Annotated in this window: 103 protein-coding genes and 1 tRNA gene (2 of these 104 only partly in view); 26 read left to right on the top strand and 78 right to left on the bottom strand. The window is 42.6% G+C overall.

The genetic code is table 11. The features are described from left to right. The 3 genes from J4N22_RS16300 to ruvA form a co-directional block, all read right to left on the bottom strand. On the bottom strand, positions 1–598 hold the start of the coding sequence (locus tag J4N22_RS16300) for a zinc-dependent metalloprotease (protein ID WP_207496380.1). Its footprint begins 1895 nt before the window's first position; 598 of the gene's 2493 nt are visible here — the first part of the coding sequence; the start codon lies at positions 596–598; the stop codon falls past the left edge of the window. A 146-nt stretch (positions 599–744) separates the two neighbouring features. Further along, the gene (sov, locus tag J4N22_RS16295) at positions 745–8025 is read right to left on the bottom strand and encodes a T9SS outer membrane translocon Sov/SprA (RefSeq protein ID WP_207496378.1); all 7281 of its coding nucleotides are present in this window, start codon (positions 8023–8025) and stop codon (positions 745–747) included. A gap of 84 nt (positions 8026–8109) precedes the next feature. Beyond that, on the bottom strand, positions 8110–8691 hold the full coding sequence (gene ruvA / locus J4N22_RS16290) for a Holliday junction branch migration protein RuvA (protein ID WP_207496376.1): 582 nt from the start codon (positions 8689–8691) through the stop codon (positions 8110–8112). Positions 8692–8869: 178 nt separating this feature from the next. Here ruvA and J4N22_RS16285 point away from each other — a divergent pair, with 178 nt between their 5' ends. Further along, the gene (locus J4N22_RS16285; protein ID WP_207496374.1) at positions 8870–9862 is read left to right on the top strand and encodes a beta-ketoacyl-ACP synthase III; all 993 of its coding nucleotides are present in this window, start codon (positions 8870–8872) and stop codon (positions 9860–9862) included. 474 nt (positions 9863–10336) lie between these two features. Here J4N22_RS16285 and rpsA read toward each other — a convergent pair whose 3' ends face one another. Further along, the gene (gene rpsA, locus J4N22_RS16280) at positions 10337–12301 is read right to left on the bottom strand and encodes a 30S ribosomal protein S1 (RefSeq protein ID WP_207496372.1); all 1965 of its coding nucleotides are present in this window, start codon (positions 12299–12301) and stop codon (positions 10337–10339) included. 201 nt (positions 12302–12502) lie between these two features. Between rpsA and J4N22_RS16275 the strand changes: the two genes are divergently transcribed. Next, the gene (locus tag J4N22_RS16275) at positions 12503–12718 is read left to right on the top strand and encodes a hypothetical protein (protein ID WP_207496370.1); all 216 of its coding nucleotides are present in this window, start codon (positions 12503–12505) and stop codon (positions 12716–12718) included. A gap of 76 nt (positions 12719–12794) precedes the next feature. Here the strand turns inward: J4N22_RS16275 and J4N22_RS16270 are convergent, their stop codons facing one another. Continuing rightward, positions 12795–15371, bottom strand: a complete 2577-nt coding sequence (locus J4N22_RS16270) for a zinc-dependent metalloprotease (RefSeq protein ID WP_207496368.1) — start codon at positions 15369–15371, stop codon at positions 12795–12797. A 259-nt stretch (positions 15372–15630) separates the two neighbouring features. Here J4N22_RS16270 and J4N22_RS16265 point away from each other — a divergent pair, with 259 nt between their 5' ends. Beyond that, on the top strand, positions 15631–16386 hold the full coding sequence (locus tag J4N22_RS16265; RefSeq protein WP_207496366.1) for a DUF547 domain-containing protein: 756 nt from the start codon (positions 15631–15633) through the stop codon (positions 16384–16386). Between the two features lie 3 nt (positions 16387–16389). Here J4N22_RS16265 and J4N22_RS16260 read toward each other — a convergent pair whose 3' ends face one another. Beyond that, entirely contained in the window at positions 16390–17619 is a 1230-nt protein-coding gene (locus tag J4N22_RS16260; RefSeq protein ID WP_207496365.1) for a BaiN/RdsA family NAD(P)/FAD-dependent oxidoreductase, read from the bottom strand. Positions 17620–17746: 127 nt separating this feature from the next. On the opposite strand from J4N22_RS16260, the gene J4N22_RS16255 reads away from it, so the two are divergent. Then, on the top strand, positions 17747–18508 hold the full coding sequence (locus tag J4N22_RS16255; RefSeq protein ID WP_207496363.1) for a hypothetical protein: 762 nt from the start codon (positions 17747–17749) through the stop codon (positions 18506–18508). 76 nt (positions 18509–18584) lie between these two features. Here the strand turns inward: J4N22_RS16255 and map are convergent, their stop codons facing one another. From map to fusA, 28 genes are all read right to left on the bottom strand, one after another. Continuing rightward, positions 18585–19418 (bottom strand): type I methionyl aminopeptidase, encoded by an 834-nt coding sequence (gene map / locus J4N22_RS16250; protein WP_207496361.1) that lies wholly within the window; start codon positions 19416–19418, stop codon positions 18585–18587. Positions 19419–19519: 101 nt separating this feature from the next. Then, positions 19520–20869: a preprotein translocase subunit SecY gene (gene secY, locus J4N22_RS16245; protein WP_207496359.1), complete on the bottom strand. Its 1350-nt coding sequence runs from the start codon at positions 20867–20869 to the stop codon at positions 19520–19522. 78 nt (positions 20870–20947) lie between these two features. Then, positions 20948–21397, bottom strand: a complete 450-nt coding sequence (gene rplO / locus J4N22_RS16240) for a 50S ribosomal protein L15 (RefSeq protein ID WP_207496357.1) — start codon at positions 21395–21397, stop codon at positions 20948–20950. Between the two features lie 234 nt (positions 21398–21631). Continuing rightward, positions 21632–21814: a 50S ribosomal protein L30 gene (rpmD, locus tag J4N22_RS16235; RefSeq protein WP_242692263.1), complete on the bottom strand. Its 183-nt coding sequence runs from the start codon at positions 21812–21814 to the stop codon at positions 21632–21634. An 86-nt stretch (positions 21815–21900) separates the two neighbouring features. After that, positions 21901–22419 (bottom strand): 30S ribosomal protein S5, encoded by a 519-nt coding sequence (gene rpsE / locus J4N22_RS16230; protein ID WP_207496355.1) that lies wholly within the window; start codon positions 22417–22419, stop codon positions 21901–21903. A 90-nt stretch (positions 22420–22509) separates the two neighbouring features. Continuing rightward, positions 22510–22860: a 50S ribosomal protein L18 gene (rplR, locus tag J4N22_RS16225; protein ID WP_207496353.1), complete on the bottom strand. Its 351-nt coding sequence runs from the start codon at positions 22858–22860 to the stop codon at positions 22510–22512. Between the two features lie 111 nt (positions 22861–22971). After that, the gene (gene rplF, locus J4N22_RS16220) at positions 22972–23526 is read right to left on the bottom strand and encodes a 50S ribosomal protein L6 (RefSeq protein ID WP_207496351.1); all 555 of its coding nucleotides are present in this window, start codon (positions 23524–23526) and stop codon (positions 22972–22974) included. Between the two features lie 145 nt (positions 23527–23671). Beyond that, positions 23672–24070 carry a 30S ribosomal protein S8 gene (gene rpsH, locus J4N22_RS16215; RefSeq protein WP_242692262.1) on the bottom strand — a complete coding sequence of 133 codons (399 nt, stop codon included), beginning with the start codon at positions 24068–24070 and terminating at the stop codon, positions 23672–23674. A 104-nt stretch (positions 24071–24174) separates the two neighbouring features. Further along, entirely contained in the window at positions 24175–24444 is a 270-nt protein-coding gene (rpsN, locus tag J4N22_RS16210; RefSeq protein WP_207496349.1) for a 30S ribosomal protein S14, read from the bottom strand. A gap of 88 nt (positions 24445–24532) precedes the next feature. Beyond that, a complete protein-coding gene (gene rplE / locus J4N22_RS16205) occupies positions 24533–25111 on the bottom strand; it encodes a 50S ribosomal protein L5 (protein WP_207496340.1) in 579 nt (192 codons plus the stop codon). After that, positions 25111–25449 (bottom strand): 50S ribosomal protein L24, encoded by a 339-nt coding sequence (gene rplX, locus J4N22_RS16200; protein WP_207496338.1) that lies wholly within the window; start codon positions 25447–25449, stop codon positions 25111–25113. The genes rplE and rplX overlap by 1 nt, the downstream gene beginning before the upstream one ends. A gap of 199 nt (positions 25450–25648) precedes the next feature. Continuing rightward, complete coding sequence (gene rplN, locus J4N22_RS16195) at positions 25649–26017, bottom strand: 50S ribosomal protein L14 (RefSeq protein ID WP_147201818.1); 369 nt, start codon at positions 26015–26017, stop codon at positions 25649–25651. A 104-nt stretch (positions 26018–26121) separates the two neighbouring features. Then, positions 26122–26379, bottom strand: a complete 258-nt coding sequence (gene rpsQ, locus J4N22_RS16190; protein ID WP_207496336.1) for a 30S ribosomal protein S17 — start codon at positions 26377–26379, stop codon at positions 26122–26124. A gap of 17 nt (positions 26380–26396) precedes the next feature. Next, entirely contained in the window at positions 26397–26609 is a 213-nt protein-coding gene (gene rpmC, locus J4N22_RS16185) for a 50S ribosomal protein L29 (RefSeq protein ID WP_207496334.1), read from the bottom strand. Between the two features lie 96 nt (positions 26610–26705). Beyond that, the gene (rplP, locus tag J4N22_RS16180) at positions 26706–27125 is read right to left on the bottom strand and encodes a 50S ribosomal protein L16 (RefSeq protein WP_207496332.1); all 420 of its coding nucleotides are present in this window, start codon (positions 27123–27125) and stop codon (positions 26706–26708) included. 121 nt (positions 27126–27246) lie between these two features. Next, positions 27247–28056 (bottom strand): 30S ribosomal protein S3, encoded by an 810-nt coding sequence (gene rpsC / locus J4N22_RS16175; RefSeq protein ID WP_207496330.1) that lies wholly within the window; start codon positions 28054–28056, stop codon positions 27247–27249. A 24-nt stretch (positions 28057–28080) separates the two neighbouring features. After that, positions 28081–28425 carry a 50S ribosomal protein L22 gene (gene rplV / locus J4N22_RS16170; protein ID WP_207496328.1) on the bottom strand — a complete coding sequence of 115 codons (345 nt, stop codon included), beginning with the start codon at positions 28423–28425 and terminating at the stop codon, positions 28081–28083. Positions 28426–28510: 85 nt separating this feature from the next. Then, positions 28511–28780 (bottom strand): 30S ribosomal protein S19, encoded by a 270-nt coding sequence (gene rpsS, locus J4N22_RS16165; protein ID WP_207496320.1) that lies wholly within the window; start codon positions 28778–28780, stop codon positions 28511–28513. Between the two features lie 102 nt (positions 28781–28882). After that, complete coding sequence (rplB, locus tag J4N22_RS16160; protein WP_207496318.1) at positions 28883–29722, bottom strand: 50S ribosomal protein L2; 840 nt, start codon at positions 29720–29722, stop codon at positions 28883–28885. Positions 29723–29786: 64 nt separating this feature from the next. Further along, entirely contained in the window at positions 29787–30086 is a 300-nt protein-coding gene (gene rplW / locus J4N22_RS16155) for a 50S ribosomal protein L23 (RefSeq protein ID WP_207496316.1), read from the bottom strand. Between the two features lie 25 nt (positions 30087–30111). Next, positions 30112–30750, bottom strand: a complete 639-nt coding sequence (rplD, locus tag J4N22_RS16150) for a 50S ribosomal protein L4 (RefSeq protein WP_207496315.1) — start codon at positions 30748–30750, stop codon at positions 30112–30114. A 2-nt stretch (positions 30751–30752) separates the two neighbouring features. Further along, a complete protein-coding gene (rplC, locus tag J4N22_RS16145) occupies positions 30753–31370 on the bottom strand; it encodes a 50S ribosomal protein L3 (RefSeq protein WP_207496313.1) in 618 nt (205 codons plus the stop codon). A 360-nt stretch (positions 31371–31730) separates the two neighbouring features. Continuing rightward, the gene (rpsJ, locus tag J4N22_RS16140; protein ID WP_039142986.1) at positions 31731–32036 is read right to left on the bottom strand and encodes a 30S ribosomal protein S10; all 306 of its coding nucleotides are present in this window, start codon (positions 32034–32036) and stop codon (positions 31731–31733) included. Between the two features lie 236 nt (positions 32037–32272). Next, a complete protein-coding gene (locus J4N22_RS16135) occupies positions 32273–33652 on the bottom strand; it encodes a DUF5723 family protein (protein WP_207496311.1) in 1380 nt (459 codons plus the stop codon). A 161-nt stretch (positions 33653–33813) separates the two neighbouring features. Continuing rightward, entirely contained in the window at positions 33814–35952 is a 2139-nt protein-coding gene (locus tag J4N22_RS16130; protein ID WP_207496309.1) for an elongation factor G, read from the bottom strand. A gap of 178 nt (positions 35953–36130) precedes the next feature. Next, positions 36131–36322 (bottom strand): type II toxin-antitoxin system HicA family toxin, encoded by a 192-nt coding sequence (locus J4N22_RS16125; RefSeq protein ID WP_207496307.1) that lies wholly within the window; start codon positions 36320–36322, stop codon positions 36131–36133. After that, complete coding sequence (locus J4N22_RS16120) at positions 36315–36539, bottom strand: type II toxin-antitoxin system HicB family antitoxin (RefSeq protein WP_207496305.1); 225 nt, start codon at positions 36537–36539, stop codon at positions 36315–36317. Before J4N22_RS16120 ends, J4N22_RS16125 begins: the two co-directional genes overlap by 8 nt. A 214-nt stretch (positions 36540–36753) precedes the next feature. Beyond that, positions 36754–38901: an elongation factor G gene (fusA, locus tag J4N22_RS16115; RefSeq protein ID WP_207496303.1), complete on the bottom strand. Its 2148-nt coding sequence runs from the start codon at positions 38899–38901 to the stop codon at positions 36754–36756. A 310-nt stretch (positions 38902–39211) separates the two neighbouring features. Between fusA and J4N22_RS16110 the strand changes: the two genes are divergently transcribed. Next, positions 39212–39631, top strand: a complete 420-nt coding sequence (locus tag J4N22_RS16110; RefSeq protein ID WP_207496301.1) for an aspartyl protease family protein — start codon at positions 39212–39214, stop codon at positions 39629–39631. Positions 39632–39763: 132 nt separating this feature from the next. Here J4N22_RS16110 and J4N22_RS16105 read toward each other — a convergent pair whose 3' ends face one another. From J4N22_RS16105 to J4N22_RS16040, 14 genes are all read right to left on the bottom strand, one after another. Beyond that, positions 39764–40345 (bottom strand): hypothetical protein, encoded by a 582-nt coding sequence (locus tag J4N22_RS16105; RefSeq protein WP_207496299.1) that lies wholly within the window; start codon positions 40343–40345, stop codon positions 39764–39766. Positions 40346–40482: 137 nt separating this feature from the next. After that, complete coding sequence (locus J4N22_RS16100; protein WP_207496297.1) at positions 40483–41004, bottom strand: hypothetical protein; 522 nt, start codon at positions 41002–41004, stop codon at positions 40483–40485. Between the two features lie 83 nt (positions 41005–41087). Further along, positions 41088–42284, bottom strand: a complete 1197-nt coding sequence (locus J4N22_RS16095) for a thiolase family protein (protein ID WP_207496295.1) — start codon at positions 42282–42284, stop codon at positions 41088–41090. Between the two features lie 292 nt (positions 42285–42576). Further along, positions 42577–43011, bottom strand: a complete 435-nt coding sequence (locus J4N22_RS16090; RefSeq protein ID WP_207496293.1) for a response regulator — start codon at positions 43009–43011, stop codon at positions 42577–42579. Between the two features lie 160 nt (positions 43012–43171). Then, a complete protein-coding gene (locus tag J4N22_RS16085; protein WP_207496291.1) occupies positions 43172–43828 on the bottom strand; it encodes a 3-oxoacid CoA-transferase subunit B in 657 nt (218 codons plus the stop codon). Then, positions 43828–44574: a hypothetical protein gene (locus J4N22_RS16080; RefSeq protein ID WP_207496289.1), complete on the bottom strand. Its 747-nt coding sequence runs from the start codon at positions 44572–44574 to the stop codon at positions 43828–43830. Before J4N22_RS16080 ends, J4N22_RS16085 begins: the two co-directional genes overlap by 1 nt. Before the next feature lies 1 nt (position 44575). Next, on the bottom strand, positions 44576–45277 hold the full coding sequence (locus J4N22_RS16075) for a CoA transferase subunit A (RefSeq protein ID WP_207496287.1): 702 nt from the start codon (positions 45275–45277) through the stop codon (positions 44576–44578). Continuing rightward, positions 45274–45657: a DUF4296 domain-containing protein gene (locus J4N22_RS16070; protein ID WP_207496285.1), complete on the bottom strand. Its 384-nt coding sequence runs from the start codon at positions 45655–45657 to the stop codon at positions 45274–45276. Before J4N22_RS16070 ends, J4N22_RS16075 begins: the two co-directional genes overlap by 4 nt. Beyond that, positions 45654–46574 carry a type IX secretion system protein PorD gene (porD, locus tag J4N22_RS16065; protein WP_207496281.1) on the bottom strand — a complete coding sequence of 307 codons (921 nt, stop codon included), beginning with the start codon at positions 46572–46574 and terminating at the stop codon, positions 45654–45656. The genes J4N22_RS16070 and porD overlap by 4 nt, the downstream gene beginning before the upstream one ends. Then, complete coding sequence (coaBC, locus tag J4N22_RS16060; protein ID WP_207496279.1) at positions 46561–47763, bottom strand: bifunctional phosphopantothenoylcysteine decarboxylase/phosphopantothenate--cysteine ligase CoaBC; 1203 nt, start codon at positions 47761–47763, stop codon at positions 46561–46563. The genes porD and coaBC overlap by 14 nt, the downstream gene beginning before the upstream one ends. Before the next feature lie 64 nt (positions 47764–47827). After that, entirely contained in the window at positions 47828–48169 is a 342-nt protein-coding gene (locus J4N22_RS16055; protein ID WP_207496277.1) for a DNA-directed RNA polymerase subunit omega, read from the bottom strand. Beyond that, on the bottom strand, positions 48144–48959 hold the full coding sequence (locus J4N22_RS16050; protein ID WP_207496275.1) for an outer membrane protein assembly factor BamD: 816 nt from the start codon (positions 48957–48959) through the stop codon (positions 48144–48146). Before J4N22_RS16050 ends, J4N22_RS16055 begins: the two co-directional genes overlap by 26 nt. 138 nt (positions 48960–49097) lie before the next feature. After that, positions 49098–50753: an OmpA family protein gene (locus J4N22_RS16045; RefSeq protein WP_207496274.1), complete on the bottom strand. Its 1656-nt coding sequence runs from the start codon at positions 50751–50753 to the stop codon at positions 49098–49100. A 195-nt stretch (positions 50754–50948) separates the two neighbouring features. Next, positions 50949–52547 (bottom strand): OmpA family protein, encoded by a 1599-nt coding sequence (locus J4N22_RS16040; protein WP_207496272.1) that lies wholly within the window; start codon positions 52545–52547, stop codon positions 50949–50951. A 291-nt stretch (positions 52548–52838) separates the two neighbouring features. Here J4N22_RS16040 and J4N22_RS16035 point away from each other — a divergent pair, with 291 nt between their 5' ends. Continuing rightward, positions 52839–53801, top strand: coding sequence for a polyprenyl synthetase family protein (locus J4N22_RS16035; protein WP_207496270.1), 963 nt, complete (start codon positions 52839–52841; stop codon positions 53799–53801). Positions 53802–53803: 2 nt separating this feature from the next. Further along, complete coding sequence (gene recJ / locus J4N22_RS16030) at positions 53804–55570, top strand: single-stranded-DNA-specific exonuclease RecJ (RefSeq protein ID WP_207496269.1); 1767 nt, start codon at positions 53804–53806, stop codon at positions 55568–55570. A gap of 168 nt (positions 55571–55738) precedes the next feature. Here the strand turns inward: recJ and htpG are convergent, their stop codons facing one another. Further along, a complete protein-coding gene (htpG, locus tag J4N22_RS16025; protein ID WP_207496267.1) occupies positions 55739–57694 on the bottom strand; it encodes a molecular chaperone HtpG in 1956 nt (651 codons plus the stop codon). 211 nt (positions 57695–57905) lie between these two features. Between htpG and J4N22_RS16020 the strand changes: the two genes are divergently transcribed. Continuing rightward, positions 57906–59144, top strand: a complete 1239-nt coding sequence (locus J4N22_RS16020) for a T9SS type A sorting domain-containing protein (protein WP_207496265.1) — start codon at positions 57906–57908, stop codon at positions 59142–59144. A gap of 256 nt (positions 59145–59400) precedes the next feature. On the opposite strand, the gene J4N22_RS16015 is transcribed toward J4N22_RS16020, so the two are convergent. Both J4N22_RS16015 and J4N22_RS16010 read right to left on the bottom strand, forming a co-directional pair. Beyond that, on the bottom strand, positions 59401–61635 hold the full coding sequence (locus J4N22_RS16015; protein WP_207496263.1) for a DUF5689 domain-containing protein: 2235 nt from the start codon (positions 61633–61635) through the stop codon (positions 59401–59403). A 29-nt stretch (positions 61636–61664) separates the two neighbouring features. Further along, the gene (locus J4N22_RS16010) at positions 61665–64247 is read right to left on the bottom strand and encodes a TonB-dependent receptor (RefSeq protein ID WP_207496261.1); all 2583 of its coding nucleotides are present in this window, start codon (positions 64245–64247) and stop codon (positions 61665–61667) included. 147 nt (positions 64248–64394) lie between these two features. On the opposite strand from J4N22_RS16010, the gene J4N22_RS16005 reads away from it, so the two are divergent. The 4 genes from J4N22_RS16005 to rplI all read left to right on the top strand — a co-directional run bounded on the left by J4N22_RS16005 (position 64395) and on the right by rplI (position 67007). Further along, a complete protein-coding gene (locus tag J4N22_RS16005; RefSeq protein ID WP_207496260.1) occupies positions 64395–65456 on the top strand; it encodes an endonuclease/exonuclease/phosphatase family protein in 1062 nt (353 codons plus the stop codon). Positions 65457–65795: 339 nt separating this feature from the next. Then, on the top strand, positions 65796–66149 hold the full coding sequence (rpsF, locus tag J4N22_RS16000) for a 30S ribosomal protein S6 (RefSeq protein WP_207496258.1): 354 nt from the start codon (positions 65796–65798) through the stop codon (positions 66147–66149). A 5-nt stretch (positions 66150–66154) separates the two neighbouring features. Continuing rightward, positions 66155–66421: a 30S ribosomal protein S18 gene (rpsR, locus tag J4N22_RS15995; RefSeq protein WP_207496257.1), complete on the top strand. Its 267-nt coding sequence runs from the start codon at positions 66155–66157 to the stop codon at positions 66419–66421. Positions 66422–66560: 139 nt separating this feature from the next. Beyond that, the gene (gene rplI / locus J4N22_RS15990; RefSeq protein WP_207496255.1) at positions 66561–67007 is read left to right on the top strand and encodes a 50S ribosomal protein L9; all 447 of its coding nucleotides are present in this window, start codon (positions 66561–66563) and stop codon (positions 67005–67007) included. 127 nt (positions 67008–67134) lie between these two features. Here rplI and gltX read toward each other — a convergent pair whose 3' ends face one another. Further along, the gene (gene gltX, locus J4N22_RS15985; protein WP_207497021.1) at positions 67135–68667 is read right to left on the bottom strand and encodes a glutamate--tRNA ligase; all 1533 of its coding nucleotides are present in this window, start codon (positions 68665–68667) and stop codon (positions 67135–67137) included. Positions 68668–68725: 58 nt separating this feature from the next. Here gltX and J4N22_RS15980 point away from each other — a divergent pair, with 58 nt between their 5' ends. Together J4N22_RS15980 and J4N22_RS15975 are read left to right on the top strand one after the other, a co-directional pair. Next, positions 68726–69670, top strand: a complete 945-nt coding sequence (locus J4N22_RS15980; protein ID WP_207496253.1) for an ARPP-1 family domain-containing protein — start codon at positions 68726–68728, stop codon at positions 69668–69670. 30 nt (positions 69671–69700) lie between these two features. Further along, positions 69701–70315, top strand: a complete 615-nt coding sequence (locus tag J4N22_RS15975; RefSeq protein WP_207496252.1) for a polysaccharide deacetylase family protein — start codon at positions 69701–69703, stop codon at positions 70313–70315. 139 nt (positions 70316–70454) lie between these two features. Here J4N22_RS15975 and J4N22_RS15970 read toward each other — a convergent pair whose 3' ends face one another. Continuing rightward, the gene (locus J4N22_RS15970) at positions 70455–71354 is read right to left on the bottom strand and encodes a hypothetical protein (protein WP_207496250.1); all 900 of its coding nucleotides are present in this window, start codon (positions 71352–71354) and stop codon (positions 70455–70457) included. Positions 71355–71457: 103 nt separating this feature from the next. Here J4N22_RS15970 and J4N22_RS15965 point away from each other — a divergent pair, with 103 nt between their 5' ends. Continuing rightward, positions 71458–72237, top strand: a complete 780-nt coding sequence (locus J4N22_RS15965; RefSeq protein WP_207496248.1) for a TatD family hydrolase — start codon at positions 71458–71460, stop codon at positions 72235–72237. A 67-nt stretch (positions 72238–72304) separates the two neighbouring features. Here the strand turns inward: J4N22_RS15965 and J4N22_RS15960 are convergent. Next, positions 72305–72391 (bottom strand) — tRNA-Ser (locus tag J4N22_RS15960). Positions 72392–72722: 331 nt separating this feature from the next. Here J4N22_RS15960 and J4N22_RS15955 point away from each other — a divergent pair. Further along, positions 72723–73190 (top strand): hypothetical protein, encoded by a 468-nt coding sequence (locus J4N22_RS15955; protein ID WP_207496247.1) that lies wholly within the window; start codon positions 72723–72725, stop codon positions 73188–73190. A gap of 2 nt (positions 73191–73192) precedes the next feature. On the opposite strand, the gene J4N22_RS15950 is transcribed toward J4N22_RS15955, so the two are convergent. The 7 genes from J4N22_RS15950 to lnt form a co-directional block, all read right to left on the bottom strand. Beyond that, positions 73193–73648, bottom strand: a complete 456-nt coding sequence (locus J4N22_RS15950) for a DUF983 domain-containing protein (RefSeq protein WP_207496245.1) — start codon at positions 73646–73648, stop codon at positions 73193–73195. A 20-nt stretch (positions 73649–73668) separates the two neighbouring features. Further along, on the bottom strand, positions 73669–73983 hold the full coding sequence (trxA, locus tag J4N22_RS15945; protein ID WP_207496243.1) for a thioredoxin: 315 nt from the start codon (positions 73981–73983) through the stop codon (positions 73669–73671). 86 nt (positions 73984–74069) lie between these two features. Next, on the bottom strand, positions 74070–75347 hold the full coding sequence (locus tag J4N22_RS15940) for a UDP-N-acetylmuramoyl-tripeptide--D-alanyl-D-alanine ligase (RefSeq protein ID WP_207496241.1): 1278 nt from the start codon (positions 75345–75347) through the stop codon (positions 74070–74072). A 106-nt stretch (positions 75348–75453) separates the two neighbouring features. After that, positions 75454–78078 carry a PKD domain-containing protein gene (locus J4N22_RS15935; protein ID WP_207496239.1) on the bottom strand — a complete coding sequence of 875 codons (2625 nt, stop codon included), beginning with the start codon at positions 78076–78078 and terminating at the stop codon, positions 75454–75456. A 115-nt stretch (positions 78079–78193) separates the two neighbouring features. Beyond that, entirely contained in the window at positions 78194–80803 is a 2610-nt protein-coding gene (locus J4N22_RS15930) for a PKD domain-containing protein (protein WP_207496237.1), read from the bottom strand. An 11-nt stretch (positions 80804–80814) separates the two neighbouring features. Further along, positions 80815–81606, bottom strand: coding sequence for an alpha/beta fold hydrolase (locus tag J4N22_RS15925; protein WP_207496235.1), 792 nt, complete (start codon positions 81604–81606; stop codon positions 80815–80817). 43 nt (positions 81607–81649) lie between these two features. Continuing rightward, the gene (lnt, locus tag J4N22_RS15920) at positions 81650–83218 is read right to left on the bottom strand and encodes an apolipoprotein N-acyltransferase (RefSeq protein ID WP_207496233.1); all 1569 of its coding nucleotides are present in this window, start codon (positions 83216–83218) and stop codon (positions 81650–81652) included. Between the two features lie 239 nt (positions 83219–83457). On the opposite strand from lnt, the gene guaB reads away from it, so the two are divergent. Next, the gene (gene guaB, locus J4N22_RS15915) at positions 83458–84954 is read left to right on the top strand and encodes an IMP dehydrogenase (RefSeq protein ID WP_207496231.1); all 1497 of its coding nucleotides are present in this window, start codon (positions 83458–83460) and stop codon (positions 84952–84954) included. Between the two features lie 52 nt (positions 84955–85006). On the opposite strand, the gene J4N22_RS15910 is transcribed toward guaB, so the two are convergent. From J4N22_RS15910 to J4N22_RS15900, 3 genes are all read right to left on the bottom strand, one after another. Next, on the bottom strand, positions 85007–86446 hold the full coding sequence (locus J4N22_RS15910; RefSeq protein ID WP_207496229.1) for an ammonium transporter: 1440 nt from the start codon (positions 86444–86446) through the stop codon (positions 85007–85009). 147 nt (positions 86447–86593) lie between these two features. Continuing rightward, positions 86594–87523 (bottom strand): helix-turn-helix domain-containing protein, encoded by a 930-nt coding sequence (locus J4N22_RS15905; RefSeq protein ID WP_207496228.1) that lies wholly within the window; start codon positions 87521–87523, stop codon positions 86594–86596. A 220-nt stretch (positions 87524–87743) separates the two neighbouring features. After that, positions 87744–88079: a hypothetical protein gene (locus J4N22_RS15900; protein WP_207496227.1), complete on the bottom strand. Its 336-nt coding sequence runs from the start codon at positions 88077–88079 to the stop codon at positions 87744–87746. Between the two features lie 98 nt (positions 88080–88177). Here J4N22_RS15900 and J4N22_RS15895 point away from each other — a divergent pair, with 98 nt between their 5' ends. Further along, positions 88178–88597: a cobalamin B12-binding domain-containing protein gene (locus tag J4N22_RS15895; RefSeq protein WP_207496226.1), complete on the top strand. Its 420-nt coding sequence runs from the start codon at positions 88178–88180 to the stop codon at positions 88595–88597. A gap of 41 nt (positions 88598–88638) precedes the next feature. Here the strand turns inward: J4N22_RS15895 and J4N22_RS15890 are convergent, their stop codons facing one another. Further along, positions 88639–88815, bottom strand: coding sequence for a hypothetical protein (locus tag J4N22_RS15890; RefSeq protein WP_207496225.1), 177 nt, complete (start codon positions 88813–88815; stop codon positions 88639–88641). 129 nt (positions 88816–88944) lie between these two features. Continuing rightward, complete coding sequence (locus tag J4N22_RS15885) at positions 88945–89544, bottom strand: trimeric intracellular cation channel family protein (protein ID WP_207496224.1); 600 nt, start codon at positions 89542–89544, stop codon at positions 88945–88947. Positions 89545–89824: 280 nt separating this feature from the next. On the opposite strand from J4N22_RS15885, the gene J4N22_RS15880 reads away from it, so the two are divergent. Then, entirely contained in the window at positions 89825–90604 is a 780-nt protein-coding gene (locus J4N22_RS15880; RefSeq protein ID WP_207496223.1) for an enoyl-CoA hydratase/isomerase family protein, read from the top strand. A gap of 305 nt (positions 90605–90909) precedes the next feature. On the opposite strand, the gene J4N22_RS15875 is transcribed toward J4N22_RS15880, so the two are convergent. From J4N22_RS15875 to J4N22_RS15865, 3 genes are all read right to left on the bottom strand, one after another. Further along, positions 90910–93843 (bottom strand): M16 family metallopeptidase, encoded by a 2934-nt coding sequence (locus J4N22_RS15875; RefSeq protein WP_207496221.1) that lies wholly within the window; start codon positions 93841–93843, stop codon positions 90910–90912. 780 nt (positions 93844–94623) lie between these two features. After that, the gene (gene dnaJ / locus J4N22_RS15870; protein ID WP_207496219.1) at positions 94624–95796 is read right to left on the bottom strand and encodes a molecular chaperone DnaJ; all 1173 of its coding nucleotides are present in this window, start codon (positions 95794–95796) and stop codon (positions 94624–94626) included. Positions 95797–95971: 175 nt separating this feature from the next. Further along, positions 95972–96541, bottom strand: coding sequence for a nucleotide exchange factor GrpE (locus J4N22_RS15865; RefSeq protein WP_207496217.1), 570 nt, complete (start codon positions 96539–96541; stop codon positions 95972–95974). Positions 96542–96803: 262 nt separating this feature from the next. Between J4N22_RS15865 and J4N22_RS15860 the strand changes: the two genes are divergently transcribed. Next, positions 96804–97976 carry a class I SAM-dependent rRNA methyltransferase gene (locus J4N22_RS15860; protein WP_207496215.1) on the top strand — a complete coding sequence of 391 codons (1173 nt, stop codon included), beginning with the start codon at positions 96804–96806 and terminating at the stop codon, positions 97974–97976. 268 nt (positions 97977–98244) lie between these two features. Then, positions 98245–98646: a thiol-disulfide oxidoreductase DCC family protein gene (locus tag J4N22_RS15855; RefSeq protein ID WP_207496213.1), complete on the top strand. Its 402-nt coding sequence runs from the start codon at positions 98245–98247 to the stop codon at positions 98644–98646. A gap of 162 nt (positions 98647–98808) precedes the next feature. On the opposite strand, the gene J4N22_RS15850 is transcribed toward J4N22_RS15855, so the two are convergent. Both J4N22_RS15850 and J4N22_RS15845 read right to left on the bottom strand, forming a co-directional pair. Then, positions 98809–98991: a hypothetical protein gene (locus J4N22_RS15850; protein WP_207496211.1), complete on the bottom strand. Its 183-nt coding sequence runs from the start codon at positions 98989–98991 to the stop codon at positions 98809–98811. 112 nt (positions 98992–99103) lie between these two features. Then, positions 99104–101302 (bottom strand): DUF3857 domain-containing protein, encoded by a 2199-nt coding sequence (locus J4N22_RS15845; RefSeq protein ID WP_207496210.1) that lies wholly within the window; start codon positions 101300–101302, stop codon positions 99104–99106. Between the two features lie 67 nt (positions 101303–101369). Between J4N22_RS15845 and J4N22_RS15840 the strand changes: the two genes are divergently transcribed. Then, positions 101370–103817, top strand: coding sequence for a DUF5686 family protein (locus J4N22_RS15840; protein ID WP_207496207.1), 2448 nt, complete (start codon positions 101370–101372; stop codon positions 103815–103817). On the opposite strand, the gene J4N22_RS15835 is transcribed toward J4N22_RS15840, so the two are convergent. Then, positions 103818–104747, bottom strand: a complete 930-nt coding sequence (locus J4N22_RS15835) for a phosphatase PAP2 family protein (protein ID WP_207496205.1) — start codon at positions 104745–104747, stop codon at positions 103818–103820. A gap of 503 nt (positions 104748–105250) precedes the next feature. Between J4N22_RS15835 and J4N22_RS15830 the strand changes: the two genes are divergently transcribed. Then, complete coding sequence (locus tag J4N22_RS15830) at positions 105251–105916, top strand: porin family protein (protein WP_207496198.1); 666 nt, start codon at positions 105251–105253, stop codon at positions 105914–105916. Positions 105917–106462: 546 nt separating this feature from the next. On the opposite strand, the gene J4N22_RS15825 is transcribed toward J4N22_RS15830, so the two are convergent. Together J4N22_RS15825 and J4N22_RS15820 are read right to left on the bottom strand one after the other, a co-directional pair. After that, a complete protein-coding gene (locus tag J4N22_RS15825; protein ID WP_207496196.1) occupies positions 106463–107608 on the bottom strand; it encodes a PQQ-dependent sugar dehydrogenase in 1146 nt (381 codons plus the stop codon). A gap of 33 nt (positions 107609–107641) precedes the next feature. Next, positions 107642–107956, bottom strand: a complete 315-nt coding sequence (locus tag J4N22_RS15820) for an HPF/RaiA family ribosome-associated protein (RefSeq protein ID WP_207496194.1) — start codon at positions 107954–107956, stop codon at positions 107642–107644. Positions 107957–108102: 146 nt separating this feature from the next. Between J4N22_RS15820 and J4N22_RS15815 the strand changes: the two genes are divergently transcribed. After that, positions 108103–109740, top strand: coding sequence for an ArnT family glycosyltransferase (locus tag J4N22_RS15815; protein ID WP_207496192.1), 1638 nt, complete (start codon positions 108103–108105; stop codon positions 109738–109740). Here the strand turns inward: J4N22_RS15815 and J4N22_RS15810 are convergent, their stop codons facing one another. Next, positions 109741–110490, bottom strand: coding sequence for a glycosyltransferase family 2 protein (locus tag J4N22_RS15810; RefSeq protein ID WP_207496190.1), 750 nt, complete (start codon positions 110488–110490; stop codon positions 109741–109743). Between the two features lie 123 nt (positions 110491–110613). On the opposite strand from J4N22_RS15810, the gene J4N22_RS15805 reads away from it, so the two are divergent. Both J4N22_RS15805 and J4N22_RS20005 read left to right on the top strand, forming a co-directional pair. Continuing rightward, entirely contained in the window at positions 110614–112068 is a 1455-nt protein-coding gene (locus tag J4N22_RS15805; RefSeq protein WP_207496189.1) for a M20 family peptidase, read from the top strand. Between the two features lie 121 nt (positions 112069–112189). Beyond that, complete coding sequence (locus J4N22_RS20005; RefSeq protein WP_242692260.1) at positions 112190–112627, top strand: hypothetical protein; 438 nt, start codon at positions 112190–112192, stop codon at positions 112625–112627. Between the two features lie 36 nt (positions 112628–112663). Here the strand turns inward: J4N22_RS20005 and J4N22_RS15795 are convergent, their stop codons facing one another. The 3 genes in view from J4N22_RS15795 to J4N22_RS15785 are tightly spaced (at most 42 nt apart) and all read right to left on the bottom strand, a layout consistent with a single transcriptional unit that may run on beyond the window. Next, positions 112664–113143, bottom strand: a complete 480-nt coding sequence (locus tag J4N22_RS15795; RefSeq protein ID WP_207496186.1) for a hypothetical protein — start codon at positions 113141–113143, stop codon at positions 112664–112666. Between the two features lie 42 nt (positions 113144–113185). Continuing rightward, positions 113186–114427: a carboxypeptidase-like regulatory domain-containing protein gene (locus J4N22_RS15790; protein WP_207496184.1), complete on the bottom strand. Its 1242-nt coding sequence runs from the start codon at positions 114425–114427 to the stop codon at positions 113186–113188. Position 114428: 1 nt separating this feature from the next. Continuing rightward, positions 114429–115343, bottom strand: partial view of an aspartate kinase gene (locus J4N22_RS15785; protein WP_207496182.1) — the 3' portion only. It continues 408 nt past the right edge of the window; the window shows 915 of its 1323 coding nt (coding positions 409–1323); its start codon lies beyond the right edge, outside the window — the gene reads right to left on this strand; it ends in the stop codon at positions 114429–114431.

Here is a 115343-nt window from a genome sequence, read left to right as displayed (position 1 = left end):
AATCGCGGCGCATAGCAGCTGTTATACCACTGATGGCTTTTACATCGCTTAAGAAAAACCTGCTTACATCAATCACGTACGATTGCGAGTCTCTACCTACTGCTGCTATATCAAAAGCGTAAATAATGGGCATGTAGTTGTTTGCCTGCACTGATATATTTATCGGCAATGAATCAGCAGAAAAATTGGATGTTGATTTGCTCCTCAGCAAAATGCGGTTGTCAACTTTTTCCCACACCACCATTTGTTCGTTTACAGATGATCCCGCATTTACAAAACCACCACCTAAACCAGAAGGAATGGCAGCAAAACGGGTGATCCATAACAGGTCGCGGCGTAGCAAGCTATCCGGCACTTCAAAATACCATTTATCGGCTACCTTATGCACGTTGAACAAGCCACTGTCGGTGATAGCATCCTTTGTTATCACCTGTGAATAACCCCTAACACCGGTTCGAGCTGTGGCTGCTGCGCGTGCAGTGGTATCTGCAGAACGGGCAGGCGGTGTTGGTGTTGGCGGCGGTTGTTGCGTTACTGAACACGACGCTGCCAAAGCCATTGCAAAACCAGTGATTACAATCAATGATCTATTTCTCATTTACTACTTTTTAAAGATGGTAAATTATGAAAAAGCTGTACAGCAGAAGCAGCTTCATTTTAAAAACAATAAATAGAAGAAAACCTGGAGGAGAAAGCTTGCAAAATGTGGCAAAGAAAAAAGGCCCGCCGAAGCGAGCCTTTCGATTATTGTGCCAGTGACACCCTTAGCTGGATACCTGCCCTTGTATTGGTAATAGGTGCAGATGTAGATATATAAGGGATCACTCTTCGTTGATCAAAATAGAATTTAATGTTCACCCTGTTGTTCAATACATAGTCAACGGATGGTTGTATGGTAACAACTTTTTGACCACCTGTACTGAACGAGTTGTTCTGGTCTAACCGGCTATTGCTGGTAGCGTCGTCACGAATGCTAAAGTCCATCCTGAAGCTAACGTCGTTCTCCAGTTTCTTACCCTTAGTAAAAGGTATCTTGAACGGCAGGTTAAAGCCACGTTTTCTCCAGCTTGCGCCAAAGGTATATTCAGTACTGTTCACCTCGCTCAGTTGGTAATCTACCAGGCTTAGGCTTAGCTGCCTGCTTTTCTTGTATTCAAACCTGGCGTTCATCTGTCCGGTTGTTGTGATGTCAACACCTAGTAACGGGCTGAATGATTCCTGGATGGTAATGTTTGGAACCAGGAAGTAAGGAACAAAATTACCTGACACTGAGTCAACAAATCCAGGTGCAAAATACCTGAACGGATCAGTGTACAACAAGGCACTGCTAAAGCTGTTCATACCCAGGCTACCATTGTAACCATGCGTGATGCTGATAGCACTAAAGTTAGCAGCAAGTGCAGGTATACGAGTTAAACCAGTATAGGTCATCCGCCAGTTCGGCAAAGGCTTGATTCCTTTGAATGGATTAGACTTAATGTTCGGGTTTGATTGTTCAATCAGCGCCACCGACTGCGGGTCTTTACCTGTATAAGCAGCCAGGAAGGAAGGTATCAATACATCCTGCGCGTACCTGCCATAACCACGGAAGAAGCCATCTGCATCACGGCCTAAGCCAAGCTGCTGGTGGTAAGGATTTGCCTTGGCCAATCTTTCTGATAAAGTGAGCCTGTAACCTTCAAACTTCTTGAAAGTTTCAGACACCTCTGTCGGGCTGTTCTTATTGAACAACGTTTTAAAGGCGATATAAGAAACCTGGAAACCTCCTGTTGCCAATGGGCTCAGGTGTTGGAAACCACTATCAGGAGAAACCATTTTGAATTGCTCAGTATAATCCTTGGTAAAGGTTTTATCGAGGTTAAGGTCAATAGTGAATTCCCTGATCGGTTCTATCTGTGCAGTGATGCTCAGCTTCTGGTCAAGGCTCTGCCTGAACATAAAGTTGAACGTAGTATCACGGGTGATCAATCCTCTTGCTGCTTTATCATTCAGCCAGCTGGTGTCGGGTTGTTTTCCGAAAACATAATCCAAACCCGGAGCCATGGTATTCCAGTTTTGACCTAATGCCCTGGTGCTATCGGTATAGCCCGGAACGCGGCTTCTATAGTTCTCGCCATAGTTTATGCTGGCTCTTTTAACCATTGTCAACAAACGACCACCGGCTTTGGCTACACCACCAATATCCATTGGCTGGGCCTGCCTTAGCTGCCTGCGCTCACGGCGTTCATCGCGGCGTTGCCTTCTCCATTTGCGCAGCGCCATCCGCTTTTCTTTACCTGTTTTTCCTTCTATTACTTCCTGGCGTGTTGGTAATGTAGATGGCTTCTCCAATTGCTTATCTGGATTTCCTGCGTTAGCGGCACTTGCATCGCCACCTTGAACACCTGGTTTACCCTTTTCCCTATTACGTGGTTGCTGCGGTGCTGCAGCATTGTCTAATGACCTAAAGAAGCGGCTCTTCATATACAACCTGGTGAAATCAAATTCTCCATTGATGTTGTTCTCCTGGCTGTTCTCTATTGTATTCCCAAGATCGATAGCCAAGCGACTTGCACCAATCCAGTTGTACGTGGTTGTATAGCTATAACGGGCATTGATCCAATCAGCAAAAGGTATTTTACTTAATGGCAGGTTGTAGCTGGCAATAGCACGCTGCTGGTATAGCGTATTCCTTCCACCACTCAACAGGTTGTCACGGACTGTATCCTTTTTAGGACGTGTGTCAATTCTTCCTTGTGGCTCATCGATACGTGCATTGTTAACTGCAGAGAAATCCAGGTTCAATCCACGGGTAAGATCCCAACGCATATTGTAGTACCTGTCGAAGGTGAAGAACTTATCCCAGGTAGTATCTACTCTTTCCACTTTGTTGTCGAAACTGTTTACAATTCGCGGCACAAATTCGCCGAACTGCCTGTTTAGATCAGCACGGAAACCAATCAGAGATGGCGTTGGATTGAAGTTCAGATCACGGATCAATCCATACCATGGAGAACGCGATTTAATGACGTTCTTGAACGGCTCCCAATACTTTGGCTGGTTGTTATAGGTATAACCAAATCCTCCACGATGCTTTACCACATCGTTCTTTAGAATGAGCGGACTTGTTTGCTCAAATTTTATGAAGGAATAGCTGACGTCAAAATTGCTCAGGCTCCACAGACGCACCTTATTGCCAGAAGGCATGATACGCACATTGGTAAGGTTGATTGTTTTGATAGTCGTTCTATCAATGGCAGCCGTACGAATAGAGTCTCTTTTGTTACCAGAGTAATTCAGTTTATCCCTCAGCTTTATATCAAGATCGTATGGATCGTATTCAGGTGTACGAATGGTTTGGTTGATGCTCGCATAAAGCGGAACGGAAAGGTTGAGTGCTTTAGGCAATAGCTTACCCATTTCCAGGTTGGCGGCCACATCAAATTGTTTGAAGTTTTCCCGTGCTCTTTCATTTACCCTTTGCTCCAAGGTACCAAACCCGGCGGTATACATATTGGCAGCTACCGATACAGTTCCAAGGTCGGCGAGGCCTACATCTACTCTTCCGGTAGCGGCATAACCGCCACGTTCATCCAGCTTGCTCAGCCGCAATTCGTTTATCCAAACTTCTGCATTGGCTATAGGCGAAGCGCCAGGCACTTCCACGTTCTCTACTCCCACTAATATAGCTCGTACCTCTCCGAGGTTCGGATTTCCTTTTATGGCGAATAATTTATTACCTATCGTTTCCTGGTAAAAATCATTAGGGTTAATCTGTCCGCCATTTCTCCTCACCTTTAGTTGTACCAGTTCCTGTATGTCAAAATCAAGATTGTTCGGCTCTGGCCAAACGGCTTTCTGCCCCGTTTCTGTATTGGGATAATTCCCCGGCAGTGTAACCTTTAGCGGGATACGTATTTCGTAGTAGTTGTTTAAAAAGTCGTTACCAATACGAACAATTGCATGTAATTGGTCGTCTACCACGTTTGAACTTCCTACAACACTTTCAGCATGGATGAACATATTTAGTTTACCATACTGCCTCATATCAAGGTTCATGTTTTTGAATGCCCCACGAGGATCGCCATAACGCAGATCACGTAGTTTAAAACTCATTGCCTGCTCGTTCTGCAACAGGTTTACACCATTGTTGCTCAACTGCTGCACACGCTCAATTCCAGGAGGAATAAGATAGTTAACCGGACGACGGCTGCTGTTCTCCTCTACGTTCACCGCAAGTACATTGAAGTTGTTGTTTGCACTACGCGGCAGCGGAACATATTGTCCTGTTGTATTCACCTGGAACTGGAAGTTTCTCCACTGGTTACGAACAAGGTCAAGACGAGCAAAACGCAGCACTACCTCTTCCTCGAAATCAGTAAGGAACATACGCATGAAGCGTATTGATTTGAAATCTGGAATGTTGCCAACGCGCTGCTCATAATCAGCTATAGGTACACGGAACAGGTACCAGTTTTCAGTACCGGAAGTACCATCTGCATAACGCGCAGTGATGACGCGCTTGTCAGTAATATATTTGTCACCAATGTCCATACCTGGCTTCAGGTCTATCATGTACTGGTAATACTCCTCTGACTCATTCAGTGTATTGTCCCTGTTCAGGTCTTCGTTGTCAGGGTATAAAGTAGCAGCTGGACTGAATTGTGAATTACCTGTCGCTATTGGTGAGTTGCCTTGAGGATTATTGAAATGCTTGTAACGGCCAAGTATATCTGTGTTGCTGGCATCATAACGCTCGTCGCGGTACCAGCGATAGTTATCGTTGCTCGGGTCGTTCAGTGCCTGCTGGTAAATCGTAGAGGATGTACCAAAAACAGTAGCCAGTTCATTCAAATAACGTTGATGCCTTGCTACCTCCTCTGTATCATTCATTCCATCCAAACCTACATCCTGGAACTGTCGATCAGCAGGGTCATTACTGAATGCCTGTGTTACTTGTATCGGGTTAACTGGAACCTTACCCCATGTAGAATTTTCAACGGCTGTAGGCTGATTAGGCGTTGGCAGTCCATTTTCAAAGAACCTACGGCCATCTTTCAAAATATCTTCACTCAGCGTACCGAGGTTCAGGTATAATTTACCACCGCGGCTTGATGTATTTTTGATGAAAGGATCCTGCACCCAGAATTCAATAAACTCCACGTTACTGGTCTCAAAATCCGTTTGATCTATTGCACGCATGATACCCGCCCAACGGTTGCGCGGGTTCACCAGGTTACCGGCAGCATTTAATTGACTAGCCCTGCTTTCAAAATTATAAGGACCTCTTTCAGTAGGATAATAGGCAAGATCAAAAGTCACCAGCTGGTTTTGTCCAAGATCATTTGTACGCTGCGGAAACAGTTCCTGGTTGGAAACTGCCCGTACACGTGGATCGCTAAGTTTGGCAAGATCGCGGCGCAATGGGTTGTTAGGACTGTTCTTATCCTGCAGTATCGGTTCAATATTATACCACGCCAGCTTTGCCCTATTTTGGTTATAGGCTACACTATCCGTTAAAGTAGCTTCAGGGAATAGGCCATTGTTTTGTGGCGTACTGGCCATCACCCATGATACAAATGGAAAACGCAGATCTATGCTATTTCGCGTTCCTTCAAAGTCATCTATATAAATAAGTCCCTGCTCGCCTTTTCCAATCTGTGGCGGGTGACCCGGTTGCAGGTAAGCAGCTTCACCATATGCATTGATTGTGGACATGGTATTGCTGTTGTAAAACGGCAACTTATTTAGTAACCTCGTCAGGCCGGCAGAATTTGTACGGTAATTGAAGTCGAGACCATACATGGTATTACGAATAGGATCATCGCCATAATTCATCTTGGTAAAAAATGGTCGTTCTCCCAAACGAACAACACTGGCACCTAGTGAAAGTTTTTTACTGGCCAGGTAATCCATGCGCAAGCCCATAAAGTTTCGTTGCTGCATACCAAAGCCTGCATTGTTCTCAAACTGCACATTCACAGGCAAGCCGCTATTCAAAATAGCCGGGTTCAGTATCTTGACACTTCCCAAATTGTAATCAATGCTAAAGTCTACGCCTTCACGCAGTATTTGCCCACCAGATGTAACTGTAACAGAACCTGGTGGTACGTTGAAAGCACCCAGGTATATTTCAGACGAAGAGTTTCCTTTACCCGAACCCTGCATCACGTATCGGTTCACGTTGGCAAAGGTTTGTGCAATGGCTTTTATGGAATCGTACAACTGGTAATAAACATATTTCTCTTTTAGCGGAACTGGTTGGTTCCTGAAAGCAAGGCTATCAAGGTCTTCACCAAAAGGTTCAAGTAAAGGGAAAATGATCTTGCCTTGCTGCGAAAGAACAGTGAAGCCTTCTATATAATCGAATACACCATCAGGCATCGGGTCGTTCTGGTTGTTCAGCCTGTCAAGGTTGAGTATACGCAGCAATGGACGACCTTCCACTGCCGGGTCACTTTCTGGTAAGAACCTTTTCAAACCACCACTTGGTTCTTCGTAAAGAATGTTAAGTTTAAAATCCTGGCGCTGTACACCTGGCAGATCAAGTGAATAGACATTCTTCATCATCCAACGCCAGATAGGAAGCATTGGCCTTTGAGAAGTGGCTTTCAATAATTTTAGAAACAATACTTTTTGTACACCCTGGCGTGATGAGTCTAGTGCAACATCCTGGGAAAATTCACCTACCTGGTAAACCTTACCATTGTAAGTATATTGATATGCTACAGCCAATACTTCATCTGGTTGTAGTTGCTGGTTCAGCGATACGAAACCAATTTGCGGGTTGAAGAAATATTCATTTGGATTCAGCTTGCGGGCAAATGTCTTTTCAAAATCCTCTACCGGCGTTAAGCCCATAGAAAGCAAACGGCTATTGATCAGCGAAGGATTTCTTGTGTTTGGATCGTTGAGCAAACGAGTGTACAAATCGTTAGCAGAGTTATTTGGCAAAGCACCCGCACCTGCCTGGCTCCTAATATTGGTATTATAGGGTGCGCCTTCACCAATATCCATAAAACCTACTACGTCTCTTGTTTCGGTGGTGGCGCCGGTACGGTTGGTTACCCACACCTCCATTCTTTGTATTTGCACCTGGCTGTTTACTACAGGCAGGTTTCGCATCGCCTTATTATAGTTGTCCCTGAAGTAATTTCCTAAAAGGAAGTGCCTATTCTCCTCATAATCATCCAGTCTTTTTTCAAAACGTACTGTAGAGGCACCACCTTGCAGCGCCAGGTTTTGGCGTTGTGCACGTTGATTGGCCAATACACCAGTAACGAAGAGTCGCCCAAATTGTAGCTGAGTTTTGATACCAAATAGACTTTGAGCACTTGGAATCAAAGTTCCTTTACTGGTGTACGATACATTACCAGCTTCTATGGATTTGATGATCTCATCATCCATTCCTTTGTAATCCAGCTTTAGCTGGTTTTCAAAATCGAAGTTGGCTAAGGTGTTATAGTTGATAGGAAGTTTCAGCTTGTCTCCAATGTTTGCCATCACGTTCACGTTGGCATTCATATCAAAGTCAAAACCGCCATTGCGGCGGGCTCTTTCAGGTAAGGTTGGGTTCTTAATATTCTGTCCCTGGTAACCGGCTAGTATGTCCACATTTCCCTGCGGCCGTATATCTACTTTAAAGCCATTGGGACCAACACCAAAGATCCTATTGAAAAGCTTGTCGTAAACTTTTAATTGAGGTCGTTCCACCTTCCTGTTCAGTACACCCAGTGTGCTTGCTCTCTTCTGGAAATATTCACGCTCAGCCTCCCGTGCTTTGAAGCGCATCATTTCTTCGAAGGTGAGGTAAGTAGGTGTGCGGTAGTAGTTGTTGCCTATCTTTTCTACTATGAAATATTGCTTGGTAACCGGATCGTATTCAATATCTCTTTTAATATAAGAGGTATCAGAAAAGTTGAAGGGATTGTTTGAATTATAGGTAAATGGATCGCCCCTTCTGTCGTTGATAGGGAAACGTGTGGTGTCCTTGGAATTGGAAGAAGTTTGTGCAATAGCACCGCTACTCCAACAGGAAGCGACCATCAAAAGCAGTGAAATAATAAATGGAAGAAAGTAACTCCGGCTCAAAATCTAATGCTGTTTTTAAGTACAGATCTTATCTATAGGCTATAGGTTTTTAAGCGCTTTCTTAATAAGTTCTTCAACGTTTAAGTTTTCAGAAGATGCCAGCACCTTCTTAATTGCCTGTTCGGCATTAGGTCTTGCTATTCCCAGTGATATAAGGGCATTCAAAGCATCCGTTTCTATTGGAGACTGTATAACGGATAAAAGTTTATTTTCATTATGCTGCTTCGCTAATTTGTCTTTCAATTCTAAAACAAGGCGTTCAGCTGTTTTCTTGCCTATTCCTTTGATACTTTCTAACAGCCTGGCGTTGCTTTGCACAATTGCTTTCACTATCTCATCAGGTCTCATTCCAGACAACATCATGCGGGCTGTTGCTGCACCTACACCTGAAACACTTATCAATTCTTTAAAAAGATCCTTTTCTATCGTATCGGCAAAGGCGTACAGGGTTTGGTTGTTTTCTGTAATGTGCAAATAAGTATAAAGCTGCCCGTTATCTTTTTCACTGATAGCTGAATAAGTATTTAGACTTATATGGCACTCATACCCTACCCCATTTACATCTACAATTACCTGGGCCGGGTTCTTCACTGCAAAATTTCCTCTAACAAAAGCTATCACTAACTGGTTTTTATGGGGGCATCAAAAATATACGAAGGGTTTCAGAGTACAAATAATTATTTATTGTACTGGTGATACAACTACACAAATGGATAGTATCTGCTACCTTAGCCCCCGATTTCAAAACCAAGAATAAAGAAATCATTTTATTTGCCGAATTAAATCTTTATAACCCCAAATGCAGCATACACTAAGAGCAGCGATCACAGGTGTAGGAGGATATGTTCCCGAATACAGGCTCACGAATAAGATATTGGAAACGATGGTGGAAACCAACGACGAATGGATAAAATCAAGAACCGGGATTGAAGAACGAAGAATCCTGAAAGGAGAAGGCAAAGGCACATCCGACCTGGGAGCTCCGGCTGTATTGAACTTGTGTGAGAAGCGTGGGATTGATCCTATGGAGATCGATTGCCTTATATGCTGTACGGTTACGCCCGACATGACCTTCCCCGCAACGGCCAATATAATTTGCGATAAAATAGGTGCTAAAAATGCTTTCAGCTTCGACCTTGGTGCAGCATGCTCTGGGTTTTTATATGGCGTAACCATGGCAACTACCATGATAGAAAGCGGACGTTATAAGAAAGTAGTAGTAGTGGGTGCCGATAAGATGAGTTCGATTATAGACTATACCGACCGCACTACTTGTATTCTTTTTGGTGATGGCGCCGGAGCTGTTTTGCTGGAACCAAATGAAGAAGGACTTGGCATTGTTGACACGGTTTTGAAATCGGATGGCAGTGGCGCAAAGTACCTGCACATGAAAGCGGGTGGTTCAGTTAAGCCTGCCACCATAGAAACCGTACAGGCACGCGAACATTACGTTTACCAGGAAGGTCAGTCGGTTTTTAAATTTGCTGTAGTGGGAATGGCAGATGCCGCTTATGAACTGATAACAAGAAACAATGTAACAGGCGATGATATTGCATGGCTGGTTCCGCATCAGGCTAACAAGCGTATCATTGATGCAACCGCTAACCGCATGGGAATACCCAGCGAAAAGGTGATGCTGAATATTCACCGTTATGGCAACACTACATCAGGTACCATTCCTCTTTGTTTATGGGAATGGGAAAGCCAACTGAAAAAAGGTGACAACCTGGTATTGGCAGCTTTTGGTGGTGGATTCACCTGGGGAGCAACGCTGGTGAAGTGGGCTTATTAGGTGAGAGCTGGTCGATAGATGCTGATGACTTAGAGGATACTGGATGGCGGATACTAGATGGATGCTGATGATGCATGTTGAATATTGGTTGATGCTGGATACTTGAGACAACTAAAGTTTATTATACGTCCACCAGTCGTAATAACCACTCGTAAGAATTATTTTAAAAAATATGATTTGGAGGCAGCGCATGATGGTGATATTGTATCACTGGTATGTACAGTTTCCTCGAAAGAGATGCGCCGGACCCTTTTTAGGGACCGGCTTTTTTATTTAGTAAAGCTGTAAAGAACTTTCGGTAAATAATTATTCACTTACTCATTTATTATCAAGTAAGCATCTCTATAAATTCATAGTTCTTATGGAGGAAACTAAAATTGTTTCAACCACCAATCCCCAATCCGAAATAAAAAAATCTAAAATATAAATGCCCCTGCTTTCGCAGGGGCATTTATAATATCAGAAAAGAAGCGATTACTTCTGTTCGTCTTTATTTTCTTCACCCTGTTGCAACTTCTCGCGGATAGAAGCCAGTGCACCAAGATCTCCCAAAGTTGCTTTTTCAACTTTAGTCTGCAGGTTCTTAACAGCTTTCTGAGTCTTCTCAGCCTCAGCGCGCTGTTCTTTCTTAGCAGCCTGGTACTCTTCGTTCTTAGCTTGTTCCCAGATACGGGTGTGGCTAACAACGATGCGCTTTTCATTACGATCGAATTCGATCACCATGAATTGTGCATGCTCATCTGCACCTACTGTCTTACCATCTTCTTTTGCAAGATGACGGGCAGGAGCGAATCCTTCAAGACCGTAAGGAAGTTGTACTGTAGCACCCTTGTCGTCTTTGCGTGTGATCGTTCCTTCGTGAAGTGAACCGATAGCAAAAGTATCTTCAAGAGTATTCCAAGGATCTTCTTCGAGTTGTTTGTGTCCTAACTGAAGTTTGCGGTTGTCTTTATCAATACCCATGATAATGATATCGATCTTCTCACCAACTTTAGTGAATTCACCCGGATGATTGTAACGCTTCAACCAGCTTAGGTCGCTGATGTGGATCATACCACCAATACCTGGCTCTAATTCTACGAATACACCGTATGGAGTGATGTTTTTCACCAAACCTTCGTGCTTGCTTCCTTCAGGGAATTTATTTTCAATTGTGCTCCAAGGATCGTCGCTCATTTGCTTGATAGAAAGACTCATTTTACGAGTGTCTTTGTCAAGTGTAACAATCTTAGCTTCGTACTCATCTCCAAGTTTGAAGAATTCCTTAGCATTAATTGGCGTGTTAGCCCAAGTGATTTCACTTACGTGAACTAGACCTTCAACACCTGGCATGATCTCAAGGAAAGCACCATAATCTTCAATGTTTACAACTTTACCTTTTACTACCTGACCTTCAGTAACTGTTTCAGGCAGCACATCCCAAGGGTGTGGAGTAAGTTGCTTCAAACCAAGGCTGATACGCTTCTTGTCGTCGTCGAAATCTAGTACAACCACGTTCAGTCTTTGATCCAGTTTCAACACCTCGCTTGGATGCGAGATACGACCCCAGCTGATATCGGTGATGTACAACAAACCATCCAGTCCACCCAGGTCCATAAATGCACCAAAGTCTGTGATGTTCTTGATAGTACCTTCCAATACCTGTCCTTTCTCCAGCTTCGACATGATCTCTGCACGCTGTGCTTCGATGTCGCTTTCGATAAGGGCTTTGTGCGATACAACCGCGTTTTTGATTGCTTCGTTGATCTTCACAACTTTAAATTCCATTGTTTTACCAACGAACTGGTCGTAGTCAGTTACAGGCTTCACGTCGATCTGAGAACCTGGTAAGAATGTTTCCATTCCAAACACGTCTACAATCAATCCACCTTTGGTTTTGCTGGTAACAGTACCGGTGATAACCTCGCCAGTCTTGTGTACTTCCACAATACGCTCCCATGCACGGAAGATTCTTGCAGACTTACGAGAAAGGTGAAGGTGACCTTGCCTGTCTTCCTTTTCAACTACCATAACTTCTACTTCATCACCAGTTTTAAGACCTGGCGTGTCGCGGAATTCGTTCAGAGAAACAAGACCATCAGACTTGAAACCAATGTTTACAACAACATCAGTTTTAGTGATACCTACTACAGTACCTCTAATGATTTCGCCGTCGTTAATCTGTACAAAAGTGTTGTCATAAACACTGTCATACTTTTCTCTTTCTTCTTTGTTGTAAGTAGAGACATTGCGTTTGTCAATACTCCAGTCAAAGTCGTCGTGAGCAGTTTCAACAACTGGCTCAGGGCGCTGTGTTTGCGGAGCAACTGGCTCTTCGCCTTGCTGTGGCTCGCTAACAGGTGCATTTGTTGTCGCTGTAGTTACATCAGTTGCTTGTTCAGCAGCTGGCGTAGACTCCTGTCCATCAGCGTTTTGGTTAATGATTTCATTTTCAGCCATGATAAAATCCCGAGTTGTTTTTTTATTCGGGGTGGCAAAGGTAGGTATTTACAAGAGAAGGAGCTAACAGACTTGCTATGAAAATTAAAATTTGTTGTTATACTAGTTGCTGGTAGCAGCAGAGAAAATTAAGTTTTAATTCATTCGGATAAAAGAGCTAAAGAACAAGAGTGTAGTACTTTTATCGCTCAAAATTATACAATGAAAAAACTTCTTACCTCGCTACTGGCTCTCACCATTGTTGTTGGTACAGCTTTTAGCCAAACTTCTAAAGAAACAAAGCAAAAGCCCGCTACCCAACAAACAGAAGTAAGGGTAAAGAAGGATGGCACACCAGACAAACGCGTAAAGGCAAACAAAAAGCTGCGCAAAGATGGCAAACCTGACATGCGCTTCAAGCAGAATAAAAAAGATTAATCCCCCCATCCTATCAAAAGACTAAAGAGCCTGCTCCATTTGGACCAGGCTCTACTTTTTTAACTTTGTAAGAAATCTATCCTTTTGTGTCGAGCGCCTTGTTGATGATGAACAACAGGTTTGCCCTATGTGCTTTCGTTTCTTCATTACCAGCCGTAGCTGCAGTCAAACGAGTTTTCAACTTTTTTATGGTATACAGAGCACCAGCTTTGCTGATATCATCAACAGGTGACTTATCATCAAGTAAGGAAGTCGCTCCTTTTACAAAAGCCGTCTGAAGGTATTGACGGTTGATGTTTACATTACCAGCAATGTCTGCATCAAAAATTCCTTTAACCAAATCACCCATCACATCTACAACAGAATACTGGTTGCCATACAGGCGGCTATTGGTGATACGCTGTAGTGTTGCAGGATGTAATATATGAGCCAGGGCTGAGGTGCCGAAAGACGCATAGCCGGTGGTAAGCTTGGCATCTTCTGTAGAACTAAAGAAACCAAAACCGCGACGCTGCATTTGCAGGTATGGATACAATGGAACATCTGCTTCATAGGCATTTGGAGCAAAAGCATACTTTGCTAACACATCCATTGCTCTTTTTTGTGTAGCCAAAGGAACAGGGGTAAATGGTTTAGTGGTTGTGTTCTGACCAACAAAGCTCCTGTCAATCATCACTCCGCCTACGTACCTGCTAACGGCAGCAATCATAGCATTCCGCTGTCCCTGCAAATTGTTGAAACGGCTTCTTAGTTCTGCATAACTCTTATCAGTTTTGCTGTACTTATCCTTCAGCTTTGGCATCAAGTTGTTTACCAGCTTAAAACGCTCTTCTGCAAACGCGATAGCGTCATTACTCATATCACCAATATTCACCCGAGGATCAATGGCTTTACCTGGTGAACGCATATCATCTGCATCGTTACCAAATGCAAGATCTGGTTCAGTGCTGCGGCTTAAAATCTTCTTGCGAAAAGCTTCTTCTGCTTCTGGCTCAGTAGGTGTATAGCCATATTGAATAGCCCAAACATCATAAGGTCCGGGTTTGGTTGTGTAGTAATCGCCTTGCTTACTCCTGTCTAGACTTACGTTTACAGCAGGATAATCCATTACACTACCAGTCAACCCTTTCACTCTTGTAATTGCTTTGTTGTTCAGCTCCGCAGGGCTCAGCATCTGGCTCGACTTCATGTTGTGGTTGAGTCCTAATGTGTGCCCCATCTCGTGAAGGATCAGGTAATAAAGGAACTGCTTGTGCATTTCTTTTATCTCAACTTCTGGTGCACCAGCCGCTTCCAATGTTGTAAGACCTGTTGTGAATTGTGCTTTCAACTCCGATGCAAGCGTGCAAGTATGAAAGTGATGTGTCATGCCCGGGAAGTGAAGCTCCGGAGTATTTTGAGAAGGTCCTGCAGTAAATAGCTCATCCTGTAGTGGTGTTGAGCTGCCGCTGTACCACTCCACTGTAATGTCAGATCCAAGTATCTGTCCTGTCTTAGGATTGGTGAAGCTTGGCCCGATTGCTCCATAGGGAGGATTGGCAGAAGATACCCATCGAATAACGTTGTAGCGGATATCATTTGGATTCCAATCTGCATCGTCAGGCATGATCTTCATTACAACCGCGTTTTTAAAACCTGCTTTCTCAAAAGCTTCGTTCCATTTCTCACCAGCTTCTTTTACTATCTGGCGATATTCAACTGGTGTTGTGTTTTCAATATACCACACGATTGGTTCAACCGGCTCGCTCAACGCTGCAGATGGATCTTTCTTTACTAGGTGCCAGCGATTGATTGGATCACGATACGGCGTAGACTCTATGCTGGTTAAATTATTAACCTCTGAGGTAAAATAACCAATACGAGGATCATCCAATCGTGGCCTGAAACCGTTCTCAGGTATATCTATGAATGTGTGTTGCATTCTTACGCGTATATACCGGGCGTCAGTTATATCCTTACCACCTTTATTAAAAGGTGCAGGATTATCATAGGCAAGATCCACAATGATGTCTGTGTTCTTAGGAAACGAACGCACCTCGTAGTACTTAGATTTAGCAGGCGTAAAACTCCCAAGATTGAACATTGCTGTTGCTGGCACGCCTGGAGCAGCTAAAGGTTTCACGGGGTCAAGTTTTTCACTTAAGAAAAGTCCGTCAGCACTTATCAGGTAACCATTCTCATCTTCGGCTACATATTTTTCAGCAAGTAGAACAGCATCCGGAATATCTACACCTGCAGACTTGCTGACAGCATTTTTAGGATCGTAGTAAAAATTAGTATTTACTTGCTGGAACTCCAGTTTGTCAAAAGCTTTCACCACTTTAAAAACTGCATTAGAGCGATGCATACTCTGGTTGAGATAGAGACTTGTAGGGCCGCTTACGCTGAAACTTTGGTAGATGTAATCTTTACCAAGTTGATCTTTTCGAACGTAAAGATGAACGCTGCCTGTTGCCGTATCCTGGTAAACAGTGAAAAGTCCTGCAACCTTATTGCTCGATTTTACCTTTTCTGCTATGGTTGCTTTTTTTGGTTTAGCAGAATCGGAAGCTGGCTTTTGCTGGCTGGCAGCACCGGCAGGTGGCTGTTGAGCCAACACATCAGTACCAGCAGTAGCCAAGACAAGTGCGGTACCAAGTAATAGTTTCTTCATGTGGTGAAAATTATGTTTCTAAATATAGCTTTAACAAATGGGTGATTTTACTGCGCGTCCACTTTTGTTATGAGCGGTCATTAGCTGGTGCACTTGTACATAGTCACCCCATTCTATTAATCAACCCTGATGATCTATGTAAGGAAAACTGCTTTTAGATTAGGCTGGTTGATGAACAGTTCCCTTACTACCGATGCCTGGCAGGTTTATTTAAAACAATAGCTTGAAACTCTTCCACTAAACCACACGTATATGTTTCATGAAATTGGCAGCTATCATTTTATCGTTGTTCATTATGTCTTCAGCACTGGCATCTCCGGGTTCTATACAAGCAACTGCGCAGCAATTTTTGTATGCTGTAAAAACAGGAGAAGAAACAGATTCCCTGGCGGAACAACTTTCTAATCTAACAGAGGCTGCCATTACTCAGGAATTAGATACAGACTGTAAAAAGAAGGCCTTCTGGCTGAACGTTTACAATGGATATGTGCAGATGCTTCTGAAGAAGGACCCATTAAAATACAAAAGCAGGAACAGCTTCTTTTCCATTAAGCAAGTAAAGGTGGCGGGGCATCAGCTAAGCCTGGATTTTATAGAACATGGAATATTGCGCCGCTCAAAAAATAAATTGAGCATGGGCTATTTCAATAAACTATTTCCATCCTCACTTGAAAAGAAATGGCGCGTAGACAGTGTAGACTGGCGAATACATTTTGCGCTCAACTGCGGCGCCAGCAGCTGCCCGCCTATAGCGTTTTACGATGCTGCTAAAGTTGATAAACAACTAGACATGGCAACCCGCAGCTACCTCACCGGAGATGTAGAATATGACAGCTCTAATAATGTTGTAAAAGTACCTAAGCTTATGAGCTGGTTCAGGGCAGACTTTGGCGGCAAAGACGGCACCAGGAAAATACTGCAGGACCTGCAGATCATTCCTGGAGGAAGTAAGCCTGCCATAAAGTATAAAGATTATGATTGGACACTAACACTACAACAATACCAGGACCTGTAGCATTTATTTAGCTGCAATACTCTTTGCTGCTATCCACCCACTCGTCCACGCATGCTGAAAATTGAAGCCGCCTGTGATGCCGTCCACATCCATTATCTCGCCGGCAAAGTATAAGTTTGGAACGATCCGGCTTTCCATTGTATTGGCATCAACCTCTGAAAGTTTAATGCCGCCGCAGGTTACAAATTCTTCTTTGAAAGTTGTTTTCCCTTTCACCTCGAATTCGTGTGCTGTTAGATTCTTAATAAGCCTGTTCTGCTCCTTTGCCGGCACATCTGCCCAACGTAGCTCCTCTTTTATCCCACTTTCAGTTACTAAAAAATTCCAAAGCCTGTTAGGAAGGTTAAACGGGTTCCGGTTAACTATCTTTTGTGCAGCATGTTTATTCCGAAGTACTTGCCATGCTTCGCGCAACGACTGCTCGTTATAATCCTGCAGCCAGTTTACAAGGATAGTAAAATGGTAATCTTTTTCAGCCAGCTCTCTTGCGCCCCATGCTGATAGTTTCAATACTGCTGGGCCACTCATCCCCCAATGCGTGATCAGCAAAGGGCCATCTGATGTCAGTTTACTACCTGTTATTTTAATAGAAGCTTTTTCTACACTCACTCCCATAAGTTCGGTTATCGGGTGCTTCGGCATATTGAAAGTAAAAAGAGAAGGAACCGGGTTTTCTATAGAATGCCCCAGGTTTGTTAACCATTGAAACATACCAGCTTTTGGAAAACCACCACAGGCCACCACTACGTAATCAGCCTTCAGCAGTTCCCCATTGGCAAGCACTACATCAAACCCTTCTTTTCCATTTTTAATCTCCTTCACCTCCCTGCTCATCTGCACTTCTACGCCATATTTATCTGCCTCTCGCAGCAGGCAATCAATAATAGTTTGTGAACTGTCGGTATTTGAAAACATCCTTCCATCAGCTTCTGTTTTCAGCTTCACTCCCCTTTCTTCAAACCATTGAATACAGTGGGTAGTATTGAACTGGTGGAAGGTTTTCTTTAAGAAGTTGGTTCCGCGGGGGTACCGCTTTACCAGGTTTGAAATTTCAAAGCATGCATGGGTAACATTGCATCTTCCGCCGCCGCTTACCTTTACTTTAGAAAGCAGTTTCGACGTTTTCTCCAGTATGATTACTTTCAATTTATTATTCATGCGAGCAGCATTCACTGCGCAAAAAAATCCAGCTGCGCCCCCTCCTATTACTACCAATGTTGCTGATGCTTTCATTTTTCAAATGTAGTTACCATGCGTGTAGCACGGGGCACTAATACAAATTGATTATTTTTTCCGCTTGATACTTTTCGAATTATTGCATTCGTTATTTATCAAGCACCTTTTTTAAAAATAAAAACTTATGAAAAAAATGTACAGACTCCTGGTGGTAGTACTTTTTGCTTCCGCACTGGCGGCACCAACTTTTGCGCAAAGCCCAGAACAAACAAAGAGAGAAAGGATCATCAGCTCCTACATGCTCACCTTTGGCAGGCAGCCAAACCAGGGCGAACTGAATCATTGGATGGGAAGAGAAAACCTGACCGTGGAGCAATTGGTGGCAAACCACAGCCGCTACCTTCAATCTGATGCCAACGAAAAAAGAGCAACTATCAGAAGAGCATTTGCTCATGCTTATGGCTACACCCCAAGCGACCAACAGGTAAACCAAAGCATGTCTTCTTCTTTTAACTATACTGATTGGATGAACAACCACACCTCTTACTTAAGGTCAAATAAAAAAGCGTGGGATGACATGATTGCAAAAGTATACTGGAATGTTTGCAGCCGCTGGGCCACTGATAATGACAGAAGATCTTGGAAACAATCTGAAGCAAAACCTTATATGCTAGTAGCTGCAGTTGTAGATGTATGGCACAAAGAAAACTCCTGGTTTGGAAGGTGGTATGTTCCTTCTAACTCAAGGCATCTTACACAGGTGGCAATATCAAACCCTGTAGCTAATGAAGTAGCAAGAGTTGTGGCAGCAGGTGGAGCTAATGCAGTGGCAGCAGGTGGAGCAAATGTAATTGCCGCAGGCGGTGGCAACGTGATTGCAGCTGGTGGCGGTAATGTAATTGCAGCTGGCGGTGGAAATGTGATTGCTGCTGGTGGTTTAAATTAATACTGAACAAAACGAAATAAAAAAGAGGCTGTTTTTGAAACAGCCTCTTTTTTTATATCAAAGTATCTTATATTACTTATTGTTCCACCAATTCCTGCTGTACAGCTTGTAGGTATTTCGAATTTAAATTCTCGTTTGCAAGTTCAGCCTCTTCTATCAGTTTAAAAGAAGACAAGATCTCAGCTTTCCCTTTCTTCACACATACATTGTGCTCGTAATGGGCTGATGGCTTACCATCTTTGGTTCTCACGGTCCAGCCATCTGTATCGTAATACACTTCTTTTACGCCCATGTTTATCATTGGCTCAATAGCAATGGTCATTCCTTCTTTCAACTTTGGACCGGTTCCGCGTTTACCAAAATTAGGCACCTGCGGATCTTCGTGCAGGCTTCTTCCAAGACCATGACCAACCAGTTCGCGCACTACACCATAGCCATATTTCCTTTCAGTATAATCCTGGATAGCAAAAGCTATATCTCCTATCCTGTTTCCATGATGAGCTTTCTCAATTCCTTTATACAAGCTTTCTTTAGTTATACGCATCAGCTGCTGCACTTCTTCACTTATTTCACCTAGCGCAAAAGTGTAAGCATAATCACCATGAAATCCATTTTTGAAAACACCCAGGTCCACAGAAACGATATCTCCATCTTTCAACACATCATTAGAAGGGAAACCATGCACTACTGCATCGTTAACAGAAATACACGAAGCAAATGGATAACCACGATAATTGAGAAATGAAGGAACACCTTTATTATCCCTGATTACCTGTTCTGCAAGTTTGTCTGCTTGTTTGGTGGTAACTCCGGGCTTTAAAAATTTGGCCACTTCACTAAGTGCAAGCTCTACTACCCTGCAACTTTCACGCATTATCTCCAGGTCTGCATTTGATTTGTAATGGATCATATTTCTAATTCTACTCATTTTACAAATAAACCTGCCTCAAGGTTGGGCAGGTTTACGTTTTTATCTAGCAGGATGATATTTCTACCAGCCTCAGTTATCAATTAATAAGAAGCCTGAGTAACAGTTTGCTGCCTGCCCTGGATTCTTCCACTGTTCATAAGACCATCGTATTGTCTCATCAACAGCTGTGTTTCTATCTGCTGTAGTGTATCAAGGATTACACCCACCATGATCAGTAGCGATGTACCACCGAAGAAGGTAGAGAAACCAGAAGTAACACCCAGTCTTTGTGCAAAGCCAGGAAGGATACCTACCAATGCAAGGAAAATTGCACCTGGTAAAGTTATCTTATCCATTACTGAACCAATATAATCAGCGGTTGGCTGACCAGGCTTAACACCAGGTATAAAACCATTGTTACGCTTAAGGTCTTCCGACATCTGCTTAGGATTAAAGATCAAAGCAGTGTATAGGAAAGTAAATGCAATTACCATTACAGCATATACAACCATGTACCAGAAGTTGCTGTGATCACCAAAGATCTTAGCGATGGTAGTTCCAGACTCTGTACCTGTGAAAGAGAACAAAGTAGGAAGGAACATGATAGCCTGTGCAAAGATGATAGGCATTACACCCGCCATATTCACCTTCATTGGAAGGAACTGGCGAGCACCTCCAAACTGGCGATTACCAACTATCTGCTTAGCATAACTAACAGGTATCTTACGTACACCTTGTACCAGGATGATAATACCCATGATGATAACGATAAGGATCGCGATCTCGATAAGGAAGATCAACAATCCACCACCACCACGCGCTTGCTTAGCAGTAAATTCTTGAATGATAGATTGAGGGAAACGTGCAAGGATACCTACCATGATGATGATAGAAGTACCGTTACCCAATCCTTTATCCTGTATTTTTTCACCCAGCCACATTACAAACAAAGTACCTGCAGTAAGTGTAATGATAGTAGATACAAGGAAATATGGTTGATAAGCAGGAATGATAGCCTCAGCATAACCAGGACTATTAAGGTAAGCTACATAAGCACTTGCCTGGAAAGCGGTTACAATAACAGTAAGGTAACGCGTCCACTGGTTAATTTTTTTACGACCACTGTCGCCCTCTTTCTGGATCTTTTGAAGCTGCGGAACCAGGATGGTCATCAACTGCATAAAAATGGAAGCAGATATATAAGGCATGATACCCAGGGCAAGAATAGAAGCTTGTGAGAATGCACCACCAGCAAAGGTGTCAAATAGTCCAAGCAAACCATTTTGAGCTGCATTAGCCTGTGCCTGGTCAAGCAGGTTAGGGTTCATACCCGGCAATACGATATGCGTTCCAAGACGGTAAACAAATACCAGGGCTAGCGTTACAATGATCTTGCTACGCAGCTCATCTATTGTCCAGATATTTTTAAGAGTCTGAATGAATTTTTTCACTGAAAGTTGAGTTGTAGGTGTTAATCTCTCTAAAGCCAAAGGACGCACTTTAGGAGTGCGTCCGGCTAATTACATTAGTTACTGTGCTATTTCAATGCTGCCACCAGCTGCTTCAATTGCTTCTTTAGCTTTAGCGCTAAAAGCGTTTACTCTAAAAGTAACTTTGCTCTTCAATTCACCAGTACCTAAAATCTTGATAAGATCAGTTTGACCAATCAGGCCATTGATATAAAGATTTTCTGGAGTGATTTCAGTAAAACCATATTTTTCAACCAGGTGATCGATCTGGCCCAGGTTCAATACTTTGTACTCTACGCGATGTGGGTTTTTAAAGCCACGCTTAGGTACACGACGCTGAATTGGCATCTGGCCACCTTCAAAAGCCATTTTACTAGAGTAACCGGCACGGCTTTGTCCACCTTTGTTACCTTTTGTGGCAGTACCACCTTTACCTGAAGCCTCACCACGGCCTAATCTTTTTTCTTTGTGTGTAGCGCCTTGAGCGGGTCTAAGAGTGTGTAGTTTCATCTTACGTTTGATTTTTACTTACGGGGTTCAATCCCCTCGCATTAATGATAAATAAATGATCTATAAAAACAAGGATGTTTTTGTAGCGGGCGAAGGTAATACTATTCAGCATACGTTGCGTCGCACTCGTGTACTGTTGTAGTCACTTCAGCAAATTTTAAGTCAAAAGACAAAAGTCAAAAATCAAAAAGGCACAGTAGTACCATTTTTTGACTTTTGACTTTCGAATATGATTTAGTTCACTTCCTCTACTTTCACCAGGTGATTAACCTTAGTGATCATACCCAGGATCTGTGGAGTAGCTTCTACTTCTACAGAAGCGTTCATCTTTTTCAAACCAAGTGCTTCGATTGTACGTTTAGCTCTTTCAGGTCTGTCGATAACGCTTTTTACTTGTGTTATTCTAATCTTTTTCATGATAATTAGTTTAAGGTTTAATGTCTAACGTTTAAGGTTCTGTGTTTCCAACTTTAAACCTTAAACTTAAAACGTTAAACGTGCAGTTACCCGTTAAAAACTTTCTTTAGTCCAACTGTTCTTGTTTTAGCAACCTGGATAGGCTCTCTCAACAATGCTAAAGCTTTGAAAGTAGCTTTAACCACGTTGTGAGGATTAGCAGATCCAAGGCTCTTTGCCAAAACGTCGGTAACACCCGCGCTTTCCAATACTGCACGCATACTACCTCCGGCAATTACACCGGTACCATGAGCAGCAGGCTTGATGAATACTTTAGCAGCACCTTCTTTAGCCAGTTGGTCGTGAGGTATAGTTCCGTGCATAACAGGAACTTTGATCAGGTTCTTCTTAGCATCTTCGATGCCTTTGGTGATAGCTTCCTGAACTTCTTTAGCCTTACCCAAACCATGACCTACCACACCTTTTTCATTTCCTACTACTACAAGCGCAGAGAAACTAAAAGTACGTCCGCCTTTGGTGGTTTTAACCACACGGTTAATGGCTACTACTTTTTCTTTTAGTTCCAGGTCACCGCCTTTTACTTTATTTAAAATTGCTTTTGACATTGTCTCTATTTGAGATTTCTGATTTTATGATGTCTGATATTTTTTCGATTACCGAGGTGGAAACAAATCCTACATCAGCAATCATTAAATCTAAAATTGCAATCCACCTTGTCTTGCGCCATCAGCTACAGCTTTCACACGACCGTGGTACAGGTTACCACCTCTATCGAAAACACATGTAGTGATACCAAGAGCAGAAGCTTTACGAGCAATAGATTCTCCAACCATTTTGCTTTTATCAATCTTAGGAGCAGTTTGGGCAGCGATATCCTTTTCTCTTGATGAAGCAGCAGCCAGTGTTTGACCGGTAGTATCATCAATCAGTTGAGCATAGATTTCTGCATTGCTTCTGAAAACAGAAAGGCGAGGCTTAGTAGAAGTACCAGCTACCTTCTTACGAATGCGGTAACGGATCTTCTGCCTTTTTATTAATTTGTCCATTGTTATTTTATTTACTCCCCGATGCTGCCGGGGCGAAAGTTGATTAGTTGTCTAGTTGATGGGTTGATCGGTCACAATTCAACTTGCCAACCGATCAACTTATCAACTTAATTATTTACCAGCAGCTTTACCAGCTTTACGACGAATGAATTCATCAGAGTAGCGAACACCTTTTCCTTTGTACGGCTCAGGCTTACGCAGGCTACGTATTTTGGCAGCTACTGCTCCTAATAGTTGGTTGTCGATGCTCTCTAAAGTAATTTTTGGGTTTTGACCTTTTAAAGTTTCAGTAGCTACTGTTACTTCCTTAGGTACTTCCATAATGATGTTGTGAGAGTAACCCAGGGCTAGGTCTAAAGTGTTACCAGTGTTAGCGGCTTTATAACCCACACCCACTAGTTCCAGCTGCTTCTTAAAGCCTTCTGTTACACCTTTTACCATGTTAGAAACCAGTGAACGGTACAAACCGTGCATAGCGCGGTGACGGATCTGGTCAGTAGGACGAGTAACATTTACTTCGCCATCTTTTACTTCAACTTTGATATCGCGATCAATAAGTTGAGTCAAAGTTCCTTTAGGTCCTTTTACAGTGATCTCATTGTTGTTACCAACTGTGATGGTAACACCCGCCGGAACTGTAATTGGTTGTTTTCCTATACGAGACATAATTCTTGATTTGAAAAATTTGAAATTTTGAAAATGTGGTGTTGACAGTGTTCAGTTACCGTATAGCAAACTTAGATTGTCACATCAACCGTATTTCTTAAAGACATCCTGGAACCATTTTCTTATTCCAGGTTGTCTGTATTTATTAATAAACGTAGCAAAGAACTTCGCCACCTACGTTTTGTGCTCTTGCTTCTTTATCTGTCATTACACCTTTAGATGTAGAAATGATAGCTATACCCAAACCATTCTTCACACGGCTAAAATCAGCTGGCTTAGAGTACTGGCGTAAACCCGGGCGGCTTACTCTTTCAAGGCTGCGGATTGCAGGAACCTTGGTATTTGGATCGTACTTCAACGCTATTTTGATCAAACCTTGTTTGCTATCATCTTCAAATTTGTACTTAAGGATATAACCTTTTTCGTACAGTATCTCAGTCATACGCTTCTTCAGGTTACTTGCAGGAATTTCAACTATCCTGTGGTTAGCCATCTGCGCATTACGAATCCTCGTCAAAAAATCTGCTATAGGATCTGTTACCATAATTATTGTCCTCCTACGTCCCGAAGTGTCGGGATAATTGGAATAAAATTTTAAAAAATAAGTTCTTTCTATTAACAACTACCAACTGGCAACTGTCAACTGATTTACCAGCTAGCTTTTGTTACGCCAGGGATCTTACCAGCCAATGCCATATCACGAAACTGGTTTCTAGACAATCCGAAATAACGGATGTAACCACGTGGACGGCCTGTAAGCTGGCAACGATTTTTCAAACGAACAGGAGAAGCATTCTTTGGTAACAAGTCAAGTGCTGCAAAGTCACCTGCTTCTTTAAGAGCAGTACGCTTTTCAGCAAACTTAGCCACCATTCTTTCTCTCTTTCTTTGTCTGGCTTTTACAGATTCTTTTGCCATGTTATTATATTTCTGATTTTGTGATTTAGTGATTTGGTGATTTCAAACTTTGGTAATCCCAAAATCTCAAAATCCCGTAATCTCAAAATTATTCTTGTGTTTCTTTTTTTGCACCTTTAAATGGCATTCCCATTTCTTTCAGCAGTTCGTAAGCCTCTTCGTTTGTTTGCGCAGTGGTTACAAAAGTGATATCCATACCAGTGATTTTATTCACTTTGTCGATATCGATCTCTGGGAAGATGATTTGCTCTGTAACACCCAGGGTATAGTTACCACGGCCGTCAAAAGCTTTGTCATTGATACCTTTGAAGTCACGTACACGTGGAAGCGAAACAGAGATTAACCTGTCTAAGAATTCGTACATCTTCACGCCGCGAAGGGTAACCCTTGCACCGATCGGCATGTTCTTTCTCAACTTAAAGTTTGAGATGTCCTTCTTAGAAAAAGTAGCTACTGCTTTCTGACCAGAAATGGTTGTTAGTTCTTCAACTGCAATATCCACCAGTTTCTTATCAGATACAGCACCGTTTACACCACGGTTGATACAGATCTTCTCAAGCCTTGGAGCTTGCATGATAGAAGAGTATCCAAATTTTTTCATTAAAGCAGGTACAACTTCATTCTTGTACTTTCCTGCTAATCTCGGAGTATATGTTGCTGTAGCCATTATTTAATTACCTCCCCTGATTTTTTTGCAATACGAACTAGTTTACCTTCCTGGCGGCTGCGGGTTACTTTAGTACCCTTGCCAGCTTTAGCATCCCACAACATCACATTGCTGATGTTGATAGAAGCTTCTGTCTTTACCAAACCGCCTTTAGTGTTTGTAGCACTAGGCTTAGTGTGCTTGGTAACGATATTTACGCCTTCAACTACAACACGGCCTTTATCCAAAATCACTTCCAGTACGGTACGTGCTTTTTTCAGGTCCTTATCATCACCGGCAATAACCACTACCTGGTCGCCTTTTTTGATGTTGTACTTAGGTTTAAATCTGTTGCTCACGATATTTGTTTTTTATGCTTCATGCGAAATTTCCGACTTCGCAAATAATACTTTATGTGGTCGGCAGTTGTACTTCGTGGGGCATCGTTGTGTCACTCACTTGTACGTCCTGCTCGTTGGTCATCTTTTGTTCGTCAAACGTGAAAGGTGAACCGTGAAAAAAAAGCGCGCTGCCTTCTCACGTCTCACGATTTACGATTTACAGTACTTCCGGAGCAAGAGATATGATCTTCATATAACCTTTATCTCTCAACTCTCTTGCAACGGGGCCAAAAATACGTGTACCCCTTGGCTCGTCAGAGTTGTTTAACAATACAACAGCATTGTCATCAAAACGGATATAAGAACCATCCTTACGACGTAATTTGTTCTTGGTACGAACGATAACTGCTTTAGAAACAGTACCCTTCTTAACACCAGCAGCTGGCATTGCATCTTTTACAGTAACTACGATCTTGTCACCAATTCTTGCGTAGTCCTGGCCAGAGTTACCTAATACACGGATACACAAAACTTCTTTGGCACCGCTGTTATCAGCTACATTCAATCGGCTTTCTTGCTGAATCATTTTTTTAGCTTTTAGCTATTAGATGGGCTAATAGCAGATAATCAATTTGAATAAGAAATGCAGAGGCTTGAGGTTAAACAACCTGAAGCATGCGGCTTCATACCTTACTTTACTTTTTCTACGATCTCCACCAGTCTCCAGCGCTTTGTTTTGCTCAGCGGACGGGTTTCCATGATCTTTACAGTATCGCCAATGCTGCACTCGTTTTTCTCGTCGTGAGCATGAAACTTGGTAGTTTTCTTAACGAACTTACCGTAGATTGGGTGCTTTACTTTTCTTTCAACAGCTACAGTAACGGTTTTATCCATCTTGTTGCTGCTAACGATCCCAACTCTTGTTTTGCGCAAATTTCTTTCCACCATTGTGATATTTTTATGGGTTAGATGCCTAACGCTCTTTTCTTTAATTCAGTTTTTAAACGAGCTACGTCTCTTCTTAAAGAACGGATACTCTGTGGATTTTCCAGTGGAGAAATAGCATGAGCAAACTCAAGCTTTTTCAGGCGAAGCTCATCTTCCTGGATGCGGGCCTTCAGATCATTCTCGTTGATCTCCTTCAGGCTCTTATTAAAATCAAATTTCTTACTTGCCATTGTGTGTTTAATTTGAAAATTTGAGAATTTGAAAATTTGATATTGAAGACGCTATCGCATTTTCAAATTTTCAAATTAGCTAATTAGCATATTGTATTATCCCTGCAATTCTCTGCGAACTACAAACTTGGTCATGATTGGTAGCTTTTGAGCTGCAAGTGCAAATGCTGCCTTTGCAACTTCTTCTGATACGCCATCCGCTTCAAAAATGATACGGCCTGGTTGTACCACAGCAGCCCAATATTCCGGGTTACCTTTACCCTTACCCATCCTTACCTCTGCAGGCTTGTGAGTAATTACTTTATCAGGGAAAACGCGGATCCAAACATTACCTTCTCTTTTCATTGAACGGGTCATTGCCTGGCGGGCAGATTCTATCTGGCGGTTAGTTAACCAAACGGAGTCTAATGCTTTCAAACCAAACGAGCCAAAGGCTAAGGTTGCACCACGCTTGGTATCGCCCTTCATGCGCCCTTTCTGCATTTTTCTGTGCTTCGTTCTTTTCGGCTGTAACATCTTTATTAAGTTTCGAGTTTCTGAATTGAAGTTTCGGGGTCTTACACTTCAATCTTGTCAATATTTATTTTTAATGTACCCTTATCGGGTCTTCGTGTGCGGGGTGAGTAAGAGGTATCTCTTATCTTCTTCCACCACCACCACCACCTTGGCGTCCATTGTCTCTTCTGTCGCCACCACGGCCACCGCCATCTCTTCTATCGCCGCCGCGGAAACCTCTGTCGTCTCCACCACGTCCGCCTTCTCTCCTGTTGTTGTCGCCTTCTTTACCGCCAACAAAGTTTGGATTAAGTTCGCGCTTACCTAGTACTTCACCTTTACAGATCCATACTTTGATACCGATCTTTCCATAAACAGTAAGGGCAAATACGTTTGCATAATCAATATCCATACGGAAAGTATGCAATGGTGTACGACCTTGTTTGATCTCTTCTGAACGAGCGATTTCAGCACCACCCAAACGGCCACCAACTTTTATCTTTATACCTTCAGCACCCATACGAAGTGCAGAAGCGATTGCCATTTTGATAGCTCTTTTATAGTTGATACGGTTCTCGATCTGGCGTGCAATTGTATCAGCTACAATGTTTGCATCCAGCTCAGGACGACGTATTTCAAGAATGTTTATTTGAACATCTTCTTTACCAGTCAGCTTCTTAAGCTCCTCTTTAATTCTGTCTACCTCGCCACCACCTTTACCGATGATGATACCTGGCTTAGAAGTATGAATAGTGATGATAAGTTTACCAAGGGTACGCTCTATCACTATTTTAGCAATACCACCTTTGTTGATACGAGCATTCAGGTAAGTTCTGATCTTGTGATCTTCAATCAACTTGTTTGCGTAATCTTTGTGATTACCGTACCAGTTACTCTCCCATCCGCGGATGATACCTAACCTTGCACCAACAGGATTTGTTTTCTGACCCATATAATGGTTATAAAAGTTTTACGATTAGTTTTTTGAATCTACAATGATCGTTACGTGGTTGCTACGCTTACGAATTCTGTATCCACGACCCTGAGGTGCTGGACGCATACGACGCAAAGTGCGGGCTCCATCAACAAATATTGTTTTTACTACCAGGTTAGCATCTGCGGCACTAGTACCTTCATTCTTTTGCTCCCAGTTATTGATTGCGCTCTTCAGCAACTTACCTAGTGGTGTTGCCGGGTGCTTTGGATGATGTTCCAAAGTTGCAAGGGCATTTTCAACAGACATGCCGCGGATAAGATCTGCCAGCAAACGCATTTTGCGTGGCGATGTCGGCTGATTTCTCAATTTTGCTACTGCTTCCATTTGTATTCAGTTTCAAGTTTAAGGTTTAGAGTTTAAGGTTAAGTTCTTTCAACTTTAGACTTTAAACTTTAAACGTTCAACGATTTTAATTTTTCTTGTTAGAGTGTCCTTTGAAGTTGCGGGTTGGTGCAAATTCGCCCAGTTTGTGACCTACCATAAATTCGGTTACGTACACAGGAATGAATTTGTTACCATTGTGAACAGCGAATGTATGTCCCACAAAGTCAGGGGTTATGGTAGAGCGGCGAGACCAGGTTTTGATAACTGATTTCTTAGCTGAACCTTCGTTGATAGCAACCACTTTGCTTTCCAGCTTAGCAGCTACATAAGGACCTTTTTTAATCGAACGAGCCATGTTATAATTAGTTGATTAGAGAATTCGAAAATTTGAAAATGATCTTTGTTTTTGTGATTTGAAAACCATTTTCAAATTTTCAAATTGCCACATTTTCAAATTTTATTTTGCCAGTTTCTTACCGTTACTTCTTTGGATGATCAGCTTATCGCTTGATTTTCCTTTGGTACGTGTCTTAAGACCACGAGAGTACTGACCGGTTCTGCTACGAGGCTGACCTCCAGATGCTCTACCTTCACCACCACCCATTGGGTGATCTACAGGGTTCATAGCTACACCACGTACGCGAGGGCGAATACCTTTCCATACGTTACGGCCAGCTTTACCCATGCTTTGCAAGCTATGATCGCTGTTGCTTACTACACCTACTGTAGCAAAACAGTTGATCAATACTTTACGCAGCTCACCACTTGGCATTTTCAGTACAGCGTATCTTTCTTCTTTGTTGCTAAGCTGTGCAGATGTACCCGCACTTCTTACCAGTTTACCACCCTGACCTGGCTGCATTTCTACGTTGTGAATAACAGTACCCAGTGGCATGTTCTTCATTGGAAGCGCGTTACCAAGATCCGGAGGAGCAGTAGCACCACTAACAATAGTAGCACCTACCTGTAGTCCTTGCGGAGCAATGATGTATCTTTTTTCACCGTCAGCATAGTTTAGCAGGGCTATAAATGCAGTACGGTTTGGATCGTATTCTATAGTTGCAACAGTAGCAGGGATATCAAATTTGTTTCTCTTGAAATCGATGATACGGTACTGCTTCTTGTGTCCACCACCGATGTACCTCATTGCTCTTCTACCCTGGAAGTTTCTACCACCAGTTCTTTTCTTAGATTCAAGCAAACTCTTTTCAGGAGTATCGGAAGTGATCTCAGCATAGGCGTTACCAATTCTCCACCTGGTGCCTGCTGTTGTTGGTTTGTATTTTCTTAATGCCATTTTATTGCAATTTTTGCGGTCTTGCCGACCATACTTTGTGTTACTTAATACTTAGTACTTACTACTAAAGAGTTCCGTACAGGTCAATTGTTTCACCTTCAGCTACGGTAACCAACGCTTTTTTGTAAGCTGGCTTTTGGCCTTTTACAAAACCTGCTTTTGTGTAGCGGGTCTTGTTTTTACCTGGTACTACAGAAGTGTTCACATCTGTAACAGTTACACCGTAAAATTCTTCAATAGCTTTTTTTATCTCAAGCTTGTTTGCTTTACGTGCCACTTTGAAAGCATATCTCCTCAACTTGTCTTGCTGAGCATTTGCTTTTTCGGTAAGTATCGGCTTTACTAAAACTTCTGCGAGTCTCATTATTCTTAATTTGAATAGTTGTCAATTATGCTGCTACCTCTGCGTCAGCTTCTGTTAGTATTTTTGCTGCACCTTCGGTAAATACCAGTACATCTGCATTTACAATCTCGTAAGTGTTGATGTCGCTTAGTAAAGCTGTATCAGCATTAGGAATGTTTCTGCTGCTCAGGTATAATGCTTCGTTGTATTCAGGTATAACAAAAAGAGCTTTTTTACCATCTACATTCAAAGCACTCATCACAGTGGTAAATTCTTTTGTTTTAGGTGTAGCGAAGTTGATGTCTTCGATAACTACAATTGAATTCTCCTTAGCCTTAGCAGAAAGTGCACTGATCTTAGCAAGATCTTTCACTTTACGGTTCAACTTAATATCGTAACGGTGAGGTTTAGGTCCGAAGATAGTACCACCACCTTTGTATAGAGGGTTACGGATGTTACCTTTACGGCTACCACCAGTTCCCTTTTGCTTATGAAGTTTGCGGCTTGCACCTTGTACTTCAGCACGGGTTTTTACTTTGTGTGTACCCTGGCGAGCTGCAGCTAAATATTGCTTTACAGCAAGGTAAACGACATGCTCATTTGGCTCAGCACCAAAGATCTCTTCCGGAAGTTCAATAGTTCTACCGGTCTTTTCGCCTTTTATATTGAAAATATCTAGTTGCATAATTATTTCTGAATTAAAACGATGGAACCATTGTGGCCAGGAACTGAACCACTGATTAATATGTAATTCTTTTCAGGGAAGATCTTAACGATTTTCAGTCCTTTCACCTTCACGCGGTCTTGACCCATACGGCCAGCCATGCGCATACCTTTAAAAACTCGTGAAGGATATGATGATCCACCTACAGAACCTGGAGCTCTTTGACGATCGTGTTGTCCGTGAGAAGCCTCACCCACACCATGGAAGCCATGACGCTTAACAACACCCTGGAAACCTTTACCTTTTGTAGTACCTACTACTTCTACATTCTCGCCTTCAGCAAAAATGTCAACGGTAATTGATTCACCAAGTGCTTTTTCCAGAGAGGAGTTTCTTAATTCTTTTACTACGCGTTTAGCGGTAGTGTTGGCCTTTGCAAAGTGATTGATTTCGGCCTTTGTGGAGTTCTTTTCTTTCTTGTCGCCGTAAGCGATCTGAAGAGCGTTGTAACCGTCAGTTTCCTGCGTTTTCACCTGGGTTACCAGGCACGGACCAGCTTCGATGATGGTGCAAGCTGTTTGCTTACCATCGGTGCCGAAGATGCTGGTCATCCCGATCTTTTTACCAATAATACCTTTCATTGTTTGTGGTTTATGCCCCGATGGTGTAAGGACAATCCTTTTTATTTCTTTTGTTTGGTGGACAAAAGAAGGATTTCAATCCTCTGTTTGCCGCCGACCTTTTCCTGAGTATCCTGCCAAAGCAGAAGGGGAAGTACCGGAGGTAAACAAACCTCGAAGGGCTTGTTCATATGTTTGCCTTCAACACTTGTTGAAGAATGAAAATTTCAAATGTTTCAGCGCTGCTTATTCCTGCACCAACAGTTTTCGCAGATGAAATACCAGGTTATTCATTTTACCATTTAGTTGGTAAATAAGAACCCGATTTAAAAAAGAACTAAATGTTACCAGTAAACTGGCCCAGACAATTCTGGCAAAGCCTTATGCTTTGATCTCTACTTCTACTCCAGAAGGCAGATCTAACTTACTTAGAGCATCTACAGTACGGCTGCTTGAAGTATAAATATCTAACAACCTCTTGTGAGTACACAGTTGGAACTGCTCACGAGCCTTCTTATTAACGTGTGGTGAACGCAATACAGTGAAGATTTTCTTTTGAGTAGGAAGAGGAATAGGACCTGTAACTACTGCACCTGTACTACGAACTGTTTTTACGATCTTCTCAGCAGATTTATCTACCAAATTGTGATCGTAAGACTGTAATTTAATTCTGATTCTCTGGGACATAATCGGTACCCAATTTTGTGATTGGGAGCGCAAAGGTAAGAGGTTGCACTATAGCAGCCAACAATTTTTGTAGAAAAGTTGTAGAAAAAGACAAAAATTATGCAAAAAAGCTGCCACTCCTGCTGTTCTTTAAGCTGCGCTTAATGATACAGCTATTTCTGTACAGCATAAAGCTATATAAAAAACAAGAACCTGCTGAAAGATCAGCAGGTTCTTTTAGGTTTGATAACTATAAATTATTTTTTCACTAATCCGCCAAAACGCACACCTATATGTACGTCTGCTTGCTTAGACTCCCCTACCAGCAAGCTTACTATACTTCCAGAACCAATGAATACTGGCCCCATACGCAATGACAAACCAGCATTAAGATTGGTTAGTTGATTATAACTGATGGGCAGGTATACGCCAAAGATCCTTCCTTCTACACGGGGTGTAACAGCAAAGCTGGAATAGTACATCGGGTTTTCAACTTTGCTCTTATTCATCAATGAAATCAAGCCTGAAGCACTAACATAGAAGCCTTTGTTGATGTGGTAATCTACATCCACATTAAGAGTGCTTGGAAGAGAAACAGAATAAGAAGTTTCACTATTGGAAGCAGATGGTGTAAAGAACTGAGGACGTGACCTAAAGAACCTGTTGTAGTTCTCAAGATCTTCGTTCTCGATCTCACGTAAATAAAATCTTTCAGAACCGGTGATGTCAAGATTATAAGCACCAGAGCGATCCATATCTTTTTTGTAACGAACAGAACCCAGATCCATCAATGCTACGCCTACTTTGAATTTGTATTTGTTGGCATCGTTTCCTGCAGATGCTGGCCTGTATTCATATACAAAGCCAAGGTCGGCACCAAAGCCGCTACTTTCCATTGCCAGCAGGTTGGAAGCTTCCAGGCCAGAAAGATTTTTACCTCCAAAACCAACAGCAATTTGACCGGTAGTATTGTTCAGGTATACATCGCCCAATGCATCCTGGTTGATGGTGCTCTTAAGGTTTGCTACATTTATAAATCCATTGCCTGCACCGCCTAAATATTTCAATGTAACTCCACCCTTTAGAAAATGCGGTCCTTTTTCTGAAATAACACGAGCATAACTAGCTCCTATTTCAGACCATCCATTTAATGCAACACGCATATTATCATTCGAGTTGATGGAATATGGCAAAGTAGCATTGGCATTCAGATCATTCATGATGTTCTGCAATAACTTCCCATTGATATCAACCACATTTACCATTGCCCGTGCACGGGTAGTAACCGCAATAGTTGACTTCTTGTTGAGATTGAACATGAAGGACGGCCCTTGCACATTAGCACTTACCAGTGCATTCACATTTCCTTCGCCGCCAGAAAACAAGTTGTCACTCAGCTTATCGCTGTCGAAAGTATTGATGTCGCTCAATTTGAAGGCAGCCTGGTTTTGACCAACCATGGTTGATACAGAAAACAGGTTGATATCGAACCGGTAACGGCTATCCGCAATGTTAGCAGGATTGAAGAAGACGCCGTTTACGCCTGTATAGTTACCAACTCTGAATCCAGGAAAATCTTGTGCTCCAGCAACAAAAGTTGCCAGTGCCAGTGCCGATAAAAAAACTATCTTTTTCATGTGAACCATCTGTGTGTTTTTGATTATTAAAATGAACTTAATGAACGTATAAAAAAGTTATTTCTTATTCAACAAGGACTAAACTTCAAAAGAACACATTAGAGGCTCAAATAAAAATACCTCCGAAGAGGTATTGAATATTGTTGAACGGTAGCTCCTTGTTAAACTGCCACTGCTTCTACACCTTCCTTCCTGTATGCTTCAGTCAACCTGCGTTGCAGCTCACCTGAAACAGGAGCATAATGATCAAATTTCATTTTAAAACGAGCCCTGCCCTGGGTAAGACCACGTAAGGCAGAAGCATACTGGTAAAGCTCTGCATGCGGTACTTTAGCATGAATAACAGTAAAATGACCTTCTGTTTCCATACCCTCCACCATGCCACGGCGCATTTGAAGGTCGCCCATTACATTACCAGTAAGATCTTCAGGGCAACGAACTTCTACATAATAAACAGGTTCTAACAGTTGCGGATCAGCCTTCTGAAATGCTTCTTTAAAAGCCATCATACCTGCCGATTTAAAAGCCATATCGTTGCTGTCCACCGGGTGCATCTTTCCATCAAATACACATACTCTTATATCGCGTACAAAAGAACCGGTAAGAGGCCCTTGCTGCATCCGCTCCATAATCCCTTTGTAAATGGATGGCAAGAAACGAGTGTCAATTACACCTCCTACAATACAATTGTAATAAACCAGTTTTCCACCCCATGGCAGTTCATGCACCTCCTTGCCCCTAACAGTCAGCCCGTGAGGCTCAGGCATATCTTCCTTCCATGGTTCTATACGAAGTGTTACTTCACCAAATTGTCCGGCACCACCCGATTGTTTCTTGTGTCTATACGTGGCTTCTGCTTCACTACGTATGGTCTCACGATATGAAATGCGTGGTTTAGTGAACAGTACATCCAGGTGAAACAAGTGCTGCAGCTTCCACTTGATTATTGCCAGGTGCATATCTCCCTGGCAATGCAGTAGCGTTTGTCCAATTTCAGTTGAAACTTCTACTTGTATACTAGGATCCTCTTCTTGTAGCTGGTGTAGAACAGTGGCTAGCTTTTCTTCTTCACCTTTTTTGTTATTGGCAATGGCTATACTCAGCTTAGGTTCAGGAAAAACAATTGGTTCCAGTTCCAGGTTCTTGCCCTTTTCGTGTAGCGTGTTGTTGGTGTGGGTGTTTCGCAATTTTAAAGTGGCTCCAATATCACCTGCTACCAGTTCCTGTACAGGTATTCTTTTATTCCCTTCTATAACAAACAACTGGTTGAGCTTTTCTGTCACAGCGGTATTCTCATTTACCAGTTCCATTCCTGCCTTTACAACACCAGAATAAACCTTGAAGTAACTAAGATCACCTACATGTGGTTCTGTCACCGTTTTAAAAATGAACAAGCAAGCAGGACCACTACTATCACATGGCAATAGCTCGCCTTTGCGGGTGATCTGTGGTGGCATTTCATTGGAGGGAGGACAAACATTATCTATGTACCCCATCAGCCTTGCCACACCACGGTGCTGTTTTGCTGACAGACAAAAAACGGGGAACAAGTCGTGACGAACCATGGAAAGATGTAGACCGGCACGCATCTCATCTTCTGTTAGCTCACCTTTATCAAAATATGTTTCCATTAGCGTTTCATCGTTGCTGGCAATGGCTTCTATCAGCTCCTTGTGCAGCTCTTCTGCACGTGCTCTTTCTTCTTCTGGAATAGGTAGTTTATGCGGCTTCCGCTCTCCATCCTTGTACTGGTACATTACCATATTCAATACATCAATGATAGCATTGAAACCAAGACCTACATTGACCGGGTATTGCACCAGCACTACATTTTTACCAAAATGGTTCTTCGCTTCCTGTACCGTTTTATTGAAATCCGCCTGCGGATGATCTAATTGATTGACAACAAAAATGGTGGGTGTTTTGAATTGGAGTATATACTCCCAGATGATGTCTGTTCCCACCTCTACGCCTGTACTTGCATTCAGCAACATCACTCCTGTATCGGCCACACGCAAAGCACTGATTACTTCCCCGGCAAAATCATCGTAACCGGGTGTGTCAAGCACATTGATTTTGTATCCCTTCCAGTGCGTGTGCAATAGTTTTGAAAAGATGGAATTCCCTCGCTCCTTCTCCAGTTCTGTATAGTCTGCTACTGTATTTTTTTCTTCTATACTGCCGGGTTTATGTATCATGCCGGCTTCGTACAACATGCTTTCAGCAAGTGTCGTTTTTCCACTGCCGGAGTGGCCCAGCAGTACAACGTTCTTTACGTGTGCGGTATCAAATTCTGGCATAGCAATAGGTTTGAATGGTGAAGTAAAATGGAGAACAGGGCCTTCTAATCAAAGCTAAACGCTATACAAGTTACCAAAATATGAGTGTTGTCAGCAGAAGAGGAGCTTAAAATCAGGGGGAGGGATGAAACATAAAATCAGAAGGTAATAATGGCGCTGATAGATGCTGAGGTTTGTCTTATTCGCAGGCATCCAGTACCTGCTTTGCAATCTTCGGGTGAAGCGTTTTTCCAGAATGAAAAGGAACTACCACCCTTTGCTTTTCACGCATGTATATGCGGTGGCTCCCTTTACTGCGTATTAGCTGGAACCCTGCCTTCAATAGAAGACTTTCGGCTTCTCTGGCAGTAAGTATGACCTGTTTAGCCAACTTCTACCTCCATGGTTGTGGTTATTAGTTCTTTACCAAGCGCCTTATCTATCTCTTCTTTTGTCATCGTTTCCAGGTACAACTCTACCGCCTCTTTGATGTTGATGCGAGCCTCTTCAAAAGTATCTCCTTGTGAATGACATCCGGGCAGTTCAGGACAAAATACATAGTACCCATCATCATCCCTGCTAAATACCACGTTTACCTTTATCGACATAAAATCCTTTTTAGTAAATATACAAACCTCCTGCCGTATAGATTTTATACCCTTGCTCGTAACTACTGAAAGCTTTCCTACTTGCTCGCCGCCTCCTGCACTGCAGTACAAGTGTGCGACGCAACAACCGCCGCCAAAATAACAAATGACCGCAACAAAAAAGCCCTGCTCAAAAGAGCAGGGCTATCTTATTAATTAGACTTAGTACTTACTACTAGTCTTCCACTTTCAATTTACCTTTTTGCTTAGCCATCACTTCTTCAGCTACGTTGTTTGGAGCTGGGTTGTAGTGGCTGAACTCCATGGTAGAAGTTGCACGACCAGAAGACAATGAACGAAGTTGAGTTACATAACCAAACATTTCGCTCAGAGGAACTTTAGCCTTGATAACCTGTGCACCACCGCGGCTGTCCATACCTTCCAGCATACCACGACGACGGTTCAAGTCACCAGTTACATCACCCATGTATTGGTCTGGAGTGATAACCTCAACTTTCATGATCGGCTCAAGCAATACCGGCTTAGCTTTTTTACCAGCTGTACGGAAACCTGCACGAGCACACAATTCAAATGACATTGCATCGGAGTCAACAGCGTGGAAGCTACCGTCGAATACACGGATCTTCATGCTATCAACAGGATAAGCTGCCAGTACACCTGTGTTCATTGCTTGTTCAAAACCTTTCTGGATAGCTGGAATAAATTCACGAGGAATTGATCCACCAAAAATGTCGTTTACAAACTGGAAGTTGCCTTTGTCTTCTTTCAGGAACTCTTCGTCAGCAGGTCCGATTTCGAATACGATATCCGCGAACTTACCACGACCACCCGTTTGCTTTTTCAATGTCTCTCTGTGCTCAACCTTAGAAGTGAAAGCCTCTTTGTAAGCAACCTGAGGAGCACCCTGGTTGATCTCAACTTTGAATTCACGCTTCATGCGGTCAACGATGATCTCAAGGTGTAATTCACCCATTCCGCTAAGGATAGTCTGACCAGTGTCCTCGTCAGTCTTAACGCGCAATGTTGGATCCTCTTCTACCAGTTTAGCGATAGCCATACCCATTTTATCTACGTCGGCCTGTGTTTTAGGCTCAACAGCGATAGAGATTACCGGCTCAGGGAAAGTCATGCTTTCAAGAGCAACTGGATGTTTCTCATCACAAAGGGTATCACCAGTTTTGATATCTTTAAAACCAACAGCAGCACCAATATCACCAGCTTCGATGAAATCTACAGGGTTTTGCTTGTTAGCATGCATCTGCATGATACGGCTAATACGCTCATTCTTTCCAGTACGTACGTTCAGTACATAAGAACCAGAATCTAAGCGACCAGAATAAGCCCGGAAGAATGCAAGACGACCTACGAATGGGTCAGTCATGATCTTGAATGCAAGGGCAGCGAAAGGACCTTTTGGATCAGCATGACGAAGAACTTCTTCACCAGTATCAGGATTAGTTCCTTTTACAGCTTCAATATCCAGTGGACCAGGAAGGTAACGTACAACGGCATCTAGTGCAGTTTGTACACCTTTGTTTTTAAATGAAGAACCACACATCATTGGGATGATAGAAAGGTCGATGGTAGCCTTACGGATAGCCTCGTGCATTTCTTCTTCAGTGATGGTGTTAGGATCGTCGAAGAACTTCTCTAGAAGCGCCTCATCGTATTCAGCTACAGCTTCTACAAGCTCCTGGCGGTACTGATCCACTTCTTCTTGCATATCAGCAGGAATAGGCACTTCCTGGAAAGTCATTCCACGGCTAGCCTCATCCCAAATGATACCTTTCATAGTAATCAGGTCAACCACACCTTTGAAGTTGTCTTCAGCACCAATTGGTAATTGAAGTGGAACTGCTTTTGCACCCAGCATTTCACGTACTTGCTTAACAACGTTGAGGAAGTCAGCACCGCTACGGTCCATTTTGTTTACAAAACCAATCCTTGGAACTTTATACCTGTTAGCCTGGCGCCAAACAGTTTCAGACTGAGGTTCTACACCAGATACAGCGCAGAACAAAGCCAGCAAACCATCAAGTACACGCAGAGAACGCTCCACCTCTACGGTAAAGTCCACGTGACCCGGAGTATCAATAATGTTGAATTTGTATTGCTTAGTGTCAGGATTTTTTTGACCCTGTGTAGTAGGAAAATTCCAGAAACAGGTGGTAGCAGCCGAAGTAATTGTGATACCTCTCTCCTGCTCTTGCGCCATCCAGTCCATGGTAGCTGCACCATCGTGCACCTCACCAATCTTATGGTTCACACCCGTGTAATACAGAATACGTTCTGTAGTCGTCGTTTTGCCCGCATCGATGTGCGCCGCAATACCGAAGTTTCTTTGATACCTTAAGTCCGCCATGACTTGTTTATTTGTGTTGTTAATTGACGTGAGTTTTTTTGTGTGTAACCAGCATCCGATCTTTATTCGGCAGCCGTTGCGTCGCACACTTGTACCACGATCCGCTAATCTGCTGTAGTTTTCCTGGCACTAAAACCTGGTAAAAACCAGCAGGTGAGGGATTTGGAGGCGCAAAGGTATGAATTTCATCTGTAATAACAGGAGCAGATGGTTAATTAAAATCGAAAGTGGGATTAAGAATGGGTTAATGAAGGGTAGATATATCTTGCTTAACCTGGTGCAATTAGTATTTTTACGAAAAGCTTTTTCTATGGGTTTAGTATATGCAGAAATAGAACTGATCAATGGCGAAGACTTGGCATTAGCCCGAAGGCATATAATTGGAGAAGAGGAAGTAAAGCGGATGAGGGTATCAGCACTTGTTGATACAGGTTCATACATGTTGGCAATAAATGAAAACCTGCAGGAGCAACTTCAACTTCCTGTAGTTGAAAAGCGCAAAGCTCAACTCGCAAATGGTTCTATAGTTGAGTGCGATGTAGTTGCCCCTGTTGAACTAAGATTTGAAAACCGTGCGACCACCTGCAGAGCAATGGTTCTGCCAGGCGATTCTGAAGTTCTATTAGGTGCTATTCCTTTAGAAGATATGGATGTTTTGATCCACCCGCTACGCCAGGAACTCATTGTCAATCCTGACCATCCTTATTTTGCGCAGATGAAGATGAAGTAAGTCGTTTCACTTTCTTTCTTTCCATGTTGCTTGAAACTCGCATCATGGCATCAAATCCTTAAGATAATCTTGTTACAGTAAACTACCTCTTCCAATCCACTAAAGCTGGTGTTGATGCTTGAGTAACAGGTACTACCTTCTCACAAATTCATTTGCCCACTCCAGCGCCTTTCTTCTACGCTCCTGCCTAAACATCTCTTCTTTAAAGATCCGGTCGTATGCCAGGTCGTATGCCATCCGGTGCTTGTCAATTGTACTGAGGCGGAAATCTTCGTACCAGCTGGATTCTTTTAGCAGCTGTGCTGCCCACGTGGCTGCTTTCTTCCTCCTGTCCGCGGGAAAGAATTCATTCTTGTAAACCATGTCATAGGCAAAGCTGTTCAGCTCGTCAAACCACTGCTCCAGGCTTTTTGTACCAATAGGCAGGCTGATACCTGGACGCATATTGTCAAGCGCCCAGCTTTGCGCTTTAAGCCTTCTCTCAGAAGAAAAAAACTCATCAGCATACACTACATCGTAAGCGTAAGTGTAAGCTTTATTATACGTATCAACCAGATTAGTTGTTTGACCTCCTTGCTGGTTAATGAAGGTATACCGCCAGGTGCCATCAGGCAGCAAAACAACTTGTCGACCATCTGAAGTTGTGGCAATAGTTTGAGCAGAGCTAATAGTAGTGAAAAACAATAGCGAGACTAGTAAGTATAGTTTTGTCATTAGAGCGTTTTTTGGTTAGCTCTCGACTTCCCAAGCTTGTGCCAAAAAAAGCCAACAAATTGTTATACAAGAACTTATAGCCTAAAACGAGCAAGTTCCTTTTAAAGCAAACATACAATCCCACTATCGTTGCACGTTTAATTAACTAGTGGGGTTGGTTTACTTTCCCAGTGCAGAACAAAACGTCTTTCTTTATTTTCATCTTTTGGAAAAACCCTGTAGATAGAAACGGAGAGGTGAACATTCTGCTGGAACAACCATATGGCGACCATTCCATTGGTTCTTGTTCTGCCTACCGTAAATGCGGCTCCAAATTCATTTTTAAGTTCCTGTAGCAGTAGCTCCCAATCAAAATCGAGGCGGATATTATCTGCGTAATGGACGAATGGCGTTGAAACAGTTATTTCCTTTATGATGCCTAATTGATCTGTTTTTACCTGCACACTATCCAACTCTACATGGAATGCACGTAGCTTTTCATTTCGTCCTTTTACCAACAGCACTTCTTTCTGAACAGGATGGTTTTTTACATCATATAAGGTGTGCATATCAGCGGGCAGTGGTCTACCTATTACAAAATCAAAGATGCCAAGTTTCTGCCCCTGGCATAGCAGGGAACTAATACATAAAGCGACGAGGAACAGTGGTTTTAAAAACATATTTAAATATAAAACTATTCTTGTGCAGCATTTGGCTACCATCAGAATTTGACCTCACTTTACAATAAATTAATCCGGACCTTTTACTCAACCCGCTCATATATAACTGCCGCTCCCTGCCCTACTCCTACACACATAGTAGCCAGGCCATAAAGGGATTTTCGTCTTTTCATCTCGTACAATAAGCTGGTGGAAATGCGAACACCACTACAACCCAATGGATGCCCTATAGCTATTGATCCACCATTTACATTCACCTTCGCCGGGTCTAGTTCCAGTTCGCGGATACAGGCAATTGATTGTGCGGCGAAAGCTTCATTTAATTCAAACAGGTCTATATCATTTACAGAAAGACCAGCACGCTGTAGCACTTTGCGTACCGCCGGAACAGGACCAATCCCCATGATGGCAGGATCAACACCAGCCACTGCCATTGCCTTCACCCTTGCCATTGGTTTTAGTTTATATTTCTCTACTGCCTGATGGCTGGCTACCAGCATAGCTGCTGCACCATCATTTATACCAGAAGAATTGCCAGCTGTAACGGTTCCATCTTTTTTGAAGGCAGGCTTCAATGACGCCAGCTTATCTAATGAAGTTTCTCTTGGATGCTCATCTACACTAAACAGTACAGGCTGCTTGTTTTCTATTATCTCTACAGGCGTGATCTCCTCCTGCCATTTACCCTCCTTTAGCGCCTGCTGGTACCGTTGCTGGCTTTGCAGCGCAAAAGCATCCTGTTCTTCGCGAGATACAGAATATTTCTCTGCTACATTCTCCGCCGTTTCACCCATATTGAAAGGGAAATATTTTTCTGCCAGTTTCTTGTTTACAAAGCGCCATCCCAAAGCAGTATCATATACCTCAACGTTGCGGCTCCATGGGGTATCACTTTTAGCCATTACAAAAGGCGCCCGTGTCATGCTTTCAACACCAGCAGCTATGTACAGGTCACCATCGCCGCACATAATAGCCCTTGCACTATCCATGATTGCCTGTAACCCTGAAGCACATAGTCGATTAACAGTAGCACCTCCAATATGTGTAGGCAGATCCGCCAGTAACAGCGCCATCCTTGCCACATCGCGATTATCTTCACCAGCCTGGTTGGCTGCCCCTGCTATCACATCTTCTATAGCATTTACATCCACAGCAGGATTTCGTTTTACAATTTCTTTCAGTACGTGTGCAAGAAGGTCATCTGGCCGAACACTAGCTAGCTTACCGCCAAAGCGGCCTACAGGTGTACGTATAGCATCTATGATATAAGCATCTGTCATATAACAAGTAATTAATTGGAAGACAGCGAAGATATGAGGTAGATGATTGACTTCAATTCTCCAGGCTAATGAAGATAAGTCTAATGAAAATGCAGAAAAGCCTTCAGATCAAGATAGATAAGAGGAGAAAGATGAATTGTAGCTTGAGAAGGGAGTTTTATTCCTTGATCCTGGTCTCACGATTTACCAGCGAAAAAAAAATAAACAGCATTAAAACAACAGTTCCGTTTATAAAATATTCCATAAGCAGTATTTGTGGAACAGTAAAAAAAATTGAGCCACAAAAGCTTAATCAGCAAGCAACACTCATAGAAGGCATTTTGTAGCTCCTGCAAATGTTGAACAACAGATCTACAACATGCTTATACCCCGTACTTGTAGTAGGTTTAACAATCAACTGGATGGCACCAGCTTCCTTACTTTCTTCAAGGTATTTAGTATAAGTGCTGGTGGTAAAAGTAACAGCCGGAACTGCAGAAAGCGTAACATCTGTTTTGATTTCATGCAGCGCCTCTATGCCGTTTTTCCTTGGTAAGTTGATATCTATTACTAACAGATCAGGCAAAGAACCACCTGATACAGTATCAGAAAAATGATAGAAATCTTTATAATGTCGTAAAGTGATGGGAAGATTATTTTCTGCTATGGCCTGCTGCAAGAATTCAGCTTCATCCAAATCATCATCAATCAAATCTATAGTATACCTCTGTAAAGCCGCATCCACCATTAGAACGTTTTACTCTAGTGACACAAAATCGGCTCCAACTTTTTTCTTGTGCTCCCACTCGTTGGCTATCAACATCTACAGCATCTTGAGGGTAGCTCCTGCAGTTAAAAAAACTGTGGATTATTTTGCTCCACCTGTGGAAGCTGAAGAAACTAAAAGTTTAGAGATCCATTTCTTTTACGTCATCAGCAACAATCAGCTTACCGGCTGTCTTAGCTTTCACTTCTTCAATGGTTACACCCGGAGCATATTCCCTAAGCACAAAGCCAGCATCGGTGATATCAATCACTGCTAGATCAGTGATCACTTTTTTTACACACCTTACACCAGTGAGTGGCAAAGTGCATGCAGGCAATAATTTACTTTCACCTTTTGGATTAGTATGTTGCATGGCAACTATAATGTTCTTTGCACTGGCAACAAGGTCCATTGCGCCACCCATACCTTTCACCATTTTACCTGGTATTTTCCAATTGGCAATATCACCTGTTTCGCTTACTTCCATGGCACCTAAAACGGTAAGATCCACCTTGCCAGCTCTTATCATACCAAAACTTTCAGCACTGTCAAAGAAAGCCCCGCCAGGTATTACTGTTACTGTTTCTTTACCAGCATTTATCAGGTCCGCATCTACCTCTTCAGCTACAGGATAAGGCCCCATTCCAAGAATACCATTCTCGCTTTGGAAGATCACAGTCATACCTGTGGGAACATAATTGCTGACAAGCGTTGGTATGCCAATACCAAGATTTACATACATCCCGTCCTGAAGTTCTTTTGCTATTCTTTTTGCAATTCCAAATTTATCTAATGCCATTATTGTAGGTTGAGAAGGTGTTGAAAATGTGGTTTCTTCAGCATATCCACCAGCTGTTTATCCAGCCTTAGCGCCATTGCTTTATTGGTAGTAGAAATCAATTGCAGGTTATCTTTTACAAGCTGCTTTATACGTGCTATCCCGTCTTCATCCATACCACTTTCTATAAAAGCATTTGCATCACCTGATTTAAGATCTGCGGGAACATCCTCTGCATCATCTAGTAAAAGAAGCGAGCTGATAAGGGCAAACCAGTATTTTACTGCTGTATCATATGCAGCCTCATCGGCAGATAAGGCAGCAATGCTATAAAGGAAAAGATCACCCCGATGTAGGGCATTAAACCCGGTTTTGAAAGAAGTATACTTAGACTCTTCACCTTTCAACAGTCGAGTAACATCTTGTAGGAACTGTTCATTTTTACAAACAGGAACAGCTAGATCATAACAGGCTGCAATAGCCTCTGCTTCTGTTATTCTATTAGTTTCTTCTAATGCACTCACATGTCCTATCCCCTCCATCAGGTTTATAAACTCCGACGACAACAACTGGTCGCGATCAAAACCATTTTTGAAAAGAATATCTACAATAAGAGGAATGAAAATGTACCCTGGTTCAAAACGCAGGTATAGCAATTTATCTTTCCAATAAAGATTGCCGGCAGGTGGATCGCGGTCTACAAAATATTTTGCTATCCTGGCATCTACACCATAATGAACAGTAAGAAAATCTGTACTTAAGAACATGCTATTGTTTGTTAAGTTGAACCGTTCTTCTCTCTATCCTTTTCTCATAGTTGCTCCCCTGGAAGATGCGATGTATATATATACCCGCAACGTGTATCTCATCTGGGTCAAGCTCTCCCGGCTGAACCAGGTGTTCAACTTCAGCTATGGTTATATCGCCAGCCTTAGCCATTGAGGTAGAAAAATTGCGGGTTGTCTTCCTAAAAACAAGGTTGCCCATAGTATCACCTTTCCACGCTTTTACAATAGCAAAATCTGCGTGTAGTGCATGTTCCATCAGGTACATTTTTCCATTGAACTCGCGTGTTTCTTTACCAATAGCTATTTCAGTTCCATAACCTGCCGGAGTAAAAAAAGCAGGAATACCATTACCTGCCATTTGTATACGTGTAGCCAATGTTCCTTGTGGTGTAAGTTCTACTTCCAATTCGCCTGACAATAACTGTCTTTCAAACTCTGCATTTTCACCTACATAACTGCTGATCATCTTTTTGATCTGGCGTGTCTGCAGCAGCAATCCTAATCCAAAATCATCAACGCCAGCATTGTTTGAAATACAGGTAAGACCTTTTACATTTTTCCTTACCAGAGCGGCTATAGTGTTTTCTGGAATACCACATAAACCAAATCCACCCAGCATCAATGTACTGCCATCAGCAACATCTTTTATGGCCTCATCAGCGTTAGCTACTGTTTTGTTCATTTGTCAGTTGGTTTGAAATCTTTTACAGGTTTGGCTCCCGGTTTTGTTTCAGCTTTGGTTTCATTGATACGCTTACCATAGGTCAACAGTGAATCGAATAATTGCTTATTCACATCGGGATGTTGAAGGTAATAATCATAACTATTAAAAAATTCCTCTTTGCTCGTGTTGTGCAAAGTGAAGACCTTTTCATACAAAATCGATCGCTCCTTTACAAGGTCTTTGGAAGAGTCATTAGCAAGAAAATTGAGTGAAAATTCATCCACCCGAATAACATCAAAAGCTACCTTCTTCATTTTTTCAGGAGGAAGTACATCGCCGGGAATGCTTCCTGAAGAACAAGCTGCAAATAAGATACAGATCCAGATCTTCAGCCTCATTTCAGCTCTTGTTTGTACTTGTTGGCATTGGTTACATCCAGCTTCTGCAATAGTTCTACTGCACGAGTTTTTTCCTGTGGTGGAGATTTCTTAAAAATGCGTATCAGTTCCTGTGATTTTCCCTGCATGAAAAACTGGGTAAACATGATGTTCGGGTTTTCCGCATTCACGTTCTGTAGTTGAGTAAGTGCCTGCAGTATTTGTTCGCGAGCTCCTGTTTCGTTGCTATACATATTGTCCAGCCCTTGCCTGTAATACGCGTACATCACATCATGGATCAGGTTGTAACGCGTATTCATTATGTTCTCCATTAACCAGTACCTGTTGCGCTGGCCATCAAAGGCTTTCCAGCCGTTTATGTTTCTGCTTTCAGGTGCATTGTTCACTATATTTTGTGCGCGCTGAAAATATATATCACCACCCTTTGCGCTGAATGAATTGTAATCTAAACCTAAGATGGTATTTACATAATATGCAAATACAGCAGTAAGGTTACCAGCTAAAGGATCACTTCCCTGAACCCTGTTGTCGTTGAATTCCACAGGCTGGTATTCTACATATCTGAATGTAACATCAGGATCCTGGAAATTGATAAGAGCGGTAATGTAAGATGAATTGAAAACGGGACGCGCAGCCTGAACTGTAAGCGCAGCTTTATATACATTGGTCTCAACAACAGATTCTATGTTTAAGAAGAAACTGCACTCAATCTTTTCCTGCGCCTGGAAAACATCAGATGTCCACTTACGGTTATTGAGAAAGTTTGTTAGTTGGGTTTGAAGAGTGTTGAAGATCTTTTTATCAACAGTGGTAGGTACACGACTTGCATTTACCGTTACTCTTGCCTGCAACTCCTGGCCAATACTCACAACAGATACTGCAATCATCAGCAGTACGAATACACTACGCTTTAGCATGTAATTTTTGTATGATTAGTTCAACAATGTCTTTTGCTACCAAATGTTTTTCTTTTGCCTCGTAAGAAATACGCTTCTGCTCCCTATCAAAAATAGTCACTTTGTTGGTATCCTTTTTAAAGCCGGCGGCTTCGTCTCTCATGCTATTCAGCACAATAAGATCAGCGTTTTTACTAGCTAATTTCTTCAAAGCATTTTCCTCTTCATTGTTGGTTTCTAGGGCAAAACCAACTAAAAATTGATCTTCCTTTTTAACTGCTCCCAGTGAAGCCAGTATATCCTTTGATTTTTCCAGCTCCAGGTTAAGATGACCTTCGGACTTTTTGATCTTACAAGGTGCTACCTCTTTACATGTATAATCTGCTACGGCAGCCGCCATCACGGCCAGTTTAGTCGCAGGAAAAGCTGAAGCGCAAGCATTGTACATCTCTTCAGCGGTATTGACTTTAGTTACCTTTATACCACTCCTGATGTTACTGCTTTCTACAGGGCCAAGTACCAGGTGCACCTGCGCACCATTCATATATAGCTCGTTAGCTACGGCTATACCCATTTTCCCGCTGGAATGATTTCCTATGAACCGAACTGGGTCAATTGCTTCATAGGTGGGACCCGCAGTTACAAGACACAGTGTATCTTTTAAATTACTACCTCTAAAAAAGTTTTCTTCCAGGTATTCTATGATATGTTCAGGCTCAGCCATCCTTCCTTCACCATACAACCCGCTGGCTAGTTCACCTTTTCCTACTGGTATAACTGCATTTCCTGCCTCTCTAAGCATTGAAAGATTCCGTTGAGTAGAGGCATGATGCCACATATCCTCGTCCATGGCAGGAGAAACAACAACAGGGCATGTGGCAGATAAGTAAGTTGCCTGTAATAGATTATCGCATATACCAGCAGCCATTTTAGCAAGTGTATTACAGCTGGCCGGTGCTACCAGCATCACATCAGCCCATCGCCCAAGCATCACATGATTGGACCATGTGGCTTCGTCGGCCAGTTCTACCAGTACCTTATTTTTAGATAGTGTGGCGAGTGTAAGCTTAGATACAAAATCAGTAGCTGCTGGTGTCATTACCACTTTAACCTCTGCCCCCGCTTGAACTAAAAGACGAACAAGAAGAATGGATTTATAGGCTGCAATACTGCCGGTAATTCCTAATAAGATTTTCTTGCCTTTCAACATTGTAATAAAGTAACAAAAAACGACAGTTATAGAACTGCCGTTTGCTGTTAATTAAGATTAGATTCTAGCTAAATAGATCTGAATCATTTTTACGATAATAAATTTTATCCTCCATAAACTCTTGTGTTGCAAGAATAGCAGGATTAGGCATTTTCTCGTACGCTCTTGAAATTTCTATCTGCTCCTTATTCTCATGGATCTCTTCAAGGCTATCGGTGTGGCTTGCAAACTCTTCCAACTTATTATGTAACTCCTCTTTTAGAGAAATGTTGATTTGGTTAGCTCTCTTTGCTACAATAGCGATAGACTCGTAAAGATTACCAGTCTTAGCTTTTATATCAACCAGGTTTTTAGTTTCAACAACATTGCTGGTGTTAGCACTAAGCTGCCTTCTTAGCTTGCTCATTTTTATTATTTATTTTATTTAAAGATTGTTGCCTGTAGTCTTCTACAGTTTTAGTCAATGTACTTTCTGGAAAACGATCTACAAATTCAAGACATTCTGTTACTACTTTATCATAACGTTCTGCCTGCTTTTCTTCTATACTATTAGCAGCATAAAGAAAATATGATTTGATAACCATCAGCTTATATTCATCCCCTTTGTCAGTATCAGGGAAGTTGTCTATAATGGAATTGTAAGCAATTGCTGCCGACTTATAGAAACCCATGTTGTAGTACAACTCAGCATTCTTACTATCCTTGATCTCTAGCTTCTGGCGCGATTCATCAATGATAGCGGTGGCTTCATGTATACGAGGCGAAGTGGGATGCGTATTAATGAACACCTGCATTTGTCCCATTGCCTTCAATGTATTCGTCTGGTCTAACTCAGGCTTTGGAGATTGTTTATAAAAACTATAAGCGCGCATGAAATCTGCATCCTCCGCTTTCGGACTTGTAGGGAAGGTCTCTACAAAGGTTTTGAAGAGGTTTTCAGCATTCATATAATCCTTAAGGTGGTATGCTGTGTAAGCATATTTATAATAAAGATCTTCAAACTTAGCCGTACCCTTCAAAACGGGGAAAAGATCTTCAAAAACTACTTGTGCATTCGAATACTTTTTTTCAGCAAAGTATTTCTCACCCATTTTCAGCTTATAGTCCGGATCAGTGCTTTTCATCACCTTGGTAAGCTGCGATGCACATGAACTTAATAAAATGATGCAAGCCAGTAAAAGAAGATTTCTATTCATAAAAGTGGGCAAAACTAGCCTTTTGCTGGCAATATATCAAGTGAACCTTGATTGGATGAAGATAAAGCCGTTAAGATTTACCTAATAAAAAACCTCCCGCTTCATACGGGAGGTTATTATTTTCAACTTGAAGGAAGATTACCTTCTTGTTTTTTGCAAGTTTGGATGTGGAGCAGGAACTGAATTAGGACCTTCTTCTACAGTACCCATCAGGTCTACTGTATTAGGATCACCTTCAGTACCGTATTCAAATATGATCCTGTTCTCAGTCAAACCTTGCTGCTCTACCAGGTATTTGATAACTGCATTTACCCTATCCCAGCTTAATTGCTGAGCAGCTTTACTTGAAGGACCATGACCTGAAACTCTCACTTTACAAGCTGGTTGCTCTTTCAGTTGGTTAGCAACGCTTGCAAGTATCTGTTGTGCTTCACGGCTTAGTTTCACACTATTTCCAGCAAACTGTACGCTTGGAAGATCAGTTATTCTACAATCAGTTTCAGTAGTTACTTTTCTTCTTTCAATGTCTTTACAGCAATCTGGCTCAGGACAATTACCTACACCATCTTCATCAACTGGGAAACAGTTTTGCAAAGTCAGCAATTCTTTATCCCTGTAATCAGGTACACCATCACCATCTGTATCTTTTGAAACACCATGTGTATCAACAGGCGCACCTGGAGGTGTATTAGGTTCAAGGTCAAACTGGTCAGTTACACCATCACCATCAGCATCATCCAATTTAATTTTTGGCAACCTCATGTGCTTAGGATTGTTCAACTCGCTATAAGCAAACTCAAGAGGGTTCATCCACCAAAGTGGTGGTATTCTCTTAGCTGAGTTACCCAGGTTGAAGTTCATTCCTACAGACAAGAAACCAATGTTATCCCATTCTGAAGTGAATACAGGGTTTGCTAGGTCACCGCTCTGACGATACCATCCATCAACATAATCATCACGAGGTAAAATACGCTTGTACTCAATTCCCAGTGAAGATTTTCTACCTACACGATACTCCAAACCAACACCAGCAGTAAAGCTGTGGCGAAGATTGAAGTTGCCGATTTCCGGACGACGATCATTGGTTTCTCCAACTGTTTCGTAGTTACCATCAAGCATGTTCCTTAGTTGATCACGGATTTCTTTACGAGGAACACCAGTGGTAGTGATATTTTCAAACATGTACCTGTCACCATTCGCATCAAGTGCATCTATTTTAGTTTCATACATCAATGCAGAATAGCCGATCATACCATACAAATTCCACCTGCCTTGCTTGCTATGGAACATAATGTTATTTAATGAAAACAGGGCTTCTAATGAAGGAACCACAGCTTGTGTACGGTGGTTGTGGAAATATCCTCTAGGAGAAGCTGGTGGAGCGTAGTTCTGCAATATTACTTCGTGGTTATTGAAGTTACGGTTACGCTGGTAGTCCAATCCTATCATGTTGTAATAAGAAAGTGATCCTCTCAGAGATATCACATACCCTAACGATTTACGAAGTGAAACTCCTACACCATGAGCATAGCTACCTAATCCACTACCAGCACCTTTCAATGCAGGAGGGCAATCTCCATCAATCCAAGGGAAACCAACAAAAACACCCAATTGCCACATATCCCTAGGCTTGCTTGGGAAGTTGTGTGAGTTGTTTAAAAAGTCTTGTTGTTGAGAAAGGTTTCTTGGAGAAATGTAAGATGTATCTAAGTAATTATGCGTTCCGCCTAATTGAGCTCGAAGAGCTGAAGAAAAGACAAGTAAAACAGTTAGTAAGCTTAAAATTTTTCTCATAATCAAAGAAATTGGTTCACCAATCAGTTAATTCTAGTATTAAGTGTGCAAAGATAGTATGTCCTGCCTCTAGAGAAAAGAAAAATGTTAAAAAAGCTGCTTTTGACTTAACAATTTTTCTTGAATGGTTCACGTATAGGCACAAAAAACCCTTCGTCATTATAACGAAGGGTTTATCTATTTATTATTTTCTAATTATCCTCTTCTGTATTGAGGGTGAGGAGCAGGTACTGTATTAGGACCTTCTTCTGTTGTACCCATCAGATCTACAGTGTTAGGATCTCCTTGCTCACCATAGGTAAAGATAAACCTGTCTTGGCTGATACCTTGTCTTTCAACCAGGTAACGGATAACAGCATTTACTCTATCCCAGCTAAGCTGTTGAGAACGCTTGTCAGAAGCAGCGTGACCAGTTACGCGGATCTTACAAGTTGGGTCAGCTTTAATTTGAGCAGCAGCAGAGTTCAGGATGTTTCTGTGATTGTTAGTCAAAGTAGCACCACCTGAAGCAAACTGGATGCTTGGAAGGTTTCCGATGTTACATGCTCCTCTGCGGCCAAATTCACCACTTTCAAGCATATCACGGATTTCTTTACAACAAGCAGCTTCTGGACAGTTACCAACACCATCAGCATCTACTGGGAAGCATCTTTGTGGAGTTAGCAATTCTTTGTCTTTGTAATCAGGAACGCCATCACCATCTGTATCTCTAGCTACACCACGTGCATCTACTGGTACACCAGCCGGAGTATTTGGTTCCATATCAAATTGGTCTGTTACACCATCACCATCAGCATCTGGAAGAACTGGAGTTGGCAGCTTCATGTGAGAAGGCCTGTTAAGCTCGTTGTAGATGAAGTTGTTTGGATTGATCCACCATAGTGGCTCTACTCTTCTTGCCCTGTTACCAAGGTTGATGTTCAGACGACCACTTGTATAGCTGATAACATCGTTAGAACGACCTACGTACAATCCGTCCATGTTATCATCAAAAGTGAAGGTAAACCTTTGCTCAAGAGCTAAGTTGATAGTACGGCTAAGTTTCAGAGCGAATCCAGCACCAGCACTGAAAGCATGTCTTACCAGTTGGTTATTCTTGATACGTCCAACATTAGCACGATTACCATTCAATGCACCAGCATTTGATTCATAATCCATGTTCATCAGGTTCTTCAGGTCATCCTTGATGTCAGCTCTAGGACGAGCAAAATTGAAGTTGTTGAAATTGTAAGGTTGTCCATTTGCACCTACTGCATCTACGTCAACATCAGCTATTAAAACTGAATATCCGGTTAGAGCATAAAAATTGGTTTTAGGATTTCCCCTGTAGTGGCTACGATTATTCAAAACTGCAATCAGGTCTAGATTACCCTGGTGCAAAGCGTTTCTATAATTAGCTACGAAATTATTGTTACCATAACCAGCCCATGGATTGTTAGCAACGTTTCCAGGAAGTTGGGCATTTGTTCTTGGACGATAATCCAAGCCATAGTTGAAAGAACCTGTATAATCACCTCTTAAAGAGAAAGTATGTCCTAAAGATTTTCTTAACGAGATACCACCACCAAAACCTGGACGAGGTGATACATCACCAATGATAAATGAATGGCCAGCGTGTAAACCAAGCTCCCACTGATCGCGCGGCCTAGAAGGATAAGGGTATGCGTTGTTTAAAAACTCGCTGTGTTGAGGAAGTAATTTAGTAGGAATTTTGGAGCTGTCTCTCCAATCATACCCTGCATCGCTCTGCTGCGAGTAAGCTGCAGAGGAGAAGAGGCTGATTAAGCCTGCCATTAACATGTACTTTTTGCTTGCCATAGAAGTGTTTTATTAATTTTTTAAAAGAAAATCTCGTTAAAGACATCGTTGCAAAAATAGACAAAGGGTAGTAACTACCAAATTTTTACAACGTTGATCGCAAAAGTTAAAAAATTATACCAGTTTCTGTATGAACACTTTACAAGCGCTTTTTCAAGCCCAGCAAGGGTTTTAGTGTAGAATTAATTGCACAAGAAGCGGGTATTTTTTTGCTGCCAAAAAATCCAGTTATAGGTAAAGGATTATCTTGCGCAGCAAGTAAAAAGAATGGAATTAGCTCAGCGGATAATATCACAGGAATTAAAGGATTTTGAAATCCATTTTCGCGATGCTGTAAAAAGTAATGTCGGCCTGCTCGACAAGATCATGCAGTACATCGTGAAAAGGAAGGGAAAGCAGATGAGACCAATGTTTGTGCTACTGAGCGCAAAACTTGGTGGCCAGATCAATGACAAAACGTACCGGGCTGCTTCCCTGGTGGAGCTTCTGCATACTGCTACCCTAGTACACGACGACGTGGTAGATGAATCGCTGGAAAGACGCGGGTTTTTCTCCATCAATGCTCTTTGGAAAAATAAGATAGCCGTACTGGTAGGTGACTACCTACTTTCTAAAGGTCTCCTACTGTCGCTTGACAACAGGGATCACCAGGTTTTGCAACTGCTTTCGCAGGCTGTAAAACTTATGAGCGAAGGCGAACTTCTACAATTGGAAAAAGCCCGCAACCTTAACCTGAAAGAGGATATATATTTTGAGATCATAAAAAATAAAACGGCATCGTTGGTTGCCTCCTCTTGTGCTGCAGGAGCGTCTACTACTTTTGATGATCAATCAGCTGTAGAAAAGATGCGGCTCTTTGGAGAAAAAGCTGGGATAGCTTTCCAGATAAAGGATGACCTTTTTGATTATGGCAATATGGATGTGGGTAAACCTACAGGCAATGATATAAAAGAGAAAAAGCTTACATTACCATTGATTTACACGCTGAATAAAGTTGATGCCTCGCTTAGAAGAAAACTTATTTACATCATCAAGAACGAGAATAAGCAAAAGGAAAAAGTGAAGTTTGTGATTGATGAAGTAGTAAAAGCAGGAGGCATAGATTACGCTACAGAAAAAATGCTGAACTACCGGGATGAAGCGCTTGCTGTATTGCATTCATTTCCGCCTTCAGAAGTAAGAGATGGATTAGAAGAATTGGTAAGATATACTACTGATAGAAAATACTAACGATGCAAAAAAGATGGAAAATAGAGAAAGCCGATGAGGCTAAAGTAGCGTCGTTGCAGGATGCGTTGAAGGTGCATAAGGTTTTATGCAAAATGCTTGTCCAGAGGGGGTTTGATACATTTGAAAAAGCAAAGGCTTTTTTCCGTCCACAGCTTTCAGAACTACACGATCCATGGCTGATGAAGGACATGCGTAAAGCAGTTGATCGACTACTTTCAGCCTTTGATAAGAAAGAAAAAATTCTTGTTTACGGCGATTATGATGTAGATGGAACAACGGCTGTTGCCAGCATGTTCCAGTTCCTGAAAAAGATATACAACGAAGTAGATTTTTACATTCCTCACCGCTACAGGGAAGGCTACGGCGTATCTAAAGCAGGGATCGATTTTGCCAAAGAAAATGGCTTCACCCTAATAGTCTCTCTCGACTGCGGAATCAAATCAATTGAGCTTATTCAATACGCTAAAGAACTAGGTATAGATTTCATTGTGTGCGATCACCACATGCCTGACCACGAACTACCTGCAGCAGTAGCAATTCTTAACCCGAAGCAGGTTGATTGTGCTTATCCTTACAAAGAATTATGTGGCTGTGGAGTTGGTTTCAAACTGATGATGGCGATGGCGCAAGAGCTTGGTTTAGGCAAGGATTCTTACCTGTGCTATATGGATCTTTTGGCTACCGCAATTGCTGCCGATATAGTACCGATGACAGGAGAAAATCGCATCATGGCGTACTATGGTTTGAAGGTGGTAAATGAGAAACCTTGTGCAGGCATCAAAGCATTGATGCAATTGGCTAAGGCGGAAAAAACCATGCATATTTCCAATCTTGTTTTCATGATTGCACCGCGGGTAAATGCTGCCGGCAGAATGGATGATGCGAAAAAAGCAGTCAATCTTTTTATAGAAAATGATTGTGATAAAGCAATGGAATTTGCGGAGATGCTTCATAGCGATAATACAGACAGAAGAGAAGCAGACTCAAGCATCACAGAAGAAGCATTAGAACAAATAAAGAACGATCCTGCGCTGGTAAACCGCAAGTCTACAGTAGTATACCAGGAGCACTGGCACAAAGGTGTGGTAGGCATTGTAGCATCAAGATTGATTGAAACCTATTACCGCCCAACGGTGGTATTAACCCGGAGTGGAGATGTAGCAGCAGGCAGTGCTCGCAGTGTTGCGGGCTTCAATCTTTATGAAGCAATACATGCTTGTAAAGAACATTTGCTTGGCTACGGCGGCCACTTTGCTGCAGCAGGAATGACATTGCTGCCCGAGAATGTTGAAGCCTTTGCAAAGAAATTTGAAGAGGTAGTAAGTGCTACTATAACTCCTGAACAACTTATACCAGAAATAGTAATAGATGCAGAGGTGCAGCTTAGCGATCTCAGCTTTTCTTTCTACAATATCATCAACCAGATGGAGCCATACGGACCAGAGAATATGCGTCCTGTTTTCATTGCCAAAAACGTGGTAGATACAGGATGGAGCCGCGTGGTAAAAGAGCAGCACATCAAGTTCTCGCTTCGCCAGAATAACTACACGTTCAATGGTATTGGCTTTAACATGGCAGAGAAGTTTGACCTGCTCACTGGCAAGCGTCCGCTGGATGTTGTTTTTACGCTTGATGTAAATGAATGGAACGGTGAAAGAAGCCTGCAACTGCGGGTTTGTGATGTACGGCTGAGTGAAGCTGCTACCACTTCACCTGCTGGTGCTTCTTCTATTAATGCAGGAAGAATGGCAGAGGTGGCAACTGCTTAAGAATAACGATCTATATGGTTCAGTCAGCATCAAACCTTATGATCCTGTAGCTGAATAGCAACTGACAGCACAAGTGTGCGACGCAACGATGCCGAGACACATTCTACTGCCCGTAACAAAATAAAAAAGCCAGCTTCATCAGCTGGCTTTTTCTATATCAGTAATTGCTTACGCAACCAGTTCAGAATTCTTCTCTCCCTGCAGCAGGTCTACACTGCGGTTGATGAAGTTGGTAAGGTCACTACCTTTCAGCAAGCCCTGGCTCAACAGCGCAAGATCTGCAAGGTTACGCACCTGCTTTTCCTGCAGTTGTGTATCATCTTCCTTCAGGATGCGCTGGTAAATTTTGTGGTTACCATTTACGGTCAGCGTTACTTCATCTGGCATGTTAGCATACCAGCTAGCCATACCGCCGCCCATAACACCCATGTCTTTCATACGGCGCATAAACTCTGGACGAGTAGCCACAACAGGAGGCGCATCTTCACTTAATCCTTTCACTTCTACAGTAGCGTGAACCGTAGAGATCGGGAAGCCAAATAATGTCTTCAGTTTCTCCTCTTCATCTTTACTTAGCACACTGGCAGCAGTCTCTCCTTTGTCTATCAGGTGATCAACAATATCGGAGTCTACACGAGTAAATTGTACATTCTCCCACTTAGTTTCCATGTGGTTGATGAATGCTGCATCGATCAGCGTTTCCAGCTTTATCACCTTGTAACCTTTAGCTACAGCGCCTTGTATATACGCATCTTGCTGAACAGGATCAGTGGTGTATAAGATCACCAGTTTGCCATCCTTGTTCTTCTGCAAAGCTTCAGTAGCAGTGCGATATTCTTCCAGTGTATAGAATACTTTTGTTGACTTGCTTTCAGGCTTCTCTTCACCTTCAGCAACTTCAGTAGCGACTTCAGCAGGCTTAGTTGCAACTGCATCTTCCAATACCAAAAACTTGTTTGCCTTGTCCAGGAACTTGTCATCAGTCATCATACCGTACTTCACAAACAGACCCAGGCTCTCCCACTTCTCTTCAAAAGATGGACGCTCGTTGCGGAAGATCTCTTCCAGCTTATCAGCCACTTTTTTGGTGATGTGCGCGTTAATCTTCTTCACATTCGGATCGCCTTGCAGGTAGCTACGGCTCACGTTCAGTGGAATGTCCGGGCTGTCGATCACACCATGCAACAACATCAGGAACTCAGGAACAATATCCTTCACCTCGTCGGTTACAAATACCTGGTTGCTGTACAGCTGTATCTTGTCTTTCTGAATCTCGTAGCTCTGCTTGATCTTAGGGAAGTACAGGATACCAGTTAAGTTGAATGGATAGTCTACGTTCAGGTGTATCCAGAACAGCGGCTTTTCGCCAAAAGGATACAACTCGCGGTAGAAGTTTTCGTAATCTTCTTTGGTAAGATCAGCAGGCTTCTTCGTCCATGCTGGATTGGTGTTATTGATCGGCTTGATCTCTTCTATCTCATCATCCTTCTTATCTTCCTGCTTCTCACTTTTGTCAGTGAAATAAATTGGAATAGGTAAGAAACGGCAGAACTTTTCCAGTATACCTTTCAGCCTGTCCGCCTCTAAAAACTCTTTACTTTCTTCATTTACGTGCAGCACGATCTTAGTTCCGCGATCTGCCTTATCTATCGCATACAGTTCGTACTCAGGGCTACCATCGCAGCTCCAGTACGTACCTGGTTCATCTTTAAAACTCTTACTATACACCTCTACCCTTTCGCTCACCATGAACGAGCTGTAGAAACCAAGCCCAAACTTACCGATGATATTTTCCTCGTTCTGTCCCTTGTATTTGTTTACAAATTCCTCTGCACCGCTAAAGGCCACCTGGTTCAGGTACTTGTCCACCTCTTCCTGTGTCATACCCACACCGCGGTCAATAATGCTGATCGTCTTTTCTTTCGCATCCAGTTCTACATCAATGCGTAGCTCGCCAATGTCACCTTTTGCCTCACCAATTGATGAAAGTGTCTTCAGTTTTCTTGACGCATCCACGGCATTGCTCACCAACTCACGCAGGAAGATCTCGTGGTCGCTATACAGGAACTTCTTAATGATCGGGAAAATATTCTCCGTCTGAACTCTTATCTGACCTTTTTGCATAATAGAAAGATTTTGCAGCTTTTTATCAAACTAAGTACCAGAGCAGCAGTAACTGACAGCTTGGCAATTGTATTTTCGCAGAATTATTATTTATGGTACGGGCAGTGGTTTTCATGGCAGCATCGTTGCGTCGCAATCACTTCATCGGCTAATCTTTGAGGAACTTTAGCTTCAGCCTCCGAGTGGTAAAGTTTTGGAAGCAGTTACATATATGAGAAGATTTTTACTTGGTTGCTTAGCAGTTGTGGCTGTCACTGTTGCAAATGCGCAAACGCAGGCTGACACTGCATTACGCATTGTTTCATGGAATATAGAATGGTTTGGATCAACCGAGGCCGGACCGCCTAACAAGAACCTGCAGGAGCGCAACGTTGTTCGTATCCTCCGATTTTTAGATGCTGATATTTATGCTTTAGGAGAAATAGTTGACACCATGCGCATGCGCCGTGTAGTTGATTCTTTAGGAGCTAACTATGGCTTCACCATTTCCGACTTTTGCAGTGCGGTAGCCTCTCCCGATTTTCCTAACTGGCTTACCTGCCAGAAGCTGGCGTATGTATACCGCAAAGATGTGGTGAGCAATGTGAGAGTACGCGGCATGTTGCGCGCCAGCCAGAATGCATATTACAACTTCGCTAGCGGCCGTTTTCCATACCTGCTCAACGCCAACGTAAATAAGAATGGTAAGAAGCGCAACATCAACGTCATCAACATTCACGCAAAGTCTGGTACTACCAGCACCGACTATACCCGCCGCCGCAATGGTGCTATAGAATTAAAAGACACACTCGATCAGTTCTTCAGTCGAACACCGGTTATACTTGTAGGTGATTATAATGATGAATTACACCGTTCTATCAGCGGCTTTGGCACCTCTCCTTACCAGGTCATTGTTGCTGACTCCAATCGGAACAATGCTAATTACTACCGCTCCATTACGCTGCCGCTAAGCTATGCCGGCGAGAACTCTACCATTGGTTTCTCTACTGTTATTGATCACCAGATCATCAACAAGCGGATGGACAGTATGTATATCGCTGGCTCTGCTGCTATACGTAAAGATGTACTAACCGTAGTTCCTGATTACAATGCACGTAACACCTCCGACCACTATCCTGTTTTCTCCAGTTATTCGGTTATAGCCGGCGATACTTCTGTATTCATTGCTCCGCCACCACCGCCACCGCCTGCTCCACCTATTGTGCAAGGCTTCAAGATTGGACCTAATCCATTTAGCAATGTGTTGTACTACCGCTCAGGAAAAACACTTACTGATGTAACCATGGCATTATATAATGCTGTAGGTGCCAAGGTTTGGCAGCGCGAACTAGCAACCATTCCTGCGAACGTAGCACAGCAAACGCAGGTGCCTTCATCGCTACCTCCGGGTGTTTACATCTTTAGGCTTCTAAGCAAAGAAGAGACACACCAGCTGAAGTTGGTGAAGTAAGGTTCAAATGAAATTTCAGTCCAAGCAAGCAACAGGGAGTGCCACTTAATAGGTTTGCTAAGACCTATTCATTATTCACCTTCATCGTTGCCTGCACACCTGGAAAGAATCGAACTTTCTGCATTTGATTCCGGCTAGTAATTGGAATATGTAAGAAAGTCTAAGGCTTCAAAAGGCTATTTGTGAGCACGAAATTATAAGGACAAACAAAAAGGGCTGCTTCTTACGAAACAGCCCTTTTCATCCTAAGAAAATATTACTTCACCAGTTCTACATCATCAATGTTTACTCTTAGCCTGTTACCAGTAGAGCGCAGGAATGAAGTATTGACTATTTCAATTCTAACATTCTCAGTAGCTGTAGCAGGAATATCATATTCAGTGGCAGTAAGTGAACCTCTTGCACCTACTTTTTTAGCAAGTGTAGTCCAGGTAGTACCACCATTTTTAGAATATTTCAGTTGAACGCTGATCTCTTGTGCATCGTCGGTTCCTTCGTTGAAAGTAGATCCACCGAATTTGAACTTTACCTTCTGTACACCTTGCACATCAAACTCCATTTTTATTGAAGCATCTTTTGTTGCAGTACCACGAAGACGTGCTGATTGAGCACCAGCTTTTAAATCATTTGCATCAGTGCCTAAAAGTCCATCAGTGAAGAACCAAGAACCTGTTGTAAGTGCTACAGCAGCATCAGTATAATTGGTCTTTGCACCAGTTTCAAAGTTCTCAATAACATTAGCACCGGCAGCAGCTGTAGTAAATGTTACCTGGTTGCCATAAGATGTACCTGAACTGTTGGTAGCATAAGCCCTTACATAGTAAGTAGTGTTTGCTGTTAATCCAGTGATTGCACTAGTAAATGTACCTGTACCAGAACCATCAACAGTTTTGGTGCTAAGTGCTACAGTAGGATTTTGTGAAGTACTCCACACAACACCACGAGCAGTAACAGCGGTAGTACCTGCATATGTAACATTACCACCACTGGTAGCAGCAGTTTGAGTAATACCGGTAACTGCAGCTGTTGTTACAGCAGCTTCAGGTGTGGTAGCAGCTACTACATCAGCAGCAGAACGAATGGTTATTTGCGGAGTACCATTGAAAATTGATACATAACCCGTAAATGATGAAGCAGCAGGAGGAAGCGTAATTCCTAATCCTGTTCTTACAAAAGAGATGATAGAACCTGTAGCATCAGTTACTGAATAGTTAGTACCAGCACCACTTGTGCTAACCTGGGAGATGGTAACATTACTTAAAGTAACCACCGTAGATGCCCAATTGTTAGATGGAGAACCAGCTAGGTTTGTATTAATAGCTGCAACTGTAGTAGCACGAGGAGTAATGGTTCCTGTTCCTGTTTTAGTAGCTGAGAAAACGTTGTTCACCTGCATGTCGCCATTGAATAATTCAACCGTAAGTCCGGAAAGATCAACCAGCAATTTATCGCCTAATACAGCACCTGGATTAGCAGCTGTAGTAAAACGAAGCTGAATACCTGAACCACTTGCATCTTGAATACGATAGTTACCAGCTGCTTCGTTAGCGGTGTTAGAAACTACTATACCCTCTATACCTGTATTAGCTGGAATGGTAGCCGGAGCACCTGTATAAAGCGCCCTGATCTCCTGGATTGTTTTAACCTGCAGGTTTGGATTAGCAGCACCACAACGAGGACCATTCAACTGAACATCTGTTGTATCGCGGATCAACAACTGCTTAGTTGTATTGAAGACAGTGAAAATAGCTGTCACAGTACCACGTCCCTGAGGAACACGGATACCTGCAAAATTTGCATAACCACTGGATCTTACAATGATGCTTCCACCAGAACAGTTCCTGAAGTTGATGTTAGTTGTTGCCCTGTTAGCAGATGTATCAGCAAATGTTTTATTCAGATCAGCATTGGCAACTTCAAAATCTGTAAGGCGGATCAGCATGCTCTGGTACTGGCTTAGGTTGTCCAGTTGAGCAAGCGTTACATCTACCGGCTCTACTCGATCTTTCAGCTCACCTCTTACTATATAACGATCTATAAGTGTAGAAGGAATAGCTGAAACAGTAGGTGTTCCCTGAACTACAGTTCTTGTAGCCAGCTTCAGCATACCTGCTTCATTTACCAGGTAAAGGCCTTTAGCTTTTACATACACCTCGCGGCCGAGTGGATATTGGTTGTACAAACCAGTAGCGTCCAGCTCAATACCGATAGCTGCAGATTCATCCTGCAGGTAAATCATTTTGTAAATGTTACCGCTTCTGTCATTTGCTGTTACACGTCCTTTAAAAACAACATCATTGGTTATCTCTATCAATTGTCCACTTGAAGGGCTCAGGTTTTTCAATTGCCTGATGGTGGTGTTGGTGTCAATGTTAACAGGAGCGAATGTAGCGGGCTCATCAAACCTTTTTTTACAACTGGAAATAGCCAGCGCTGTAGCAAGTACTATCAGCAGGCTTGCCAGTCCCACCAACGAAAATCTATTTTTCATATTCTGGTTTTACTTTTTTATTTAAGAGTTTAGAAACGGTAGGTTACGCCAACAAAGTAGTTAAGGCCAAAAGAGTAGAATACCCTTGGAGGAAACTTGTTAACGTTCCTTGTGGCGAAGTCAAAGCGCAGTTGCTCGAAGCCGCCGGTGATGATATCCTGGTTGTTAGTTAGGTTGCTTACGCCTCCGTTGAATACAAGGAAGGAATTGCTTCCAAGGTTATATCTTCTTGGCAATTTCCATGAGTAACCACCAAAGAAGTCAAGAGTGAATTGAGGATCCCAGCGGGTTTGGTCAATAATGCTGCGATACATTTCAGCCTGTGGTTTATCATTCAGATCCAATCCATCTACCGCGCCTTGTGTACGACGAATAGGGTTGAACTCTAACCACATCTGGTCGAAGTAGTTTCCGGTAAGGCTAACGAACCAGTATTTAGGAGAGCGATAGGTAAATCCTAAGCTATACGCTTCCTGTGGTGTAGATGACACACGGAAATTCTGCGAGTAAATGGTTTGCCTTGCACGATCAACATCCAATGTACTTGAATTATTATCTACAGTTACAATCGCATTCTGCCTGCTGTTGAAGTAGTAACGACCAATTGAAGCAGCAGCATTCATAGTAACGTTAGGTAAAATCTTTGCTTCCATACCGAATTCAGTACCGAAGTGAACTTTATCAATATTGCTAAGTGCATAGTTCACAAAGTTTCTCACTTCGTCGTGGAAGAAGGTCATTACGTTCATCTGGTTGTCGAAGTTGGTATAGTAACCACTCAACCTAAGTTTTACCCTTGGAGCATTTAGCACATAACCACCTTCTACACTTGTAACGGTTTCACTTGTAGTGTTGTCCTGGATGAAGTCACGTGTACGAGGTGCTATGTAAACATTTTCGAAGAATGGTGCACGTGTTAATCGCGCCGCATTTGCATACACATAATTTCTACCATCTATCTTATAGGTCATTCCACCTTTCAATGCATAGTTGGTGAAATTATTCACTGATGATTTGCCAAATGAATTGTTTGGATACAAGCCATTGCGCACATTACCTACCCTATAAAAATTAGTATTAGAAAGTTCTCCTGAAAGGAAGAAGTCAACCTTGCTAAACTTGAAAACTCCCTGTGCCCATGCAGAAGCTCGTCTTACATTGATATCGTAGTTATGACCATATTTATCACCTACACCTACTATACGATTAGGGCGGTTCAGGTCATTTTGGTTTACGTTCGGGTTGTTTGGGAAATCTCTTTCAGCAAACTGGTTAAGATCTACATAAAAAGCGCCACCTAAAAGGTCGTTCACCCTGTTGAAATAGTTATTACGTTGTGCCTGGAAAGTAGCACCTGCAGAAAATTCAAGATGATCGCTGACGCGTGTATTCAAAACAGTATTGGCATTGAAACGGTTAGTTGCAATTACCCTGTCTTGCAAAACATAGCGAGAACGGCGACCAGAAGTATCATTTCCAGCAATACCATTTACGTTTCTGATTGTTTCCCAGTTGCCCCTGTTAGCTTCGTAAAGAGCCAGCCAGTTTATCTGTAGCAGGTTTGGGTTTGCCATTATAGCTTCCCTTGCTTGCTGCTGCACAGCAGGATCTTGCTGGTAACTTGGCAGGTACCTGTAATAATCAGGACGAGGATCAGCAGCATTATACCAATCCAATGCTGTAGTACTTCTTTCACCGGTAGAATAACCTGCAGCGGTAGTAAGTGTTGTACTGTTGTTGATACGGAAGTCGTGGGTGAAAATGAAGAAAGGCTGGTGCGTCTTTGCCACGTTAGCATTACGCTTTTTGCCTTCCTGGTAGCCCCATGCAGGGTTGTAGTAATGTGAACCTGTAAGTTCCATTGCTTCCATAACAGCACCTGTCTGGCGACCGTTTTCTGTAGGAGCACCAAAAGCTGTGAATGATAAAGTATGCCTGTTGCTGATCTTTTTATCTACTGCAAAAAAGTAGCTCCAGCCATTGTAGTAGGTTCCGGGTACATAACCTTCGTCGGCCCAACGGCGGCTTCCTGAAACGGTGAAAGCCCAGCCTTTTTTGCTAATGCCGGTGCTGTGGGTAAAATTAAAACGATGCGTATACGCCCTGTTTGAAAGCGCATAACCAAAGCTGGTCTGTTTTCTTTGCCTGCTGGCTCTTGCATCTATATTGGTATTACTTCCAATATCACCAAAAGCAAAAGTATTAGGACGCAGACCAAGATTAAGTTCACGGTTACGCATTACATCGTTTAGTCCACCCCATAGTCCAAATGGAGTAAATCCATTGTCCAGGTTGTCCATCGGAATGCCATTCATAAAAGTGGTGTTCAGGTCGTTGTCGTAGCCACGCAACCTAAAACGAACAGCACTGAAATTGAATGATGCAGCAGAGAAGAAAGGATCGCGTCCGGCAGTCAATATTGACGAAATGTTCTGCCCATCTCCCATTCCACCTTCATCAAGCGAGATAACAGGGATGTTATCCATGATCTGGTCTTTCATTTCGATAAGCAGGGAGTCTCGGGCGGGGAGGGTATCAGTCCTTGCAGGACGATCAGGTTGCTGGGCCTGCGCTGCCACAAGGGCAAAAAGCGCTGGTACCAGCATTTTCATTTTAAGCATAAAAGGTTTAATTGGCTGGGCAAAAGTAGTGTGGTAAGAGTGAACCTGCGCACTTTAACGGTATCTAATCATAATTTAATCGGCGGATTTTAAGGGGCTACAGGCGGTTTAGTATGTTTGCAGCACATTCAACCTCACATGAAAAATTTATTTGTTGCTTGCCTAACCCTACTGGTATCTGCTACTTGTATAGCACAAAAACCTCAATACAAAGTGGCGGTTATCTCCTTTTATAACCTGGAGAATTTTTACGATACAGTTAGAAATCCTGCTATAGACGACAGGGAGTTTCTTCCTACAGGCGACAAGAATTACAATAGTTCTATTTACTGGGATAAAGTGAAACGCTTAGCAACCGTCATCTCGCAGATCGGTACAGAAATGTCGCCTGATGGACCAGCCATACTTGGCGTAGCGGAAATTGAAAACGATACCGTACTTACAGATCTTGTGAACCACCCGCTTATCAAGCAGCGCAATTACAAAATTGTTCATTACGATAGTAAAGATGCGCGTGGCGTAGATGTGGGGATGCTGTACAACCCGAAATACTTCACCGTAGAAGTAAGCGCGCCGCTGTATGTACAGCTTCCTGGTGGTAGTAAAGATGCATGGCATACCCGCGATGTGCTTTGGGTAAAAGGAAAATTAGATGGTGAGACCGTACATATATATGTAAACCACTGGCCTAGCCGTCGTGGTGGAGAAGAAAGAAGCCAGCCTGCACGTAATGCAGCAGCTGCCGTGGTAAAAGCACATATAGATGGCGTTATGGCCAAAACGCCAGATGCGAAGGTGGTAGTGATGGGCGACCTGAATGATGATCCTACCAGTCCGAGCGTAGCGCAAATTTTAAAAGCAAAAGGCAAAGAAAAGGAAGTAAGGACAAGCGGTCTTTTCAACCCTTGGGTAGACCTTTATAAAAAAGGTATAGGAACACTGGCTTACCAGGACGCCTGGGGATTATTTGACCAGATAATCGTTAGCCATGCATGGCTGAGCAAAGAGCAGGAAGGTTTCTTCTACTTTATGCCTAAGGTGTTCAACAAGGAATACATGGTAGAGAACATTGGCCGTTACAAAGGCTATCCAATGCGCACATGGGATGGAAACACCTACCGCGCCGGCTATAGCGACCACTTTCCTACTTACTTAATTATGCTAAAGAAGGTAAAGCAGCAGGATGCTATAGCGAGGTAGTTGGTGCTTAGGTGATAGATGTTAGGTGTTAGATGTTAGAAAGCAGATGCTGGATAGTGGATGCTGGATACAGGATGGATGATGGATAAGGAGGCTTACTTTAGGCAAGTTGGATTTGATACTGGAAATCGAGATCTTCCCTAAACTTCAGCTGACGCACAATCAGTTTTTCATTTTGCATTTTGCATTTTACATTTTTGACTTTTGAATTTTGACTTAACCTTTGACTTCCCTCCTTCCTTAAAATTACACTAAAACCCTTTTAGCTGCGGCTTTGTCAGCTCATTCCCCTACCTTTGCGCTCCCAAATTATTTTTTTTAACCACAAATCAGGGATTAATGAACAATTATGAATTGATGGTGATTTTTACCCCGGTGCTTTCTGAGGAAGACTTCAAGGCAGCTCAGAAAAAATTCACCGATATGATTGTTGAGCACGGCGGAGAGATCGTGAACAGCAACCCATGGGGACTTAAATCACTTGCGTATCCCATCCAGAAGAAGACAACTGCGATCTACTGGGTATCGGAATTTAAAGCGCAATCCGACTTCAATGAGAAGCTGAAGATCCAGCTCCTGAGAGACGAGCAAGTGCTTCGTCACATGATTACTAAGCTCGATAAATACGCCGTCGAGTATAATAACCGCAAAAGAAGTGGCGTACCTACAGGAACCGAAAAAGTGGAGGCATAATCATCATGGCAAAAGCTAATGAAATTAAGTACCTGACCGCCATCAAGCAAGAGAAGCGCGCTAAGAAATTCTGCCGTTTCAAAAAGTATGGCATTAAGTACATCGACTACAAAGACGCTGAGTTCCTGAAGAAATTCCTGAACGAGCAAGGTAAAATGTTACCTCGTCGTCTTACTGGTAACTCACTGAAGTACCAACGTAAAGTGGCTGATGCAATTAAGAAAGCACGCCAGATGGCGTTGTTGCCTTATGTAACAGACCTTTTGAAATAAAAAGATCAGTGATCAGTTATTTGTACGAACAACTAATCACTGATCACCAATCACCAATTTAGTAACCATCCCTAATCCCGTTTGCATCGGGTGACAGTCACAATCTTAGATTGGGCTCTTGGGAACTAAAAAATTTACCATGCAAGTAATATTAATTCAAGACGTAGATAACCTGGGTGGAGCCAATGAGCTTGTAACCGTAAAAAATGGTTATGCTCGTAACTTCCTGATCCCTCAGAAAAAAGCTGTTGAAGCTAATTCTTCTAACCTGAAGCAAATGCAGGAAAGAGAAAAGCAAAAAGCTAAGAAAGAAGCTAAGTTGCTTTCTGAGATCAACAGTGTTATCGCTGTACTAAAAGAATCTCCACTGAGAATCGGTGCTAAAACTGGTACAAGTGGAAAGATCTTCGGTAGCGTTACATCTCTACAGATCAGCCGCGCTATCCGCGACCAAAAAGGTTTCGAGATCGATCGCAAACGCATCAACATTGTAGATGAAGTAAAAGAATTGGGTACTCATAAAGCAACTATTGATTTTGGTAATGGCAACACTACCGAAGTTGAATTTGAAGTAGTATCTGAATAATCTTTCAATAGATCTTTTGAAAAAGTCCACCCTTAAAAGGTGGACTTTTTCTTTTGTAGCAGATCATCTCTTTCAATTGCTGCAATAACTTCTAAAGCCAAAAAAACCGGCAGTTGCCGGTTCTCATTTATGAAGCTATGAACGTCAATCCTTGCCTGATCCTGTTGATGGTTTCTTCTTTACCAACAAGTGCTGCTATATCAAATACAGTAGGCCCAAACTTGCCGCCTACCAGCATTATCCGGAATGGCAGCTGCAGTTCTCCTACTTTAATATTCTTCTCAACTGCGGTTTCTTTAAATAACGTCTCAATATTGAAAGCGTTCCATTGCTCCAGCGTTACCAGCTTTTCGGATAACACCTGGAAGAACATAGCCTTGTCTTCATTCCACTTCGGCTGTACAGAAGCTACATCTAAATTGGCTGGAGTTTTAAAGAAGAACCCTGCCTGCTGTACAAAGTCTGTCAATAAGGTACACCTGTCCTTCACCAGCTCCATTACCTGCTCCAGTTTTTCATTACTTTCTACCTCCACTCCTGCTGCTTGTAATAAGCTTTTTACCTGCTCGCTATAGTGCGATACCGGCAGGCGTTTTATCCATTCGTGGTTGAACCATTTAGCTTTCTCGTAATCGAACTTTGCGCCGCCCTTATGCACTTTCTCTAAAGCAAATTTCTCCACCAGTTCCTCTAGTGAAAACAGCTCCTGCTCAGTACCATCGTTCCAGCCGAGTACAGCCAGCATATTGATAAATGCTTCTGGTAAAAAACCAAGTTCTCTAAATCCTGTTGCTTCTTCTTCACTACGCGGATCTTTCCAATTCATTGCAAATACAGGAAAGCCTAACCTGTCGCCATCGCGCTTGCTCAGTTTACCATGACCATCAGGTTTCATAATAAGTGGAAGATGTGCCCATTGCGGCATATCGTTTTGCCAGCCCAGGTACTTCCACAACAGCAGGTGTACAGGCGCACTTGGTAACCATTCCTCCCCACGAAAAGCGTGGCTGATTTTCATAGCATAATCATCTACTACCACCGCCAGGTGATAAGTAGGCATACCGTCAGCTTTTAATAGCACTTTATCATCTACCTGAGATGAGTTGAAAGAGACATCGCCGCGTATCATATCTGTAAAGCTGATCGTTTCATCTTGCGGCATTTTTATACGAATAACATGTGGCACACCATCAGCCAGCAACTTTTCTACTTCTTCTTTAGAAAGCGAAAGTGAATTGCGCATTTGCTGTCTTACTGCGTGGTTGTATTGCGGCGAAGGATTGCTTTCTGTTTTAAAGTTGGTGCGCATGGCCTCCAGTTCTTCAGGCGTATCAAAAGCATAATAAGCATTTCCCTGCTGTACCAACTGCTCTGCATAGTTACGGTACATAGGCTTGCGTTCACTCTGCCTGTAAGGTGCAAACTCACCACCATGTATAGGACTTTCATCAGGCTGCAGGCCGCACCATCTCAGGCACTCCTGTATATATTCTTCTGCGCCGGCAACATACCGGCTCTGATCTGTATCTTCTATACGTAAAACAAAAACCCCGTTGTTCTTTTTTGCAAACAGGTAATTGTACAAAACTGTTCTTACCCCACCCAGGTGCAAACCACCAGTAGGCGATGGGGCAAAACGAACTCTTACTTTCTTTTCCATAGGGCGCAAAGATAGAATTTGCAGGAGGAGGTTTTTCATTTAAAATATATATTTACCTATGGCCGATTCCAGGATTTTATTGTTGCTAACGCTCTTGCTGGCTGCCTTCCATGGACACAGCCAGGTATCTGAGCTAACGTACAATCAACTGGAAATACAATATGACTCCGCCTGGACATATAAAAATCTTCAACTTATTCCAGTTCGGTATAAAGATCCAAAGATTGGCAAGGAAGACAATCATGTCATTTCACTTGCCGAAGCTATGGCCACAAAAAAAATCAAGGTTCGCGAAGTGCAGAGTAAAGATGGTGCAGACATCTACACGCTCGAAATGAAGAACGACTCCAAAGAAAATGTAATGGTGCAGGGCGGCGACATGCTATCCGGTGGCAAACAGGACAGAATCTTTACTGAGACCAAAGTGATCAAGGCAGGCACTACAGACTATGTAAGTGTGTACTGTGTGGAGAAAGGAAGATGGGATGATAAACCTAAACCGTTTGCTTTTCGCGGGTCGGCTAATGCAGAATTGAGACGGACAGTGGATGTGAACAAACGCCAAAATGATGTATGGCGCGAAATAGAAAGGCAATATGCAGCTGCAGGTAAAGTAAGTTCTACCTCTAGTATTCTTCAATTATTTACCTGGGGAAGAGTAACAGATACCAATTACATCAACTACTTTAACCAAAGATACCGGCAAACGGATAGCGCCTTTGCTGGGTTCATTACCATCACTGGCAACCGCATCATCTTTTGCGAATTATTTTCTTCAGCAGATCTCACACGTATTGCTTTTCCTTCTATGCTAAACAGTGCCGTAGCTACAGCTGTCAACAATCCTTCTGCCGGCACGCCCACTGTTGACCGCGAACAACTGAAAGATTTTCTTGACCATTTTCTAATGGATGTAGTAAGCCAGAAGACATACATTTCGCAGTTTGGGCGCATGCAACAAAACGCAGGAAATGTTTTTCACCTTATAGCTTATGGCGATTGATGCTAGCATGATTTTTCTTTCTTTTGCTGTATGTATTTTGTAAAGACACCCTGGTGGTTAAGAAAAATTTACCCAACACTTACCTGGAGTATTCCAGCCAAAGAAAACGAAGTGTTCTTAACCTTTGATGACGGCCCACATCCTACCATTACACCTTTTGTATTAGATGAACTGAAGAAGTACGAAATGAAAGCAACCTTCTTTTGCATTGGTAAGAATGTGCGTAAACATCCGGGTATTTATAAACGTATTATAGAAGAAGGTCATCGTGTTGGAAACCACACTATGGGTCACCTGAATGGCTGGAAAACAGGTGATGCTGTGTACCTGAATGATGTATTGGTAGCACGTGAATTTATTGACAGCAACCTGTTTCGTCCACCGTATGGAAGAATCAGCAAATTCCAGGTAAAGCAATTGCTGCCTGTATTCAATATCATTATGTGGGATGTTATCAGTGGAGACTTCGATATCAGCATTTCAGCAGAAAGATGTTTACAAAATGTAATTCTTAATGTACAGCCAAGCTCTATTGTCGTTTTTCATGATAGTGAAAAAGCGTTTCCGCGGTTAGAGACTGCACTTCCTAAAACACTTGAATATTTAAAAGATAAAGGTTGGACAAGTAAAAGCATCATGATTTAAACCTGTATAAGAAACTTGTCGCTTACATTCGTACTGCAGCAATAAATAATCATCGGCACTACTATAAATAAATGGGGCCAGGGTAGAAACCCCGGCCCTTTTTTAATCCGTACCCTATGAAAACGTAGTTCAAATATGCTTACCTCAATGTGATGTTGTGTACGGTACCATTGATGGTGAAAGTTGCCTGGTTATCGCATGTTCCAGCGCCATAATCAAGCACTCCTGTTCTTGTATTTCTTGTTATTTCTTTTTTTCCGCTTATTGGCCACCTGCAAGCAAACTTGCGTACGATAGCTTGTAAAATATTGCTACTCCAGGTATTGGTAACTTGTCCTCTTTTCACAGTACCACCCGCTGTGCCGGTAATGCTGTAAACATCGTCTACCGGTAAGTTGGGTGTTCCGTTACCATCTGTTTGTACCCAGGTTTTGTTTTTGTTGTGCAATGTGTAGTTGCCCGACGGTCTTAACAACTTACCATTCTCCACCTTTACGTTGAAGCTACGGTTGTTGCTGGTGCTCACATTTTGTATGCTGTGGGTTCCTTCTACTTTCACACTATCTACAAAGTGATTATCGAAAGTAGTAGTGGCTTTACTGCCTGGCATCACCATACGACCTGTATAAGTTGTAATGATCTTACCCTTTCTAATCCTGCCATCTCTTCCAGGGCATCCATTACCAAAGTCGAGGGTTACCGTTTTAGGAAATACTCCTTGCGTAGTTGGAGTAATAGTCACCGTAAAACATCTTTGACCTCCGCTATCTGTACGACCAATTTCAGAAATACCTTCGCCTGCAGTTCTAAATACACCTATACCTCCACCTATACCTATCTCGTTATCTACACCCATTGCATTGTCAAAAACATCATTGTAAAGAACATCTGCTTCAGCCTCTGCTTCGGTTACCATTTGAAGATTTTTTACTTCTTCCTGTGGCAACTCATCCCCGGCATTTTTTTTACAACCGGTGATTGCAATGGTTGCTGAGAGCATAATCATAAACGCAGAAGCTGTTAGTTTTATTTTTTTCATGGTAGAAAAAATTTTGGTTGAAAAGAGAATTGATTAACGACGCATAGATGTGCTTTCTTATAAATAGTTTAACAGGTTTTAAAAATTATATCACTTTTGCCGGATGCGACTAGTTGATACACATACACATCTTTATTTAAAAGAATTTGAAAATGATATTCACCAGGTGATTGAAACTGCCCGGCACGAGGGTGTGCAACAGTTCTATTTGCCTGCTATAGATAGCGCAGTACTGGATGCTATGCTGGCTCTGGAAGTAAAATATCCTGGAGTATGCATACCTATGATTGGCCTTCATCCTTGCTCTGTAAAAGAGAATTTCAAACAAGAACTGGAGCTTATAGATGAATGGTTACAAAAAAGAAAGTTTGTTGCCATTGGCGAAACAGGGCTTGACTTCTATTGGGATAAAACATTTGTAGCCCAGCAGTACGAGGCATTTAACTGGCAGATGGAAAAGGCGCTGGAATACAAGTTGCCCATTGTTATTCATACACGCAATGCCATGCAAGAAACTATAGATGCAGTAAAACCATTTGCAGCAAGAGGATTGAAAGGCATCTTTCATTGCTTTGGCGAAAGCAAAGAGTTTGCACAACAGGTCATAGAAATGAATTTTCTCTTAGGTATTGGTGGAGTACTAACGTATAAGAAAGCTGGACTTGCCGATGTATTGAAAGATATTTCCCTTGATCATATTGTTCTTGAAACAGATGCTCCCTTTCTTACCCCTGTACCTTTTCGTGGTAAAAGGAACCAGAGCAGTTATATAAAGATCATTGCGGAAAAACTGGCTGAAGTAAAACAGGTATCACTGGAAGAAGTCGCTGCAATCACGTCTGCAAATGCTGATATAATTTTCAATGCGGCAAGCACTTCGTAAAACGCTGGAAGAAAATAACAACAGTAGAAATAAAAAAAGCCCGCTAATAAGCGAGCTTTTTTTGTTGCGGAGAGTGAGGGATTCGAACCCTCGATACCCTTTCGAGTATACACACTTTCCAGGCGTGCTCCTTCAACCACTCGGACAACTCTCCATACATCTCTGGTTGAGAAGGGTGCAAAAATAAGGTGGTGGGATATACAGCAAGAATTTATTTTAAAAGCCTTTAAGACGCTTTTGCGAATCTTCAATAAGCATTATCACTTATACAAATCCTTCACAAATACACCGCTCTTTACGAACATCTGCTTCTTCTTCTTGTGGAAACCCGCAAACAGATACCGTAAATCCCGCAAAATGTCTGATAGGGCTATCTCCATATCTATTTAAAACATCCTGTGCTGCCACTTCGTGCTATTTTCGAATAGTTGATTAAACAACTGTTTTCTACCGACTAACCGATGATAATAAAAGTGATCATAAGTATGGTTCTTGCTTTTGCAACTATAACAGTTGCACAGGCGCAGAATACAGCTTATGGTACCGCTTCTGCCACTATTATTTCTGAAGCGGAGTTGAATAAAACATGGCTAAGCAAGAAATCAGGAGATGTGATAGAGCAGGACGATGTGATCAACCTTACCAGCACCAAGATCAAATCAGAAACAAATACTGATATTTTTCACAGGCAAAAACTATCAGGAAGTTTTGCCATTACAGCTACTGCGCCAGGTGGTATGTCTGTTACTATTCCCGGAGCTGTTTATGTTACACATCCTGATATGCAGGACGATCCACAAAAAGCTGTTTTTTATACAAGTATCCCTAGAATACTAGAAACAAGAGATGGTTCTCACCAGGTAACCATAGATGCAAGTTTTACTATTGGTATTGGATCAAGAAAAGGCGTTTATCATTCTGATCCGTTTGATATCATTTTAAACCACGAATAACTCTACCAATTATTCATCTGCTCCTTAACGATCCGTTCATAGTCTTTTACTTTTTCTTGCTTCCAGTTGGGGTTATACTTCACAAACCAACTCAGCCACATACTGCGCGACAAACGCATGAACACCGGCTGCAAAACGATCAAGAGAAATGCATTTAAACCCAGCCAATAGAATATCCGGTTGTCGTACAATGAGAAACCAATAAGCACCCACCAGGCCACAAAAGTAAAGCCGCTAAAAGCTACTGTGAGCGCATAGCTAACGTAACTGGTGCCATAGTAAAAACCCACCTCTATTTCTGTTGGCTGGCCGCACTCGGGACACTTCTCATGCATGGCGGTGTTCTTCTTCAGGTCGTAAGGGTTTTCTGTTACAAACAATTTCCCTTGCCTGCACCGCGGGCACCTGTTGGTAAGCACACTCCATAGGTACAGTGGCTTATTTTTGGTTTCACTCATTTTAGTGTTTAAAGTTGTTTTTACAATGCCTTTTGCTCAATGATCGTCTTTAGTTGCCGCGCTTGCACCACTCCACTTTGCCTCCAAACCGGCTGCCCTTTTTTGAATAAAATAAGTGTTGGCACACCTGAAATCTGGAAGTTTTGCGCTACCGCAGGATTTTTATCTACATCAAGTTTTAGTATCCGTACCTGGTCGCCGAGTAATTGGCGTAGCTCATCTAAAATCGGCTTCATCATTTTGCACGGCCCGCACCAATCAGCAAAAAAATCAACCAGTACCGGCTTTGACCCATTAATGATATCACTGAATGTTTCTTTAGCTTGTGTATTCATAGTCCATCATTTTTACCAATAGAATTTGACGCAAAAGCTCTGCCACCTGCCTTACCAAAATGTTAGAACCCGGTTCACATCATACATCATTTCAAAATGGTTTCCATTTTCATACTCCTGCTGCCTTTGATAAGGATGTAGGCGTTTTGAAAATCTTGTTGTTGAAACCATTCCCGTGCTTCAGTAGCGGTACTAAAAAATATATAAGGGTGAATGATCTTTCCGAAATCTCCTCCTACCAGCACTACCTTATCCCAATTGTGCAGCTTCACCTGGTCGATGATAGCCTGGTGCTCCTGCACGCTCTCCTCTCCCAGTTCCATCATACCTCCAATCATCAGGATCTTATGATCAGCTGCTATGCCTGCCAGGTTTTCTATAGCCAATTTCAAACTTGATGGATTAGCATTATAAGCATCCAATATAATGTGATTGCTGCCCCGCTTTACCATCTGGCTCCGGCTGTTGGTAGGTTCATATGCGGCAATAGAGGCAACAACTTTTTCCATGGGTACTTCAAAAGCTTTGGCAACAGCCACTGCACATAGCACATTTGGAAGATTATAATCACCTACCAGTTTTGTGGTGATGATGGCAGGCGAAACTTCATCCAGCAACTGCACTTCAAGGAATGTATTGCCTTCCATGGCTCTCCCCACTACAGCAGCATCCATTGTTCCATAAGTATAGATGTTTTCTATTCCTGCTGACATCTCTACCAGGTAATCGTAGTCGTTGTAAATAAATGCCGCACCACCGTTTGCACGTAAGTAATCAAATAATTCCCCTTTACCTTTTCTCACACCTTCTATTCCACCAAATCCTTCTAAATGAGCTTTGCCGCAGTTGGTAATAATCCCGTGCGTAGGTAAAACATATTGGCAATAAGAAGCGATCTCTTGCTGGTGGTTCGCGCCCATTTCTACCACAGCCAATTGCGCATCTTTTTTTATGCGCAGTAGCGTAAGCGGAATACCGATGTGGTTATTCAGGTTACCTTCTGTAGTATAGGTTGTAAAATGCGAGGCAAGCACGGTATGTACCAACTCTTTAGTGGTGGTTTTTCCATTACTTCCCGTGATGGCAATGAAAGGAATTGGAAACTGCAGCCGATGATGTTTAGCCAACTGCTGAAGCGTTTCCAGCACATCGTCCACCACTATCACCCGCTCATTTCCCGGGTCTACTGCTTCGCTAGTGACAGCATACGAGGCTCCTTGCTCTAAGGCCTGTAAGGCAAATTGGTTACCGTTGAAATTAGGTCCTGAAAGTGCAAAGAAAATATCCCTTGCCTGAAGTTTCCGTGTGTCTGTTTGTACCTGCGGGTTTTGCAGGTATATTTCATACAATTCTGAAATGGTCAAAGTAGAAGCTTTACAGCAAAATTAGCTGGTTTGTATGGATATGTCAGGCCATAAAAAAACTCCTACCTCAGAACAGGAAGGAGTTAAAAAATATTTGAAATAAACACTATCGAATAAGCACAACCGTACCTTTTCTGAATACAGGTTTCCCGGTATAATCCACTCCTTCTGTCATATACACATAAGTACCGGATCCCTGGTCTTTACCATTTAATGTTCCATCCCAGCCGGCACCAATATCGCTGGTGCTGTACACCAATTGGCCCCACCGATTGAAGACTCTGAAGTAGTAGAAAAGTCGGATACCTACCGGCTTTGGTCGCAGTATATCATTCTTACCGTCGCGGTTAGGTGTAAAAGCAGAAGGAACAAATATGTCAGGTGGCGTTTTGAATACATACACCTTTACATCATCATCTTCAAAGCATCCTTCAGTTGTAGTTACACGCACCAAGTATCGAACTGAGTCAATGTTGGGTCCCAAGGTAACAATGGGATTTGCAATGGTAGGATTGTTCATTCCAATTGTAGGCGACCATAGGTAAGAAGCACCTCCTGTAGCTGTTAGCTGCAAAGGCTGGTTAGCAACAACAACCGTATCGCGCCCAGCAAAAGCCTGCACCCGCGGTCGAACAGTTACTACTACCGTATCCCTGTATGGCTTTGGACACCCTAAGGTATCGTATGCAGCAATTACGTAAGAAGTAGTTTGCATAGGACCTGCAACAGGCGTCAGCGTGTTGGGGTTCATCAAAGAATTGGAAGGTGTCCAGGTAAATGAAGAGCCGACAATATTGGCAGTTAGCGGTACCCGATCGCCATAGCAGATCTCTACATCCGGACCAACACTGGCTTGTGGATAAGGAACTACATAAACAGTTATTGAATCTTCATGAGGACACTTACCGAGATTAGCTTTCACATGATATTTAGTGGTAGTGAGCGGAGCAGCCATCGGATGCTTCACACCTGGATCGCTCAATCCGTCTGTGGGTGTCCACACATACCCAAGTGCATGACTTACTGTATTGAAACGCAAACTATCAGTAAGACAGATAGCAGTATCGGGCCCTAATTCTACAGTAATAAAATCAAGGACATTAACCATGATCGTATCCTTCTTTATACATCCATTCTCGTTAAGCGTAACGATGTAGCGGGTTGTATCTTTTGGAAAGACCAATGGATTGGAAGTATTGCTGCCGATCATATTTGTAGTTGGCGTCCACGAAAAATCACCGTTTCCTATAGCTATCAATGGAAGTGTATCGATACTACAAATAAGCGTGTCTTTGAACGGCAACTGAAGCAACGGGATATCATTTACTACTACAGGACGTGTGATTGTGTCTATACAGCCTTTGCTGTTTCCAACAATCAACGTGGCCGTACGAGGACCCGAATTGGGGTATTGGTAATTTGGATTTCTTAACCTGGAAGTATCTGCAGTGGTAGAAAGATCTCCAAAATCCCAGCGCCAGCTGCTAACAACACCATGATTAGTAGTTGTTCTGTCTAAAAATTGAAAAGGCGTTTGGAAGCAGCTACCAATCACATCAAACTCAGGAAAGAAACCCGGATATACACGAACAAGTGCGGTGGCTGAGTCACGGCATCCTACTGTATTTTCTACTTTTAGTTTAAGCGTATAGATACCGGTATCTGAATAAGTATGTGTAGGCGTAGGCAGATTACTTACATTATTGGCGCCAGAGGCAGGATCACCAAAATTCCATGTGTAGGAATTGTTACCTGCTGATGTAGATTCATTTTGGAACGTCATCGTATACCCATCACAGGTAATATAATCTGGCTTCAGTTCAGCCGCCGACAGGGTACAGTCCCCGATTTTAAGGGTAAAATCTTTCCGATGAATGGAGATCAGCCTGCCATTGCGCCACTCAGATACACACACCGTCACCACATACGATCCGGCACCGGGAGATGTTCCGGAGATCATACCCGTAGCAGGATTGATGGTAACCTGACTTCCAAGAGGAGAAGAACCAGAGAAACCGGCACTATAAGTTATGCTTCCATAAGGAGGAAGTGACGGAGTAACATTGGCGGAATTGGTAGTATTACCCCCGTTATAAGCATTACAAAAAGCATATGACAAAGAATCTCCATCGGCATCCGTTGCACTAAAATCGAGCATGAAGTTGCTGTTCTTACATACAAGCGTTGTATCCTTTAAGGAGAAAACCGCACTGCTGTTTTTATCAGTGGGCAACACAGAAGGTGGTATCTCAGCAGTATAGGTTGCTCCAACCCCTGAACCGGCAATATTCGAAATACCGTTTGTACGGCAACAGGTTTGGAAAGAAATTGTATAACCATTGGGAGTAACTGGCAGGTCTACGGTAAAAGTAAAAGTACCCACCTCGTAACATACAACTGGAGGATTGGTGATACAAGGGTTTGGAGAAGTCATTTGTAACTTCTGTTTGGGACCATCAATACCAACAATATGCGTGCTACCATATTGTGTGGCTGGCGTAGTACGATTATATACTGCCATCCAAACCTCTACTGGCAAATCGGCGGTAGGCTGCCCTCCTTGTGGTGGGAAACATTCCCGAAACAACCGTAGCGTTATCTTGTAACGATCTGTATTAGGCGTTTGACCAGGTCCAAGATTCGTATAATAAATTTCGCCCCCGGCTATATGACCTGCAAAAGAAGGTGCTGCAGTTAGTATGATCAAAAGCAGGAATAGAAGTTTTTTCATTGGGCTCGAAATACTAGCGGTTATGGGGGTGAATGTACGAAACCTCATCCTGTTATTGTGCAGGAGGAGGTTCTTAACATTTTATTGTAGATAGGGAAAAAAGTAAATACGCTGCTTACCTTATGAGAACAATAGTACCTTTTTGTTGGACAGGCCTTCCCAGGTAATCCTGTGCTTGTATTACAAATACATAAGTGCCCGGATTTTGTTCTTTACCATTAATAGTACCATTCCAGCCTTTACCGTGTTCGCGGGTTTCAAATAAAAGTTGCCCCCATCGGTTGTATATGCGGAAGAAATCTAGCTGTTTGATACCGGCAAGTACAGGACGCAGTACATCATTTTTGCCATCTCCATTTGGAGTAAATCCTGTGGGTACAATAATGGTGGCTCCTGTTCGGAATTTTGAAATGGTGATATCATCGTAGTCACTGCACCCATTTTCGTCGGTCACCTTAAGCATATACTTAAGGGTATCTAGCTCTGAAGGCATTTTTACCAATGGGCTGGAAACAAATGGATCAGATAAATAAGTAGCTGGCGACCATTGGTAAGTAATGCCACCTGAGGCAAATAGTTGCAATGGCTGCCCTTCCACAATGGCTGTATCATGCCCCGCAAAAGCAACAGGATTAGGATGAACAGAAACGATAACTGTATCACTTACCGGTTTAGGGCAGCCGCTGTTGTACCTGGCGGTTAATACATAAGGAGTGGTTTGGGAAGGAGCCACCATTGGATTAAGGGTGGTTCCATGCAGTAAAGCATAGTTAGGTGTCCAGGAAAAACCATCACCCTGTACCGCCCCCTGTAGCTGAACCTTTGAATCAGGGCATATGCTTACATCTGCACCTGCATTTGCTACTGGGTATGGCGCAACCTGCACTTGCAAACTGGCTGAAGCAGTACACCTTCCTAAAGTGCCGGTAACGGTAAACATTGTATTGTTGTTCAATGGCAAACTGGAAGTATTGGCCGATGTACTACTTCGTACCGAACTGGCCGGAGCCCATGTGTAATAGTTTGCTGCACTGACCGCTCGAAGATCAAGCGTATCAGTTGTACATATAAGCGTATCCCGACCAGTTGTCATGGTAATGCTGTTCAACTTGGTTATGCGCACTGTATCTCTACCAATACAATTATTATCATTTAAGGTAACAATATAAATAGCACTGGAAGGCGGGTATACGTGAGGATTAGCCGAATTAGCATTAGAAATAAAATTATTGGGCGCCCAACTAAATTCACCTGTTCCTTGTGCGAACAACTGTAACGTATCAAAACCACAAACAACCGTATCCTTGAAAGGCAGGTGCAAGTAAGGCTTGTCGTTTATCACAATATTTCTTGTAGAAGAGTCCACGCAACCTTTTGTAGAAGTAGCCACCAAGGTCACTGGGTACGAGCCAACTGCTGTATACCGGTACGATGGATCACGAACAGAAGAGGTATCAGTTAAAACCGCAGGATCACCAAAATTCCATTTCCATGAATTCACACTACCATAAGCAGCAGATGTAGAGTCGTAAAAGCGGGAAAGATTGTTACTGCAATGCGGAATAGCACCAAATTTCACATCAAAACCAGGGTAAACAGCTACATCAGCCTCTGCAGAATCAGCACATCCATTTCCACCTTGCACCACCAGTTTTACACGATATATACCGGTATCAGAATAAGTATATGACGGAACAGGATTATTTGAAACATCGGACGTAGTAGTAGGATCACCAAAAGTCCAACTGTAGGATGTGACCAATGATGAATAGGATCCATTTTCAAAGCTTACGGTGAAATCATCACAGATTACCCGGTAATCAGGAAGTTCGGCAGAAACAAAATCGCAATGCTGAACGGATAATATAAAATCTTTCCTGTGTTCGTTTATCACCCTTCCATTGCGCCACTCTATTACACTTACAGCCACTACATACCTACCTGTGGCTGGCGCACGACCTGTTATCAATCCATTACTTGGATTAATGGAAACTTCAGGACCCAATGGATTTTGCCCGTTATACTGCCCCTGGTAAGCAACGCTGCTCAACACCAATGTTGGAGGAAGTGGCTGGTTATTAGCTGTCACGTTTCCATATGCATCCACGAATGCATAGCTAAGTGAATCACCATCTACATCGGTAGCGGTAAATGGAAGGCGAAAACTTTTTGAAGAGCAAACAAGCGCTGTATCCCGTAGTTGGAACTGCGGGCTGTTATTGATTTGCTGGCCAATTAGCACGGTTCCTGGAATTCGGGTGGTATAGGTTGCACCGGCATTATTAGAATTGGCAATATTGGTTATACCCCCAATGCGGCAACAGGCGGTTTGAACCAGCGTATAGCCACCGGCATTTCGTTCAAGGTCTATTACATTGCTATAATACGCTATCTGGTAGCAAACTTTTGGGCTACCCACCAGGCAAGGAAAATTATTTGTATTTAAAGCAAGTGTACTTACGTCTGATGAAAGAGGAAGTTGTAGAGTATGAATGAGTGCGTTTGATTGGGTATTGTAAATACCAACCCTTACTTGTTCGCCCTGTAGCAGCGGACCGGTTGAAAAACAATCTCTGAATAAGCGTAGGGTGATCCTATAGCGGTCGGTACCAGGGTTAGAGCCGGGTCCTATATATGTGTACATCAACTCTCCCCCTGTAATGTGCGAGGCATAGGTACTGATCGATGTACTGACCAATAAAAGCAAAAAAAGAATTTTCATCATGCTACTGCATGTTATCTGTTAATAAACTCTAGCATATACTCATTCAGTTGGTCGGTTGCTTCCAGCATGCCCATATGTCCTACATCTTCCATTACATGCACATACGGTTGCTTCGGCAAAGAGGTTTGTTTTTTAAGATCATCCAGGGGTGCGGCTACATCTTCTTTTCCTATAACAAAAAGCACAGGAACCGTAGCATTTTGCAAAACACTTGTTCTGTCTGGCCGGTCTTTCATTGCCAGGTAATATTGGATCAAAGCTTCAGGAGAGAAGGAAGAACTGGCCAGGATGAGGTCTTGAATTACCTGGTTGTTCTTCTTCTTAAAATTATCAGAAAATAAATTAGGAATCGTATTTTTTAAAAATGCATATGAACCGTATTCATTTATCATCTGAACACCTTTTTCACGCACCTTTTTTTTCTCTTCAGAATCGGCAAACGCGGTAGAATGAATAAGACCAAACGCTTTTACAATAGCTGGAAACTTTTCTACAATTGCGAGGGTAATATATCCCCCCAAACTGTGGCCTAAAAGAATGGGCTCTTTTATTTGTTCATGTTGAAGCAGGTGAAAAATACAATCAGCATAATCATCAATTGAAGTTGCATTCGCAAGCAAAGCTGATTTTCCAGTACCTGGCAGGTCAGGAACAATAAGACGACAATGAGGTTCGAGGAACTTTACCTGGTTCGCCCAAATACTCCGGTCTTCGCCAAAGCCATGCAACAGCACTACGGGCTGGCCTGTGCCGTACACGTGGTAGCTAATAGAAGTATTTTGGTAGGTAAATGTTTTTTCCATGCATCAATACTTTTGTGAAGCAGAGCCAGGAAAAAACGAGGAACTATTTTTTGAGAACTTTTTTCCTGAACATCATCAAAAAGTTGTACAGTAATAATGCTCCCATCAATAACAAAGCCAGCCCAAAAATCAAGGCACCATTCCTAACAAAAAATGTTTCACCCTGCATGGGAGGAATAGCAAATTTGATGGCTGCAGGGGTATCCCACGGACGGGAATCCCTGATAGTGCCCGAATGATCGATTACTGCAGATATACCAGTATTCGCACTCCTGGCTACCCACTTCCTTGTTTCTATTGCCCTAAGCCTAGCATACTGCAAGTGCTGCCTGTGACCAGGAGTATTCGCCCACCAGCCATCATTGGTCATAATGGTTAAAAGGTTACTTCCCTTATGAATATAATTGGTCACATATTCCCCATATATACTTTCGTAACAAATTATAGGTGCAGTAACGTAAGGACTAACAGGCGCTTTGAAAACATTGGCCTCCCTGTCAGTTCCGTATCCACCTGTAGTTCCACCAAATTGTTCAAATACATCAGCCAGCCACATCAGGAAAGTAGGAAGCGTTTCTACCCCAGGTACCAGCTTACTTTTATTGTAAAATATAAGTGGCTGGTTAGCCGCTATCATTACGGATGAATTAAATGCATCGTAATAAGTGCCGGTACTTTCATTTTTGCGTGCAGTGATGGTTTCCTTATTGGTACCATAACTTTTGTAAGCTTCTATTCCTGTTTGCAACATTACCTGCGGGTGGCGGTTCACAAATTCAAACACAGGTTGGTAATAATGATTTTGCTGCACTTCATTCTGCCATACGCCTACGGGCAAAGCAGTCTCGGGCCACAACACCAGGCGTGTGTTTTCATCCATTGCCTGCTCCGAAAGATCGATCAGCTTTTTGATCTGTCCTTCGGTACTGGCCATGTCAAACTTTTCACTGTAAGGATCAATATTTGGCTGAACAATAACCACATTGGTATTGGCAGCAGCCTCTAGTTCAGCAGCGTTGGGAGTAAGAGCAAATGATGCTACAAATGGCAGTACCAAAACACCTACAGCCGCGATCAACTTCTTTCGATTGATCTTTTTATAACAGGAAAAAAGTAAAATATTTACCAGCAGTACCCACAAGCTACCTCCACTTACACCTGTTATTTCGTACCACTGTATCCACGATGGCTGTGTTGCGAAAACATTTCCCAGCGTAAGCCAGGGCCAGCTCAATTGCCAGTTAAGGTGTATGTACTCGAAAGAGAGCCAGAAAACAATGAAACTTGTTACGCCTATTACGTTACCATATTTTTTATTGAACAAGTATGCGCCCCACAGCGGCAAGCACATCAAGAAGCTATTGGCTATGATAGCGCCTATGGCTCCTTCTGGTGTAGAGTTCCAGATCCACCAGGTGGTGCCGGCATTCCAGATAAACATAGACAACAGGCAAAACAGGAAAAACCTGTACACGTTTTTCTCTTTATCAGCCAACAGCAACAGCGGTATCCAGGCTATAAAAATAAGAGCGGTAAAATAGGAATCAGGCCATGCAAAAACCAGTAGTAAACCAGTAAGCAAGGAATATAGTAAAGAGGTATATCGTTTCAACGAAAGAATATTTTGCTAATTATAATTGCCGTAAAAATACAGGAGCAGCCTGATAGCAAACTGGTAAAAATGATTTTGTATTAGATACTATTCTTTTAGTACAAGTAATGCTTTGATTGCTGGTAAACTAATTTTTTAAACTGCAGGTATTTGTAAAACTCCCTTTTGATAATGATTAAGTAACACCTCCCTCTCAACTTTTATTTGCCTGATATTTGTTCACGCCTCTATCTTTGCTCATGGCAAACAAACGTATCTCCCCCTCTCCTACAAATTCCCAAAGATTATTATCAGAAGGCTTAACGTTCGATGATGTGCTACTGGTGCCTGCTTATAGCCAGGTGCTTCCACGCGATGTAGATATCAGCGCACAGCTTACAAAGTCCATTCGCTTAAATGTTCCAATGCTTTCTGCAGCAATGGACACTGTAACTGAAGCTCCCCTAGCTATAGCACTTGCCCGCGAAGGTGGTATTGGTATACTGCATAAGAACATGAGCATAGAGCGACAGGCAGAGCATGTACGCAAGGTGAAAAGAAGTGAGAGCGGCATGATCCTCGACCCGCTAACACTCGGTGTTGATGCTACAATAGGCGACGCCCTTCGCCTGATGAAAGAAAATCGTATAGGTGGTTTTCCTGTTGTGGATAATGACCATAAGCTGGTTGGTATCATCACCAATCGCGATCTAAGGTTTGAAGTAGTAAAGACACGGAAAGTTAGCGAGGTGATGACCAGCGAAAACCTGGTAACAGCACCTGAAGGCACCGACATGAAAAAAGCGGAAAAGATCCTGGAGAAGCATAAGATTGAAAAACTGCCGGTAGTAGATAAGAAAGGTAAGTTAATAGGCCTGATCACTTTCAGGGATATAATGCACTTGCGCAATTTTCCCCGCGCTAACAAAGACAACTATGGCCGCTTGCTGGTAGGTGCAGCTCTCGGCATTACCGCAGATCTATTGGACCGTGCTTCTGCCCTGCAACAAGTAGGTGTAGATGTGGTAACGCTGGATAGCGCTCATGGTCACAGCAAAGGCGTAATTGACTCATTAAAGAAGCTGAAGAAGAATTTTAAAAACCTGCAGGTGATTGGCGGAAATATTGGAACAGCAGCCGGCGCACGTGCCATGGCTGAAGCTGGAGCCGATGCAGTAAAAGTAGGTATAGGACCAGGCTCTATATGCACCACACGTATAGTGGCAGGAACAGGTGTTCCGCAGTTAACAGCGGTTATGGAAGCAGCCGGCGCATTGGCAGGCACAGGCATACCTGTGATAGCTGATGGTGGTATTCGCTACACCGGCGATATGGTGAAGGCACTGGCGGCTGGAGCCAATGCGGTAATGATGGGAAGCATATTTGCCGGAACCGAAGAAAGCCCGGGCGAGACCATCATCTACGAAGGCAGAAAGTTTAAACAATACCGCGGTATGGGATCGCTGGGTGCAATGGTGCAAGGCAGCGGCGACCGATATTTCCAGGATGTAGAAGACGATGTAAAGAAATTTGTACCAGAAGGAATAGAAGGTAGAATAGCTTATAAAGGCCACCTGAGCGAAGTAGTTTACCAGTTTGTTGGTGGACTAAGAGCAGGTATGGGTTATTGCGGAGCTGCTAATATTGAGCAGTTGCAGCAAGCTTCATTTGTAAAGATCACCAATGCAGGTATGCGGGAAAGCCATGCACACGATGTGGTGATCACCAAGGAAGCGCCTAACTACAGCAGGGGTTAATAAAATAAAAGGGAAGCAATTGCTTCCCTTTCTTTTTATCTGGAGAAGAAGTTTATACTTCTTCTTTTTCTTTTGTCACCGACCGGTACTGCACCTTCACTTTCTCCTCAATAATTTTATCGTCCTGTACCTCTGTATGTGTTACCACCAGTGTTCCTTGTGAATAGTTTTCGTTGTGCTGGCTTGCATCCAGCCCCAGCTCCTCTTCTTCTGAAGAAACGCGTATAGGTTGAATAAGATTGATCAGTTTGAAAATACCAAAGGAAACCACAAAGCTATACGCCACTACCACCAGCATCCCCTGCACCTGGGTGAAAAAGAAAGAAGTATTTCCATACAACAATCCATCAACACCAGCGTCGTTCACTGCCTTTGATGCAAAAACGCCTGTCAATACCATTCCCACTATTCCACCTAATCCATGACAAGGAAATACATCCAGCGCATCGTCTATTCGTGAACGACTTTTGATGTGAACCGCTACATTAGATATGATAGCCGAAACAAAACCTATAAAGATGCTTTGCGGAATAGCTACAAATCCTGCCGCCGGTGTTATTGCTACCAGTCCTACCACTGCACCTATGCAAAAACCAACAACCGATGGCTTTTTCCCACGCACCACATCAAAGAACATCCACGATAAACCGGCTGCTGCTGCTGAAGTATTTGTAACAGCAAAGGCGCTTACACTTAAAGCATTTGCCGCAAAAGAAGATCCGCCATTGAAGCCAAACCAGCCAAACCAAAGCAGGCCGGTGCCTATAAGTACGTAAGGAATATTTGCCGGTGGAATTTCTTTCTGCTCAAGGTGTGCCTTGCGCTGCTTTAAAACCAAAACACCCGCCAAAGCTGCACATCCTGCAGAAATGTGAACAACAGTACCACCTGCAAAATCAAGAACGCCCATCTGGAAAAGGAAACCCTCCGGGTGCCATGTCCAGTGAGCTACAGGTGCATACACCAATATGCTAAATAATACAATGAACAGGATGTAAGAAGTAAACCTGATCCTTTCTGCCACTGCTCCCACTACTAATCCAGGGGTAATGATGGCAAACATCAACTGGAAGAAAGCGAACAAAACAAGTGGAATAGTAGGCGCACCTGCCCATGGCGCAGCTGAAAAAACATCTTTGAAAAACAGGTGATCAGCCGGGTTGCCAATAAAGCCGCCGATGCTACTTCCAAAGCTGAGGCTATAACCACACACGATCCATAATACACTTACTACACCTGCTGCCACCACACTTTTGATCATGGTTGAGATCACATTCTTGCGATGAACCATTCCACCATAAAAAAATGCTAAACCCGGCGTCATCAGGAAAACCAGTGCAGCTGCCATCAACATCCAGGCAATGTCCGCACTGTTGTAAATTCCTTCACCATTGAATGGTGCCATGGAGGGAATAAATGCAGCAGCCAATGAAACTGCAGCCAAAAGCGCAAAAGGTAAAACAGAGCGTAGAGTAAGCTTCTTTAGAAACATATTAAAATTTTAAATGTTTATTATTTGAAGCAATTTAGGCTGTTTTAGCTGCTGCTGAAGAGGAAATAATTAAATATTTTTATTTACCATGTAAAGAAAAGGGCGCAAAAAGCCTTTTGAATAGTTGTTATAAGCTGGGAAAATCAATCAAGAACGGAGCAACAGGTCGCAAGGCTTAAGGCCTGTATGCTTTTTGAACGCAGTAGAAAAATGAGAGATAGAGGAATAGCCTAATAGCGCAGAAACATCTGTTACGCTTAGGCCTTTTTCATACAGCAGGTATTTAGCATGTTCCATGCGCTGCTGCTGGTAAAAGTCGAAAATGGTGGTGCCGTAGATCTCTTTGAAACCTTTTTTCAGGTAACACTCATTGATTGCCACCTTCCGGCTAAGCTCTTTTATAGTGATGGGATCACCAATATGCTGAAGAAGTATTTCCCTGGCGAGGTAGATCTTTTCTCTACCAGCCTCATCTGCCAAAAACTTACAGGCAAATCCTTCCTCCTTCTCATCTACCAAGCACTCCAGGCTGTAAAGCAGCACCTCGTGTATCTTGGCATTGATGAAAATATTCTCAAGGCTGCCGGTATAGGTATGGTTAAGGAAACCATCTAATACATTGCGTTTACGATTGCACAGCGGGAAAACCTTGGTAAAAGAAGACGGGTGTTTGAAAGCAAGCACTTCATCTTTCCTGTTGCTCACTTTTACATTGTGTGTAAACTGGTTGAGAAAAGAACCGGTAAAGTGAAAGCTGTAAACATCAAGCGTTTGAATTTTACCACTACAATTTGTAGTTGGAAACTCATGGCAACTACTGCAGCTCTTTTCCTGGCAGTAGCGGTTTCCACTTGTACAAAACCTGAGCTCCAGGTAATTTTTGCTGGAATTGTTGCCGTGGTAATGGTAAACCATCATGCCCATGTCGTCACTAGAGAACTTGCCGTTAGGGAAAAACCTGCGAATAGAATACTGAACGGAACCAGGCAGATCCTGCTCTTTCTCAAAGAGAAGATCAAGAGGCACTTCCTGCGCTGGCTGGTTAGCCATCCGTAAAATATCTAGTGGTTTGAACATGTGCGGCAAAATTAATGTACAAACATGGATTTGCAGGCAAGTAAAAAATGATTTGACATTTTTATGGCAAGAGAAGGAGAAGGGAGGCATTAGACAAGAGGCGTTAGGAAGTAGAAAAAGACACTAACTATAAAACTTCAACCTCATAGTCAGGAACAACATTAAAACATTTAGCATGTTCTATTTCGTACTTCGCACTTCGTACCTTAAACTTATGCCTCTACAGCATCTGGAAAATGGAAAGAAAAGCAATGATGGCAGCAATGAAAACAACAATGAAGCTGCTTACCCTCCAGAAAGTTTTAGGTTGGTTGAAGCTACGCTGCGCAAAAGCTATAGCTGCTATTGAAAAGGCAAGGCAGACGAAAGCTAGTAACCGCGCATTGGCCAAAAAACCAGGAAATTGATCAAGGAAAGTAGAGGTGCGTGCAGCAGGCGATAGATTGCCGGAACTATAAAACACCATCATCCACCGCAGCTGAATGTAAAGCGCAGGAAGCAGGCAAAGAATGGCAAAGAGTTCATACGTCTTTTTTGGTGCTATTGCTGTACTCATAAGTGTAGGTATGTTGTTTCTAAAGATACAGCAACTGCTTCATGTACAGCAGGTAAGGAAACAAGATGTACTTTTGACCACTCTAAATAACGATGCTGATGAACGATAAGCGTACAAGACCGTTACGTGTACTGGTTGCCAAAGTAGGACTTGATGGGCATGACCGCGGAGCTAAAGTGATAGCAACAGCACTTCGCGATGCAGGTATGGAAGTAATTTATACTGGCCTGCGCCAAACGCCTGAAATGGTGGTGAATGCCGCACTGCAGGAAGATGTGGACGCAATAGGCATCAGCATTTTGAGCGGCGCTCACATGACGGTATTTCCCAAAGTAATACAACTGATGAAGGAAAAGCAGATGGATGATGTATTGCTTACCGGCGGAGGCATCATACCAGAAGATGATATGCAGGCACTGAATGAGATGGGTGTAGGAAAATTATTTGCACCCGGCACCCCCACCAGCGACATCGCATCCTATATACAGGAATGGGCAAATACCAACCGGCCGTTCTGATACACGGCAGCATCCTACCTACAGGATGCTGCCTTCGAAGTTTAGCAACAGCAGCAATCTGCTTCCTCCATCTCTACCAGTTCGCCTGCCTCATTTACCGAACAATGGCTGAATGCATTGTCCATCTCTACCTCTTGATTTTGCTGTGATCTCTGCTTTGCTTTAGAAGCGGCAATAGCTAATAAGGTTACTGTTGATAATGAAATTCTGTGTGTCATAACTGGATGTTTTGGTGATTTTTTGTTTTGATGAAACAAAGTTGCCCCCTAAAACAGCCGTTGAAAAATGAAATAGCACCAATCACTAATATGGAACGATGAATGACTGCTAACTGGAGATCAATAAAACTAAATCTTTGGCAGTGTTACCTGTTTTGTTTTACTGATCACCCGCAGGCCAACTACTATGATAACGGTAATAACTAAAGACATTGATTCATGAAGACCAGCATTTCGCATGAGCAGGTATGCAGTTCCGCCTATTGCACAAGCTGTAGCATATAGTTCGCCACGTGTAAGCAAGGCAGGTACACGGTTGCTGAGAATGTCGCCCAATAAGCCGCCAAAAGTAGCAGACATAACACCCATGATAACTGCATACACTTCATTGATACCATTGTCTAAACTGCGCTCAATTCCACCAATGGTAAACATGCCCAAGCCAATAGCATCAGTATAAAACAAAGTGGCCGTGAAACGACCCGTGTTTTTCTTAAGAAGCGATACAATGAGAACAGCAGCCACTACCAATGAAAGCGCTATATAATCATTCATCCAGTTGATACGAATGCCGATAAGCAGGTCGCGTAAGGTGCCGCCACCATAAGCAGTGGCAAAAGCAAGTACACCTGCACCAAATATATCCATCTGGTTGGTGCGTGCTTTTAGCGCCCCGGTAACCGCAAATACAAAAATCCCTATATAGATGATGATGTCTATAATATTCATAACAGGAAGATAGAAAACAAAGAAATAAAAGTGGCCATTGCTATCTTGCAGGGGAAGGAGGAGGAGGTTTCAGGTTTAACGTTTGAGGTTTAACGTTTGAGGTTTAAGGTTCAAAGTTTCGGAACTTCTAATCAGCGGTTACTATTGAGACAGAAACCTGAAATCATAAACCATGAAGTTCATAACCAACCACCATCAACAATCAGAAATCAAACATCAGACATAACCTAATATCAAAATATCAACATCCCGAAATCTCAAAATCATAAAATAACCAAGTATGCCATATCAAACACTTCTAACCAAGCTTGAGAATAACATATTTACAATTACCATTAACCGACCAGATAAACTGAACGCACTAAGCAAACAGGTAATGAATGACCTGGATGAGGTAATGGATGAGGTTTATAAGAACGATGATATCCGCAGTGTAATTATAACGGGCGCCGGAGAAAAGGGTTTTGTAGCTGGTGCTGACATCAGTGAGTTTGTAGGCTTAAGTGTAGACGAAGGAAAGAACCTGGCAAAGCGCGGTCTTGATATATTCTTCAAAATCGAGAATTGCCCTAAGCCGGTAGTAGCTGCGGTTAATGGTTTTGCTTTGGGTGGCGGCTGCGAACTTGCAATGGCTTGTCATTTTAGAATAGCAAGTGAGAATGCCAAATTTGGCCAGCCGGAAGTAAATCTTGGATTGATACCAGGTTATGGCGGCACTCAACGACTGGTACAATTGATCGGAAAAGGAGGAGCTATTGAGTTATTGATCTCAGGAAATATCATAGATGCTAATACTGCTCTGCAATATGGATTGGTTAACGCAGTGGTACCGCAGGCGGAACTCCTAGCTAAAGCAACTTCTATACTTGCTGTTGTAAATACCAAAGCTCCGTTAGCTGTAGCGAAATGCATAGAAGCTGCCAATGCAGTTTATAAAGAAAGCGTAAACGGTTATGATGTAGAAATGAGCGGCTTTGGAAACTGTTTCGCAACCGAAGACGTAAAAGAAGGAACAGCAGCGTTTTTAGAGAAGCGGAAAGCGAATTTTATTGGGAAGTGAGTGGAGGCATGAGGGATGAGGTATGAGGCGTGAGGTTTGGGGTATGAGGCGTGAGGTTTGAGGTTTAAGGTTTGAGGTTAGAGGTATCCATTTCCAAGCTTCGCACTTGTCAACCTCCAACTTCCAACCAGCAACTAATGACGACTCTTCCGGAAACACCCTTTCCTCTTTTTCGTACTCACGTTTAATTCCTTCTATTTGGTTTGCTGTTTCTAAAGTCAAACATCCGGCTGCTGCTACAGAACCTTTTTTTAAACAAAAAACCCCGGCCAGGGCCGGGGCATATTTTATCAAGAACGTTAAGATTAGTAACCGAAAAGTTCTTCCAAACTCACTTTCTTCACTTCACCATATTTCTTTAGTTCATCAAGGTTTACCCTTTTATCTGAAGCTACAATAGCATAAGTGTAAGGCTTTTTAGACAGTGAAGACTGGTGATACTTATTGATATCATCCATTTTAAGGTTTGCATATTGTACGTAATTGTCTTTACGCATATCATGAGTAACACCCTTTTTTTCTGCTGATAGATAGCTGTTGATGATACCATCTTTTGTGATGCGATCTGTTTCTATATCCTTCATCAACGACTTCTTAGCATTCTCAAATCCTTGCTCCGCTTTAGGCAGATCAGTCAGCAGTTCGTTCATACCAGCAATAGCTTCGTGCAGCTTATCTGCCTGGCTTCCTACGTAGGCTACCACAGCAAAATTGTCGTTTTTCTTACCTGGGTTTTGTACAAACGCATAAGTAGAATAAGCCAGCGCTTTTGATTCACGAATGGTTTGGAAAACAATAGAACCCATTCCACCACCAAAGTAACCGTTGAAAAGATTCACCAGCGCCTCCTGCTTTGGATCGTAAGCATCCAGGTTTTTAACCCAGTAAATTTCCGCCTGTACCTGGTCGTAGTCAGCAAACAATACCTTGTTCTCTGTTTGCTGCTGGCGGTTGAATGCTACAGCGTTTGGATTTTCGCTCCAGCTGGCAGGCAACTTGTGCACAGTCTGCAATTGTGCAGTAAGCGCAGGTAAAGCCGTAGGACCATAATAAGTGATCTTGTGCTGGTAGTTCATCATGTTGCGCAACAGGTTGGTCAGATCTTCTGCTTTCAGGTTTTTTAGTTCCTGCTCGCTCAGCACATAGTTTGTTGGATTGACAGCTCCATAAGTAGCATAACTTCTAAGTGCATTGGCAATAGCCTGCTTATTCAGCTTGTTATTTGCTCTTGCTTTCTCTGTACGATTTTTCAAACCTTCAAGCGCAGCAGCATCAGGCTTGGCATTGCGTACCAGGTGTTCAAAAAGGTTCACTGCTTTATCAAAATTTTCCTGAAGACCACTGATAGAAACAACGGTCTCTTCGTTTTGAACAAATACATTGAAGCTACAAGCAAGGTTGTAAAACTCTTTGCTGATCTCTTCTGCACTCATTTTATCTGTTCCAACAAATTGGATGTATTGAGCAGCCATACCCAATAATTTGTTGTTCCAGTTGCCCTGGTCGAAACGGTAAGTCAAACGGAAAAGGCTGTTCTCTTTATTAGGTACATACAAAACATCTGCATTACCCAGTTTAGCTCTTTGTATGTCCTTAGCATAATCAAGGAAAAGAGGCTGAACGTTTGGCAAAGGCTTTTCTACAAAACTCTTTACATAATCGGATTGCTTACCTGCATTTGTTTCTACCGGCGTGATTGGTGGCTTATCAACCTTTACAATCTCTTTGTCTTCACCTTTCCTCTTATAGATAACTATGTAGTTGTTACCAAAGAATTTGTTCGCGAAATCAACGATCTCTTTTTTAGTAACCTTACCCATCTCGTCCAGCTCAGCTACTTCTGCATTCCATTTGTTACCACGGTTTTTGATGAATGCATCGGTTAGGCTGGAACCACGTGAAGCGTTATTTTCTAAAGCCTGCAGTTCACTTAGTTTGTAATTAGCAACGATCGCTTTCAACAGGCTTTCATCAAAGCTGCCTTTCTTCAGAATGTCCAGCTGCTGCATCAGCAGGTCTTTCACTTCTTCCAACGACTGACCCTGCTTTGGTGAAGCCAGCATTTGGAAAAAGCCATAGTCTTTGTACTGCTGAGAACCAGCGGCCGCACCCAGTACTTTTTGCTGCTTGTTCAGGTTAAGATCAAGCAAACCAGCTTTGCCATTAGATAAAATAGAACCAATGATATCCAGCAGCATTTCCTCTCTTGTTCCTTCAGCACCAGAGCGGAAATAGATACGCATTGTTTCTGCGCTAGGACCATAAATATCTTTTACTATAGGACCAGCAATGGGCTTCTCAATTGGTCCTTTGTAGCCTTCTACCGGCTTAGACTTCATATAACCCATGTACTTATCTACCAGCTTGATCGTCTCATCAAACTCAAGATCACCAGCCATTACTACAGCCATATTGTTTGGCACATAGTACTTATTGTAGTACTCACGGATAGCTTTGAGAGAAGGATTTTTCAGATGCTCAATGGTACCAATAGTTGTCTGCTGACCATAATTGTGTGTTGGAAACAGCAGCTCATGCGATGCCTCCTGTATCTTCCATGCATCGTTGTCCAGCGAACGGTTCTTTTCTTCGTAAACCGCCTCAAGCTCGGTATGAAAAATGCGCAGAATTGGGTTGCGGAAACGCTCTCCTTGCACCATCAAAAACTTCTCAGTTGCATTAGCTGGAATGTCCTCATCATACACCGTTTCCTCTACCCATGTATGGGCATTGGTACGCTGCGAACCGATAGACTTCATCATCTTATCGTATTCATTAGCTATGGCAAATTTTGCTGCTTCGCCCGATACTTTATCTATTTCTTTATAGATCTCTTTGCGCTTAGCTTCGTCTTTGGTGCTGTTGTACTGCTCGTACAGTGCATCAATCTTATCCAGCAATGGCTTCTCCTTTGCCCAATCTAAAGAACCAAACTTGTCGGTGCCTTTAAACAACATGTGCTCCAGGTAGTGAGCAAGGCCAGTATGATTTTTCGGGTCGGTATTGCTGCCGGTGCGAACCGCAATATGCGTAGTGATACGCGGCTCTTTTTTGTTTTGAGAAAGAATAACAGTAAGGCCATTTTTGAGTGTGTAAAAACGAGCACCCATCGGGTCGTTGGTTACATACTTGTACGGGTAGCCGCCACTGGTGGCAGTCTTCCATTCATACTTTTGAGCCATCACCGCCAGTGAATTGGCAGAGAGAAAGGCTACAACTAGTAGCTGTTTTAATCGCATAGAAGTGTTTGTTTTAAAAAGGTAAAACTGCAGGATTCGGCATGCAGTAAAGCTGAAAGTAAAGAAAACAAAGGCTGCAGCGGCAGTTTACATTGTTAAGCGGTTGTTAGGTATTACAAGAGGAGCAGAAGGATTAATGTAATTACAGCTTGTCGTAAGGCTGGTGGGTTATTTTGGTAACGAACATTTGTTTGCTAATCAGCTCCGGTTGTGTCACTCACTTGTACGGTATCTTTTCAAGCAGCGGGTTGCCATGCTGAGAACGAAACACCCTCAGCACAAACAACAGGTTTGAACGAAGAGGATGCCTCCTGTCGTCGGCATGACAGCAGTAGTTTGGCATGCTCAGGAACGAAGCATCCCCTGCACCCCAACAGGTTTCCAAGGAAAGGGATGCCTCCTGCCGTCGGCATGACAGCATTGGTTTGTCATGCTGGGGAACGAAGCATCCCCTGCACCCACAACAGGTTTCCACTGAAGGAGATGCCTCTTGGCGTCGGCATGACAGCATTGGTTTGTCATGCTGAGGAACGAAGCACCAGCACCAACAACAGGTTATCACTGCAGGGGAGGCCTCCTGGCGTCGGCATGACATCAGAAGTTTGTCATGCTTAGGAACGAAGCATCCCCTGCACCCACAACAGGTTTACCTTAACGGGGGTGCCTCCTGCCGTCGGCATGACAGCGGATTATTCTATTAAGCAGCCGTCGGTATGACAGCACCATAAAAAAAGGCGCTGGTTTTTCACCAGCGCCTTCTTAAATCTTAATCAATCTTTATTAACTGAATGCCTCTTTGATCTTTTCAAAAAAGCTCTTGTCGTTCTTATCAGGATGCGGCTTGAAGTTGTTGCTATTGTTCAACTTCTCTAATGTCTCACGTTCTTCGTTCGTTACGTTCTGCGGTGTCCACACATTTACGTGTATCAGCTGGTCGCCTTTGCTATAGCCATTCACCTCTGGGAAACCTTTGCCTTTCAGGCGGAAGATCTTTCCGCTTTGTGTACCTGCCGGTATTTTGATCTTTGCTTTACCATCAATGGTTGGCACCTCTACCTGTGTACCAAATACGGCATCAGGGAAAGAGATGAACAGATCGTATGCTACATTCAAGCCATCGCGGTGAAGCGTAGGATGCGCCTCTTCTTCTACCAGCACGATGAGGTCGCCGGGATAACCGCCTCGTTCGCCTGCGTTTCCTTTTCCGCTCAGGCTTAGCTGCATACCTTCCTGTACGCCGGCAGGAATATCCAGGCTCACCATTTCTTCTCCGTATACGCGTCCTTCACCCTTACATGATCCACATTTAGATGTGATGGTTGAACCTTCACCATTACAGGTTGGACAAGTAGTTACGGTCTGCATCTGGCCAAGGAAGGTATTCTGTACGCGTCGTACCTGGCCGCTGCCCTGGCAGGTGCCGCAGGTTGAAACACTGCCTTTATCTTTTGCTCCACTACCACTACAGGTATTACAAGGCACGTATTTCTTAACCTTGATATTCTTGGTAACACCTTTTGCAATCTCTTCGTATGTGAGTTTTAGCTTCACACGCAGGTTGCTGCCGCGTTGGCCAGTAGCCCTGCGACCACCACCGCCGCCCCTGCGTCCACCACCGCCGCCACCAAAGAAGTTCCCGAAGATATCATCGCCGAATATGTCGCCAAACTGGCTGAAGATATCTTCCATATTGCCATGACCACCACCAAAACCTCCGGTACCAGGACCGAATGCTGAATGGCCATAACGGTCGTACTTGGCGCGTTTATCGGTATCGCTTAATACTTCGTAAGCTTCGGCCGCCTCTTTAAACTTCTCTTCTGCTTCTTTATCGCCGGGGTTGCGGTCGGGGTGAAATTGCATAGCTACCTTACGATAAGCTTTTTTGATCTCATCGGCACCGGCCCCTTTACTTACGCCCAGTATTTCGTAATAATCTCTTTTAGTTGACATATTGTTTTTGTCCTTAACCAGTAGCTATAGCTGCCGGTGTTTTTGTTATTTCAGTGGATGGTTTGCTGCTGCCATATGGCTGCTTTATAAACCAACCGTACAAGTGTGCGACGCAACAATGCTGATATTGGAACCACTGCCCGTGCACAAAATTTACTTCCGCAATAGCCACGTGTTATTTTCCAACAACCACTTTGGCATGACGGATAATCTTATCATTCAGGTAGTAGCCTTTTGTTACCTCGTCTACCACTTTACCCTTTAATGCATCTGTAGGCGCTGGTATTTCAGTGATCGCCTCATGTTTCTCCACATCAAAATCGGAGTTGATGCTTTCCATTGGTTTCAGCCCCTTGCTAAGCAAGGTTGTACGCAGTTTATTGAAAACCAGCTGCACGCCTTCTTTTACCACGTTCACATCTTCAGAAGTCTGAATCTGTTTTTCAGCACGATCAGCATCATCAAGTACATCAAGCATACTTGTAATCACTTCTCTTCCAGCTGTTTGTATAAGTTCTATGCGCTCTTTGGCATTACGTCTTTTAAAGTTGTCGAACTCAGCAAAAAGGCGCAGGTACTTGTCTTTTTGTTCCTGCAATTCCGCCCTTAATTTTTCTGTTTCACTCTCTTCAGTCATTTCTTCAGAAAGGTGCGTTGTACCTGGAATACTGTCATCTGCATTAATGTTCATTCCTTCCATGCTAATATCCTGGGTGTCATTTTGCTGCATATCTTTTTCTTCCATACTTCAATTTTTGGCAAAAGTAATGGTCAAAGCGCTTGCCAAAGCACGATTTAAGGTCAAATTGACATTCGATTTAAGATTGGAGATTGCGGATTGAAGATTGCGGATTGAAGATTTGGAAAGGCAATTTTTTACAGAAGATCAAGAAGGTTATGGATTAAAAGAGGTTTTGAGAAAAAATCTTTCCTGGTTGGGATGAAGGTGATCAGCTACTAATCTAAAATCGTCAATCTCCAATCTAAAATAACCTCACCTTTGCCCAATGATAAAGGTGGTGCTAAATAAGAAGATAAGTCCGCGGATTGCCAACGGGCATCCGTGGATCTTTAGTAACGAAGTAAACAGGCTAGAAGGTGAACCGCAGGCAGGTGATATAGTAGAGGTGTTTAGCCATGACGGAAAATTTGTTGGCAAGGGCTACATAAACCAACGCTCTCAAATACTGGTGCGACTGCTGACCCGCAACCGTGCTGAACAAATAGATGAAACTTTCTTTTTCAACAGGATACAGAATGCATGGAACTACCGCCAAAAGATTGGTTACTCGGAAAACTGCAGGCTGATATTTGGAGAAGCTGATCTGATGCCTGCGCTGATCATCGATAAGTTCAATGACTACCTTGTTATCCAGACGCTATCGTACGGCATGGAGGTTTGGAAAGATGCCATTGTTCGGTCGCTGCAAAAGATATTTTCTCCAAAAGGTATATATGAACGCAACGATGTGCCGGTGCGTGAACTGGAGGGACTGGAGCAAAAGAAGGGTTTCCTTTCAGAACCTTTTGATACCAGCATAATCATAAACGAAAACGGGCTGAAGTTTTACGTAGATATAGAAAACGGCCAGAAGACCGGCTATTTTCTTGACCAGCAGGACAACAGGCGCGCCATCCAGCATATTGTAAAAGATGCAGATGTGCTGGGTTGTTTTACCTATACCGGTACGTTTGAAATTCATGCTGCATATTATGGCGCAAAATCAGTGTTGGGACTTGATATAAGTGAGAATGCAGTTGCACAGGCTACAAGAAATGCTGAACTGAACAACCTGCAAAACATTTGTACGTTCCAGGCTATGAACGCGTTTGATGTGCTAAAACAATGGGGTAAGGATGGACGGCAGTATGATGTATTGATGCTTGACCCGCCAGCTTTCACCAAGAGCCGGGAGCATATCAATAAAGCTTTGAGTGGCTATAAAGAGATCAACCTGAGAGGTATGAAACTGATAAAGCCAGGTGGTTTTCTTGTCACAAGCAGTTGTACCAACCTGGTGCAGCCAGAAATGTTCTTAGACACCATTTATGCAGCAGCAAAAGATGCAAAGCGGACGCTAAGGCAAGTCACCTTCCAGGCGCAGGCAAGCGACCACCCGATCATTTGGGGAATAGAGAACACCAACTACCTGAAGTTTTTGATAGTGCAGGTGATGTAGGGGGGTGAGGTTTGATGTTTGATGTTTGAAGTTTAAGGTTGGATGCTGGATGCTGGATGTTTGGAGGTTGGATGCTTGATGGTTGATGCTGTTACTGGATTATGAATTGTATTAGATGAATAATAATTCATAACCTCATTTAGAGGTTTTGAATTTGGACTTTTGAATTTTGAATTGTGACTTTGGACTTTGACTTTGACTTTTGACTGTTGAATTTTGAATTTTGAATTTTGACTGTTGAATTTTGACTTTTGACTTTTGAATTAACATGTCTTCAAACCCAATCATATTCTTCGACGGGATGTGCAACTTGTGCAGCAGTAGTGTACAGTTTGTAATCAAGCGCGATAAGAGGAAGCTATTCAGATTTGCTTCGTTGCAGTCAGATTTTGGTCAGCAGGTAATGAAGCAATTTGATATGGACCCAAGCGAGCTGGGTTCTGTGGTTTTGTACAAAAACGGAAAATTATATACCCGCTCTACCGCCGCCTTACTAATAGCAAAAGAACTTTCCGGAGCATGGCCTCTGTTGGCTGCATTTATAGTAGTACCGCCTGTTATCAGGAATGGCGTGTATAATTTTGTAGCAGCTAACCGCTATAAATGGTTTGGAAAGAAAACTGAATGCTGGTTACCCAGTGCTGAAATGAGGGAAAGGTTCCAGGTTTAAGGTTTGAAGTTAGAGGTTTGAAGTTGGAGGTTGGAGGTTGGAGGTTGGAGGTTGGAAGTTCTAGAGCTTCTGGTTATATAAATTATTAGCTACTCTACGCAAATCGATCGCAACTGGATAACGTCTTATCTCCTACACTCTCTTCTACTTTTTTGAAACCATCTACTCCCCTACCGTACGGTGCTTCTGCTTGATGGTTTCAAACACCTTCGTTACTTTATCGTACTGCCGAAGAATATCTTCAAGAGGATGTTTTTTTCGAATAGCTTCAAGGAACCGCCTGTTCTCGCTTAAGAAGGTTTTCTGCAGGTTCTGATTGTCGTTGGCAAATACATCTACGGCCATTTGAATGTTTTAATGCACTCTGTGTGCAAAACAGGTGCCACCACCTCCTATACATCACTCCAGGAATGGCAGAACCATGGTTAGGTAAACTCTCACCAACTCACGTCCCTGGCTAATTGAGATTATGGGGTTGCTGTTCTTTATCCTGTGTTTTATTCTTCAGCAACTGGAACTGCTCGTTGAAACGATCGTAGTATTCTTCAGATTTACGCTGGTTTCTCTTATGCCGGATGATGAAGAATATAACGACAGCAGTTAGAAGAAGGAAAAAAATAGCCAGCTTACGATAGATTGTTTTTTGATCAACAGGAGACAGGTCTTTCTTTTGCGGGTTCGGGGCTACGGCTTCATCATTGGTGGTTACCTGCCAGCCCAGCTTTTCATCAATCTGCTTAAGTGCAGCTACCATCAGTGGCACTTCTCCAGGCGAAAGAAAATCTTTGTGCGTTTCATATTCGTACAACAATAGCAGCTTGTTTCCTTTTACAGTAGAGCTGGCCCTGTACGAAAAGGCACTATTCCGGATGTTTGCATTAAAATCCTCCAGCTGCCATTCTTCTGGTAAAGTGACCTCAATAAACTCTTTGTAACGGGCAGGATAACCTATATACATAGGCATATCACGTGTTTTCTCTTTTGGCCGTTTTAGATAACTATTGATAACATACGCAGAGAAACTTGCCAGCTGTTCTTCTTTATCACGCTGCCAGAAATCTTTAATTGAATAATACTCATACACCGTAAAACTTCCTTTCACCTCATCATCTTTATAGTTGATGCTATCAGCTTTTATGGCTTCAAAATAGGCAGCATAAAAACTGGTGAAATTCTTTTGCATGGCAGATAAACTATTGGTAGCAAATTCTGCCCTTGCAGCATCTGCATACGACCCGCTGTTTTTTGTAACCACGGTCAATCTTACTGTTCCTTCTTTGTCAGGCGCAGCAAATATTTCCTTCACATCTATTTTACCAGGTTCATGTGCCTCCAGTGCTGTTAATCCAACGGTGCTATCCGCAAGTACAAGACCTGCCTGGTAATCAGGGTAAGAAATAAACTGCAACGGTCCACGCTGGTAGCTATTTGTAGGATCAACAAATCGATACGCACCATTAACCGTCATACGCACGGTTACATGATCGAATGCCTTTGGTGAAGGCAGCCAGTTATAGATACCTTTCTTGTTCGATGAATTGACCATGACCGGCGTTGCCTGGATGCCCATAGCCTGCAACATCGTTACCAGCAAATAACACTTGTCTTTGCAGTCGCCATAGCGCTGCGCAAAAACTTTATTGGGTTCAGCGGGTTTGTAAGAATTTACGCCCATCTCGATGCCTAGGTAACGAATATCATCCTGCACAAAACGAAGAGCGGCAGCAGCACGATCAGCATCATTAATGTATGTAGACTTGATAGCGTCTATCTTTTTCTTTAAAGGAGCACCAATGGTAGCAGTAGGAAATAAAGAATTAGCCCATTTGCGTACATCATGCCAATCATTGTATTCGCTTACCGAAACAAGGGGAAACGCCTGGTACCATGATGGAACATTCGCATCGATCTTTACAGGCGCCACATCCACCAGCGACCATACATATTCTTTGTTGTCCTTTTTGCGAACAACTACCGGATCATTTTTTCCACCTATACTTTCTACATAAAGAGGCCGGGTAACCGGTGACAGCACGCGATAATATAAACTACCCACCGGTACTGAATAACCCATGTCGAAAAAATCCGCATACTTACCATCAAGTATTGGATTAGTTCCTTTGATGCTATACGAAAACTCGATCACGTCACCTTTCCGTACATCATCGAGTAAAAGAAGAGCAGTAAGATTACCATCGTACAAATGCCTGTAAGCATCAGTTTCTTGTTGCAGAACCTTGAATTTCTTTACCTGCAACTTGTCGATAAACTCATTTCCCCTTTTGATGTTGATAGCATGAAAAGCCAGTTGCTGGTAAGCAGGATTGAAACCAACGGATACCTCCGATGCATTTTCAACACCAGATTCATTCAGAATTTTTAAAGCCTTCTTTATGTAAACTACTTCATCAGCAACATTCACTTGTTTCTCAAAAAGCATATCGAAGTAACCATCTTCAGCTTCTTTTTCCAATGCAGAAACATTGTAATTAACTGGATTGGAAACAACCCACGAAGGCATGGGAGCAGATGTAACTTTCTTGTTTTGCGCTAAAACAGGATTATTAACTACAAATAGAAAACACGTAAGAAGGAAGGCAGTAAAGGATTTCATGGCGGTTGATATACTTGCAAAGTATTCTTTTCTTATATCCATTGGTAAAGTTTTCCATATAATTATTTTTTCTTGGATTACTTTGAACCCGTCAACACCACTGCCCTTTATGATGCACATCAAACTGCTACCTGCATTGTACCGAAGAAAAACTACTGTATCCAAGACCTACCCTTTTATATGGCTGCTAATAATACTCCTTTCAGCAGCATCACTTACAGCTGGAGCTCAGCAGATCACCGGTACGGTGGTTGACACTTCAGGAAATCCTTTACCATTTGCCACCATAAAATTTATTAACAGCAAACAAGGATTGGTTGCTGACCTTAACGGAAGGTTTTCATTTGCTGCAACAAAGGAGAAAGAAAGTTTTGAAGTATCGTACCTGAATTATGAACCGCAGAAAGTAGAAGCTCTTGCTGGCAAAACAGGGCTGAATATTATACTGAGGCCGCTACCTTCTCAATTGACTGCAGTTATTGTTACCAGCACCAGCAATAAGTTGAGAAGGATACTGCAAGCAGCCGTTGAAAACAGGAGCCAGCATAACCCGGATAACTACACTTGGTACAGATGCCACATCTATTATAAAATGGTGGCGGATATTCTTATTCCAGATTCGGTTATAAAAAAAGATACCAGCAAAGAAAGCATTCGCTTCCAGAAAATAATGGATGAGCAACATATGCTGGTAAATGAAACCTATAGCACCAGGACATGGCAACGTCCTGCTAAGCTACAGGAAGACATTCTTGCTACCAGGATGTCTGGCTTCAAACACCCGATCACAAGCCTTGTAACCAACGTGCTTCCATTTCACTCTTACAACGATTTCATTAACCTGAATGGAAAGGACTATAAAAGTCCATTGAGCAGAGGTTTGTTCCAGCACTTTTCTTACAGACTGTCTGATGAGCTATTGCAGGGAAGTGATACAGTATGGGTAATAAATTTTGCACCTAAAAAACTAGCTGATGGTTTACAGGGAACCTTGTTCATTCATTCAAGTGGATATGCAATTTCTAATTTATCAGCGCATAGGATTGATAGCACCACAAGGAGAAACATTGGGATTGAACAACAGTATAAACAGGTAGATGGAAAGTGGTTTCCTCACCAGTTGAATTACCACATCAAGTGGCAACTAGCCATGTTGGGTAGCGGAACTTTATCAATGAAAGGAAATTCAGAAATTGATTCTTTAAGCTTTGTGCCACTTGCATCGTATAAGTTCGACAGAGCGCATACTGCGCGTTTAGCTCCTACAGCACACCTTACAGAAGATAGCACATGGAAAGAACTGCGCCCGGTAGAACTGCAGCCAAAAGAAGCAAGAACCTTCGTGGTGATGGACAGCATTTCGAAAGAAAAGAATTTCGACTGGATGATCCGTCTTACAGAAAAGCTGGTAGAGAATAAGCTGCCGGCAAAAATGTTTGATATAAACCTGCCACGCATCTATAGCTACAACCAGTATGAACAAAGTCGCTTTGGCTTCGGCATGCAGACGAATGAAAAAATTCTAAAATGGGCAAGTATAGGTGGATGGGGCGGCTATGGTGTTGGCGATAAAACATGGAAGTATGGTGGCTTTGGTGAAGTATACCTCGACAGGTACAAAGAGTTCATGATAAGTGGATCGTATTACAAAGATCTCCGCGATCCGGGTAGGATACAATTACACAATGAATTGGATAAAAACTACCTGCGGATGTTTCTTATGAACCGAGTTGACATGGTGGAAGGTTGGAATGCATCGGTAACCAAAAAACTAGGATATCTCACAGCAACCATTACCGGAACTAAAGAAAACATACAGCCTCAATATCCTTACCAGTTCGTTGAGAATAATACGGCTCATAATCGTTTTTATGTAAAGGAGCTTTCGCTCACCTTACGCTATGCATTTGGAGAAACAACAGCACCTGTATTTGGAAGGTATTATTCTTCCGGTAGTAAATATCCCGTGCTTTATTCGCGCATTACCCGCGGAATAATTGAAAATTCAAACATCACGTACACGCAAGCCATCGGCGCCATTAAGTGGGAAAAGAATATAAACAGGTGGGGCAAAGAGAACTTCTTATTATTAGCGGGTGCAAGCTTTAGCAAACACCAGCTGCCCATCAGTAAGTTATTTGCAGGTAATGGTTTTCTTTCAGAGGTTCGTTCTATCTATGTGTTTGGCGGCATGCAAACCATGCGTCCTTACGATTATTACAGCGATAGGTTCATCAACTTTTACTGGATGCACAATTTGCCAAATGCGTTATTTAAAGCAAAGCTTACCCGCGCCTTTAGCACTGCACCTACACCAGCGATAGGTCATAATGTTTTATGGGGAACGATGAAAAATCCTCAGCTACATGCAGGCGTAGAATTCTCTGTACCTGACAATGCTTATCATGAAAGTGGTCTTATGCTCAACCAGCTACTCCGGTTAAAAATGATGGGCATGTTCTATATGTCGTTGAACGCAGGATATTTCTATCACTGGACACCTACTATATCTGCAACAAATGGAAGGCTTGTTTTTGGAATAGGTGCAGAGTTCTAATTACCTGATCTTGTATACCATAGAAAGTCCTTGTGCACCATTCACCACGGTAGGCTTCAGAGAGAAATCCTTCAGCTTTTTATTCTTATGTAAATGAGGAACCAATATGCCAGTAGCCGCACCAATGGTATATGCAATGAAGGAGTCGCTTAAAAAATGATATCCTGCTTTATAACGTTCGTACGCCATTATTGCGGGCAGCACAGCAGCCAGCGACCATACATAGGGACGAAGTTTTGAATTAGGGTGAAAATCGCGAAAGACCTGTGCAGTGAAGAAACTAAAGGCAGCCGTTGTAGCCACATGTCCTCCATAAAAAGAACGTTGCGCACCTTTTGACATGCGCATTTCTACAGGCGCTATATTACCATACACATAAGGGCGACTGCGATAAACAAGTCCTGCAGTAAGTGTATACATACTTCCTGTGATGCCTATAGTTTCAAGGTATAAAACCGCCAGCTGTCCAAACTTCTGCCTTTGCTTTTTATCAAGCAGCATGATAGCTAAAGGATAAACATAGGAGCCATTGAAAAGTATATAACTATCCCTGTCTGCTTTGGCAGAATAATAGCCAGCATTCCACCTGTCCATAAACATCAACCTGTCTGGCGTTTTCCTTGCTAGCTCATCAGGCGTAAGATCCCGCTTATTACGTATAAGCTGGAAGCCTATGTAGTTGACGGCAACCGATGCTCCAATGATGGCAGCTTCTGTTTTGAAACGTGTAGTGTAGGGAGAAAAAGCTTTTGTATTATCCTTTACAGCATTGGAATGATCAAACGCTAAAGGCATCAGTGTATCAGCAATAGGTGGGGCTGGTGTTACTTCTAAAAGGCTACTGTCAATGCTGGATGTAGAAGTAGTATCCTGTGAAAAACAACTGAATGAGAAAAGTGCAATGAAAGAAGTAAGTAAAATCCTTTTCATGAAGAGATTGGCTTTACTTACTTTTTCAAAAAATCATGCCTTGTCTATTAGCCAAGAATCAGTGGTTAGTTACTTTTCTGCCTGTTCAACTGTGCTATCTGTGCCCTGAACATTTTTATATCCAGGCCTTGCTTGTGCATTTTTTTGATCCGTTGCTGAATACTGCTAATACGCCAGTTAATGATTATGTTCTTTAGGTTTAGCATGAAAAATTCCTCCTCAAGTTTATTTTGATGTCCATTTTCCAGGGATGGTTGCAATCATGTTTTCAACTGTTCATGTAAACGATTTAGACAGGTGAATATTTGAAATATTATATTCTTTTCATAAACAAGAAATATACATAGAGCAACACGCCCTCAAATAAGAATTCAAACCAGCATTTCTTTCCATATAGCTACTTATTGGTTTAACATAAGCTTACCTAAAGCAAATTAATCGTGGAAACTATTTTGCTTTCTCACGAACCAGAACGTTTAAATAAAACCCCGTTCGGAACTTATATGAAATCAAAAATTTTACTCCTTCTTTTCATTGCTGTTTCTTCTATTTCTATCGCTCAGTCACCTGTCAGCTTTGGTGTACGTGGTGGTGTTACTTCTTATGGTATGCAGGGCGATGCAGTGAATAATCTAAAAGACATCCTTGACTTTACCAATGGTATGGTAGCCACAGAAGATAGAAAAGGTTTTTTTGCCGGCGCATTCGCCAACATATCTGTAGGTGAAACTTTTTCTATTGAACCAGGCGTCTATTATACCCAAAAAGGTTACCAGCTAAGAGGCGACTTCAACCTAAAGGGACTTGAGTTTATTGGTGCAAATGCAAGAGCAAGATTACAATCAGAATACCTGGATATTCCTGTACTTGTGAAAGCTAATCTTGGTGGATTTCAAGTGTTCGCAGGCCCGCAGGTTTCTTATCTACTAAAGATTAATTTCCGCACAACTGCAGGTGTTTTTGGCTTTAATCTATTTGACAGGAAAATGGATGCAACAGAACAATTCAATCGCCTTGATGCAGGTGTTACTGGTGGTGTGGCTTACCAGTTTGCAAATGGTCTGAATGTTTCAGCTGCCTACGATCATGGACTGACCCGCGTAGATAACAACCGCAATGTTGAGTCTTATAACCGCGGTTTCAAGGTAGGTGTAGGTATTAAATTCTAAATTTCACAAGCTTATTCTGAGAGAGGAGTATTAACTCCTCTTTTGGCATTTATGGTAGCTCGTAACCAGGTAATAATAATTTTTCAACCTATTGCTCAACCAGGTTTATTCCCTTGACTTCAAGAACATATATTTTCTATAATACGTCCATGTGATTTAAGGATATCAACACACAATACACGGTTACAAAAATTATTTAATTTAAAATTTGGATGAATGGCATTTGGGCTTATCTTGCCGTGCATTAAAAAAAAATGGCTCCCCTGTAGAAACAGGGCAGCCTCTAACGATTGCTTGCCATATGAAATAGTTGTAATAATCTCTTTATAACTATCGATTAAGCCTCTAATGATTGCCCAACGATTTGTCGAATTGTGTATTAATTACACATTGTTTTTCAAAAGTATCTTTAATCCGGGTATAGGCAAATAGAACTTATGCCCGGAATTACATTCTCCAACATTTGCCAAATGCCCTCAAAGCATTGATGCTGCTGCTGTTGCTGCTTTTTTGCCACCGATGCCCAAGGGAAAATTTGAACAATGTTTACTTTGGATTTAGTCGTATTAATTGATCAGGTCCTTCGGTAAGTACGTAAATAATTCCATCAGGGCTTTCGGATACTGCCCGCACCCTACCTAAGCCATCAAGTAGCTTTTCTTCTGAAACATATTTACCATTGTTGACTACAACCCTTGCCACATGCTTATGAGCCAAGGCGCCAACCAATAGATTGCCCTTCCAACCCTTGTACTTATTTCCTCTAACCAGTGCCATTCCACAAGGTGCAATTGATGGCGTCCACTGGTGTATAGACGGTTCTATCCCTTCCATAGTGTTTTTATCAGAGATTACAGTCCCATCGTAATCCTTACCATGCGTAACCAGCGGCCAGCCATAGTTCTTTGCTTTTTGCACAATATTTAATTCATCTCCTCCACGCGGACCATGCTCGTGAGCCCAAAGAATATTCTTGCTTTCATCATACACCATTCCCTGGATGTTGCGATGGCCATAACTCCAGATTTCAGGCTTAGCATCCGACCTGTTGACGAAAGGATTATCCGGTGGCACACGACCATCATCAAAAAGCCTGATCACTTTGCCATTGTGCGTAGTCAGATCCTGGGCATTTTGCTTGTTTCCTCTTTCACCTGTACTTATGTACATATAACCTTTGCCGTCAAACACTATCCTGCTTCCAAAGTGGACACCGGAGTTTATGTAAGGATGTACAGAAAATAGTTCCTGTAAACCTACCAGTTGGTTGCCTTGCAACTTTGCACGAGCCACAGTGGTAGTTCCACCACCATTGCCGGGCTTAGCATAAGAAATATAGATCCAGCCGTTGGTACGGTAGTCAGGGTGAAGTACAATATCCATCAAACCACCCTGGCCACGGGCATACACTTCAGGCACGCCTTGTATTTTCTCCGCCTGCAACTGGTCATTTTGTATAATGCGTATTGATCCTGCTCGCTCTGTTACCAGCATTCTGCCATCTGGTAAGAAAACCATCCCCCATGGATTCTGCAAACCCTTTACAAGTGTCTGCACCTGGAAGAGGTCTTTACTTACCTCCTGCTGGCCAGCAGCTGCAACATTTCCATTACTTACTTTTTGTTTATCAATACAAGAAATGGCGGCGAAGGAAATAGTGGCGGCAACCAACCAGCAGGTTAACTTTTGCATGATGTATAATTGATCATGTGAGGAAAAATCTGTTTATGAGTTCTTCGACTTCTCCATTTGACGACGCAGTTTTTCTTCTACACTTCTCATCAGTGGCAACCACTCATCGCCAGAGTCAGCAGCAAAAACATCAGGTCCGGGAACACCAACACGCATGCTGAAATTTTTCTGGTTAGTAGAGTTTCCTTCTTCAATATTGAAATAAGCATCCACCCAATTTATTTCACGAACATAGCGCTGCAGCTTTACTATCATATCACGGATGCTTTGTTGAAGGTCATCTGGAATGGTGATGTCAACAGCTTGTACATCTACTCTGATGCCCTGGAAGTTTTCAGTATAATTCATAATAATTCTTTTTATGTAGAAATAAATAACACTGCACAGGGTATAAAAAACATGTACCAAAAAATGGTATGGCTATAAAATATACTTGCTGCTGCTGTAACTGAACTACAAATGTTTCATCTTTGATGCTTATCAACCTGCTATAGATGAACTTGAACAAGTTGCCTGCCGAATTGCTGATCATACTAGTAGCTTCTTTATTATTTATTCCCTTTTTAGGTGCTACACATTTGTTCGATTGGGATGAAATAAATTTCGCAGAATCAAGTCGCGAGATGATCGTTACAGGTAACTATGGAATACCCATGATCAACTTTCAGCCGTTCTGGGAAAAACCACCTCTGTTCTTTTGGTTGCAGGTTATTAGTATGAAGATGTTTGGCATTAATGAATTTGCTGCACGTTTTCCCAATGCAGTATGCGGCATCATTACACTTGTTCTTTTTTTCAGGCTTGGTAAAAAAATGGTGAATGAACGCTTTGGCTGGATATGGGTGTTGGTATATGCTGGTTCATTGTTGCCTCACCTGTATTTCAAATCAGGCATTATAGATCCATGGTTCAACCTGTTCATATTTCTTTCTATCTACTACCTGGCGCGCTATAGCAGCGAAGAAAAAATATACTCTACCTCAGCTATTGTATGGTCAGGTTTATATGCAGGATTGGCTGTTATGACCAAAGGTCCGGTAGCGCTTATCATCATAGGTTTATGTTACGGTGTATTTGCCATAACCAACAGGTTTAGGCATTTCATGCGCGTAAAGCACATCTTCCTTTTCTTACTGGTAACTACAGCTGTAGGAAGTATATGGTTTATCGCACTCCTGCTGAACGGGCAGCAGCAGATCATCTACGAATTCATTAATTACCAGGTACGGCTATTTAGAACTGAAGATGCAGGACATGGCGGACCTTTCTTCTATCATTTTATTGTTTTACTAATTGGTTGTTTCCCGGCTGCTGCCATAGCACTGTTGGCCATGCAAATAAAAAAGCAGGGAAATACGGCACCGCCACATTTTCATAAATGGATGATCATTTTGTTTTGGGTGGTGCTACTCCTGTTTTCCATTGTCAAAACCAAGATCGTCCACTACTCATCACTATGTTATTTTCCATTAAGCTTTTTGGCAGCTACTGGATTTTACAACCTATACAGGCGCAAGCTACTCCTGCCCATGTGGAATAAGATCTTGCAGGTGTTTACAGGATTTTTACTTGCTGCGGTCATCATAGCTGCGGGAAGTATTGACAGGCTAAAGCCACTACTATTGAAGCCGGGAGTAATTGATGATGAATTTGCCAAAGCGAACTTGCAGGCAGATGTTCATTGGACAGGTTTTGAGATCTTACCTGGTATATTACTATTGGCAGCAGTATTATTTTTTGCTTTTGCTAATTCACGGAAAATAAAAAGAGCATTGTTAATTCTATTTATTACTTCGGCTATTGCTTTTAATATTTTACTTGTATTGATAGCGCCTAAAGTAGAGCCTTACTCGCAAGGTGCAGCCATTGAATTTTATAAATCTAAAGTGGAAGAAAATGCCATTGTAGAGCCTATAGAATTTTTCAGCTACGCTCATTTGTTCTATACAAAACGACCGGCACACCTTGGAGGCCCGGTTACGGATAGTGTATTAGCGATGACCACGCAGCCAACTATTCCTGTATATTTTGTAAGTAAAATACAGGACGAAGAAAGACTGGCAGCTGAGCGACCAGAAATGCAAAAGATGTATACGAAAAATGGATTTGTCTTCTACCGGCTAAAGCGCTAGTTACTTTTTTGGACGATACATTTCAGAACGCATCAACCCCCATTTGCACAAACGATGTTTGATAGAAACGCCTAATACGCCAAGCCCATACACAATGCTTCGCTTCAGGTTGATACTGGATGCTTCTTCAAAATATTTGGTGGGGCAGGTAACCTCTGCTATCTCATAGTTCAGGTATATGATCTGCGACAACATCTCGTTATCAAAAACAAAATCATCTGAATTGATCTCGAAATTAATGCGCTCCAATATTTCGCGGCTAAAGGCACGATAGCCCGTATGGTATTCAGAAAGCTTTTGGTCTACCAATACGTTTTGAAAAAAAGTAAGTAAACGGTTGCTTATGTATTTATAAAAAGGCATGCCTCCACGCAAAGCACCATTGCCTAATATGCGTGAACCAAGCACTACATGATAAAGTCCATTGGCAATGATGTAAGCCATAGGCTCAATCAGCTTAGGCGTATACTGGTAATCCGGGTGAAGCATGATCACAATATCACCACCAAGTTCAAGTGCTTTATTGTAACAGCTTTTCTGGTTGCCCCCGTAGCCACGGTTTACCTGGTGTTGTACTATGTGTTGAATTCCCAACCTACGACCGGTTTCAACAGTATCATCCCTGCTCTTATCATCTACCAGCACTACCTCGTCTACTATATTGAAAGGAATTTCATTATACGTTTTTTCCAAAGTAGCAGCAGCATTATATGCCGGCAGCACCACTATAACTTTTTTACCGTTTACCATAATTCAATTTCGACTGCAAAGATGGGAGCAACTTTCCATTTGAAGCGTCATGCTTCCAACAAATTTGAAAGCAGCCATACACCATCTGCATGTTTTCTATAGCTTGCTGCTAATCTTAGCCCGATGAAAAAATTCTTTTACTTCCTTTTGCTGGTGTTGTTGGTACTTATTGTAGTTGTTCTTGTTCGTACTTTTTCTGCTACCAGTAAACAGGTGGAGGTAGCACAGGCGCCTCCTGTACCGGTTTCTGATTCTGCCATTGTTCACCTTCAAAAGGCTATCCAGTTCAAAACAATTTCTACAGAAGCAGGCACTGCTGATACGGCTGCTTTCAATGGCTTCAGGGCATTTCTACAACAAGCTTTTCCACTTGTTCATCAACATTGCCAGCTAGAGATCATCAGCGGGCAAAGCATGCTGTTTTATTGGAAAGGAATAGATGCTAATATCAAACCAATCATACTGGTTGGCCATTATGATGTAGTGCCTGTAGAAGAAGAATCACTGCCCCTTTGGAAAGCAGATCCATTCGCAGGTGCTATTATAGGTGATAGCATTTATGGACGTGGAGCAGTAGACGATAAGGGGAGTGTTATGGCCATACTGGAAGCAATTGAACAACTACTGCGTGAGAATTATCAACCACAAGGTGATGTGTATTTAGCTTTTGGTCACGATGAAGAAGCTACTGGCCAGCAAGGAGCAAAGGTTCTGGTGCCGCTGCTTAAGCAAAGAGGCATCAACCCTGCTTTTGTACTTGATGAAGGTGGATTGGTAACAGCGAAAGAAATACCTGGCGTTACCAAACCTGTAGCACTGGTAGGCATAGCCGAAAAAGGATATGTAACGGTTGATCTTTCAATCAATATTCCGGGTGGTCATTCATCCATGCCTGCAAAAGAAACAGCGATTGATCAAATGTCTAAAGCGCTGTTGCGGCTAAAAGAAAATCCTTTTCCTGCTGACCTCAACCACACGATCAATGCTTTTATGGATTATATGGGACCAGAAATGCCTTTTGTACAACGTATGGCTTTTGCCAATCGCTGGCTGTTCAGCCCATTGATCAAAAACATCTATAGCAGCCGCCCCGGCCCTGATGCTATGATACGAACTACAACAGCACCTACTATTGTGCACTCGGGTGTAAAAGAAAATGTGATACCTACTGTTGCTAATGCTACAGTAAATTTCAGGACACTGCCAGGCACTACGGTAGATGATGTTGTAAAGCATATGAAAGAAGTGATAGATGATGATCGGGTAACTATAAAAGCGAGGTCTAACAACAGCAGCCCGCAAGCCGTTGCCGATGTTAATGATCATTTTTTTACCTACCTGCAACAATGCATTCGCAGCTGGCGAAACGATGTGGTGGTGTCGCCTTACTTAGTACTAGGTGCTACAGATGGTCGCTATTATACGGAGCTTACTCCTAATGTTTTTCGTTTCATTCCATTCAACGATGTAAAAGGTTTTCATGGCACAGATGAACGCGTAGGAGTAGATGAATACAAGAAAGGGATCGCATTCTATTATGGCCTTCTAAGGAACTGGAAAGGTGGCAGTGGCAGGTAGTTTATCATTTGTTAAATAGGTATAGCTTCTTTCCATTGCTTAAACTGCTAGGCGCTTAGCTCGTCTATCGTTGCAGTAAAAGTGGTAAGATAATTGTTTAGTGAAGCTTAAACATAATCCTATGAAACGAATGAACAACAAGATGCTTTTAGTTTTCCTGGTAGCTGCATCTACTTTTTTAGCTATTGAAACAAATGCGCAAAATCGCCGCAACGATGACCAGGCTCGTCGACCAAACATACTAGATCAGTTTTTTGGAAATACAGATCCTATTTTCAATCCTGAACAAAACAGGCGTTTTCCAAACGACAGAAGAGTAGGCAACGAAAGACGGCTACCACCGGGCCAGGCAAAGAAGATTTATGGCGGAAGTGCAAGGGATTATGCGCCAGGTCAGCAAAAGAAATGGGACAATAGGAACAATAGAGACAGGAGATACGAAAGGGATGACAGAGACAGGAGATATGAACGTGATGACAGAGACAGGAGGTACGACCGTGATGAGTTCAAGTCAAAAAACAACAAACAGTTTAAGAACAAAAAGAAGTGGAAGGATTAAAATATACAGGGCTGCCAATAAAGGCGGCTCTTTTTATTACATCGCTTTTACATCTTCTAATTCTTTCCGGTAATCATACTGCAGGTCTTCGTGTACCAGGTTGATGAGCGTATCAATCTTTTTTAATTGCTGAGCATACATGGCCACTATTGCTGTAACCTTCTTATAGCCTTTTCCAGGTTTGTTAAGGTGGCGGCAAAAATGCAAGCGCATCTCAACTTCTGATTCTTTATTATTGGTATACTTGCTGTACTTACTAATACTTCTCAAAATCTTCCTCAACGCTTTCTTGGTATGAAACCAGTTTGGCTTTGGCAACTCAGCAAATTCATCATCCATCTCTTCCTTTATAGCACTTACATATGCAGGCTCATCGTGGCTATTGAATAACAAGAACGAAAGGAGCTCTTTGTTTTCCTTCTTAAAACGAACAAGACGAAGGCATAGCTCAATTAGTTTTTTTGGTGGCAGACTTGCCAGTTCCTGCTTTATATCGTTGCTGCTATATGCCTTCATGAAGTAATCTATGAATTTAAATTTTTAGCTGTTGCTATTCCCCTATTGTTTTGCAACCGGTACGTAGTTGAGCGGCAACATGCTACACATCTTTTCAGACCATGCCCAATAACCAAGTGTCAGCAGTTCAGTAGGTGGATATACGCTCCCATTGCTTTGCACTTCCACCTCGTGTCCGTTTACCAGGTAAAACTCTGATACCATAGCTTCAGAACTGTTCATCATGGTATTGCTGTAATATGCTGGTGGTGCTTTTTTGTGCTTGTAAAAAACCTGCAGGTAATCAGTAAATGATAGGCCTGCTGTTACACTGTCAATAGCATATGCAATGCTATCGCCAGGCAACAAAGTGTTTAGCAGGTATGCAACCTCGTTGGGCTGGTGCATTACGCGCTGGTAATACGATGCACTGTCTTTACTGAAATTTGTCACCACTGTGTTGCCCCTGCTAGCTATAGCTTGCACCTTTGCCTGCCTATCCATAATTTGCTTCACACGCTGCTTTTCTACGTTCGGTTTCTTTACCAGCCTTCGCACTTCAAAACCTTCTTCATCAATTTTATTACGATAAAGTGCACGCATAAAATGTGTCATCGAACCATAGAAAACATCTTCTCTTTTAGCCTGCCACCGGCGCAGCTGCGCTGCACGTCCATCCATATTTTTGAACAATGGGTAACCAACAAACAACAGGTAACGCGTGCTGAAGTTGAACTGAAACTGCTGCAGGTCGTAATTGATGATATAGCCAAGCGCCTTGTTTTGAATGATCAGCGGTTCATTTGCTACCACCGTCAAAATCTTATTTTGCTTATCGTGCCTGAACTTTAGTACCTGTGGGTTTAGTATCCTGCAGCTACTTGCAAGATCTGAGGTGCCAATAAAGTTGTCTATGAAAAACTTGCCCCAGTTATTCCATCCATCTTTATCATATGTAGCTATTACTACTTCATCGAGCACTGCCACCCGCGGCTGAAGCTGGATGACAAGACCTGCTGTGGCTGTAGCCGTTTGAACCGTAGAGAAATAAGTTTCAAAACCAACAGAAGAAACTACCAGGTCATATTTACCAGCAGGTACATTAAATGAAAATTCACCTGTACTGCCAGTAGCTGTACCAAACGATGTATTGTTCAGGTAAACACTTGCCCCGGCTATTGGAGCCTCGCCGGTTGCCGCTACTACCCTTCCTTTTATTTCTACCTGTGCATGAGATACCACTACAAAAAGCAGGAAGAGAAAAAACAGTATTCCCCTGTTGCCCCATGCAATGGTATACCTCATATTAGCCAAGGCCGAAGATTCCTTTATTCAGAAGTTGTAGTGTTTGGGTTTTATAATTTCCCGGAACAAGAATGCTGATGTTGTGCCTGCTTCCGCCATAGCTCACCATACGTACAGGTATATCAGCTATGGTATCAAATAGGCGCTTCATGATGTCGTTTGACTGCGCGATCTCGTTGCCTACAATAGAAATGATAGCCTGGTTGTCATCTACTTCCACAGAACCAAATGGCTCCAGGTCTTGCAGTATGTTGGCCAGGTTGTCGCGGTTGTCAATGGTTACAGAAACAGCAACTTCAGAAGTAGTGATCATATCAATAGAGGTCTGGTATTTCTCGAAAACCTCGAATACCTTCCGCAGGAAACCATAGGCAAGCAACATGCGGCTGCTCTTGATGTTGATGGCAATGATGCCATCTTTAGCAGCAACAGCTTTTACACCTGCACCGGCGGCGGTGCTTTGTATCACAGTTCCTTTAGCAGAAGGATCCATAGTATTCAGCAACTTCACCGGAACATTGAATTGCTGTGCAGGCCAGATGGATGCGGGGTGCAAAATCTTAGCGCCGAAATATGCAAGCTCTGCAGCTTCATCAAAACTTAGCTGCTCCACAGGCTGCGTCTTATCCACTACGCGAGGATCATTGTTGTGCATGCCATCTATGTCTGTCCATATTTCGCATACACTGGCTTCTATAGCTGCAGCTACCAGTGATGCAGTATAATCACTGCCGCCTCTCTTCAGGTTGTCTACTTCACCTTTGTGGTTACGGCAAATATATCCTTGCGTAATAAACAGGTTGACACCCGGGTGCGCTTCCAGCAGCTGCGTCAGCTTTACTTTTATATTTCCGATCTGTGGCTCAGCATTCACATCTATCTGCATGAAATCAAGTGCAGGTAACAGCGCATGTTG

Source organism: Aridibaculum aurantiacum (assembly GCF_017355875.1).
Classification (GTDB): Bacteria; Bacteroidota; Bacteroidia; order Chitinophagales; family Chitinophagaceae; genus Segetibacter; species Segetibacter aurantiacus.
The sequence above is the reverse complement of the archived record's forward strand: the minus strand, read 5'-3'. Positions and strand labels throughout refer to the sequence as shown.

Coding starts and splice junctions, on each gene's coding strand:
- rplF (WP_207496351.1), bottom strand. CDS start 23,526: ATGTCTCGTATAGGAAAACAACCAATTACAGTTCCGGCGGGTGTTACC.
- J4N22_RS16130 (WP_207496309.1), bottom strand. CDS start 35,952: ATGCCAGAATTTGATACCGCACACGTAAAGAACGTTGTACTGCTGGGC.
- rplV (WP_207496328.1), bottom strand. CDS start 28,425: ATGGAAGCAGTAGCAAAATTGAGAAATCAGCCGACATCGCCACGCAAA.
- J4N22_RS16135 (WP_207496311.1), bottom strand. CDS start 33,652: ATGAAAAAGATAGTTTTTTTATCGGCACTGGCACTGGCAACTTTTGTT.
- J4N22_RS20005 (WP_242692260.1), top strand. CDS start 112,190: ATGAAACGAATGAACAACAAGATGCTTTTAGTTTTCCTGGTAGCTGCA.
- J4N22_RS15930 (WP_207496237.1), bottom strand. CDS start 80,803: ATGATGAAAATTCTTTTTTTGCTTTTATTGGTCAGTACATCGATCAGT.
- J4N22_RS16015 (WP_207496263.1), bottom strand. CDS start 61,635: ATGAAAAATAGATTTTCGTTGGTGGGACTGGCAAGCCTGCTGATAGTA.
- J4N22_RS16070 (WP_207496285.1), bottom strand. CDS start 45,657: ATGAGGCTGAAGATCTGGATCTGTATCTTATTTGCAGCTTGTTCTTCA.
- J4N22_RS15900 (WP_207496227.1), bottom strand. CDS start 88,079: ATGAGTACAGCAATAGCACCAAAAAAGACGTATGAACTCTTTGCCATT.
- J4N22_RS15955 (WP_207496247.1), top strand. CDS start 72,723: ATGGTTCTTGCTTTTGCAACTATAACAGTTGCACAGGCGCAGAATACA.
- rpsH (WP_242692262.1), bottom strand. CDS start 24,070: ATGGTAACAGATCCTATAGCAGATTTTTTGACGAGGATTCGTAATGCG.
- J4N22_RS15925 (WP_207496235.1), bottom strand. CDS start 81,606: ATGGAAAAAACATTTACCTACCAAAATACTTCTATTAGCTACCACGTG.
- rplN (WP_147201818.1), bottom strand. CDS start 26,017: ATGATTCAGCAAGAAAGCCGATTGAATGTAGCTGATAACAGCGGTGCC.
- rplI (WP_207496255.1), top strand. CDS start 66,561: ATGCAAGTAATATTAATTCAAGACGTAGATAACCTGGGTGGAGCCAAT.
- rplW (WP_207496316.1), bottom strand. CDS start 30,086: ATGAGACTCGCAGAAGTTTTAGTAAAGCCGATACTTACCGAAAAAGCA.
- J4N22_RS16275 (WP_207496370.1), top strand. CDS start 12,503: ATGAAAAAACTTCTTACCTCGCTACTGGCTCTCACCATTGTTGTTGGT.
- porD (WP_207496281.1), bottom strand. CDS start 46,574: ATGCTAAAGCGTAGTGTATTCGTACTGCTGATGATTGCAGTATCTGTT.
- rpsQ (WP_207496336.1), bottom strand. CDS start 26,379: ATGGTGGAAAGAAATTTGCGCAAAACAAGAGTTGGGATCGTTAGCAGC.
- J4N22_RS15865 (WP_207496217.1), bottom strand. CDS start 96,541: ATGGAAGAAAAAGATATGCAGCAAAATGACACCCAGGATATTAGCATG.
- J4N22_RS15820 (WP_207496194.1), bottom strand. CDS start 107,956: ATGAATTATACTGAAAACTTCCAGGGCATCAGAGTAGATGTACAAGCT.
- J4N22_RS15790 (WP_207496184.1), bottom strand. CDS start 114,427: ATGAGGTATACCATTGCATGGGGCAACAGGGGAATACTGTTTTTTCTC.
- J4N22_RS15875 (WP_207496221.1), bottom strand. CDS start 93,843: ATGCGATTAAAACAGCTACTAGTTGTAGCCTTTCTCTCTGCCAATTCA.
- J4N22_RS15905 (WP_207496228.1), bottom strand. CDS start 87,523: ATGTTCAAACCACTAGATATTTTACGGATGGCTAACCAGCCAGCGCAG.
- rplD (WP_207496315.1), bottom strand. CDS start 30,750: ATGCAACTAGATATTTTCAATATAAAAGGCGAAAAGACCGGTAGAACT.
- J4N22_RS16270 (WP_207496368.1), bottom strand. CDS start 15,371: ATGAAGAAACTATTACTTGGTACCGCACTTGTCTTGGCTACTGCTGGT.
- sov (WP_207496378.1), bottom strand. CDS start 8,025: ATGGTCGCTTCCTGTTGGAGTAGCGGTGCTATTGCACAAACTTCTTCC.
- rpsJ (WP_039142986.1), bottom strand. CDS start 32,036: ATGTCCCAGAGAATCAGAATTAAATTACAGTCTTACGATCACAATTTG.
- coaBC (WP_207496279.1), bottom strand. CDS start 47,763: ATGTTGAAAGGCAAGAAAATCTTATTAGGAATTACCGGCAGTATTGCA.
- rpsR (WP_207496257.1), top strand. CDS start 66,155: ATGGCAAAAGCTAATGAAATTAAGTACCTGACCGCCATCAAGCAAGAG.
- rplC (WP_207496313.1), bottom strand. CDS start 31,370: ATGAAAGGTATTATTGGTAAAAAGATCGGGATGACCAGCATCTTCGGC.
- J4N22_RS15970 (WP_207496250.1), bottom strand. CDS start 71,354: ATGAAAAAAATAAAACTAACAGCTTCTGCGTTTATGATTATGCTCTCA.
- rpsF (WP_207496258.1), top strand. CDS start 65,796: ATGAACAATTATGAATTGATGGTGATTTTTACCCCGGTGCTTTCTGAG.
- rplO (WP_207496357.1), bottom strand. CDS start 21,397: ATGAAACTACACACTCTTAGACCCGCTCAAGGCGCTACACACAAAGAA.
- J4N22_RS16010 (WP_207496261.1), bottom strand. CDS start 64,247: ATGAAAATGCTGGTACCAGCGCTTTTTGCCCTTGTGGCAGCGCAGGCC.
- J4N22_RS16050 (WP_207496275.1), bottom strand. CDS start 48,959: ATGAATAGAAATCTTCTTTTACTGGCTTGCATCATTTTATTAAGTTCA.
- J4N22_RS15815 (WP_207496192.1), top strand. CDS start 108,103: ATGAACTTGAACAAGTTGCCTGCCGAATTGCTGATCATACTAGTAGCT.
- rpsA (WP_207496372.1), bottom strand. CDS start 12,301: ATGGCTGAAAATGAAATCATTAACCAAAACGCTGATGGACAGGAGTCT.
- J4N22_RS15895 (WP_207496226.1), top strand. CDS start 88,178: ATGAACGATAAGCGTACAAGACCGTTACGTGTACTGGTTGCCAAAGTA.
- J4N22_RS15805 (WP_207496189.1), top strand. CDS start 110,614: ATGAAAAAATTCTTTTACTTCCTTTTGCTGGTGTTGTTGGTACTTATT.
- fusA (WP_207496303.1), bottom strand. CDS start 38,901: ATGGCGGACTTAAGGTATCAAAGAAACTTCGGTATTGCGGCGCACATC.
- J4N22_RS15855 (WP_207496213.1), top strand. CDS start 98,245: ATGTCTTCAAACCCAATCATATTCTTCGACGGGATGTGCAACTTGTGC.
- map (WP_207496361.1), bottom strand. CDS start 19,418: ATGATCCATTACAAATCAAATGCAGACCTGGAGATAATGCGTGAAAGT.
- J4N22_RS16005 (WP_207496260.1), top strand. CDS start 64,395: ATGAAAAATTTATTTGTTGCTTGCCTAACCCTACTGGTATCTGCTACT.
- J4N22_RS16285 (WP_207496374.1), top strand. CDS start 8,870: ATGCAGCATACACTAAGAGCAGCGATCACAGGTGTAGGAGGATATGTT.
- J4N22_RS15860 (WP_207496215.1), top strand. CDS start 96,804: ATGATAAAGGTGGTGCTAAATAAGAAGATAAGTCCGCGGATTGCCAAC.
- J4N22_RS15835 (WP_207496205.1), bottom strand. CDS start 104,747: ATGAAAAGGATTTTACTTACTTCTTTCATTGCACTTTTCTCATTCAGT.
- J4N22_RS16255 (WP_207496363.1), top strand. CDS start 17,747: ATGAAAAAAATGTACAGACTCCTGGTGGTAGTACTTTTTGCTTCCGCA.
- J4N22_RS16260 (WP_207496365.1), bottom strand. CDS start 17,619: ATGAAAGCATCAGCAACATTGGTAGTAATAGGAGGGGGCGCAGCTGGA.
- J4N22_RS15935 (WP_207496239.1), bottom strand. CDS start 78,078: ATGAAAAAACTTCTATTCCTGCTTTTGATCATACTAACTGCAGCACCT.
- rplP (WP_207496332.1), bottom strand. CDS start 27,125: ATGTTACAGCCGAAAAGAACGAAGCACAGAAAAATGCAGAAAGGGCGC.
- J4N22_RS15965 (WP_207496248.1), top strand. CDS start 71,458: ATGCGACTAGTTGATACACATACACATCTTTATTTAAAAGAATTTGAA.
- rplB (WP_207496318.1), bottom strand. CDS start 29,722: ATGGCATTAAGAAAATACAAACCAACAACAGCAGGCACCAGGTGGAGA.
- J4N22_RS16055 (WP_207496277.1), bottom strand. CDS start 48,169: ATGAGCAAGCTAAGAAGGCAGCTTAGTGCTAACACCAGCAATGTTGTT.
- J4N22_RS16085 (WP_207496291.1), bottom strand. CDS start 43,828: ATGGCATTAGATAAATTTGGAATTGCAAAAAGAATAGCAAAAGAACTT.
- J4N22_RS16075 (WP_207496287.1), bottom strand. CDS start 45,277: ATGAACAAAACAGTAGCTAACGCTGATGAGGCCATAAAAGATGTTGCT.
- rpsE (WP_207496355.1), bottom strand. CDS start 22,419: ATGTCAAAAGCAATTTTAAATAAAGTAAAAGGCGGTGACCTGGAACTA.
- J4N22_RS15795 (WP_207496186.1), bottom strand. CDS start 113,143: ATGAAGGCATATAGCAGCAACGATATAAAGCAGGAACTGGCAAGTCTG.
- J4N22_RS16090 (WP_207496293.1), bottom strand. CDS start 43,011: ATGGTGGATGCGGCTTTACAGAGGTATACTATAGATTTGATTGATGAT.
- rpsC (WP_207496330.1), bottom strand. CDS start 28,056: ATGGGTCAGAAAACAAATCCTGTTGGTGCAAGGTTAGGTATCATCCGC.
- rplR (WP_207496353.1), bottom strand. CDS start 22,860: ATGGACAAATTAATAAAAAGGCAGAAGATCCGTTACCGCATTCGTAAG.
- J4N22_RS16095 (WP_207496295.1), bottom strand. CDS start 42,284: ATGACAGATGCTTATATCATAGATGCTATACGTACACCTGTAGGCCGC.
- J4N22_RS16265 (WP_207496366.1), top strand. CDS start 15,631: ATGAAATTGGCAGCTATCATTTTATCGTTGTTCATTATGTCTTCAGCA.
- rpsN (WP_207496349.1), bottom strand. CDS start 24,444: ATGGCAAAAGAATCTGTAAAAGCCAGACAAAGAAAGAGAGAAAGAATG.
- gltX (WP_207497021.1), bottom strand. CDS start 68,667: ATGGAAAAGAAAGTAAGAGTTCGTTTTGCCCCATCGCCTACTGGTGGT.
- J4N22_RS16020 (WP_207496265.1), top strand. CDS start 57,906: ATGAGAAGATTTTTACTTGGTTGCTTAGCAGTTGTGGCTGTCACTGTT.
- J4N22_RS15975 (WP_207496252.1), top strand. CDS start 69,701: ATGTATTTTGTAAAGACACCCTGGTGGTTAAGAAAAATTTACCCAACA.
- trxA (WP_207496243.1), bottom strand. CDS start 73,983: ATGAATACACAAGCTAAAGAAACATTCAGTGATATCATTAATGGGTCA.
- rpsS (WP_207496320.1), bottom strand. CDS start 28,780: ATGGCTCGTTCGATTAAAAAAGGTCCTTATGTAGCTGCTAAGCTGGAA.
- J4N22_RS15890 (WP_207496225.1), bottom strand. CDS start 88,815: ATGACACACAGAATTTCATTATCAACAGTAACCTTATTAGCTATTGCC.
- J4N22_RS15880 (WP_207496223.1), top strand. CDS start 89,825: ATGCCATATCAAACACTTCTAACCAAGCTTGAGAATAACATATTTACA.
- rpmD (WP_242692263.1), bottom strand. CDS start 21,814: ATGAAAAAGATTAGAATAACACAAGTAAAAAGCGTTATCGACAGACCT.
- J4N22_RS16110 (WP_207496301.1), top strand. CDS start 39,212: ATGGGTTTAGTATATGCAGAAATAGAACTGATCAATGGCGAAGACTTG.
- J4N22_RS16080 (WP_207496289.1), bottom strand. CDS start 44,574: ATGTTCTTAAGTACAGATTTTCTTACTGTTCATTATGGTGTAGATGCC.
- htpG (WP_207496267.1), bottom strand. CDS start 57,694: ATGCAAAAAGGTCAGATAAGAGTTCAGACGGAGAATATTTTCCCGATC.
- J4N22_RS15850 (WP_207496211.1), bottom strand. CDS start 98,991: ATGGCCGTAGATGTATTTGCCAACGACAATCAGAACCTGCAGAAAACC.
- J4N22_RS16040 (WP_207496272.1), bottom strand. CDS start 52,547: ATGGCAGGCTTAATCAGCCTCTTCTCCTCTGCAGCTTACTCGCAGCAG.
- dnaJ (WP_207496219.1), bottom strand. CDS start 95,796: ATGTCAACTAAAAGAGATTATTACGAAATACTGGGCGTAAGTAAAGGG.
- recJ (WP_207496269.1), top strand. CDS start 53,804: ATGCAAAAAAGATGGAAAATAGAGAAAGCCGATGAGGCTAAAGTAGCG.
- J4N22_RS15825 (WP_207496196.1), bottom strand. CDS start 107,608: ATGCAAAAGTTAACCTGCTGGTTGGTTGCCGCCACTATTTCCTTCGCC.
- rpmC (WP_207496334.1), bottom strand. CDS start 26,609: ATGGCAAGTAAGAAATTTGATTTTAATAAGAGCCTGAAGGAGATCAAC.
- J4N22_RS15845 (WP_207496210.1), bottom strand. CDS start 101,302: ATGGATATAAGAAAAGAATACTTTGCAAGTATATCAACCGCCATGAAA.
- J4N22_RS15980 (WP_207496253.1), top strand. CDS start 68,726: ATGGCCGATTCCAGGATTTTATTGTTGCTAACGCTCTTGCTGGCTGCC.
- guaB (WP_207496231.1), top strand. CDS start 83,458: ATGGCAAACAAACGTATCTCCCCCTCTCCTACAAATTCCCAAAGATTA.
- J4N22_RS16035 (WP_207496270.1), top strand. CDS start 52,839: ATGGAATTAGCTCAGCGGATAATATCACAGGAATTAAAGGATTTTGAA.
- J4N22_RS15885 (WP_207496224.1), bottom strand. CDS start 89,544: ATGAATATTATAGACATCATCATCTATATAGGGATTTTTGTATTTGCG.
- J4N22_RS16100 (WP_207496297.1), bottom strand. CDS start 41,004: ATGTTTTTAAAACCACTGTTCCTCGTCGCTTTATGTATTAGTTCCCTG.
- J4N22_RS16045 (WP_207496274.1), bottom strand. CDS start 50,753: ATGAGAAAAATTTTAAGCTTACTAACTGTTTTACTTGTCTTTTCTTCA.
- rplE (WP_207496340.1), bottom strand. CDS start 25,111: ATGGCTACAGCAACATATACTCCGAGATTAGCAGGAAAGTACAAGAAT.
- J4N22_RS15810 (WP_207496190.1), bottom strand. CDS start 110,490: ATGGTAAACGGTAAAAAAGTTATAGTGGTGCTGCCGGCATATAATGCT.
- J4N22_RS15910 (WP_207496229.1), bottom strand. CDS start 86,446: ATGTTTCTAAAGAAGCTTACTCTACGCTCTGTTTTACCTTTTGCGCTT.
- J4N22_RS16105 (WP_207496299.1), bottom strand. CDS start 40,345: ATGACAAAACTATACTTACTAGTCTCGCTATTGTTTTTCACTACTATT.
- J4N22_RS15840 (WP_207496207.1), top strand. CDS start 101,370: ATGATGCACATCAAACTGCTACCTGCATTGTACCGAAGAAAAACTACT.
- J4N22_RS15950 (WP_207496245.1), bottom strand. CDS start 73,648: ATGAGTGAAACCAAAAATAAGCCACTGTACCTATGGAGTGTGCTTACC.
- J4N22_RS15830 (WP_207496198.1), top strand. CDS start 105,251: ATGAAATCAAAAATTTTACTCCTTCTTTTCATTGCTGTTTCTTCTATT.
- J4N22_RS16120 (WP_207496305.1), bottom strand. CDS start 36,539: ATGTCGATAAAGGTAAACGTGGTATTTAGCAGGGATGATGATGGGTAC.